At 75.3% G+C, this 113,712-nt stretch carries 106 protein-coding genes (2 of these 106 cut by a window edge); 49 read left to right on the forward strand and 57 right to left on the reverse strand.

Translation table 11 applies throughout. The features are described from left to right. Positions 1-328 carry the 5' portion of a thiamine pyrophosphate-binding protein gene (locus ACJTNH_RS07830; protein ID WP_458174303.1) on the reverse strand. 884 nt of this gene lie to the left of the window's left edge, so 328 of the gene's 1,212 nt are visible here — the first part of the coding sequence; it begins with the start codon at positions 326-328; its stop codon lies beyond the left edge, outside the window. 93 nt (positions 329-421) lie between these two features. Here ACJTNH_RS07830 and ACJTNH_RS07835 point away from each other — a divergent pair, with 93 nt between their 5' ends. Next, positions 422-913, forward strand: coding sequence for an Lrp/AsnC family transcriptional regulator (locus ACJTNH_RS07835; RefSeq protein WP_458174305.1), 492 nt, complete (start codon positions 422-424; stop codon positions 911-913). Positions 914-951: 38 nt separating this feature from the next. Further along, a complete protein-coding gene (locus tag ACJTNH_RS07840) occupies positions 952-2,283 on the forward strand; it encodes a M20 family metallopeptidase (protein ID WP_458174307.1) in 1,332 nt (443 codons plus the stop codon). Between the two features lie 8 nt (positions 2,284-2,291). Here the strand turns inward: ACJTNH_RS07840 and mug are convergent, their stop codons facing one another. After that, complete coding sequence (mug, locus tag ACJTNH_RS07845) at positions 2,292-2,822, reverse strand: G/U mismatch-specific DNA glycosylase (protein WP_458174309.1); 531 nt, start codon at positions 2,820-2,822, stop codon at positions 2,292-2,294. A gap of 92 nt (positions 2,823-2,914) precedes the next feature. Here mug and ACJTNH_RS07850 point away from each other — a divergent pair, with 92 nt between their 5' ends. The 3 genes from ACJTNH_RS07850 (at position 2,915) to ACJTNH_RS07860 (ending at position 6,733) form a co-directional block, all read left to right on the forward strand. After that, on the forward strand, positions 2,915-4,483 hold the full coding sequence (locus tag ACJTNH_RS07850; protein ID WP_458174311.1) for an AbgT family transporter: 1,569 nt from the start codon (positions 2,915-2,917) through the stop codon (positions 4,481-4,483). A gap of 79 nt (positions 4,484-4,562) precedes the next feature. Continuing rightward, complete coding sequence (locus ACJTNH_RS07855) at positions 4,563-5,423, forward strand: NAD-dependent epimerase/dehydratase family protein (RefSeq protein ID WP_458174313.1); 861 nt, start codon at positions 4,563-4,565, stop codon at positions 5,421-5,423. Further along, on the forward strand, positions 5,420-6,733 hold the full coding sequence (locus ACJTNH_RS07860) for a glucose-6-phosphate dehydrogenase (RefSeq protein ID WP_458174315.1): 1,314 nt from the start codon (positions 5,420-5,422) through the stop codon (positions 6,731-6,733). The genes ACJTNH_RS07855 and ACJTNH_RS07860 overlap by 4 nt, the downstream gene beginning before the upstream one ends. A gap of 68 nt (positions 6,734-6,801) precedes the next feature. Here ACJTNH_RS07860 and ACJTNH_RS07865 read toward each other — a convergent pair whose 3' ends face one another. The 3 genes from ACJTNH_RS07865 to ACJTNH_RS07875 all read right to left on the reverse strand — a co-directional run bounded on the left by ACJTNH_RS07865 (position 6,802) and on the right by ACJTNH_RS07875 (position 8,959). After that, positions 6,802-7,026, reverse strand: coding sequence for a hypothetical protein (locus ACJTNH_RS07865; protein WP_458174317.1), 225 nt, complete (start codon positions 7,024-7,026; stop codon positions 6,802-6,804). Between the two features lie 183 nt (positions 7,027-7,209). Then, positions 7,210-7,797 carry a hypothetical protein gene (locus ACJTNH_RS07870; RefSeq protein ID WP_458174319.1) on the reverse strand — a complete coding sequence of 196 codons (588 nt, stop codon included), beginning with the start codon at positions 7,795-7,797 and terminating at the stop codon, positions 7,210-7,212. Positions 7,798-7,810: 13 nt separating this feature from the next. Beyond that, positions 7,811-8,959 (reverse strand): zinc-dependent alcohol dehydrogenase, encoded by a 1,149-nt coding sequence (locus ACJTNH_RS07875; protein WP_458174321.1) that lies wholly within the window; start codon positions 8,957-8,959, stop codon positions 7,811-7,813. A 90-nt stretch (positions 8,960-9,049) separates the two neighbouring features. Here ACJTNH_RS07875 and ACJTNH_RS07880 point away from each other — a divergent pair, with 90 nt between their 5' ends. Beyond that, positions 9,050-9,334, forward strand: a complete 285-nt coding sequence (locus ACJTNH_RS07880; RefSeq protein ID WP_458174323.1) for a YciI-like protein — start codon at positions 9,050-9,052, stop codon at positions 9,332-9,334. Positions 9,335-9,421: 87 nt separating this feature from the next. Here the strand turns inward: ACJTNH_RS07880 and ACJTNH_RS07885 are convergent, their stop codons facing one another. Continuing rightward, on the reverse strand, positions 9,422-10,027 hold the full coding sequence (locus ACJTNH_RS07885) for a hypothetical protein (protein ID WP_458174325.1): 606 nt from the start codon (positions 10,025-10,027) through the stop codon (positions 9,422-9,424). Between the two features lie 146 nt (positions 10,028-10,173). Here ACJTNH_RS07885 and ACJTNH_RS07890 point away from each other — a divergent pair, with 146 nt between their 5' ends. Further along, positions 10,174-11,415, forward strand: coding sequence for an esterase-like activity of phytase family protein (locus tag ACJTNH_RS07890; RefSeq protein ID WP_458174327.1), 1,242 nt, complete (start codon positions 10,174-10,176; stop codon positions 11,413-11,415). Between the two features lie 46 nt (positions 11,416-11,461). Here the strand turns inward: ACJTNH_RS07890 and ACJTNH_RS07895 are convergent, their stop codons facing one another. The 9 genes from ACJTNH_RS07895 to ACJTNH_RS07935 form a co-directional block, all read right to left on the reverse strand. Then, positions 11,462-12,886, reverse strand: coding sequence for an FAD-binding oxidoreductase (locus ACJTNH_RS07895; protein WP_458174329.1), 1,425 nt, complete (start codon positions 12,884-12,886; stop codon positions 11,462-11,464). Continuing rightward, a complete protein-coding gene (gene mqo / locus ACJTNH_RS07900; RefSeq protein ID WP_458174331.1) occupies positions 12,883-14,388 on the reverse strand; it encodes a malate dehydrogenase (quinone) in 1,506 nt (501 codons plus the stop codon). Before mqo ends, ACJTNH_RS07895 begins: the two co-directional genes overlap by 4 nt. A gap of 49 nt (positions 14,389-14,437) precedes the next feature. Continuing rightward, positions 14,438-15,367 (reverse strand): AEC family transporter, encoded by a 930-nt coding sequence (locus ACJTNH_RS07905; protein WP_458174333.1) that lies wholly within the window; start codon positions 15,365-15,367, stop codon positions 14,438-14,440. Positions 15,368-15,380: 13 nt separating this feature from the next. Beyond that, entirely contained in the window at positions 15,381-16,244 is an 864-nt protein-coding gene (locus tag ACJTNH_RS07910) for an ATP-grasp domain-containing protein (RefSeq protein ID WP_458174334.1), read from the reverse strand. Continuing rightward, complete coding sequence (locus ACJTNH_RS07915) at positions 16,241-17,755, reverse strand: aldehyde dehydrogenase (NADP(+)) (protein ID WP_458174335.1); 1,515 nt, start codon at positions 17,753-17,755, stop codon at positions 16,241-16,243. The genes ACJTNH_RS07910 and ACJTNH_RS07915 overlap by 4 nt, the downstream gene beginning before the upstream one ends. A 49-nt stretch (positions 17,756-17,804) precedes the next feature. Then, complete coding sequence (locus tag ACJTNH_RS07920; RefSeq protein WP_458174337.1) at positions 17,805-18,974, reverse strand: L-talarate/galactarate dehydratase; 1,170 nt, start codon at positions 18,972-18,974, stop codon at positions 17,805-17,807. Between the two features lie 38 nt (positions 18,975-19,012). Next, on the reverse strand, positions 19,013-20,341 hold the full coding sequence (locus ACJTNH_RS07925; RefSeq protein WP_458174339.1) for an enolase C-terminal domain-like protein: 1,329 nt from the start codon (positions 20,339-20,341) through the stop codon (positions 19,013-19,015). Between the two features lie 33 nt (positions 20,342-20,374). Then, on the reverse strand, positions 20,375-21,289 hold the full coding sequence (kdgD, locus tag ACJTNH_RS07930; RefSeq protein ID WP_458174341.1) for a 5-dehydro-4-deoxyglucarate dehydratase: 915 nt from the start codon (positions 21,287-21,289) through the stop codon (positions 20,375-20,377). Positions 21,290-21,438: 149 nt separating this feature from the next. After that, positions 21,439-22,317, reverse strand: coding sequence for a LysR substrate-binding domain-containing protein (locus tag ACJTNH_RS07935; RefSeq protein ID WP_458174343.1), 879 nt, complete (start codon positions 22,315-22,317; stop codon positions 21,439-21,441). 162 nt (positions 22,318-22,479) lie between these two features. Between ACJTNH_RS07935 and ACJTNH_RS07940 the strand changes: the two genes are divergently transcribed. Genes ACJTNH_RS07940 through ACJTNH_RS07955 form a run of 4 tightly spaced genes read left to right on the forward strand, consistent with a single transcriptional unit; the run spans position 22,480 to position 26,028 of the window. Further along, a complete protein-coding gene (locus ACJTNH_RS07940; RefSeq protein ID WP_458174345.1) occupies positions 22,480-23,493 on the forward strand; it encodes a Bug family tripartite tricarboxylate transporter substrate binding protein in 1,014 nt (337 codons plus the stop codon). Further along, positions 23,490-24,089: a tripartite tricarboxylate transporter TctB family protein gene (locus ACJTNH_RS07945; protein ID WP_458174347.1), complete on the forward strand. Its 600-nt coding sequence runs from the start codon at positions 23,490-23,492 to the stop codon at positions 24,087-24,089. The genes ACJTNH_RS07940 and ACJTNH_RS07945 overlap by 4 nt, the downstream gene beginning before the upstream one ends. A gap of 8 nt (positions 24,090-24,097) precedes the next feature. Next, positions 24,098-25,627, forward strand: coding sequence for a tripartite tricarboxylate transporter permease (locus ACJTNH_RS07950; protein ID WP_458174349.1), 1,530 nt, complete (start codon positions 24,098-24,100; stop codon positions 25,625-25,627). After that, positions 25,624-26,028, forward strand: a complete 405-nt coding sequence (locus ACJTNH_RS07955; protein WP_458174351.1) for a universal stress protein — start codon at positions 25,624-25,626, stop codon at positions 26,026-26,028. The genes ACJTNH_RS07950 and ACJTNH_RS07955 overlap by 4 nt, the downstream gene beginning before the upstream one ends. A gap of 72 nt (positions 26,029-26,100) precedes the next feature. Here ACJTNH_RS07955 and ACJTNH_RS07960 read toward each other — a convergent pair whose 3' ends face one another. Together ACJTNH_RS07960 and ACJTNH_RS07965 are read right to left on the reverse strand one after the other, a co-directional pair. Continuing rightward, the gene (locus ACJTNH_RS07960; protein ID WP_458174360.1) at positions 26,101-27,291 is read right to left on the reverse strand and encodes a fatty acid desaturase family protein; all 1,191 of its coding nucleotides are present in this window, start codon (positions 27,289-27,291) and stop codon (positions 26,101-26,103) included. A gap of 28 nt (positions 27,292-27,319) precedes the next feature. Then, the gene (locus ACJTNH_RS07965) at positions 27,320-28,423 is read right to left on the reverse strand and encodes a ferredoxin reductase (RefSeq protein ID WP_458174362.1); all 1,104 of its coding nucleotides are present in this window, start codon (positions 28,421-28,423) and stop codon (positions 27,320-27,322) included. Positions 28,424-28,521: 98 nt separating this feature from the next. Here ACJTNH_RS07965 and ACJTNH_RS07970 point away from each other — a divergent pair, with 98 nt between their 5' ends. Beyond that, a complete protein-coding gene (locus ACJTNH_RS07970) occupies positions 28,522-29,706 on the forward strand; it encodes a PucR family transcriptional regulator (protein WP_458174364.1) in 1,185 nt (394 codons plus the stop codon). Between the two features lie 39 nt (positions 29,707-29,745). Here the strand turns inward: ACJTNH_RS07970 and ACJTNH_RS07975 are convergent, their stop codons facing one another. Next, positions 29,746-31,305 carry a Na+/H+ antiporter gene (locus tag ACJTNH_RS07975; RefSeq protein ID WP_458174366.1) on the reverse strand — a complete coding sequence of 520 codons (1,560 nt, stop codon included), beginning with the start codon at positions 31,303-31,305 and terminating at the stop codon, positions 29,746-29,748. Between the two features lie 329 nt (positions 31,306-31,634). Here ACJTNH_RS07975 and ACJTNH_RS07980 point away from each other — a divergent pair, with 329 nt between their 5' ends. Then, on the forward strand, positions 31,635-32,777 hold the full coding sequence (locus tag ACJTNH_RS07980) for a glutathione-independent formaldehyde dehydrogenase (protein WP_458174368.1): 1,143 nt from the start codon (positions 31,635-31,637) through the stop codon (positions 32,775-32,777). Between the two features lie 119 nt (positions 32,778-32,896). Further along, positions 32,897-34,105 carry a zinc-dependent alcohol dehydrogenase gene (locus ACJTNH_RS07985; RefSeq protein ID WP_458174370.1) on the forward strand — a complete coding sequence of 403 codons (1,209 nt, stop codon included), beginning with the start codon at positions 32,897-32,899 and terminating at the stop codon, positions 34,103-34,105. A gap of 48 nt (positions 34,106-34,153) precedes the next feature. On the opposite strand, the gene ACJTNH_RS07990 is transcribed toward ACJTNH_RS07985, so the two are convergent. Continuing rightward, the gene (locus ACJTNH_RS07990) at positions 34,154-34,525 is read right to left on the reverse strand and encodes an ArsR/SmtB family transcription factor (RefSeq protein WP_458174372.1); all 372 of its coding nucleotides are present in this window, start codon (positions 34,523-34,525) and stop codon (positions 34,154-34,156) included. 103 nt (positions 34,526-34,628) lie between these two features. Here ACJTNH_RS07990 and ACJTNH_RS07995 point away from each other — a divergent pair, with 103 nt between their 5' ends. From ACJTNH_RS07995 to ACJTNH_RS08030, 8 genes are all read left to right on the forward strand, one after another. Further along, the gene (locus tag ACJTNH_RS07995; protein WP_299951400.1) at positions 34,629-34,979 is read left to right on the forward strand and encodes an NADH-quinone oxidoreductase subunit A; all 351 of its coding nucleotides are present in this window, start codon (positions 34,629-34,631) and stop codon (positions 34,977-34,979) included. Continuing rightward, positions 34,970-36,178 carry a hypothetical protein gene (locus tag ACJTNH_RS08000; protein WP_458174374.1) on the forward strand — a complete coding sequence of 403 codons (1,209 nt, stop codon included), beginning with the start codon at positions 34,970-34,972 and terminating at the stop codon, positions 36,176-36,178. Before ACJTNH_RS07995 ends, ACJTNH_RS08000 begins: the two co-directional genes overlap by 10 nt. After that, entirely contained in the window at positions 36,175-37,107 is a 933-nt protein-coding gene (locus ACJTNH_RS08005) for an NADH-quinone oxidoreductase subunit H (RefSeq protein ID WP_458174376.1), read from the forward strand. Before ACJTNH_RS08000 ends, ACJTNH_RS08005 begins: the two co-directional genes overlap by 4 nt. 4 nt (positions 37,108-37,111) lie before the next feature. Then, complete coding sequence (locus ACJTNH_RS08010; protein ID WP_458174380.1) at positions 37,112-37,648, forward strand: NADH-quinone oxidoreductase subunit J; 537 nt, start codon at positions 37,112-37,114, stop codon at positions 37,646-37,648. Continuing rightward, a complete protein-coding gene (locus ACJTNH_RS08015; protein ID WP_458174383.1) occupies positions 37,645-37,947 on the forward strand; it encodes an NADH-quinone oxidoreductase subunit NuoK in 303 nt (100 codons plus the stop codon). The genes ACJTNH_RS08010 and ACJTNH_RS08015 overlap by 4 nt, the downstream gene beginning before the upstream one ends. Before the next feature lie 175 nt (positions 37,948-38,122). Then, on the forward strand, positions 38,123-40,054 hold the full coding sequence (locus ACJTNH_RS08020; protein WP_458174385.1) for a proton-conducting transporter transmembrane domain-containing protein: 1,932 nt from the start codon (positions 38,123-38,125) through the stop codon (positions 40,052-40,054). 4 nt (positions 40,055-40,058) lie between these two features. Next, a complete protein-coding gene (locus tag ACJTNH_RS08025; protein WP_458174387.1) occupies positions 40,059-41,546 on the forward strand; it encodes a complex I subunit 4 family protein in 1,488 nt (495 codons plus the stop codon). 16 nt (positions 41,547-41,562) lie between these two features. Then, positions 41,563-42,975, forward strand: a complete 1,413-nt coding sequence (locus ACJTNH_RS08030; RefSeq protein ID WP_458174389.1) for an NADH-quinone oxidoreductase subunit N — start codon at positions 41,563-41,565, stop codon at positions 42,973-42,975. Positions 42,976-43,115: 140 nt separating this feature from the next. Here the strand turns inward: ACJTNH_RS08030 and ACJTNH_RS08035 are convergent, their stop codons facing one another. The 3 genes from ACJTNH_RS08035 to ACJTNH_RS08045 all read right to left on the reverse strand — a co-directional run bounded on the left by ACJTNH_RS08035 (position 43,116) and on the right by ACJTNH_RS08045 (position 47,640). Next, positions 43,116-44,141: an aldo/keto reductase gene (locus tag ACJTNH_RS08035; RefSeq protein WP_458174391.1), complete on the reverse strand. Its 1,026-nt coding sequence runs from the start codon at positions 44,139-44,141 to the stop codon at positions 43,116-43,118. A gap of 170 nt (positions 44,142-44,311) precedes the next feature. After that, on the reverse strand, positions 44,312-45,784 hold the full coding sequence (locus tag ACJTNH_RS08040) for an MFS transporter (protein ID WP_458174393.1): 1,473 nt from the start codon (positions 45,782-45,784) through the stop codon (positions 44,312-44,314). Between the two features lie 290 nt (positions 45,785-46,074). After that, positions 46,075-47,640, reverse strand: a complete 1,566-nt coding sequence (locus ACJTNH_RS08045) for an alpha/beta hydrolase fold domain-containing protein (protein ID WP_458174396.1) — start codon at positions 47,638-47,640, stop codon at positions 46,075-46,077. Between the two features lie 295 nt (positions 47,641-47,935). Here ACJTNH_RS08045 and ACJTNH_RS08050 point away from each other — a divergent pair, with 295 nt between their 5' ends. After that, a complete protein-coding gene (locus tag ACJTNH_RS08050) occupies positions 47,936-49,207 on the forward strand; it encodes a cytochrome P450 (RefSeq protein WP_458174398.1) in 1,272 nt (423 codons plus the stop codon). A gap of 36 nt (positions 49,208-49,243) precedes the next feature. On the opposite strand, the gene ACJTNH_RS08055 is transcribed toward ACJTNH_RS08050, so the two are convergent. From ACJTNH_RS08055 to ACJTNH_RS08065, 3 genes are read right to left on the reverse strand one after another with little or no spacing between them, the layout of a single operon-like run. After that, positions 49,244-51,331, reverse strand: a complete 2,088-nt coding sequence (locus ACJTNH_RS08055; RefSeq protein ID WP_458174400.1) for a xanthine dehydrogenase family protein molybdopterin-binding subunit — start codon at positions 51,329-51,331, stop codon at positions 49,244-49,246. After that, positions 51,328-52,347, reverse strand: a complete 1,020-nt coding sequence (locus ACJTNH_RS08060; RefSeq protein ID WP_458174402.1) for an FAD binding domain-containing protein — start codon at positions 52,345-52,347, stop codon at positions 51,328-51,330. Before ACJTNH_RS08060 ends, ACJTNH_RS08055 begins: the two co-directional genes overlap by 4 nt. Beyond that, the gene (locus tag ACJTNH_RS08065) at positions 52,344-52,853 is read right to left on the reverse strand and encodes a 2Fe-2S iron-sulfur cluster-binding protein (protein ID WP_299951451.1); all 510 of its coding nucleotides are present in this window, start codon (positions 52,851-52,853) and stop codon (positions 52,344-52,346) included. The genes ACJTNH_RS08060 and ACJTNH_RS08065 overlap by 4 nt, the downstream gene beginning before the upstream one ends. A 186-nt stretch (positions 52,854-53,039) precedes the next feature. On the opposite strand from ACJTNH_RS08065, the gene ACJTNH_RS08070 reads away from it, so the two are divergent. From ACJTNH_RS08070 to ACJTNH_RS08085, 4 genes are all read left to right on the forward strand, one after another. Then, positions 53,040-54,065: a 3-oxoacyl-ACP synthase III gene (locus tag ACJTNH_RS08070; RefSeq protein WP_458174404.1), complete on the forward strand. Its 1,026-nt coding sequence runs from the start codon at positions 53,040-53,042 to the stop codon at positions 54,063-54,065. Positions 54,066-54,091: 26 nt separating this feature from the next. Beyond that, positions 54,092-56,638, forward strand: coding sequence for an alpha/beta fold hydrolase (locus ACJTNH_RS08075; RefSeq protein WP_458174406.1), 2,547 nt, complete (start codon positions 54,092-54,094; stop codon positions 56,636-56,638). Positions 56,639-56,666: 28 nt separating this feature from the next. Next, complete coding sequence (locus tag ACJTNH_RS08080) at positions 56,667-57,635, forward strand: NAD-dependent epimerase/dehydratase family protein (RefSeq protein WP_458174408.1); 969 nt, start codon at positions 56,667-56,669, stop codon at positions 57,633-57,635. A gap of 202 nt (positions 57,636-57,837) precedes the next feature. After that, positions 57,838-59,715, forward strand: a complete 1,878-nt coding sequence (locus ACJTNH_RS08085) for a hypothetical protein (RefSeq protein ID WP_458174410.1) — start codon at positions 57,838-57,840, stop codon at positions 59,713-59,715. Between the two features lie 10 nt (positions 59,716-59,725). Here ACJTNH_RS08085 and ACJTNH_RS08090 read toward each other — a convergent pair whose 3' ends face one another. From ACJTNH_RS08090 to ACJTNH_RS08120, 7 genes are all read right to left on the reverse strand, one after another. Further along, the gene (locus tag ACJTNH_RS08090) at positions 59,726-61,417 is read right to left on the reverse strand and encodes a long-chain-fatty-acid--CoA ligase (protein WP_458174412.1); all 1,692 of its coding nucleotides are present in this window, start codon (positions 61,415-61,417) and stop codon (positions 59,726-59,728) included. A 112-nt stretch (positions 61,418-61,529) separates the two neighbouring features. Beyond that, entirely contained in the window at positions 61,530-62,621 is a 1,092-nt protein-coding gene (locus tag ACJTNH_RS08095) for a cold-shock protein (RefSeq protein ID WP_458174414.1), read from the reverse strand. A gap of 98 nt (positions 62,622-62,719) precedes the next feature. Then, positions 62,720-63,493 (reverse strand): nitrilase-related carbon-nitrogen hydrolase, encoded by a 774-nt coding sequence (locus ACJTNH_RS08100; RefSeq protein ID WP_458174416.1) that lies wholly within the window; start codon positions 63,491-63,493, stop codon positions 62,720-62,722. Beyond that, positions 63,490-64,689: a pyridoxal phosphate-dependent aminotransferase gene (locus ACJTNH_RS08105; protein ID WP_458174418.1), complete on the reverse strand. Its 1,200-nt coding sequence runs from the start codon at positions 64,687-64,689 to the stop codon at positions 63,490-63,492. The genes ACJTNH_RS08100 and ACJTNH_RS08105 overlap by 4 nt, the downstream gene beginning before the upstream one ends. After that, positions 64,686-65,561, reverse strand: coding sequence for an NmrA family NAD(P)-binding protein (locus tag ACJTNH_RS08110; RefSeq protein WP_458174420.1), 876 nt, complete (start codon positions 65,559-65,561; stop codon positions 64,686-64,688). Before ACJTNH_RS08110 ends, ACJTNH_RS08105 begins: the two co-directional genes overlap by 4 nt. Positions 65,562-65,613: 52 nt before the next feature. Continuing rightward, on the reverse strand, positions 65,614-66,630 hold the full coding sequence (locus ACJTNH_RS08115; RefSeq protein ID WP_458174422.1) for a zinc-dependent alcohol dehydrogenase family protein: 1,017 nt from the start codon (positions 66,628-66,630) through the stop codon (positions 65,614-65,616). Between the two features lie 74 nt (positions 66,631-66,704). Continuing rightward, positions 66,705-67,286 carry a DUF1349 domain-containing protein gene (locus ACJTNH_RS08120; RefSeq protein ID WP_458174424.1) on the reverse strand — a complete coding sequence of 194 codons (582 nt, stop codon included), beginning with the start codon at positions 67,284-67,286 and terminating at the stop codon, positions 66,705-66,707. A gap of 128 nt (positions 67,287-67,414) precedes the next feature. Between ACJTNH_RS08120 and ACJTNH_RS08125 the strand changes: the two genes are divergently transcribed. Further along, complete coding sequence (locus ACJTNH_RS08125) at positions 67,415-68,482, forward strand: Gfo/Idh/MocA family protein (protein WP_458174426.1); 1,068 nt, start codon at positions 67,415-67,417, stop codon at positions 68,480-68,482. On the opposite strand, the gene ACJTNH_RS08130 is transcribed toward ACJTNH_RS08125, so the two are convergent. Next, positions 68,464-70,131, reverse strand: coding sequence for a putative bifunctional diguanylate cyclase/phosphodiesterase (locus tag ACJTNH_RS08130; RefSeq protein ID WP_458174428.1), 1,668 nt, complete (start codon positions 70,129-70,131; stop codon positions 68,464-68,466). The genes ACJTNH_RS08125 and ACJTNH_RS08130 overlap by 19 nt on opposite strands. Before the next feature lie 148 nt (positions 70,132-70,279). On the opposite strand from ACJTNH_RS08130, the gene ACJTNH_RS08135 reads away from it, so the two are divergent. Continuing rightward, positions 70,280-71,236 (forward strand): PfkB family carbohydrate kinase, encoded by a 957-nt coding sequence (locus ACJTNH_RS08135; RefSeq protein ID WP_458174430.1) that lies wholly within the window; start codon positions 70,280-70,282, stop codon positions 71,234-71,236. A 55-nt stretch (positions 71,237-71,291) separates the two neighbouring features. Here ACJTNH_RS08135 and ACJTNH_RS08140 read toward each other — a convergent pair whose 3' ends face one another. Further along, a complete protein-coding gene (locus ACJTNH_RS08140) occupies positions 71,292-74,003 on the reverse strand; it encodes an endo-1,4-beta-xylanase (protein WP_458174432.1) in 2,712 nt (903 codons plus the stop codon). Positions 74,004-74,226: 223 nt separating this feature from the next. Between ACJTNH_RS08140 and ACJTNH_RS08145 the strand changes: the two genes are divergently transcribed. The 3 genes from ACJTNH_RS08145 to ACJTNH_RS08155 are packed head-to-tail and all read left to right on the forward strand — an operon-like array spanning position 74,227 to position 75,922. After that, a complete protein-coding gene (locus ACJTNH_RS08145) occupies positions 74,227-74,556 on the forward strand; it encodes a putative quinol monooxygenase (protein WP_458174434.1) in 330 nt (109 codons plus the stop codon). A 35-nt stretch (positions 74,557-74,591) separates the two neighbouring features. Further along, positions 74,592-75,443 (forward strand): pyridoxal kinase PdxY, encoded by an 852-nt coding sequence (gene pdxY / locus ACJTNH_RS08150; RefSeq protein ID WP_458174436.1) that lies wholly within the window; start codon positions 74,592-74,594, stop codon positions 75,441-75,443. Between the two features lie 2 nt (positions 75,444-75,445). After that, a complete protein-coding gene (locus ACJTNH_RS08155; protein ID WP_458174438.1) occupies positions 75,446-75,922 on the forward strand; it encodes a heme-degrading domain-containing protein in 477 nt (158 codons plus the stop codon). 50 nt (positions 75,923-75,972) lie between these two features. Here the strand turns inward: ACJTNH_RS08155 and ACJTNH_RS08160 are convergent, their stop codons facing one another. Then, positions 75,973-77,103: a ScyD/ScyE family protein gene (locus ACJTNH_RS08160; RefSeq protein ID WP_458174440.1), complete on the reverse strand. Its 1,131-nt coding sequence runs from the start codon at positions 77,101-77,103 to the stop codon at positions 75,973-75,975. Between the two features lie 195 nt (positions 77,104-77,298). Here ACJTNH_RS08160 and ACJTNH_RS08165 point away from each other — a divergent pair, with 195 nt between their 5' ends. Continuing rightward, a complete protein-coding gene (locus ACJTNH_RS08165; protein ID WP_458174442.1) occupies positions 77,299-78,327 on the forward strand; it encodes a pentapeptide repeat-containing protein in 1,029 nt (342 codons plus the stop codon). 28 nt (positions 78,328-78,355) lie between these two features. Then, positions 78,356-79,393 (forward strand): L-glyceraldehyde 3-phosphate reductase, encoded by a 1,038-nt coding sequence (mgrA, locus tag ACJTNH_RS08170; protein ID WP_458174444.1) that lies wholly within the window; start codon positions 78,356-78,358, stop codon positions 79,391-79,393. A gap of 69 nt (positions 79,394-79,462) precedes the next feature. Here the strand turns inward: mgrA and aztD are convergent, their stop codons facing one another. From aztD to aztB, 4 genes are read right to left on the reverse strand one after another with little or no spacing between them, the layout of a single operon-like run. Then, positions 79,463-80,698: a zinc metallochaperone AztD gene (gene aztD / locus ACJTNH_RS08175; RefSeq protein WP_458174446.1), complete on the reverse strand. Its 1,236-nt coding sequence runs from the start codon at positions 80,696-80,698 to the stop codon at positions 79,463-79,465. Between the two features lie 43 nt (positions 80,699-80,741). Continuing rightward, positions 80,742-81,650, reverse strand: coding sequence for a zinc ABC transporter substrate-binding protein AztC (gene aztC, locus ACJTNH_RS08180; RefSeq protein WP_458174448.1), 909 nt, complete (start codon positions 81,648-81,650; stop codon positions 80,742-80,744). Further along, a complete protein-coding gene (locus ACJTNH_RS08185) occupies positions 81,647-82,876 on the reverse strand; it encodes a YncE family protein (protein WP_458174450.1) in 1,230 nt (409 codons plus the stop codon). The genes aztC and ACJTNH_RS08185 overlap by 4 nt, the downstream gene beginning before the upstream one ends. 35 nt (positions 82,877-82,911) lie before the next feature. Further along, entirely contained in the window at positions 82,912-83,727 is an 816-nt protein-coding gene (gene aztB / locus ACJTNH_RS08190; protein ID WP_458174452.1) for a zinc ABC transporter permease AztB, read from the reverse strand. 50 nt (positions 83,728-83,777) lie between these two features. Between aztB and aztA the strand changes: the two genes are divergently transcribed. Continuing rightward, positions 83,778-84,440 (forward strand): zinc ABC transporter ATP-binding protein AztA, encoded by a 663-nt coding sequence (aztA, locus tag ACJTNH_RS08195; protein ID WP_458174454.1) that lies wholly within the window; start codon positions 83,778-83,780, stop codon positions 84,438-84,440. 8 nt (positions 84,441-84,448) lie between these two features. Here aztA and ACJTNH_RS08200 read toward each other — a convergent pair whose 3' ends face one another. Genes ACJTNH_RS08200 through ACJTNH_RS08215 form a run of 4 tightly spaced genes read right to left on the reverse strand, consistent with a single transcriptional unit; the run spans position 84,449 to position 87,030 of the window. Then, positions 84,449-84,871 (reverse strand): Fur family transcriptional regulator, encoded by a 423-nt coding sequence (locus ACJTNH_RS08200; protein ID WP_458174456.1) that lies wholly within the window; start codon positions 84,869-84,871, stop codon positions 84,449-84,451. Beyond that, the gene (locus ACJTNH_RS08205; RefSeq protein WP_458174458.1) at positions 84,868-85,272 is read right to left on the reverse strand and encodes an ArsR/SmtB family transcription factor; all 405 of its coding nucleotides are present in this window, start codon (positions 85,270-85,272) and stop codon (positions 84,868-84,870) included. Before ACJTNH_RS08205 ends, ACJTNH_RS08200 begins: the two co-directional genes overlap by 4 nt. 55 nt (positions 85,273-85,327) lie before the next feature. Further along, positions 85,328-86,041 (reverse strand): TIGR03943 family putative permease subunit, encoded by a 714-nt coding sequence (locus tag ACJTNH_RS08210; RefSeq protein WP_458174460.1) that lies wholly within the window; start codon positions 86,039-86,041, stop codon positions 85,328-85,330. After that, on the reverse strand, positions 86,038-87,030 hold the full coding sequence (locus tag ACJTNH_RS08215) for a permease (protein WP_458174462.1): 993 nt from the start codon (positions 87,028-87,030) through the stop codon (positions 86,038-86,040). Before ACJTNH_RS08215 ends, ACJTNH_RS08210 begins: the two co-directional genes overlap by 4 nt. Positions 87,031-87,131: 101 nt before the next feature. On the opposite strand from ACJTNH_RS08215, the gene ACJTNH_RS08220 reads away from it, so the two are divergent. The 6 genes from ACJTNH_RS08220 to ACJTNH_RS08245 all read left to right on the forward strand — a co-directional run bounded on the left by ACJTNH_RS08220 (position 87,132) and on the right by ACJTNH_RS08245 (position 94,339). Further along, complete coding sequence (locus ACJTNH_RS08220) at positions 87,132-87,443, forward strand: DUF1490 family protein (RefSeq protein WP_458174464.1); 312 nt, start codon at positions 87,132-87,134, stop codon at positions 87,441-87,443. A gap of 5 nt (positions 87,444-87,448) precedes the next feature. After that, on the forward strand, positions 87,449-89,662 hold the full coding sequence (locus tag ACJTNH_RS08225; protein ID WP_458174466.1) for a heavy metal translocating P-type ATPase: 2,214 nt from the start codon (positions 87,449-87,451) through the stop codon (positions 89,660-89,662). A gap of 52 nt (positions 89,663-89,714) precedes the next feature. Further along, positions 89,715-91,694 carry a heavy metal translocating P-type ATPase gene (locus tag ACJTNH_RS08230; protein ID WP_458174468.1) on the forward strand — a complete coding sequence of 660 codons (1,980 nt, stop codon included), beginning with the start codon at positions 89,715-89,717 and terminating at the stop codon, positions 91,692-91,694. 76 nt (positions 91,695-91,770) lie between these two features. After that, positions 91,771-92,781 (forward strand): metal ABC transporter substrate-binding protein, encoded by a 1,011-nt coding sequence (locus ACJTNH_RS08235; RefSeq protein WP_458174470.1) that lies wholly within the window; start codon positions 91,771-91,773, stop codon positions 92,779-92,781. Beyond that, positions 92,772-93,482, forward strand: coding sequence for a metal ABC transporter ATP-binding protein (locus ACJTNH_RS08240; protein ID WP_458174472.1), 711 nt, complete (start codon positions 92,772-92,774; stop codon positions 93,480-93,482). Before ACJTNH_RS08235 ends, ACJTNH_RS08240 begins: the two co-directional genes overlap by 10 nt. Continuing rightward, the gene (locus ACJTNH_RS08245) at positions 93,476-94,339 is read left to right on the forward strand and encodes a metal ABC transporter permease (protein WP_458174474.1); all 864 of its coding nucleotides are present in this window, start codon (positions 93,476-93,478) and stop codon (positions 94,337-94,339) included. Before ACJTNH_RS08240 ends, ACJTNH_RS08245 begins: the two co-directional genes overlap by 7 nt. A 33-nt stretch (positions 94,340-94,372) precedes the next feature. Here ACJTNH_RS08245 and ACJTNH_RS08250 read toward each other — a convergent pair whose 3' ends face one another. The 9 genes from ACJTNH_RS08250 to rpmB form a co-directional block, all read right to left on the reverse strand. Then, the gene (locus ACJTNH_RS08250) at positions 94,373-95,176 is read right to left on the reverse strand and encodes a class I SAM-dependent methyltransferase (protein WP_458174476.1); all 804 of its coding nucleotides are present in this window, start codon (positions 95,174-95,176) and stop codon (positions 94,373-94,375) included. After that, positions 95,173-97,689 carry an ATP-binding cassette domain-containing protein gene (locus ACJTNH_RS08255; protein ID WP_458174478.1) on the reverse strand — a complete coding sequence of 839 codons (2,517 nt, stop codon included), beginning with the start codon at positions 97,687-97,689 and terminating at the stop codon, positions 95,173-95,175. Before ACJTNH_RS08255 ends, ACJTNH_RS08250 begins: the two co-directional genes overlap by 4 nt. Continuing rightward, complete coding sequence (locus ACJTNH_RS08260) at positions 97,686-98,642, reverse strand: ABC transporter permease (protein WP_458174480.1); 957 nt, start codon at positions 98,640-98,642, stop codon at positions 97,686-97,688. Before ACJTNH_RS08260 ends, ACJTNH_RS08255 begins: the two co-directional genes overlap by 4 nt. 3 nt (positions 98,643-98,645) lie before the next feature. Next, positions 98,646-100,211 (reverse strand): ABC transporter substrate-binding protein, encoded by a 1,566-nt coding sequence (locus ACJTNH_RS08265; protein ID WP_458174482.1) that lies wholly within the window; start codon positions 100,209-100,211, stop codon positions 98,646-98,648. Between the two features lie 59 nt (positions 100,212-100,270). Beyond that, positions 100,271-100,408: a hypothetical protein gene (locus ACJTNH_RS08270; RefSeq protein WP_458174484.1), complete on the reverse strand. Its 138-nt coding sequence runs from the start codon at positions 100,406-100,408 to the stop codon at positions 100,271-100,273. Positions 100,409-100,515: 107 nt separating this feature from the next. After that, positions 100,516-100,740 carry a 30S ribosomal protein S18 gene (rpsR, locus tag ACJTNH_RS08275; protein WP_458174486.1) on the reverse strand — a complete coding sequence of 75 codons (225 nt, stop codon included), beginning with the start codon at positions 100,738-100,740 and terminating at the stop codon, positions 100,516-100,518. Then, positions 100,737-101,039, reverse strand: a complete 303-nt coding sequence (gene rpsN, locus ACJTNH_RS08280; protein WP_458174488.1) for a 30S ribosomal protein S14 — start codon at positions 101,037-101,039, stop codon at positions 100,737-100,739. The genes rpsR and rpsN overlap by 4 nt, the downstream gene beginning before the upstream one ends. A gap of 1 nt (position 101,040) precedes the next feature. Then, a complete protein-coding gene (rpmG, locus tag ACJTNH_RS08285) occupies positions 101,041-101,208 on the reverse strand; it encodes a 50S ribosomal protein L33 (protein ID WP_458174490.1) in 168 nt (55 codons plus the stop codon). After that, a complete protein-coding gene (gene rpmB / locus ACJTNH_RS08290) occupies positions 101,208-101,522 on the reverse strand; it encodes a 50S ribosomal protein L28 (protein WP_458174492.1) in 315 nt (104 codons plus the stop codon). Before rpmB ends, rpmG begins: the two co-directional genes overlap by 1 nt. 39 nt (positions 101,523-101,561) lie before the next feature. Here rpmB and mrf point away from each other — a divergent pair, with 39 nt between their 5' ends. From mrf to ACJTNH_RS08310, 4 genes are read left to right on the forward strand one after another with little or no spacing between them, the layout of a single operon-like run. Further along, positions 101,562-102,851 (forward strand): ribosome hibernation factor-recruiting GTPase MRF, encoded by a 1,290-nt coding sequence (gene mrf / locus ACJTNH_RS08295; RefSeq protein WP_458174494.1) that lies wholly within the window; start codon positions 101,562-101,564, stop codon positions 102,849-102,851. Next, positions 102,848-103,099, forward strand: coding sequence for a type B 50S ribosomal protein L31 (locus tag ACJTNH_RS08300; protein WP_458174496.1), 252 nt, complete (start codon positions 102,848-102,850; stop codon positions 103,097-103,099). The genes mrf and ACJTNH_RS08300 overlap by 4 nt, the downstream gene beginning before the upstream one ends. A 3-nt stretch (positions 103,100-103,102) precedes the next feature. Continuing rightward, a complete protein-coding gene (gene rpmF / locus ACJTNH_RS08305) occupies positions 103,103-103,264 on the forward strand; it encodes a 50S ribosomal protein L32 (RefSeq protein ID WP_458174498.1) in 162 nt (53 codons plus the stop codon). Next, positions 103,261-103,662 (forward strand): hypothetical protein, encoded by a 402-nt coding sequence (locus ACJTNH_RS08310; protein ID WP_458174500.1) that lies wholly within the window; start codon positions 103,261-103,263, stop codon positions 103,660-103,662. Before rpmF ends, ACJTNH_RS08310 begins: the two co-directional genes overlap by 4 nt. A gap of 53 nt (positions 103,663-103,715) precedes the next feature. Here ACJTNH_RS08310 and ACJTNH_RS08315 read toward each other — a convergent pair whose 3' ends face one another. Continuing rightward, the gene (locus tag ACJTNH_RS08315) at positions 103,716-105,140 is read right to left on the reverse strand and encodes an NADP-dependent succinic semialdehyde dehydrogenase (protein ID WP_458174502.1); all 1,425 of its coding nucleotides are present in this window, start codon (positions 105,138-105,140) and stop codon (positions 103,716-103,718) included. 246 nt (positions 105,141-105,386) lie between these two features. Between ACJTNH_RS08315 and ACJTNH_RS08320 the strand changes: the two genes are divergently transcribed. After that, entirely contained in the window at positions 105,387-107,183 is a 1,797-nt protein-coding gene (locus tag ACJTNH_RS08320) for an alkaline phosphatase D family protein (protein WP_458174504.1), read from the forward strand. A gap of 120 nt (positions 107,184-107,303) precedes the next feature. After that, complete coding sequence (locus ACJTNH_RS08325) at positions 107,304-108,818, forward strand: acetyl-CoA hydrolase/transferase family protein (protein WP_458174506.1); 1,515 nt, start codon at positions 107,304-107,306, stop codon at positions 108,816-108,818. 2 nt (positions 108,819-108,820) lie between these two features. On the opposite strand, the gene ACJTNH_RS08330 is transcribed toward ACJTNH_RS08325, so the two are convergent. From ACJTNH_RS08330 to ACJTNH_RS08340, 3 genes are all read right to left on the reverse strand, one after another. Beyond that, positions 108,821-109,171, reverse strand: a complete 351-nt coding sequence (locus ACJTNH_RS08330; RefSeq protein ID WP_458174508.1) for a hypothetical protein — start codon at positions 109,169-109,171, stop codon at positions 108,821-108,823. A gap of 23 nt (positions 109,172-109,194) precedes the next feature. After that, on the reverse strand, positions 109,195-109,830 hold the full coding sequence (locus ACJTNH_RS08335) for a hypothetical protein (protein ID WP_458174510.1): 636 nt from the start codon (positions 109,828-109,830) through the stop codon (positions 109,195-109,197). A gap of 82 nt (positions 109,831-109,912) precedes the next feature. Then, positions 109,913-110,980, reverse strand: a complete 1,068-nt coding sequence (locus ACJTNH_RS08340; protein ID WP_458174512.1) for an SDR family oxidoreductase — start codon at positions 110,978-110,980, stop codon at positions 109,913-109,915. Between the two features lie 185 nt (positions 110,981-111,165). Between ACJTNH_RS08340 and ACJTNH_RS08345 the strand changes: the two genes are divergently transcribed. Then, positions 111,166-112,242 carry a DUF3616 domain-containing protein gene (locus ACJTNH_RS08345; RefSeq protein ID WP_458174514.1) on the forward strand — a complete coding sequence of 359 codons (1,077 nt, stop codon included), beginning with the start codon at positions 111,166-111,168 and terminating at the stop codon, positions 112,240-112,242. 1 nt (position 112,243) lies between these two features. Here ACJTNH_RS08345 and ACJTNH_RS08350 read toward each other — a convergent pair whose 3' ends face one another. Continuing rightward, entirely contained in the window at positions 112,244-113,089 is an 846-nt protein-coding gene (locus ACJTNH_RS08350; protein ID WP_458174516.1) for a hypothetical protein, read from the reverse strand. Between the two features lie 153 nt (positions 113,090-113,242). Between ACJTNH_RS08350 and ACJTNH_RS08355 the strand changes: the two genes are divergently transcribed. Continuing rightward, a protein-coding gene (locus ACJTNH_RS08355) for an amidase (protein WP_458174518.1) crosses the window boundary here: on the forward strand, positions 113,243-113,712 show its start. The gene runs 1,252 nt beyond the window's last position; 470 of the gene's 1,722 nt are visible here — the first part of the coding sequence; the start codon lies at positions 113,243-113,245; its stop codon lies off the right edge, out of view.

A 113,712-nucleotide genomic window follows, 5' to 3' on the forward strand; every position in this document is an offset into this window, starting at 1 on the left:
GCACCGGCACGTCCTCGGCGGCGCTGCCGGCCACGGCGTTGAGGGCGCTGAGCTCGCCGACCCCGTAGGTGGTCACCAGCACACCCAGGCCCCGGCGGCGGGCGTAGGCGTCGGCGGCGTAGCCGGCGCCCAGCTCGTTGGCCGAGCCGACCCAGCCGAGCCCCTCGACGGTGGCCAGCCCGTCGAGCAGGTCGAGGTTGAAGTCGCCGGGGACGCCGAACAGGTGCTCCACCCCGGCCTGGCGCAGCCGGCGGCCCAGGTACTCGGCGACGGAGACGGTGCTGGTCGACCGGTCGGTCACGGCGGGCAGAACGTCGACGACGGACATGGCCGTGAGCATGATCGGACTGCGAGGATGCGCAAGGAACGGGCGACACGTTGAGCGATCTGCCCAGCGAGCCGACGACCGGGAGGGCGACCAGTGAGCAGAGTGCCTGGCCTCGACGGCACCGACGCGCGGATCCTGCTGGCCCTGGACGACGACCCGCAGGCCTCGGTCATGGCCCTGGCCACCAGGCTCGGGCTCGCCCGCAACACCGTGCACGCCCGGCTGCGGCGGCTGGAGGACAGCGGCGCGCTCGGCGCGCACAGCCGGCGGGTCGACCCGGCCGCCCTGGGCCGGGGGCTGCTCGCCTTCATCACGCTGTCGATCAGCCAGAGCGAGGGCGACCGGGCCGGCGAGGAGCTGGCCCGGATCCCGGAGGTGGTCGAGATCCTGGCGGTCACCGGCGACGGCGACCTGCTGGCCCGGGTGGTCGCCCGCGACACCGCCGACCTCTACCGGGTCACCGAGCTGATCCTGCAGGCCCCCGGCGTGGTGCGGGCCAGCACCTCGATCGCGTTGCTCGAGGTGCAGCCGATGCGGATCGCCCCGCTGCTCGAGCAGCACGCCGCCGACCCCCGCCCGGCCTGAGAGCTGCGCGGCCGGCCGGGCAGCGGTAGACACGACCCGTGACCGAGGCCCCCCAGACACCCGTCCCCGCGGACACCGCCCACCTCGACCAGCTGCGCGCGGCCACCGAACGCGCGGCCGCAGCGGCCGAGCCGCTCCGCTCCGCGCACGCGGGCGCCCCGGCGGAGCTGCTGGACCGCACCGAGCAGGCGATCGAGGCGATCGGGCCGGAGCTGCTGGCGCTGAGCCACGACCTGCACGCCCACCCGGAGGAGGGCTACGCCGAGCACCGCTCGGCGCAGGCCGTCGCCGACCTGCTGGGCCGGCACGGTGTCCAGGCCGAGGTGGGGGTGCACGGGCTGCCGACGGCGCTGCGCGCGCGCACCGGCAGCGGCGGGCCCACCGTCGCCGTGCTCGCCGAGTACGACGCGTTGCCGGGCATCGGGCACGGCTGCGGGCACAACATCATCTGCTCCACCGCGGTCGGGGCGTTCCTCGGCCTGCACGCCACGCTCGCCGCCGGTGACCTGCCCGGCACCGTGCTGCTGCTGGGCACCCCGGCCGAGGAGGGCGGTGGCGGCAAGGAGGTGATGGCCCGCGACGGCGCCTTCGACGGCGTCGACGCGGTGGTGATGCTGCACCCGTTCTCCTACGACTCGGCCGTGCAGCCGTTCCTCGGCCGCCGGCAGCTGCGGGCGAGGTTCACCGGCATCGCCGCGCACGCCTCCGCCCAGCCGTTCATGGGCCGCAACGCCCTGGACGCGGTCGTCGCCGGGTACCAGGGCGTGGCCATGCTCCGCCAGCACGTCCCGGACACCGACCGCGTGCACGGGGTGATCACCGACGGCGGGCAGCGGCCCAACGTCGTCCCGGAGACCGCGGAGGCGCTGTACTACGTGCGCTCGGCGAGCCCGGAGACGCTGGCCGACCTGAGCCGCCGGATGGAGGCGGTGATGGCCGGCGCCGCGGCGATGACCGGCTGCGGGGTCGAGCTGTCCTGGGACGAGCTGCCGGCCTACCTGCCGATCCGGGCCAACCTGGAGCTGGCCGCCCGCTGGACGAAGGCCCAGGCCCGGCGCGGGCGCACCGCGCTGCCGCCCGGGGTCACCCCGGCGTCGCTGGCCGGTTCGACCGACCTGGGCAACGTCAGCGTCCGGGTGCCCTCGATCCACCCCATGATCGCCATCGCCGGGCCGGACACCTCGATGCACACCACCGAGTTCGCCGCCGCGGCGGCCTCCTCCGCCGGCGACGCCGCCGTGCTGGACGGCGCGGTGGGGCTGGCGCTGACCGCGCTGGACGTGCTCGCCGACCCGGCGGTGCTGGCTGCGGCACGGGAGGAGTTCGAGGCCGCCGGCGGCGTGCTGGACGTGGCGGCCACCCTGGGCTGACCGCCGCCTCAGCCCGGGCGCAGCTGGCGGTAGAGCCGGGCGAGGTCGGGCAGCTGGTGGTGGGCGTTCAGCCCGCTGGGGTTGGGCGCCACCCAGGTGGTCACCCCGCCGATCCGCTCCGGCTGTTCCCCCAGCGTGGCTCCCGGCCGGCCGAAGGCGGCACGCCAGGCGGTCACCCCGAGGACGGCGAGCCGCCGCGGCCGGTACCGGGCCACCAGCTCCGCCAGTGCCTGTGCGCCCTCGCGCAGCTCCGCCGGCGTCAGCTCGGCCGCCGTCCGGGTGGGCCGGTCGACCATGTTGGTCACGCCCAGGCCGGAGTCGAGCAGCTGCAGGTCCTCGTCGGGGGTCAGCAGCCGCGGCGTGAGCCCGGCCAGGTGGAGAGCCGGCCAGAACCGGTTGCCCGGGCGGGCGAAGTGGTGGCCGCGCTCGGCCGAGATCGGCGAGGGGTTGATCCCGCAGAACAGCACGTCCAGGCCGGGTGCGATGACGTCCCGCAGCGGCTTGCCCGCTCTGCCCGCCTGCTGGTCGTGCTCGCTCACGCCGTCCAGTCTGGGCCAGCCGGTGCGCCGGCGGCGTGGGGCCGGTAGACATCTCGCACTGACCGCGGTCCGACCCCTCAGGAGCTGCCCCGATGGCCACACCGGGCACCACCACCCGCACCGACCGGCTGCTCGGCGGCATCGAGCGGGTCGGCAACAAGATCCCCGAGCCGTTCGTGCTGTTCGTCGGCCTGTTCACCGTGCTCGCGGTGGTCTCCACCGGCATGGCGCTGGCCGGCGTGCAGGCGCAGATCGAGGGCACCGAGGAGCCCACCGTCGTCCGCGGGTTCTTCACCGTCGAGGGGCTGCGCTGGTTCGCGACCACCCTGGTCGACAACTTCGTCGGCTTCCCGCCGCTGGGCACCGTCGTGGTCATCCTGCTGGCCGTCGGGATCGCGCAGAGCAGCGGGCTGCTGTCCACGCTGATCAAGAAGTCCTTCGCCGGGGCGCCGTCCTGGGCGCTGCCCTACGCGGTCGCGCTGGTCGGCACCATCGGCAGCGTCATGGCCGACTCGGTGATGATCGTGCTGCCACCGCTGGCCGCGATGGTGTTCGCCGCGGCGGGCCGGCACCCGGTCGCCGGCCTGCTCGGCGCCTTCGCCGCCGCCGGGGCCGGTTACTCGACGTCCATGGTGGTGACCAGCCTGGACGCGCTGTTCGCCGGGATCACCTCCGCGGTCACCGGGTCGCTGCCCGACCCCGGCACCCCGGTCACCCCGGTGTCCAACTGGTACTTCAACATCGCCAGCTCGCTGGTGCTCACCGTGGTCTGCGGGCTGCTGATCACCAAGGTGCTCGAGCCCCGGCTGGCGCGGCTGGACGTGCCGCGGCACCAGACCGAGAGCGAGGACGGCGACACCCTCGGCGCCGTGGAGGACGTCGACGACCTGACCATCGACGCCACCGCCCGGCGCGGCCTGCGGCTGGCCGGGCTCGCCGCGCTGGTCACCGCGGTCGCCCTGGCGCTGCTGACCGTGCTCCCGGGCGCCCCGCTGCGCAACGAGACCGGCGGCTACCTGCCGGAGTCACCGTTGCTCGACTCGGTCGTGTTCATCGTGGTCGCGATGCTCGCCGTCCCCGGGCTGGTCTACGGCTTCACCACCGGCACCTTCAGCTCGGTCAAGGACGTGCCGCGGGCGATGGCCGACGCGGTCAAGGACATGAGCTCGTTCATCGTGCTGGCCTTCGTGCTGGGCCAGTTCATCGCGCTGTTCAACTGGTCCGGCGTGGGCACCTGGCTGGCCGTCACCGGGGCGAGCGCGCTGTCCTCGCTGGACTTCACCGGGTTCGGCGCGGTGCTGGCGTTCATCCTGCTCTGCTCGCTGCTGAACCTGTTCATCGTCTCCGGGTCGTCGATGTGGACGATCATGGGCGCGGTCTTCGTGCCGCTGTTCGCCCTGCTCGGCTACGAGCCCGGCTTCACCCAGGCCGCCTTCCGGATCGGTGACTCCGCCACGCAGATCCTCACCCCGCTCAACCCCTACCTGGTCATCGTGCTGGCGATGCTCCGGCGCTACGAGCCCCGCGCCGGCTTCGGCACGCTGATCTCCCGGTTCCTGCCGTTCACGATCTGCTTCTGGCTGGCCTGGGCCGTCGTGCTGACCGTCTGGTTCTACGCCGGCCTGCCCTTCGGCCCGGGGCAGTACGCCCGGCTGGAGTGATCCGCGTCCTCCGGGGTGCGGTCCGGCCGGGCGCGGGCAACGCTGTCCCGGGCACACCGGACGACGACCAGGAGGAACGATGGCGCGCGCAGCGGTCACCGGCACGAGCGGCAAGCTGGGCAGGGCGGTGGTCACCCACCTGGTGGAGCACGGCTGGGACGTGCTGGCGCTGGACCGGGTGCCCAGCCCCCGGTCCGACGTGGAGTCCGCGGTGGTCGACCTGACCGACGCCGGCCAGGCGATCGAGGCCCTCGGCGGCTTCGACGAGCACCGCGCGCCGATCGACGCGCTGGTGCACCTGGCCGCCGTCCCCGCGCCCGGGCTGATGCCGAACGCGGCCACCTTCGCCAACAACGTCACCGCCTCCTACAACGTCTGCTCGGCGGCGCTGCGGGCCGGCGTCCGCAAGATCGTCTGGGCCTCCAGCGAGACGGTGCTGGGCCTGCCCTTCGACGAGGACCCGCCCTACGTACCGGTCGACGAGGAGTACACCCCCCGGCCGACGACCACCTACTCGCTGGTCAAGACGCTGGAGGAGGAGATGGCCCGCCAGCTGTGCCGGTGGCACCCCGACCTGTCGATGACCGGCCTGCGGTTCAGCAACGTCATGTACCCCGAGGACTACGCCGCCTTCCCCGGCTACGACGCCGACCCGGCGCTGCGCCGGTGGAACCTGTGGGGCTACATCGACGCCCGGGACGGCGCCCAGGCGGTGCGCCGCGGTCTGGAGCACACCGAGCCCGGCGCCGACGTGTTCATCGTCGCCAACGCCGACACGGTGTCGGCCCGGCCCACGGCCGAGCTGCTGGCCGGCCAGTTCCCCGACGTCCCGGTGCGGCGCGAGCTCGGTGCGCACGAGACCCTGCTGTCGATCGACAAGGCCCGCCGGGTGCTGGGGTTCGAGCCCGCCCACTCGTGGCGGGACGAGCCGCGCGGGTGATCGACCGGCTGCTGCTGCTCGGCGCGACCGGCGACCTCGCCGGCCGCTTCCTGCTCCCGGCGCTGGCCGAGCTGACCGCCACCGGCCGGCTGCCCACGGGCCTGCAGCTGGTGGGCGCGGCCGAGCAGGAGTGGGACGACGCCCGGTTCGCCGACCACGTCGCCGCCCGGCTGGACGAGCACGCCGGCGACGTGCCGGACGCCGCCCGCCGGGCACTGGTCGCGGGGGTCCGCTACCGCCGGGTCGACCTGGACGACACGGCCTCCGTCGGCGCGGCGGTGGGGGCCTTCGCCGGCGCCGCGCCGGTCGCGGCGTACCTGGCGCTGCCGCCGGTGCTGTTCCCCGCCGCCGTGCGCGCCCTGGGGGCCGCAGGCCTCGCGCCGGGCAGCCGGATCGCGGTGGAGAAGCCGTTCGGCCGCGACCTGGCGAGCGCCCGGTCGCTCAACGCGCTGCTGGCCGAGGCGACCGGGGGCCGGGAGCAGGCGGCGTTCCGGGTCGACCACTTCCTCGGCATGCCGGCGGTGGCCGGCCTGCTGGGGCTGCGCGGGCCGGGCGGTGCGCTGGAGACGCTGTGGAACGGCAGGCACGTCGCGCAGGTCGACGTGGTCTGGGAGGAGACCCTGGACGCCGGCGGCCGGGCCGGGTTCTACGACCGGACCGGCGCGCTGCGCGACGTGCTGCAGAACCACCTGGTCCAGGTGCTCACCCTGCTGGCGATGGAGCTGCCCGCGACACCGGGCGAGGACGACCTGCACCGGGCGCGGCTGGCGCTGCTGCGGTCGGTGCGGGCACCGGCGCCGACGGCCACCCGCCGCGCCCGGTACACCGCCGGCCCGGGCGGGCCCGCCTACGCCGACGCCGACGGCGTCGACCCGGCCCGGGGCACCGAGACCCTGGCCGAGCTCGCGCTCACCGTCGACACGCCCCGCTGGGCCGGCACCCGGTTCGTGCTGCGCACCGGCAAGGCCCTGGCGGCCGACCGCAAGCGGGTGGCGCTGCACCTGCGCTCGGCCGCACCCGCGGAGTGCCCACCCGGTGTCGAGCGGGCCGGCGACACCTGGCTGGAGATCCGGCTGGACGGCGCGCAGCAGGCCGCCGAAGGGGTCGAGGTGCACGCCCCCGGCGAGCGGACGGCCTACGCCGCGGTGCTCGGCGACGTGCTGTCCGGCGGCAGCCGCACGGCGGTCAGCGCGGCCGAGGCCGAGGAGGCGTGGCGGTTCACCGACCCGGTCTCGCGGGCCTGGGCCGCCGGTGAGGTGCCCCTGCTGGAGTACCCCGCCGGCTCGGACGGCCCACCCGCGGGTCGCTGACCGAGGGCCCTCCGGGCGGCGCCGGGAAGCCGGTCGGCGGGACCTCACCCCACCGGCGGGGGCCGCGGTCAGCTCCAGGGCGACCGGCCCTGCCGTTCCCGTCGTCCGGCGTCCAGCCGGGAGAGGGTGCGGACCCCGCGGGCGACGTCCGTGGCCAGCTGGAGCAGGCCCTCGACCACGACGTCCACCCAGGTGTCGGTCCGTGGCCGGGCCGGTCGGGGCGCCCGCCGGTCGCCCCGCCCCAAGGCGCGGAAGACCAGCACCAGCAGGCACAGGAAGGCGAACAGCTCCACCGGGCTCTCCCGTCGGCAGGCCGGCGACCCCGGACGAGGCGCCGTCCCCAGCGTCTCCGGGCCGCCCGCCGCCGCCCAGTGGCAGGGACGACAGCGACCGCCGGGTCCCTGCCAACGAGCTGCCGGCCTGGGCCGGTCCCGCGTCGCCCGGACCGCGTGGTCGAGGCAGCGCGGGACCGGAGGTCAGCCGCGCAGCAGCCTGGCCAGCCGACGGACGGCGAGCACACCGGCTCCTGCGCCGGCCACCCAGGGGCCGGCCACCAGCAGCGGGTCGAGCACTTGGTGGCGCCGGTCGGAGCGGCCGGCGCGGGAGCGCAGGCCACCGCGCGTCAGCTCGGTGCGCACCCCGGTCTCGGTGAGCGGCTGGTCCGGGTGGCCGGTGGCGAACGACCGCAGGTGGCTCCCCCAGGCGTCGACCCGGTCACCGGCGATGAGCAGCAGCCAGTGCGCCAGCCGGCCCTCGCTGAACCGGTCGTAGGCCAGCCGCCGGATCGACCCGGACAGGCCGTGCAGCGGCTGGGCAGCGCCGAACACCGGGGTGACGAAGGCGTGCTCGATCGAGCGCTCCCGCCCCGCGGACCCCGGCTGCCGGTCCGGGAAGTCCCAGTGGGCGCCGGTGTCGGCGGGGTACTGCAGCTTCGGGTACGACGGCCGGTCGGCGGGATCGAGGTCGGCCCCCCACCCGGGGATGCGGGCCCGCAGCTCCTCCCGGCTGGGCGGTGCGGTGCGCTTGTCGCGGACGTAGGCGCTGGGGACGTCGGGCTCGGTCATGGTGGTCCCTCCCTCAGTTCGCGCCCGGCACGACGAGCGGCTTGATGCAGCCGTCGAGCTTGGCGGAGAAGACGTGGTAGGCCTCGGCGATGTCCTCCAGCGGGAACCGGTGGGTGACCATCTGCCGCGGGGTCAGGTGGCCGTTGCGCACGTGCTCGAACATCCGCGGCCACTGGCGCTTCACCGGGGTCTGGTTCATCCGCAGGGTGAGGCCCTTGTTCATCGCGTCGCCGAACTTCACCGCGTTGGGCACCGGGCCGTAGGCGCCCACCACCGAGACCGTGCCGCCCTTGCGCGCGGCGTCGATCGCCCAGTTGAGCGCGGTCGGCGACCCGCCCTGCAGCTTCAGCTTCGGGCCGGTGAGCTGCTGGGCGAGGTTGCCGTCTGCCTCCGCGCCGACCGCCTCGATGACGACGTCGGCGCCCAGGAAGTCGGTCTGCTCCTTCAGCTCCACCACGACGTCGTCGTGCTCGTCGTAGTCGAGGGTCTCGGCGTACGCCATCTCCCGGGCCTTGGCCAGCCGCTCGGCGAGGTGGTCGACGACGATCACCCGGCCGGCGCCCATCAGCCACGAGGACTGCGCGGCGATCAGGCCCACCGGCCCGGCACCCAGGACGACGACCGTGTCGCCCTCGGCGATCTCGCCCAGCTGCGCGCCGAAGTAGCCGGTCGCCGCGGCGTCGGTGAGCAGCACGGCGTCCTCGTCGTGCATCCAGTCGGGGATCCTGACCGGCCCGACGTCGGCGAAGGGCACCCGCACGTACTCGGCCTGCCCGCCGTCGTAGCCGCCGGTGGTGTGCGAGTAGCCGTAGATGCCGCCGACCGCGGTGGCGTTGGGGTTGACGTTGTGGCAGTTGGAGTACAGGCCCCGGGCGCAGAACCAGCAGGAGCCGCAGAAGACGTTGAACGGCACCATCACCCGGTCGCCGACCTGCAGGTGCTGCACCGAGGGGCCGACCTCGTCGACGACGCCGATGAACTCGTGGCCGAACGTGTGCCCGATCCGGGTGTCCGGCATCATCCCGTGGTAGAGGTGCAGGTCGGAGCCGCAGATCGCGGCCAGCGTCACCCGGACGATCGCGTCGTTGGGGTGCTCGATCCGGGGTCGGTCCTTCTCCTCGACCCGCAGCTTGTAGGGGCCTCGGTAGGTCATCGCTCGCATGCGTCCTCCTGGGAAGAGCTCGTCCGCCCGAGGTGCCCCGCCCGGTCGGGCGGCAACCGCGGCCCGACCGGGTGTGTGAGGGTGGCGGCCATGCACCTGCTGCTGGAGTACACGCTGGCCGAGGACTACCTGGAGCGCCGGAGCGCGCTGCGCGCGGACCACCTGGCGCTGGCCCGGGCCGCCCACGAGCGCGGCGAGCTGCTGCTGGCCGGTGCCCTGCCCGACCCCTTCGACCGCGCGCTACTGGTCTGGACCGCGCCCCGCGAGGTCGTCGAGCGCTTCGTCGAGGCCGACCCCTACGTCGTCCACGGGCTGGTCACCGGCTGGACGATCCGCCCCTGGAACGTCGTCGTCGGCGACACCCCCACCGACTGACCCCGCCGCCCGGGCGGCCATGGTGGCCGACATGGCCGCCCGGGGGCGGGCTGCCCGGCCATGGTGGCGAACGTGGCCGGGCGGGGGTCAGGGCACCTGGACGGTCGTGGTCACCCGGACCACCGACGGGTCCGGCGGCACCGAGCCGAAGCCGAAGGTGACCGGGGGGCGCACCGGGGCCAGCCCGCCCAGCGGCTCGCCGTCCCAGGTCGCCTCGACGGCGGCGAGCCGGTGCAGGTCCTGGACCCCGTACCACTCGCGGCGCCCGTTGCCGGCCGAGCCGGTGGTGTGCAGCCCGGTGAGCAGCTGCGCGGGGCGGTCCAGCAGCCCGACCCACGCCGGCGTCCGGGCCAGCGGCGGGGGCACCGCGCGCAGCAGCAGCCCGAGCGCAGGCCGGCGGCCGGCGCGGGCCCGCAGCGTGAGCGGTCCGGCCCGCAGCGACCAGGTCACCTCGTCCGGGCGGGAGACCTCGACGTCCACCAGCCGCACCTCGTCGAAGGTGTAGGTCGAGCCGACGAACCCGGCGACCTCCTCGCTCGGGGCCAGCAGCAACCGGTGCCCGTCCGGCTGCTGCACCATCACGTCGGAGAACGACCCCAGTGGAGTGCGCGGCCAGTGCCCGAGCACCACCCGGGTGCCGGAGGTGGTGCCGGTGCCCAGGATCCAGCCGTCGAAGCGCCGCCGCGTCGTCACCGGCCTGCACCAGCCAGGACGGCGTCCGGCCAACCCGGCCCGTTCACGGTGAGGTCGCAGACCGGTCACAGGAACGCCGGGCGGCGGCTGCCTCGCCGCGACACGGTCAGCGGGCCCGCACACCCGCCCGACCCAGGAGGACCCCCGTGCGCCGACCGTCCCGCCGCGCCGCCCTGACCCTCACCACCGCCGGTCTGCTGACCGCCGTCGCCGTCCCGGCGCTGGCCGGCCCCGCCCCCACCGTGCCCCAGGGCAACGGCACCCAGCAGGCCGAGCTGGTCGGCCGCTCCGTGTTGCCCTCGGCCACCTTCGGTGAGCAGGTGCCCTCCGGGGCGCTGGCCAACTCCGCCAACGGCGTCACCACCCCGTTCGCCGCCCAGCCGATCCAGGGCTTCTCCGGCCTGCTGCGCGACGGCGAGGACTGGTTGGTGCTGGAGGACAACGGCTACGGCACCAAGGCCAACAGCGGCGACTTCCTGCTGCGCGTGGTCAAGCTGCGGATCGACACGACCACGCAGCAGACGACGGTCCTCGAGGGTGGGTTCAGCCTCTCCGACCCCGACCGGAAGCTGCCGTTCGAGCTGACCCGCAGCGACCGCCGGCTCACCGGTGCCGACCTCGACCCCGAGTCGTTCCAGCGGATGCCCGACGGCACCTTCTGGATCGGCGAGGAGTTCGGGCCGAGCATGGTGCACGTCGACGCGCGGGGCCGGGTGCTGTCGGCCCCGGTGCAGCCCGAGGGCGTCCGCTCCCCCGACGCCTGGGACCTGAACGGTGCCGCCCCGACGATCGGGTCGAGCAAGGGCTTCGAGGGCATGGCGCTCGGCGTCGACGGCCACACCCTCTACCCGATGCTGGAGGGCGCGGTCGCCGGTGACGACCCGGCCACCCGCCGCATGTACAGCTTCAACACCAGGACCGGGCAGTACACCGGGCTCAAGGCCAAGGTGGAGTTCGAGGTCCCGAACAACGCCCTCGGCGACATGGTGGCGCTGGACCAGAACCGCTTCCTGATCCTGGAGCGCGACGGCGGCCAGGGCCCGACCGCGCAGCTCAAGGCCGTGTACCTGGTCGACACCCGCGACATCGACCGGGACGGCTACGCCGACAAGCGGCTGATCGCCAACCTGATGGCCATCCCCGACCCGCAGGGCGTCGGCGGCACCGCCGGCGGGTACGTCACCTTCCCGTTCGTGACCATCGAGCAGATCGCCGTGCTCGACGACCACCACATCATCGTCGGCAACGACAACAACTACCCCGGCTCGGCCGGGCGCACCGCCGGCGTGCCCGACGACAACGAGTACGTCGTCATCCAGCTCGACGAGGACCTGCAGGTCGACCCGGCCCTGGCCTCGATCACCGCGCGCGGCAGCCGCACCCGCTGACCCTCCGCCGTCCGGTCCCGGGCTCCCGGGACCGGACGGCTCGGGCTCACCCCGCCGGCAGCACCTTGCCGGGGTTCATCAGCCCGGCCGGGTCGAGCAGGGCCTTCACCCCGCGCATCAGCTCCAGCTCCAGCGGGTCCTCGTAGTCGGCCAGCAGGTCGCGCTTGGCCACCCCGATGCCGTGCTCGGCGCTGATGCTGCCGGCGAACGACGCCGTCGAGTCGTAGACGACCCGGGCCAGCTCGCCGGCCCGGGCGCGGAAGCCGTCGTCGTCGGAGCCCACCGGCTTGCTCAGGTTGTAGTGCAGGTTGCCGTCGCCGACGTGGCCGTAGGCGACCACCCGGATGCCGGGGACGGCGGCCGCCAGGGCCCGGTCGGTCCGCTCCACGAAGTCGGGGATGCAGCTGACCGGCACGGTGACGTCGTGCTTGAGGCTCGGCCCCTCGCAGTTCTGCGCCTCCGAGATCCCCTCCCGCAGCGCCCACAGCGCCGCGACCTGCGCCGAGCCGGAGGCGACGACGGCGTCCACGGCGAGGTCCCGGTCGAACGCCTCCCCCAACGCGGTCTCCACGACCTCGGCGAGCCCGGCGTCGGGCAGCGTGTCGCTGAGCTCGACGAGGGCGTACCAGGGGTGTGGCTGGGCGAACGGGTCGCGCACCCCGGCCGTGTGCGCCAGCACGAACTCCACGCTCTGCCGGCTCATCACCTCGAAGCCGGTGAGCCGGTCGCCGGCCAGGGTGCGCACCACCTCGATCAACTCGACCGCGGCGGCCGGCCCGGGCAGCGCCACCCACGCGGTGGCCCGGCTGCGGACGGCGGGGAAGAGCTTCAGCACCGCGGCGGTGATCACCCCGAGCGTGCCCTCCGCGCCGACGAACAGGTGCTTGAGGTCGTAGCCGGTGTTGTCCTTGCGCAGGCCGCGCAGCCCGTGCCACACCCGCCCGTCGGGCAGCACCACCTCCAGGCCCAGCACCAGGTCGCGCATGGTGCCGTAGCGGAGCACCGCGGTGCCGCCGGCGTTGGTGGCCAGGGTGCCGCCAATCGTGGCGCTGCCCTCCGACCCCAGCGACAGCGGGAACAGCCGGCCGGCGGCGGTCGCGGCCTCCTGCACCGACTGCAGCACCGCACCGGCCTCCACGGTGATCGTCTGGTTGGCCGGGTCGAGCTCGCGCACCCGCCGCATCCGGCCGAGCGAGAGCACCACCTGGTGGCCCGTGGCGTCGGGCACCGCCCCGCCGCACAGGCCGGTGTTGCCGCCCTGCGGGACGACGGCCACCCCGGCGTCCCGGCACAGCCGCAGCACCTCGGCCACCTCCTCAGTGCTGCCCGGTCGCACCACGGCGGCCGCCGCACCGCGGTACGCGCCCCGCCAGTCGGTGAGGTAGCTGCGCAGCTGGTCGGCGTCGGTGACCAGCCCGGCCGGTCCGAGGGCCGCGCGCAGCGCCGGGAGCAGGGTGTCAGTGGCGGTCATGCGGGGTCCTCTCCGGGGACGGCGGGGGTCAGCTGCAGCACCGTGCGGGCGTGGGCCACGGTGGCGGCGAGCCGCTCGGCGTCCCAGCCGCGGACGGTGCCGGCGGCGGGGGCGAGCGCCTCCAGCTGCGCGGCCCAGCCCGCCATCCGCCCCGGGAAGCTGGCCGCCAGCACGTCGACCATCGTCGCCGCGGCGGTCGAGGCACCCGGCGAGGCGCCGAGCAGCGCGGCCAGCGAGCCACCCGCCGAGGTCAGCAGCTCGGTGCCGAACCCGACCATGCTGCCGCGGCCGTCGGCGGTCTTCAGCACCTGCACCCGCTGGCCGGCGGTGATCAGCTCCCAGTCCTCGGCGCGCACCGAGGGCACGAACTCGGCGAGCGCGGCGATCTTGGCCGCACGGGTCTGCCGCAGCTGGCGCACCAGGTAGGCCATCAGGCTGCGGTTGTCCCGGGCCGCGGCCAGCAGGGTCGGCAGGTTGCCCCGCCGCACCGAGCGCACCAGGTCGGTGAGCCGGCCCTGGGTCAGGAAGCGCGGGGAGAAGGCGGCGAACGGGCCGAAGAGCAGGTGCTCGCGGCCGTCGACGACCCGGTGGTCCAGGTGCGGCACCGAGATCGGCGGCGCGCCCGGCGCCGCGTGGCCGTAGAGCTTGGCCGCGTGCGCGGCCACCAGCTCGGGACGGTCGGTGCGCAGGAACTGTCCGCTGATCGGGAAGACACCGTGGCTACGCACCTCCGGCACCCGCGCGGACTGCAGCAGCGGCAGCGTGCCGCCACCGGCGCCGACGAAGACGTAGGGGGTGCTCAGCCGGCGGCGCGCACCGGTGGACCGGTCGCGGACGTCGACGTGCCAGCGGTCGCCGTGCCGGCGCAGGGCCCGCACCTCCTGGCCGAACCGCACGTCGGCGCCGCGCCCGGCCAGCACGTCCAGCAGCCGGCGGGTGAGCACCCCGAAGTCGACGTCGGTGCCCTGCGCCGAGCGGGTGGCGGCCACCGGCTCCCCGGCCGGCCGCTGGTCGAACACCAGCGGCAGCCACCGGGCCAGCACCGCGGGGTCGTCGGAGAACTCCTGGCCGGCGAAGAGCGGGTGGTCCCGCAGGGCCTCCCAGCGGGCCCGCAGGTAGGCCACCCCGTCGGCGCCCCGGCCGAAGCCCATGTGCGGCACCGAGCGGATGAAGTCACCCGGCGCCCCGAGCAGCCCGCGCTCGACCAGCTGGGCCCACAGGTGCAGCGAGGTCAGCCACTGCTCGCCGATCTGGACGGCGCTGGTCGGGTCGACCGTGCCGTCGGGCCGGCGCGGGGTGTAGTTGAACTCGCAGAGCCCGGCGTGCCCGGTGCCGGCGTTGTTCCAGGCGCTGGAGCTCTCCAGCCCGGCGGCGTCCAGCCGCTCGACGACGCTGGTCGTCCAGCTCGGCTCCAGCTCGCTGAGCAGGACGCCCAGGGTCGCGCTCATCACCCCGCCGCCGATCAGGACGACGTCCCGCTCCTCCGTGCTCGTGCCGCTCACCGCTCCGCCTCTCGTCCCGCTGCCCGTCATCCGCGTCCCCGTCACCCCGTCACCCCAGGACCACCGCCACCCCGACCAGGACCGGGACCGACAGCACGGTGGTGAGCAGGACGGCGTCCCGGGCCAGCGCGGTGCCGCGGTCGTAGGCGGTGGCGTAGACGAAGACGTTCTGCGCGGTGGGCAGCGCGGAGGTGAGGGTGACCGCGAGCAGCGGCACCCCCGACAGGTCGGCCACCCACCGGCCGAGCAGGTAGGCCAGCGCGGGTTGCCCGAGGGTCTTCAGGGCGACCGCCAGCCACACCTGCCCGCGCCCGTCGCCGGTGGCCGGCCGCGGCGCGCCGTGCAGGCCGGAGCCGAAGGCGAGCAGCGCGGCCGGGACGGCGAGGGCGGCGAGCAGCTCGACCGGCCGGAGCACCAGCGCGGGCAGCCGCAGCCCGGTCTCGGCCAGCAGCAGACCCAGCACGCAGCCGAGCACCACCGGGGTGCGCACCGGCTGGGTCAGCACCCGCCACCGCGACGGCGCGTCCTCGGCCGGCCCGCGGGACCCGGCCAGGACCGACAACCCGACGGGGGCCAGCACCAGCACCTGGAACAGCAGCACCGGGGCGACGTAGGAGGCGTCGCCCAGCACGTACACCGCGATCGGCAGCCCGAGGTTGCCGGCGTTGACGTAGCCCGAGGCCAGCGCGCCGGTGGCCAGCTGCGCCGGGCGCAGCCGCCACCACCAGCGGGCGAGCCCGGCGAAGAGCAGCCCGGTGAGCAGCGCGCTGCCGCCGGTGGCCACCAGGGCCGAGGTGAGCAGGGTGGCCGGGTCGGCGTCGGCCAGGGTGAGCAGCAGCAGCGCCGGCGTGGCGACGTAGTAGGACAGCCGGGACAGCACCCCGGTGGCGCCCTCCCCCAGCACGCCGGTGCGGGCGGTGACCCAGCCGACGGCGATGACCGCGGCGAGGGCGGCGAACCCGCCCAGCACCGCGCTCACGCGGTCCCGACCGTCACCGGGTCGCGGCCGTCACCGCGGTCACCCACTGCGTCAGCGCACCGGCCGGGGCCTGCGGCAGGAAGAGGCTGGGCTCGGTGAGCTCCAGCTCGAGCAGCAACGGGCGGCCGGCGTCGTCGGCGACCAGGTCGATCCGGGCGTACAGCGGCGGCTCGGTGCCCGGCACCAGGTCGGGGACGGCGTCGAACACCGCCTGGGCGACCGCCCGCTGCGCCGGCGTCGGGTCGACCGCGCGCAGGTCGCCGCGGCTGTCCCGGTCCTGGCGCACGCCCTCGCCGCGGCGCAGCAGCGGGCCCTTGCGCACGGCGTGGGAGAACCGGCCGCCGAGGAACAGCATCGCCGTCTCCCCGGCGTCGTCCACGCTGGCCAGGTAGGGCTGCACCATCGCCGTCCGGCCGGCGGCGGTGAGCCCGGCGACGTGGTCGAGCACCGCCGCCGGTTCGGTCCACCGCGCGGTGTCCCGGGAGCCGGCCGAGACCGAGGGCTTCACCACCCACTCCCCCGCGTCCGGCAGCTCGGCGACGTCCGTGGGGTCCCAGACGGTGGGCACGACGGGCAGCCCGGCGGCGGCGACGTCGCGCAGGTGCGTCTTGTCGGTGTTCCAGGCCAGCACGGGTGCGGTGTTGCGCAGCCGGGGCACGGACGCAGCCCAGGTCAGGAACTCCGCGCGCCGCCAGGCGTAGTCCCAGCACGACCGGACGACGGCCAGGTCGAGGCCGGCCCAGTCGACGTCCGGGTCGTCCCACCGCACCAGGTCGACGGTCAGCCCGGCACCGCGCAGCGCCGACGCCGCGATCGGCAGGTCCGGGTCGACCCGCAGCCCCCGTTCGCTGCTGACCAGCGCGACCCGCGCGCTCACGCCGGGAGCTGCAGGACGCCGTCCACCCGGCGCGGGATGCCGGTGAAGTCGTCGGTGAGCTCGGCGGGCAGGACGTCGGCCGGCGCGCCCTGCCAGGTGACCGGGCGCAGGAACCGGCGGATCGCCGACGTGCCGACCGAGGTGTGCTGGGAGTTGGTCGACGGCCACGGGCCACCGTGGTGCTGGGCCCAGGAGACGGCGACGCCGGTCGGGTAGGCGTCGTAGACGATCCGGCCGGCCCGGGTGCGCAGCTCCTGGGAGACCGCCAGCGGCAGCTGGGTCTCCCCCGCGCCCCGCAGGACGGTGGCGGTGAGCGAGGAGGGCATCTTGCCCAGCGCGTCGAAGAGCTCGGGCTCGCCGTCGTAGCGGGCCACCACGGTGACCGGCCCGAAGACCTCCTCGGTGACCTGCTCGGGCAGCTGCGCGGCCGAGGTGGTGAGCAGCAGCGGCGTGGCGGTGAAGCCGGTGCCGTCGCCCTCGCTGCCGCGGGCGACGGGGCTGACTCCCGGCGCACCGGCGATGGTGGCGGAGAGCTTCCCGAAGGACGCCGCGATGCCCTCGTTGAGCAGCACCTGCGGGTTGCTGCCGCGCACCGCCTCGGCCATCGCGTCCACGACCTGGTCGCCCTCGGACCCGGCGGGCACGAGCACCAGGCCGGGCTTGGTGCAGAACTGCCCAGCACCCAGGGTGAAGGAGCCGACCAGCTCGGTGCCCAGCTGGGTGCCCCGCTCGGCGGCGGCCTGCGGGGTGACCACGACCGGGTTGAGGCTGCTCAGCTCACCGAAGAACGGGATGGGGTCGGGCCGCTGCTCGATGATCTGCAGCAGCGCGCGGCCGCCGTTGACCGACCCGGTGAAGCCGACGGCGCGGATCGCCGGGTGGGCGACGAGGTCGGCGCCGGCCTGCAGACCGTGCACCAGGCCGAGCGTCCCCTCCGGGGCACCGGCCGCGCGGGCCGCCTCGACCAGCACCTCGAGCACCAGCTGCGAGGTGGCCGGGTGCGAGCCGTGCGCCTTCACCACGACCGGGCAGCCGGCGGCCAGCGCGGAGGCGGTGTCGCCGCCGGGCACGGAGAACGCCAGCGGGAAGTTGCTCGCCCCGAACACCGCCACCGGGCCGATCGGCAGCAGCATCCGGCGCAGGTCCGGGCGCGGGCCCATCGGGGTGTCACCGGCGTGGTCGATCGTCGCCTCGAGGTAGCTGCCCTCGGTGAGCACCTCGGCGAACAGCCGCAGCTGGTAGGCGGTGCGGGTCAGCTCGCCGTTGAGCCGGGTGGTGCCCAGGGCGGTCTCCCGGTCGGCGACGGCGACGACGTCCTCCCGCCGGGCCTCCAGGGCGTCGGCCAGGCTGCGCAGCAGCGCCGCCCGGCCGTCCCGGCCGAGCTCCTCCAGCGCGGGTGCGGCGGCGAGCGCGGCCTCGCAGAGCCGGGCGACCTCCGCCGAGCTGGTCTCCTGGGCGACGACCTCGGCCGTCCGTCCGGTGCGCGGGTCGATGCTGACGACGTCGCTCATGGCATGGCTCCTTCTCGCGGGGCGGGTCGGGCAGGTCTGGTCGGGCAGGTCAGCGGGGCGCGTCGACGTGCACGCGGTCGACGGTCCAGGCGCGCGCCTGCTCGGTCAGCGTGACACCCAGGCCGGGGCGGTCGGACAGGTGCATCCGGCCGTCGCGGGTCTCCAGCCGCTCGTTGAACAGCGGGTACAGCCAGTCGAAGTGCTCCACCCACGGCTCGTGCGGGTAGGCCGCGGCCAGGTGCACGTGGATCTCCATGGCGAAGTGCGGGGCGATCTGCAGGTTCGCGTCGTCGGCGAGCGCGGCCAGCTTCAGGAACTGGGTGATGCCGCCGATCCGCGGGGCGTCGGGCTGCAGGACGTCGACCGAGCCGGCCCGGATGAGCTCGCGGTGCTCGGCGACGGAGGTGAGCATCTCGCCGGTGGCGATCGCGGTGTCCAGCGACCGGGCCAGCTGGGCGTGCCCCTCGGCGTCGTAGGCGTCCAGCGGCTCCTCGATCCAGACCAGGTCGAACTCCTCCAGCCGGCGGCTGACCCGCATGGCCGTGGGCCGGTCCCACTGCTGGTTGGCGTCGACCATGAACGGGACGCCGTCCCCGAGGTGCTCGCGCACGGCGCGCACCCGGCGCAGGTCCTCGGCCGAGTCGGGCAGCCCGACCTTGATCTTGATGCCGCCGACGCCGCTCTCCAGCGTGCGGGTGGCGTTGTCCTTGACCTGCTCGATCGTCTCGTGCAGGAAGCCGCCGGAGGTGTTGTAGCAGCGCACCGAGTCCCGGTGCGCGCCCAGCAGCTTGGCCAGCGGCAGCCCGGCGCGCTTGGCCTTGAGGTCCCACAGCGCCACGTCGAACGCGGCGATGGCCTGGGTGGAGGCACCGCTGCGCCCGACGGAGGCACCGGCCCAGACCAGCTTGGTCCACAGCCGGGCGATGTCGTTGGGGTCCTCACCGATCAGGTCGGGGGCGATCTCCCGGGCGTGGGCGAACTGCGCCGGGCCACCGGCCCGCTTGGAGTAGCTGAACCCGACGCCCTCGAGCCCGCCCTCGGTGCGGATCTCGGCGAACAGGAAGGCGACCTCGGTCATCGCCCGCTGGCGGCCGGTGAACACCTTGGCGTCGCTGATCGGGTTGGGCAGCGGCAGCGTCACCGAGGAGAGCGTGATCGCCGAGATCCGGTCGAGCACGGCCGGCGCGACGGAGGTGGGGGCAGGGGCGGTCGTCGTCATGGGGTGCTCCAGAGCAGAGGTGGTCAGCGGACCGGACATCAGCGGACCAGGCAGGGGCGCTTGGGGTCGAAGCGCCAGTCGGGCACCAGGTACTGCATGGCGACCGCGTCGTCCCGGGCGCCCAGGCCGTGCTCCCGGTAGAGCTCGTGGGCCGCGGCGAGCGCGTCCCGGTCCAGCTCGACGCCGAGCCCCGGCGCCGTGGGGACGGCGATCTGCCCGTCGCGGATCTGCAGCGGCGACCGGGTCAGCGCCTGGCCGTCCTGCCAGATCCAGTGGGTGTCCAGCGCGGTGATCTCCCCCGGCGCCGCGGCCCCGACGTGGGTGAACATCGCCAGCGAGACGTCGAAGTGGTTGTTGGAGTGCGAGCCCCACGTGAGGCCGAAGTCGGCGCACAGCTGGGCCACCCGCACCGAGCCGCGCATCGTCCAGAAGTGCGGGTCGGCCAGCGGGATGTCCACAGCGTTGGTGCGCACCGCGTGGGCCATCTGCCGCCAGTCGGTGGCGATCATGTTCGTCGCGGTCGGCAGCCCGGTCCGGCGGCGGAACTCGGTCATCACCTCGCGGCCGGAGAATCCGCCCTCCGCCCCGACCGGGTCCTCGGCGTAGGCGAGCACGCCGTGCAGGTCACCGAGCAGCGCGACGGCGTCGGCGAGCAGCCAGCCGCCGTTGGGGTCGAGGGTGACCCGGGCGTCGGGGAACCGCTGGGCCAGCGCCCGGACGGCGGCGACCTCCTGCTCACCGGGCAGCACGCCGCCCTTGAGCTTGAAGTCGGCGAACCCGTAGCGGGCCTGCGCGGCCTCGGCGAGGGCGACGACCGCCTCGGGGGTGAGCGCGGGCTCCCGGCGCAGCCGGTCCCAGTCGTCGGCCTTGGCGTCCTCGGCGACGTAGGGCAGGTCGGTCGCCGCCCGGTCGCCGACGTAGAACAGGTAGCCCAGCATCGGCACGGCGTCGCGCTGCTGCCCGTCGCCCAGCAGCTCGGCGACCGGCACCCCGAGGTGCTGCCCGAGCAGGTCCAGCAGGGCCGACTCCAGGCCGGTCACCGCGTGCACCGTCGTCCGGAGGTCGAAGGTCTGCAGGCCGCGGCCGCCGGCGTCCCGGTCGGCGAAGGTGTCGGCCACCGAGCGCAGCAGCCGGCCGAAGGCCGCCACCGGCTGCCCGACCAGCAGCGGTGCCGCGTCCTCGACCGTCCGGCGGATCTCCTCGCCGCCGGGCACCTCGCCGACGCCCTCACGACCCGCGCTGTCGGTGACGATGACGATGTTGCGGGTGAAGAAGGGCCCGTGCGCGCCGCTGAGGTTCAGCAGCATGCTGTCGTGCCCGGCGACCGGCACGACCTCGACGCGGGCGACGGTGGGCGCAGTGGTCATCGGGTTCCTCTCAGCAGACGGCGGGCAGCGGGTTCAGGAGACCTTCGAGACCAGCGCGGTGAGCTCGGCGAGCTCGGCCTCGGTCAGGTCGGTCAGCGGCGGGCGCACCCGGCCGCCGTCCCGGCCCACGGCGGTGAGCCCGGCCTTCACGATCGACACCGCGTAGCCACGGGCGCGGTCCCGGACGTCGAGGTAGGGGATGACGAAGTCGTTGAGCATCGCGTAGACCGCCTCGCGGTCCTGCGCGCGGACGGCGGCGTAGAACCGCAGCGCGAACTCGGGCAGGAAGTTGTACAGGGCCGAGGAGTAGGTGCTGACCCCCAGCTGCAGCAGCGGCAGGGCGAAGGTCTCCGCCGTCGGCAGGCCGCCGACGTAGATGAGCCGGTCGCCCACCCGGGCAAAGGTGCGGGTCATCTGCTCGATGTCCCCCACGCCGTCCTTGAGGCCGATCAGGTTGGGGTTGCGGTCGGCGACCTCGGCGACGGTGGCGTCGGTGAGCACCGCGTTGGCCCGGCTGTAGACGATCACGCCGAGGTCGGTGGCCCGGCAGACGGCGCTGACGTGCTCGACCAGACCGGCCTGGCTGGCCTCGGTGAGGTAGGGCGGGAAGAGCAGGAGCCCGGAGGCACCGGCGGCCTGGGCGGCCTGCGCCTGGGCGACCGAGACGGCCGTGCCACCGGTGGCGGGCGCGATCACCGGCACCGCCCCGGCCACCTCGTCGACGGCCACCCGGACGACGCGGTCGATCTCGGCGGGGGTGAGCGAGAACCCCTCCCCCGTGCCGCCGGCGGCGAACAGACCGGCCACGTCGAAGCTCGACTGCCAGGCCAGGTGCTCGCGGTAACGGGGCTCGTCGAACTGCAGGTCGGCGTCGAAGTGGGTGACCGGGAAGGAGAGCAGACCGGACTTCAGCCGGTCAGCGAGAGCGTCCGGGGGCAGCAACGTCACGGGTCGTGTCCTTGGGTCCGACGGGTCCGCGCACTGGTCGACCGGAGGTCGCGGGCGGTGGTCGGGGTCACCCTAGGAACGCGCATCGATGCCTGTCCAAGAGCAGTTCCGCATCGAGCGATGCGCTCTCAGCATCATGAAAGCGCTTGCTACGCGTCGAGCACCTCCAGCGCCCGCCACAACGCCGGGTTCTTCGACTCCCGGCCCCACAGCAGGTGCAGCTCCACCGGCTCGGGCACCGGCGTCTCCAGCCGCACCAGACCGACCCCCGCGATGGTCAGCCCGGTCGCCGACTCCGGGACGAACGCGATCCCGCGACCGGCGGCCACCAGCCACAGCATGGTGAGCACCTGGCTGACCGTGTGCACCGTGTTCTCCGAGGCGGCCGGTACGAACCCGACCACCAGGTCGTAGAAGTACCGCGCCTTGGTCGGCGAGTGCATCACCACCGGTTCACCGGCCAGGTCCTCCGCCGTGACCGCCCGGTCCAGGTCGAGCAGCCGGTGCCCCGCCGGTGCGGCGACGAACAGCGACTCCCGGTGCAGCAGTCGGGAGCCGAACCGTTCGGCGTCGAAGGGCGGACGGGCCAGCCCCAGGTCGACCTCCTCGGCCAGCAGACCGGCCACCTGCTCCCGGGTGACCATCTCGGCCAGGTCGACGTCGACGTCGGGCAGGTCGCGGGCCAGGTCGTCGAGCAGCCGGCCGAGCACGCCGTAGGTGGAGGCCGCGGTGAAGCCGATCCGCAGCACGCCACTGGACCCGGAGGACACCCGGCGGGCGAGCTCGGGCGCCCCGTCGGCCAGGGTGAGCAGCCGGCGGGCCTCCCCCAGGAACACCTCACCGGCGGCGGTGAGGGCGACCCGGCGGTTGTCCCGCTCGAGCAGCTGGGCACCGACGGCCCGCTCCAGCTTCTGGATCTGACGGCTCAGCGGCGGCTGCGTCATCGCCAGCCGGGCCGCCGCCCGGCCGAAGTGGAGCTCGTCGGCCACGGCGACGAAACCGCGGAGCTGCTCCAGCGTGAAGGCCATGCCGGCAGGCTACCAACCAGCATGCTGGCAAGGTATCAATCAATGCAGCATCGCTCTTGGACAGGCATCGCCGCGGATACCTACGCTCCTCACCGTCCCGGTGCGTGACCCCCCTCACAGCACCTGTTGCCGGAACGCCGGCTTCTCGAAGAGGAGAACCACATGACCAGGACCCTCGGCGCACGCCGGTGGACGGTGACCGGCCTCGGCCTGGCCCTGACCTTCTCCGTCGCGGCATGCGGCGGCAACGTCGGTGGCGGCTCCGACGCCGACGCGGCGGACTTCCCCGGCGGCGACCCGATCACGATCCTGGTCGGCCAGGACCCGGGCGGCAGCACCGACCTGATCGCCCGGGCGCTGGCCGACGGCGCCACCGACGAGCTCGGCGTCCCGGTCACGGTGGAGAACCGGCCCGGCGCCAACGGTGCGCTCGCCGCCCAGGAGCTGGCCGGCGAGGACCCCGACGGCCACACCCTGATGATCTACAACGGCAGCCTGGCCTACATCACCCCGCTGGCCGTGCCCGAGGACGAGGCCGTGTCGATCGACGACTACGAGATCGTCACCGGCATCAGCCAGGACGACTACGTGCTCGTCACCGCGCCGGACTCCGGGTTCGCCACCGTCGAGGACCTCGCCGCCGCCGGCCGGCCGATCACCTTCGGCACCACCGGCGTGGGCACCGGCAGCCAGCTCTCCCAGGAGCTGCTGTTCGCCCAGGCCGGCATCGACGCCACCGCGGTGCCCTTCGACGGCGGCTCGCCCACCCTCACCGCCGTCCTCGGTGGTCAGGTCGACGTCGGTTCCATCCAGCTGGGCGAGGCGATCGAGCAGATCGAGGCCGGGGAGCTGACCCCGATCGTCACCTTCGCCGAGGAGCGCCCCTCCTACCTCCCGGACACCCCCACCGCCGTGGAGGCCGGCTACGACGTGCCCGTCCAGCAGTCCCGCGCCGTCTTCGCGCCGCAGGGCACTCCCGACGAGGTGCTGGAGACCCTGCGCTCGGCGTTCCAGGCCGCGTTCGAGTCCGAGAGCTACCAGCAGTTCAACGAGGACAACCAGCTCACCCCGAACGAGATCGACGGTGAGGAGCTGCGCGAGCGCTGGAACACCAACCTGGAGGAGTACCAGGCGGTGGTCGACGAGTACGGCATCGACCTCGGCGGCGACGCGTGACCTCTCCGCACCACGGGGCGCACGCCCTGGGCAGCCCCGGCGGTCGCGAGACCGCCGGGGCCGGCCCGGCCGGGGGCCGGGCACCGCTCCCCTCCACCGACACCGAGCTGACCGACGCCGTCCACGAGGTGGAGGCCGAGGCCGAGGACCGCCCGCCGGCCGCCGGTACGACGACCAACCTGCTGGTCGCCGCCGTCGTCGTCGCCCTCGGCGTCGCCGCCTTCGCCGGCTCGCTGGCCCTCGGCGGCGGGACGGCGCAGCGCCCCGCCGCCGGCACCTTCCCGCTGCTGGTCAGCGGCGTGATCGTGCTGCTGGGCCTGGGGCTGTTCGCCACCGCCCGGCGGACCAGCGACGCCGAACGCTTCACCGTCGCCAGCTGGCAGGTGCTCGCGGGCCTGGTGACGATGGCCGTCTTCGTGGCGCTGATCAACGTCATCGGCTTCGAGATCCCCGCGGCACTGCTGGCCTTCGTCTGGCTGCGCGTGCTGGGACACGAGAGCTGGCGCCTGTCGATCATCACGAGCCTGGCCGTGGTGGTCGCCTTCTACCTCCTGTTCGTGGCGGCACTCTCCGTCCCGATCCCGCACCTCTTCTAGGAGCGTCCGTGGACCTCGCCCCGGTGATCGACGGCTTCGGCGTCGTCCTGGAACCGACCAACCTGCTGTACTGCCTCTTCGGCGTGGTCATCGGCATGCTGATCGGCGTGCTGCCCGGCCTGGGCCCGGCGGCGACGATCGCCATCCTGCTGCCGCTCACCATCGGCATCGAGCCGGTGACCGCGATCATCATGCTGGCCGGCATCTTCTACGGCGCCCAGTACGGCGGCACGATCACCTCGGTGCTGCTGCGGCTGCCCGGTGAGGCCTCCTCGGTGGTCACCGTCTTCGACGGCCACGCGCTCGCCCGCCAGGGCCGGGCCGGCACCGCGCTGGGCATCGCCGCGATCGGCTCGTTCGTCGGCGGCACCGTCTCGATCGTCGCGCTGTCCCTGGTCGCACCGCTGGTCGCCGGCTTCGCCCTCGACTTCGGCCCGCCGGAGTACACCGCGCTGGCCCTGCTGGGCATCCTGCTCGTCTCCACGGTCAGCAGCGGCGACCGGCTCAAGGCCGTGATCGCCGCCTGCATCGGCCTGCTGCTGGCCACGGTCGGCCGCGACGGCTTCACCAGCGCCGAGCGGTTCACCTTCGACAGCCTGCAGCTCGCCGACGGCCTGGACTTCGTGCCGATCGCCATGGGCCTGTTCGGCCTCGGCGAGATCCTCTACAACCTGGAGGAGCGGCACCGGAAGGTGCAGGCCCCGGCCGCGGTGGCCAACGTCTGGCCCTCGCGCACCGACCTCCGCCAGTCCTCCGGCGCGATCGGCCGCGGCTCGGTGATCGGCTTCGTGCTCGGCATCCTCCCCGGCGGTGGCGCCGTGCTGTCGTCGCTGGCCGCCTACGCGGTGGAGAAGCGCCGGGCCAAGGACCCGTCGCGGTTCGGTCAGGGCGCCGTGGAGGGCGTGGCGGCGCCGGAGACGGCGAACAACGCCGCCGCCACGTCGTCCTTCATCCCGCTGCTCACCCTGGGCATCCCGGCCAACGCGACGATGGCGGTCATCTTCGGCGCCCTGCTCATCCAGGGTGTGCGCCCCGGCCCGCAACTGGTCACCCAGGAGCCCGAGCTGTTCTGGGGCGTGATCAACTCGATGTACATCGGCAACATCCTGTTGCTGGTCATGAGCATCCCGCTGGTGGGCCTGTTCGTCCGGATCCTCCGGGTCCGGGCCACCGTGCTGGCCCCGATCACCGTGCTGATCACCCTGGTCGGCGCCTACACCGTCAGCAACAGCGTCTTCGACATCATGCTGGTGGTCGTCTTCGGCGTCCTGGGCTACCTGATGAAGAAGCTCGGCTTCGACCCCGGCCCGCTGGTGCTCGCCTTCGTCCTCGGCTCGCTGCTGGAGGACTCGCTGCGCCGCTCGCTGCTGATCTTCGAGGGCGATGCCACCGGTTTCTTCACCCGGCCGATCTCCGGCACACTCCTCGTGGTCTTCCTGGTCGTCGCCCTGCTGCCGCTGGCCCGCGGAGTCCTGGCCCGGCGCCGGAGCGGCTCCGACGACCGCACCGACACCACCACCCCCAAGGAGCTCGTGTGACCGTCCTCGTCGGTTTCCTGCCCACCCCCGAGGGTGAGGCGGCCTTCGCCGCCGGCCTCACCGAGGCCCGTCGCCGCGGCGAGGACCTGCTGGTGCTCAACAGCCCCCGCGGCGGCGCGCCGGTCAGCGCCGACGTCGCCCCGCCGGAGCTCGTGGACGCACTCACCGCCCGCGCCCAGGCCGACGGCGTCGCCCTGGAACTGCGGCAGACCCCGCACACCGGCGACCTCGCCGACGCCGTCCTCCGGGTGGCCGAGGAGGCCGACGCCTCGGTGATCGTCATCGGCCTGCGCCGCCGGTCACCGGTCGGCAAGCTGCTGATGGGCAGCAGCGCCCAGCGGATCCTGCTGGACGCCGACCGTCCGGTCCTGGCGGTGAAGCCGCACCCCTCCGCCGGCTGACCCACCGCCGGAGCGCACGAGGCCCGCCAGGAGATCTCCTGGCGGGCCTCGTGCGTGGTGCGGGGTGCTGGGTCAGGCGGCCTGCAGCTGACGGCGGACCTTCGGCCCACCGGTGGTCATCTTGTAGAGCTTGACGACCTGGGCCGGGGCGTTGGCCGGGGTGGTCTGGGCCAGCCAGCCGTTGGGCAGCGAGAGCCGGATGACCTTGTGCCAGGCCGACGCGACCTGACGCGGCAGCGACGCGGTGTGGTACCGCAGGCCGTAGCGGCGGAAGAGGTCCTCGATCTTCGGTGCGATCTCGGCGTACCGGTTGCTCGGCAGGTCCGGGAACAGGTGGTGCTCCACCTGGTGGGACAGGTTGCCGGTCATGACGTGCATGGCCTTGCTGCCGGAGATGTTGGCCGAGCCGAGCATCTGGCGCAGGTACCACTCACCGCGGGTCTCCCCGTCGATCGACTTCTTCTCGAAGGTCTCCACGCCCTCCGGGAAGTGCCCGCACATGATCACCGAGTGCGACCACAGGTTGCGCACCACGTTGGCGGTGAAGTTCGCCGCCAGGGTCGGCAGGAACGACGGGCCCGACAGCGCCGGGTGGACGACGTAGTCCTTGGTCATCTGCTTGCGGATCTTCTTCAGCACCTGCTTGCCGGCCGCGCGGAACGCCGGGTTCGACCGTCGCTCCTTGGTCGCCAGGTTCTTGCCCAGCTCCAGGTCGTAGGCGGCGATGCCGTACTCGAAGAAGCAGGCGTTGATGAAGTTCCAGACCGGCTGCAGCAGGTACAGCGGCACCCACTTCTGGTCCTCGTCGACGCGCATGATGCCGTAGCCGAGGTCGTTGTCCTTGCCGATCACGTTCGTGTACGTGTGGTGCAGCTCGTTGTGCGAGTGCTTCCACTGCTCGGCCGGGCTGGCCATGTCCCACTCCCAGGTCGTGGAGTGGATCTTCGGGTCGCGCATCCAGTCCCACTGGCCGTGCAGGATGTTGTGCCCGATCTCCATGTTCTCCAGGATCTTGGCGATCGAGAGCCCGGCGGTGCCCAGCACCCAGGCCGGCGGGAACTTCGAGAACAGCAGGACGGCGCGGCTGCCCAGCTCGAGCTTGCGCTGCACGTCGATGACCCGGCGGATGTAGGCGGCGTCGGCCTCCCCGCGGCTGTCCATCACGCTCTGCCGGATGGCGTCGAGCTCGAAGCCGATGGCCTCGATGTCGGCCTCGGACAGGTGGGCGATCGGGTTGTCGGGCTTCTTCTGCAGGACGGTCACGTGCGGCTCCTCAGCTCGGGTACGGGGGTCAGTGGTCGATGTCGCAGGCGCCGGCGGCGGCGCTGATGCAGGTCTGGATCAGGACGCCGTCGCCGGGGGCGGCGGTGGTCAGCTCCCCGTTGCGCAGGTCGCGGACGGCGCCCTCGCGCAGCGGCAGCACGCAGCCGTAGCAGATGCCCATCCGGCAGCCGCTGGGCATGAGCAGCCCGGCCTCCTCGGCGGCGTCCAGGATCGGGGTCGAGCCGTCGACCTCGATCTCCCGGCCGGACCTCCCGAAGCTGACGGTGCCGCCCTCGCCGGTGACCAGCACCCGGGGCCGGAAGCGCTCGGTGTAGAGCCGGTCGGCGATCCCGGCGTCGGCCCAGTACTGCTCGAGCGCCTCGAGCAGGCCGACCGGCCCGCACGCCCAGGTCGAGCGCTCGGCCAGGTCGGGGACCATGCCGGCGAGCACGGCGGTGTCGAGCAGCCCGTCGGTGGCGGTGTGCCGCTCGACCAGCCGGATCGCGCCAGTGCGGTGCAGCTCGCGCAGCTCGGCGCCGAAGATGACGTCCTCGGCCGTCGGCGCGGAGTGCACCACGACGACGTCCTCGTGCTCGTGCACGGAGTTGCGCAGGATCCCCATCACGGGCGTGATGCCGGAGCCGGCGGTGACGAACAGGGCCTTGGCCGGACGCTGCTCGGGGAGCACGAACTCCCCGGTCGCCTGGTCCAGCTGCACGATCGTGCCCGGCTGCACCCGGTGCACCAGGTGGTTGCTGACCTTGCCGTCGGGGATGGCCTTCACGGTGATGGTGAAGCAGCCGTCGGCGCGGCCGAGCACCGAGGTGATCGAGTAGGCGCGCCACTGGCGCACGCCCTCGACGTCGATGCCGATCCGGACGTACTGGCCCGGGGTGTGCGGCAGCCAGTCGCGGCCGGGGCGGATCACGATGGTGGCGGCGTCGCGGGTCTCGTGGTGCACGGCCTCGATCCGGCCGCGCAGCGCGGCACCGGAGCGGAGCGGGTCGATCAGGTCGAGGTAGTCCACCGGCAGCAGCGGGGTGGTGACCAGTTCGGCGGCCTTGAGCACCCGGTCGCGCAGCGCACGGAGGACCGGGCGGCCCGGGCCCGGGCGCGGGACGGTGGTGGTCATGATGTGAAGTCTTCCCCACCGTGGGGGTGAACACCTGTGCTCACGACGTGAATCGGCCGGTAGCTTCTGTTCCCTGCGAACAACCGGATGGAGGAGCCGTGGGCGCCGAGGTGATCTTCCCGCCGACCGTGGTCGCCGCGATGCGTGCCCAGCTGCCGGCGGTCGCCGAGCAGACGGTGGCCAGCATCGTCGTGGAGGTCACCGACTACGCCGACGCCTTCTCCGGCGAGATGGGCCGGGCGATCACCAACGCGGTGCAGCTGGCCCTCGGCGGCTTCCTGGAGCTGGCCACCACCGCAGACGGCGCCGACGCCAGCCGGCCGATCGGCCCGGCGCTGGAGGGTGCCTACGCCCTGGGCCGCGGCGAGGCCCGCAGTGGCAGGTCGATGGACGCGCTGCTGGCCGCCTACCGGGTCGGCGCCCGGGTGTCCTGGCGGCACATGAGCGACACCGCGGTGGCCGCCGGGTTGTCCGTGGCGTCGCTGGCCCGCTTCGCCGAGCTGGTGTTCGCCTACATCGACCAGCTGTCGGCCTCCAGCGTGGCCGGTCACACCGACGAGCTGGAGACCACCGGCCGGGTGCGCCGGCACCACCGCGAGCGGCTGGGCGCGCTGCTGCTGGCCGCCCGGCCGCTGCACGACCTGACCGCGGCCGCCGAGCGGGCCGGCTGGCCCCCGCCCCGCACGCTCACCGCCGTCCTGCTCCCCCAGGCCCGCGCCCGCGGCGCACTCGCCCTGCTCGACGCCCGCACCCTGCAGGTGGACGACGACCCGCCGGGCCTGGACCCGGCGAGCGGGCTCACCGTGCTGCTGGTGCCCGATGCCGGCGGCGGCGCGCGGCCCGGGCTGCTGCGCGCGCTCGACGGGCGGGCCGCCGTGGTCGGCCCACCCCGGCCGTGGTCGGCGGTCGCCGTCTCCTACGCCCGGGCGCTGCGGGTGCTCGAGCTCGGGTTCACCCCCGACGAGACGGCCCCGCTGGACACCGAGCAGCGGCTGCCCGACCTGGTGCTGCGCGCCGACGAGGAGGCGCTGGCCGACCTGCGGGCCGCCGTCCTGGCGCCGCTGGAGGCGGTGAGCCCGGCCGTGCGGGAGAAGCTCACCGCGACGCTGCGCTCCTGGGTGCTGCACCACGGCCGCCGCGAGCAGGTGGCCGCCGAGCTGTTCGTGCACCCGCAGACCGTGCGCTACCGGATGGGCCAGCTGCGCGACCTCTACGGCGACCGGCTGGACGACCCGCGGACGGTGCTGGCGCTCACCGTCGCGCTGGGCGCGCGAGAGGGCTGAGCGCTGGGCGCGCGGGAGGGCTGAGCCGCCCCGACCGGGTCAGGAGCCGTACCGCATGGCCCGTGCCTCGACGTCGAACAGCACGTCGTCGGCAGCGGCGGGGCTCGCCTGTCCGCGGCGGCGGGCCTCCAGCACCGCCTCCCGCTCGGCCTCGGTGGCCCGGGCGAGCAGGTCGCGCAGCGGGGCACCACGCCCCTGGCCGCGCTCGTCGACCAGCTCCTCGACGTCCTGCCGGTAGCCGAGCCGTGCCTCGTACTGCCGCAGCACCGCGGCCCGCACGTCGTCGGGGACGTCCTGGGCGCCGCGGATCGCGTCCAGTGCCGCCTCGGTGACCACCCGGTGCAGCCGCCGCACGTCGGCCGGGACGTCGGAGTCGGTGGCCACGCCCAGCCGGCGGATCAGCGGTGCGAGGGTGAGGCCCTGCAGCACCAGGGTCACCACGACGACCAGCAGCGAGACGAGCACGACCTCCTCCCGCGCCGGGAAGGAGCCACCGGTGTCGATGGTGGCCGGCAGCGCCAGCGCGGTCGCGACGGTGACCACCCCGCGCATGCCCGCCCAGGAGGCGACGGTCGACTCCCGCCAGCCGTAGGGCGTGGCCGAGCCGGCCCGGCGGGCGCGGCGCCCGGCCAGTCCGGAGGCCAGGAACATCGCCGCCGCCCGCACCCCCACCAGTGCCGCGGTCACCGCGGCCGCGACGAGCAGCGTCTGCCCGTCGTCGAACAGCTCGGTGGTGCCCAGCACGCTGATCAGCTCCACGCCGAGGAAGCCGAAGAGCAGCCCGCTGACCGCGAACTCCACGTACTGCCAGACCTGCCGGCCCAGCACCCAGCCCGCCGAGGTGATCTCGCTCGTCGCCGCCGTCCGCAGGTAGAGCCCGGCGGCGAGCACCGCCAGCACGCCGGAGGCACCGACGTGCTCGGCGAGCAGGTACATCCCGAACGGGACGGCGAGGGTCACGGTGGTCTCGGTCGCCGCGTCGTCCAGCCAGCCGAGGGCCCGGCGCGCCAGCCACCCACCGGCCAGCCCGATCGCGGTGCCACCGACGACGGCGGTCGCCAGCCCCCAGCCGACCTCCGCCACCGAGACACCGCCGGCCACCACGGCCATCACCGAGAGCTGGTAGACCACCAGCGCCGTGGCGTCGTTGAACAGCCCCTCGCCCTCGAGCACGGTGACCAGCCGGGGCGGCAGGTTGAGCCGCTTGGCGACGGCCGTGGCCGCCACCGGGTCGGGCGGGGCGACGATCCCGCCCAGCACGATCGCCACCGCCCACGGCAGCCCGAGGGCGTGCCCGACGACGGCGACCACGGCCGCCGTCACCAGGGTCAGCGCCACGGCCAGGCCGAGGATGGGGCGGGCCGCCTCACGCAGCTCGCGGAGCGACGTCGACTGCGTGGTGGCGAACAGCAACGGCGGCAGCACCAGCGGCAGGATCAGCTCCGGCGGCAGGTCGGGGGCCGGCACCACCGGGAGGGCACCCAGGGCCAGTCCGTAGACGGTGAGCAGCACCGGCTGGGGCACCCCGATCCGGTCGGCGACCGGGGTGAGCACCACGACCCCCAGCAGCAGGAGCCCGAAGAGCGCGAGGGCGTCCACCGCGCTCAGCCCCGCGACCGGCGCGCGTCGACGGTCCGTGCCGGTGGCACACGCGGGAGCCGGTCGGGGGCTGCGGGCATGGGGGCGACTCCGGGGGCTGGGTCGGGCGGTGACCGCGCACCCCTACCCGGACGTCGGCGGAGATCACCTCCGCCCCGACCGGGATGCGCCGGGCTGCATACCGGCCGGGTGCCCGGGTAGGTGGTCGGTGTCGCGCCACCGATCCCGGGCTGCTCAGCAGCGGCCGCCCCGCACCGGCGCCGACTCCCACCGCCGCACCCCGACGCCTCGCGTCCCGGTGCCGGCCGTCCCCCAGCGAGAGGAACCCGATGAAGGCCGTCATCTACCGCGGACCGAAGAACGTCGCCGTCGAGGAGCGCCCCGACCCGACCATCCAGGCGCCGACCGACGCTGTCATCCGGCTCACCACCACCAACATCTGCGGCTCGGACCTGCACATGTACGAGGGCCGCACCTCCGTCGAGGAGGGCAAGGTCCTCGGCCACGAGAACATGGGCATCGTCGAGGCGGTCGGCGACGGCGTCGACCGGATCAAGGTCGGCGACCGGGTCTCCGTGCCGTTCAACATCGCCTGCGGCTCCTGCCGCAACTGCACCGACGGCTGGACGTCGTTCTGCCTGCGCGCCAACCCCACCGAGGGCATGGACGGCGCGGCCTACGGCTACGCCAACATGGGCCCCTACGACGGCGGCCAGGCCGATTTCCTGCGGGTGCCGTGGGCCGACTTCAACCTGCTCGAGCTGCCCGAGGGCACCGAGCACGAGAACGACTTCACGATGCTCTCGGACATCTTCCCGACCGGCTGGCACGGCGTGGAGCTCTCCGGCTTCCAGGTCGGCGACCGGGTGGCGGTGTTCGGCGCCGGCCCGGTCGGCCTGATGGCCGCGCACAGCGCGATGATCCGCGGCGCCTCGCAGGTGTTCGTGGTCGACAAGGAGACCGACCGGCTCGCGCTGGCCGAGAAGTACGGCGCCACGCCGGTCGACTTCAGCGCCGGCGACCCGGTGCAGCAGATCCTCGACGCCACCGGCGGGCGTGGTGTCGACCGCGGCGTCGAGGCCGTGGGCTACCAGGCGCACGACCACTCCGGCGAGGAGCACCCCGAGCTGGTGCTGGACAACCTGGCCCAGGTGGTGCGCTCCACCGGCGGGCTCGGTGTCGTCGGCGTCTACATGCCCTCGGACCCCGGCGCGTCGTCCGACCTGGCCAAGGAGGGGCGCATCCCCTGGCAGTTCGGCACCTTCTTCACCAAGGGCCAGTCGATGGGCACCGGCCAGGCGCCGGTCAAGCGCTACAACCGGCAGCTGCGCGACCTGATCATCGAGGGCAAGGCGAACCCGGGCTGGATCACCAGCCACGAGCTCAGCCTGGACCAGGCGGTCGAGGGCTACCGCAACTTCGACAACCGGGACGACGGCTGGACCAAGGTGCTGCTCAAGCCCGGCGCCTGACGCACGACCCGCCGTCGCGCCCCGCCGACCCCGGGACGGCGACGGCGGGCCCGAGGCACACCCGTCCGGCCCACGGCCCGCAGGCCGGCCGGACGGCTCATCGACCCAGGAGGAGAGACATGAAGGCAGTGGTGTGGCACGGCGTCGGGGACATCCGGCTCGACGACGTCCCCGACCCCCAGATCCAGGACCCGACGGACGCCGTCATCGAGGTGACCGCCAGCGGCATCTGCGGCACCGACCTGCACTTCGTCCGCGGCACGATGCCCGGCATGGTCGAGGGCACGATCCTCGGCCACGAGGCCGTCGGCGTGGTGCGCGAGACCGGCCCCGGGGTGCGCAACCTGCGCCCCGGTGACCGGGTGGTCATCCCCTCGACCATCGGCTGCGGGTACTGCTCCTACTGCCGCGCCGGGTACTACGCCCAGTGCGACAACGCCAACCCCAACGGCGGCGCGGCCGGCACCTGCTTCTTCGGCGGCCCGCAGACCACCGGCCCGGTGAACGGCCTGCAGGCGCAGTACGCCCGCATCCCGTACGCCAACGTCGGCCCGGTGTGGCTGCCCGACGAGGTCAGCGACGACGCGGCGATCCTGCTGTCGGACATCTACCCGACCGCCTGGTTCGGCGCGCGACTGGCCGACGTCTCCGACGGCGACACCGTCCTGGTGCTCGGCGCCGGGCCGGTGGGCCTGTTCGCGGTGACCAGCGCCTTCCAGCAGGGCGCCGGCCGGGTGCTGGTCGTCGACGGCATCGCCAGCCGGCTGGACCAGGCCCGCGCCCGCGGTGCGGAGGCGATCGACTTCAACGCCGAGGACCCGGTCGAGGTCGTCAAGGAGCTCACCGGCGGGATCGGCGTGGACCGGGTGATCGACGCCGTCGGTGTGGACGCCCAGCGCCCGAAGTCCGGCCCGGCGGCGGAGCAGGCCGCGCAGCAGGCGGAGCAGTTCGACGCCGAGCGCTCGCAGGTGGCCCCGGAGCAGAACCCGCACGGGCAGACCTACGTCGCGGGGGACGCACCCAGCCAGTCGCTGGAGTGGGCGGTGCAGGCGGTGGCCAAGGCCGGCAGCATCGGCGTGATCGGCGTCTACCCGCCGCAGATGACCGCGTTCCCGACCGGCGCGGCGATGAACAAGAACCTGAGCATCAAGATGGGCAACTGCAACCACCGGCGGTACATCCCGCACCTGCTCGACCTGGTGCGCACCGGTGCGATCGACCCCTCGACGGTGCTCACCCAGGTCGAGGACATGCCGACGGTGCTGGCGGCCTACGAGACCTTCGACCAGCGGCAGAGCGGCTGGACCAAGGCCGTCATCGCGCCTTGACCCGCGTGGACGAGGGCCCGCCGCTCGCCCGGCGGGCCCTCGTCGCGGTCAGCCGTCGGCGGCCGGACGCCGGGTGAGCGCGACCAGGCTGCGCAGGCAGTGCTCGCGCAGCGGCTCGGGGAAGCCGTCGGCCAGCCGGTAGTAGACGACCCGGCCCTCCTTGCGGCTGACCACGAAGCCCGCGGTGCGCAGCAGCCGCAGCGCGTAACCGACGGCGTCCTCCGTGGCGTCCAGGGCCAGGGCCAGGTCGCCGACGCAGAGCTCCTCCACCAGGTCGAGGGCGTACAGCACCCGGGCCCGCGTGGGGTCGGCGAGCAGGCTGAGCGCGGCGGTGAGCTGGCCGGCGTCGTCCCGGCTGGGCACCCGGGCGCGGGCAGCGGCGACCCGGGCCGGGTCCACGGGGTGGGTGTGATCGGACACCGCCGCGGGATGCCCACCGATGGCTACGGTTACCCGCACGATCGCACGGGTATGCGGCTGCCCGGCCCAGCCACCGGCCGCACCGCCACGAGGGGAGGTCCACGTGACGGCCCACCTGAGCCTCGCGCTCATGCTCGCCGTGGCGGTGGGTGGGGTGCTCGCCGCGTACCTGGTGCACCGCCGGACTTCGGTGGCCGTGCGACCGCTCCCCACGCTGCCGTTCCTGTCCGGCTGGCGGCCCGCCGAGCACGCGCTCTCCCGGTTCGAGGCCCGGTGGTACCCGCTGACCCTGCTGTTCCTCGCCTTCGACGTGGAGATGCTCTACATGTACCCGTGGGCGACGGTGGTCGCCCAGATCGGCGTCTCCGCGGTGGTCGAGATGTTCGTCTTCCTCGGCGTCCTGATGGCCGGGGTGCTGTGGGCCTGGCGCGAGGGGGCCCTGGAATGGGTCTGATCGCACGGTTGGCCGCCCGCCGCACCGCCCTGCTGGTCGCCGAGGTGCCGGGCTGGGCGCGTGCCCGGTGCGCCGTGGAGCAGGAGGTGCGGTCGCGCGGCTGGCGCCTGGCCGACTCGCCCGCCGACGCCGACCTGCTCGTCGTCTGCGGCACCCCCGGCCCCCGGTTCGCCGTCGCCCTCGACCTCGTCTGGGCCCAGCTGCCCGGCCCGCGCGCCCGCGCGCAGGTGCTCGACCCGGCCGACGCGGCAGCGGCACTGGACGACGCCGCCACCCAGCTCGCCGACGAGGGAGCCCAGCGCCACGACGCCGGTGCCCGCCCGGACGAGCCCCCGCAAGGCGTGCCGGCCACCGACACGACGGTCGGTGCGGACGACGCAGACGCACCTGACGCCGACGCAGCCGAGGCGGCTCCTCCTGCCTGGGACGACCCGCACCCCGGCTCGGTCGACCACGACGAGACCGACCAGGACGACGGGGCGGGCCCCGGGCCTGACGAGGCCACCGGCGCCAGCGACGACGGCGACATGGGCGACGGCGACATGGACGGCATGGACATGGGCGACATGGACATGGGCGACATGGACATGCCGATGCCCGGTGGCATCCCGCTGGCGGGCAGCGCCGGGAACGAGGAGCTCCCCGACCCCGACGGCCTCGACCTGGACGTGCTGCACCTGCCGCTCGGCCCGGTGCTCCCCCACTGGCCGGCCGGCCTGCTGCTGCACACCACCGTGCAGGGTGAGCTCATCGTCGCTGCCCACGCCGAGGTGCTCGAGCCCGCCGCTGACCCGCCGGCCGGCGGGTCGCTGCACGGCAGCCCGGCCGGCCGCTGGGACGCCGTGGCCACCCTGCTCGCGCTCGCCGGCTGGGCGGACGCCGCCGCCGCGGCTGCCCGGCTCCGGGACGCCGCCCTCACCGGCGCGGTCGGAGAACGGGAGGCCGAGCGGCTGGCCCGCCGCATCCGCCGTTCGCGGCTGCTGCGCTGGTCGCTGCGAGGGGTCGGTGTGCTGCCCGAGGGCGACGCCGCCGACCGGCTGGCGCACTGGCTGTCCGGCACCGCACACGGGCAGCCGATCACCCTGCGGCAGGTCGCCGACCTGGTGACCGGCCTGGACCTGGCCACCGCCCGGCTGGTCGTGGCCAGCCTCGACCTGGACACCACCGCCCGCGAGCCGGTCCCGGCGAGTGCCTCATGACCGTCACCCAGGTGTCGGCCGGCTGGGTGCCGCTGGCCGCCGCCCTCCTGCTCACCGTCGCCACCGCCGCCGCGGCGCTGGACGGCGGGCTGGCCGCCCGGGCGGGTGGCCGCCCGCTGGCTGACGGCCTGCTCACCCCGGCCGCGGAGACCGCCCGGCTGTTCCGGCAGCGCCGGCGGACCACGGTCGCCGCCGACCTGCCGCTGCAGCGGATCGGCGGCGCCGGGCTGCTGACCGCCGCGCTGCTGATGGTCACCGTCGTCCCGTTCGGCCGGTGGACCGTCGCGGACCTGGCCGTCGGCGTCGTCTGGTTCAACGCCATGGACGTGCTGCTCTGGGCGGCGCTGTGGCTGGCCGGGTGGGGGCCGAACAGCGTACACCCGCTGGTGGGCGGGCACCGGTTCCTGGCCCAGGCGCTCTCCTACGAGCTGCCGTTGATGTTCGCCCTCACCACCCCGGCGGTGGCGGCCGGCAGCCTGCGGCTGGGCGACCTGGTGGCCGCCCAGTCCGGCCTGTGGTTCGCGGTCTGGATGCCGGTGGCCTTCGCCGTCTTCTGCGCCGGGGTGCTCGCCTTCTCCGCGTGGGGCCCGTTCGGTGCCGCGCTCGGCGGCGGGGCGGCCGGCGGGGTGCTGGCCGAGTCCGCCGGGGTCGACCGGTGGCTGGTCGCCGCCGGCCGGTACGCGCTGCTCACCGCCGGCGCCGCCTTCGGCGTGACCGCCTTCCTGGGTGGCGGGCACGGCCCGCTGCTGCCCGCCTGGCTGTGGGTGCTGGTCAAGACCGGGCTGCTGCTGGCCGTGCTGGTCGCGCTGCGCCGCCGGCTGCCGGTCGTGCGGCCCGAGCGGCTGGCGGTGCCGGCCTGGCTGGTCGTGCTGCCGCTGGTGCTGCTGCAGCTGCTGGTCGTGTCCGTCGTCGTCGTGGTGCGGGGGTGAGGCAGTGCTGAGCGGGATCGTCTTCTGGGTGCTGGCGGTGATCGCGGTCGCCGCCGGGGTCGCCGTCTTCCGGGTCGACTCGATGGCCCGGGCCACCTACGCGCTGGCCGCCTCGTTCGTCGCCGTCGGGCTGTCGCTGCTGCTGCTGGACCTGCAGTTCCTCGGCGTCATGACCGTGCTGATGATGGTGATGGAGATGGCGATCATGGCCATCTACATGATCATGTTCATGGGGATGAACCCGGCGCTCATGCCGATGAGCATGGTGCACGGCAAGCGCCCGGCACTGCTGGTCTCGATCGGCACCTTCGTCGTGCTGGCCGCCGGCGCGCTGCTGGTGCCCTGGCCCACCCGCCGCGGCGCACCGGCGGCCGACCTGGTGACGTCACTGGGCGAGGCCGTCATGGAGTCGAAGATGCTGGTGATGCTGACCGTCTCCCCGGTCCTCTTCGCCACGATCGTGGCCGCCCTGGTGCTCGCGCTGCCGCGCAGCCGCTACGACCGGCTGGGCGCCGACCTCCGCGGGCGGGCCGACCGGTGACGCTGCAGACCGTGCTGCTCGTGGCCGCCGCGCTGTTCAGCATCGGCCTCTACGGCGCCATCTCCCAGCAGGTCGTGGTGATGGTGATGATGGGCCTGGAGCTGATGCTCAACGGCGTCATCCTGGCCGCCGCCGGCTTCTGGTGGTTCCTCTCCCCCGCCCCCGACGGGCAGGTGCTGCTGCTGGTCGTCATCACCGCGATGACCGTGGAGATGGCGATGGGCTTCGCCGTCGCCACGCTGCTGCACCGGTCCAAGCAGTCCGACATGACCGACATGGCCACGGACCTGTCCCGATGACCGCTGCCACCCGCGCCCCCGCACCCCCACGCGCACTCCCGCGCCAGAGAGCACGCCAGCTCCCACGCAAGAAAGCACGCACGCTTTCGCGCGATGAAGCACGCGTGCTTTCGCGCGATGAAGCACGCGGGCTTTCGCGCGATGAAGCGCGCGGGGGCGTGCGGGGAGGGCGCGCGTGAGCGGCCTGCTCTGGACGACGGCCGGGCTGCCTGCCGTCGTCGGCGCGCTGCTGTGCGTCCTCGGCCGGCGGGCCGACCGGGTTGCGCCCGGCGTCGGCGTCGGGACGGCGGCGGTGGTGCTCGCGCTGTCGGTTGTCACGGCGCTGGACCGGCCGGCCACCACCGCACCCTTCTTGCCCGGCGCCGCGTTCGGGCTGGCCGTCGACCCGCTGGCCGCGGTGGTGCTGCCGGCGGTGGCCGCGGTGACCCTGCTGGTGCTGGTCTTCGCCGCCGGCGACGTCTCCGGCGCCCGCGCCCGGTTCACCGGGTTGATGCTGCTGTTCGCCGCGGCGGTCGTCGTGACCGTCACCGCGACCACGGTGCCTGCGCTGCTGTTCGCCTGGGAGGTGATGGGCGCGACCTCCTACGCGCTGATCGGGTTCCGGTGGCAGGAGGAGCACCGGGTCGGTGCTGGGCTGAACGCGTTCCTGACCACCCGCACCGCCGACCTCGGCCTGTACCTGGCCGCCGGCGCCGCGCTGGCCGGCGGCGCGGGGTTGGCCCTGGACGAGCTGGCGGCCGCCGAGGGTCCGTGGCTGCACGTGGCCGCCGCCGGGGTGCTCGTCGCCGCGCTCGGCAAGGCCGCGCAGCTGCCGTTCACCGCGTGGCTGTCCGCGGCGATGCAGGGTCCGAGCCCGGTCAGTGCGCTGCTGCACTCGGCGGCGATGGTGGCGATGGGCGGCTACCTGCTGCTGCGGATGGCACCGCTGCTGGCGGCCACCGGCTGGGGCGCGACGACGGCGGCCTGGGTCGGCGCGCTGACCGCGCTGCTGCTGGGTGGGGTCGCCGTCGCTCAGCGCGACCTCAAGCAGCTGCTCGCCGCCTCCACCGCCGCCCAGCTCGGCTTCGTGGTGCTCGGCGCCGGGGTCGGCTCGGTCGCCGGCGGCACCGCCCACCTCGTCGCGCACGCCGCGACCAAGGCGCTGCTGTTCCTGGTGGCCGGAGCCTGGCTGAGCGCGCTGGGCACCAAGCAGCTCGCTGCCCTGCGCGGCGCGGCCCGGCGGTGGCCCCTGGTCGGGGTCTGCGCCGCGGTCGGTGCGCTGGCGCTGGCCGGCGTCGTCCCGCTGTCGCTGTGGGCGACGAAGGACGCGGTGCTCGCCGGTGCCCGGCACGAGTCCCTGGCGCTGTACCTCGTCGGGCTGGCGGGCGCCGCGCTGTCGGCGGCCTACGCCGGGAAGGTGCTCTGGCTGGTCTGGCAGCAGCTGCCCACTGACCCCGGCTACGACACCGAGGAGCAGGGCACCCGCCGGGTCGGCGTCCTGGAGCAGGCGCCGCTGGTGGTGCTCGCCGCCGGCGCCGCGCTCCTCGGCCTGCTCGCCCTCCCCCCGGTGGGCGACGCGCTGCGCCGCTTCCTCGGCGCGGACGACGCCCCCATCCCCTCCTGGGCAGAAATGGCCATCTCTTCCCTGGTGGCGGTGGTGGGGGTGGCGGTGGCCGGGTCGGGGCGGGTGCGCGGCCTGTCCTGGGGGCCGCTGGGCGGCTGGCTGTCCGGCTGGCTCGGGCTCCCCCGGCTCACCACCGTGCTCGTCGTCCGGCCGGTGCTCGGGCTCGCCGAGGGGCTGGCCCGGTTCGACGACGCGGTGCTGGCCCGGGTCGTGCGCGGCGCCGGGCGCGGCGCACTGCGCACGGCCGGGACCGCCGCCCGGTTCGACGACTCCGTGCTCGACCGCGGGGTGCGCGGCTCGGTCGCGGCCGGGGTGCGGCTGGCCGGCGCGACCGCCCGGGCGGACGACGCCGGGCCGGACGCCGCCGTCCGGTCGCTGGCCGCGGGCACCCGCCGGCTCGGCGCGCTCGCCCGCCGCACCCAGACCGGCTGGGTGCACCAGTACTACGTCCAGGCCGCCGTGGTGCTCGCCGCCGCGCTGGCCCTCCTGCTGGCCGTGAGGTGAGCCCGTGCTCAGTCTGATCGTCTTCCTGCCGCTGGCCGCCGCGGCCGTGCTCGCCGTCGTGCCGGTGCCCGACCGGGTGGCCCGCTGGGCCTGGATCGCGGCGACCCTCGCCGACCTGGCGCTGGTCGTCTGGCTCTGCGCGGCCTACGAGTCCCCGGCCGGGAGCGGGCTGGCGTTCGAGCAGCAGGTGCGCTGGATCCCGACGGTCGACAGCAGCTACCACGTCGGCGTCGACGGGCTGTCGCTGCCGCTGCTGGCGCTGACCGCCGTCGTCTTCGCCGCCTGCGCGGTCTACGGGCTGCGCGAGCAGCACCGGCCGCGGGCGCTGGCCGCGCTGTTCCTGGCGCTGCAGACCACCTGCCTCGGGCTGTTCGCCGCGCAGGACCTCATCCTGTTCTTCGTCTTCTTCGACCTGTCGATCGTCGGGATGTACGCCGCGATCGCCGGCTGGGGCACCGGTCGCAACGCCGGCCGGTCGGCGCTGCAGTTCTTCCTGTACACGTTCCTGGGCAGCCTGGCGCTGCTGCTGGGGTTCATCGGGCTGTTCCTGGCCGCCGACCCGCACACCTTCGACATCCCCACGCTGGTCGCCGCGGCCCCGCTGGCCGACGCGCCGGTGGCCGGCGGGTTCGTGCTGGCCGCGCTGCTGGTGGGGCTGGCGATCAAGACGCCGACCGTCCCGTTCCACACCTGGTTGCCCCCGGCGCACACCGACGCCTCGGCGATCGGGTCGGCGGTGCTGGCCGCGGTGCTGCTGAAGATGGGCACCTACGGCTTCGTCCGGATCGCCATGCCGGTGCTGCCCGACGCCTGGCAGGCCGCGGCCTGGGTGGTGATCGCGGTCGGCGTGGTCTCGGCGCTCTACGGCGCGCTGGTCGCGCTGGCACAGACCGACGTCAAGCGGATGATCGCCTACACCTCGATCAACCACATGGGCTACGTCGTGCTCGCGGTGGGCGCGGCCGGGCTGGCCGGCTCCGGGACGGCGGCCCGCGAGCTGGCGGTGACCGGGGCGGTGACCCAGATGGTCAGCCACGGCCTCACCACCGGCGCGCTGTTCCTGCTGGCCGGGGTGCTGCACGACCGCACCGGCAGCTACGCGATGCGCGAGTTCGGCGGCCTGGCCCGCACCGGGCCGGTGTTCACCGGGCTGTTCGGGGTGGCCGCCTTCGCCTCGCTGGGCATCCCGGCGTTCAGCGGCTTCGTCGCCGAGTTCCAGGTGTTCGCCGGCAGCGTCGGGGCGACGGCCTGGGCGGCGGTCGCGCTGCCCGGCATCCTGATCACCGCCGCGCTGTTCCTGCGGGCGGTGCAGCTGATGCTGGCCGGTGCTCCCGGCGGGCGGTCGATCGGCTTCACCGACGTCCGGGCCGTCGAGGTGGTGCCGGTGGTGACGCTGCTGGCGCTGTCGCTGGCGATCGGCGTCGCGCCATGGCCGCTGCTGGACCTGATCGCGCCGGCCGCCGAGGCCGTCGTGGGCCTGGTGAGCCGATGAGCGGGGCGCGCCGGTGATGCGCCAGGACCCCCTGGCCCTGCTCCCCGAGCTGTTCCTGCTCGGCGGTGCGGTGGCGACCCTGCTGACCGGGTCGTTCCTCCCCCGGCACCGCCAGTGGGCAGCCCGCCTGGTCGCGGTGGCCGCACTGCTCGGTGCCGGCGTGGCCACCGCCCTGACCTTCCCGGGGGGCCGAGGTCGCGACTTCGGCCCCCCGGCGGAGACGGTGTTCGGGGCGTTCGTGCTGGACACCCCGACCTCGGCCACCCGGCTGGTGGTCGTCGCCTCGCTGCTGCTCGTGATCGGGCTGGGCGTCGAGGAGCTCGCCGGGCAGGTGCGGGAGAGCGAGACATACGCGCTGCTGCTGCTCGGCGGCCTGGGCGCGGTGGTGCTGGCGGCCACCGACGACCTGCTGGTGCTCGCCGTCGGCTTCCTGCTCTCCAGCGTCCCGCTGTACGCGCTGGTCGGGATGTCCCGGACGGCGGGGGCCGCCGAGGCCGCGCTGAAGACCTACCTGCTCGGCGCGCTGTCCGGGATCCTCCTGCTGCTGGGCGTCACCGTGCTCTACGGCATCGCCGGCAGCACCGCCCACCCCGAGCTGGGCGCCGGGCTCTCGGGTGCGCCGGTGGCGGCGGTCGCCGTCGGGGCGGTCGGGGTGCTCGCCGGGCTGCTGTTCAAGGCCGGCGGGGTGCCGCTGCACTTCTGGGTGCCCGACGCCACCCAGGGGGCGGGCACCGCGGCCGCGGCGTTCCTGACCACCGTGCCCAAGGTCGGGGCACTCGTCGCCGCCGCCCGGCTGGTCCACGTGCTGCCGGACTCCCTGCCGTGGCCGCTGCTGATGGGCGTGCTCGCCGCCGCGACGATGACGCTGGGCAACCTGGCCGCGCTGACCCAGACCGACGCCCGCCGGCTGCTGGGCTGGTCGACGGTCAGCCAGGTCGGCTACCTGCTGATGCCGGTCGCGGTGGTCGGCGCCGGGGCCGGTGCGGTGCCGGCGCTGCTGACCTACCTGGCCGGCTACGCGGTCACCAACCTGACCGCCTTCGCCGTGCTGGCCGCCCGCCCCGACGCCCGCAGCCTCGCCGACTTCCGCGGGCTCGGCCGCCGGCACCCAGCGCTGGCGACCGCGCTGGTGGTCGGCCTGCTCAGCCTGGTCGGCACCCCGCCGACGGCGGTGTTCATCGGCAAGCTGACGGTGTTCACCGCGGCCTGGGACGGCGGCCTGGCCTGGCTGGTGGTGGTCGCCGCGGTCAACACCGTGGTCAGCCTCTTCTACTACCTGCGCTGGCTGATCGAGGCCTTCCGGCCCGCGGACGGCGAGGACGGCGACCCGCCGGCGCCGTGGGCCACTGGTGCGGCCGTCGCCGGGGCGGTCGGCGTCCTGGCTGTCGGGCTGGGTGCCGGCGCGGTCACCGCCTGGGCCGGCGGCTGACCGCCTCGAGCGCGCGCACGGCCACCGGTTCCCGGACGCACCGACAGGAGCCCCGCCGGCCCCGACACCTCGTGCCGGGCTCGCCGGGGCCCCCGTCCGGTGCCGCCGCCAGGTCGACCTGCGGGCAGACCGGTGGCGGGTCAGCGGCGGCGGAGCGCCGGGTCGGTGAGCGAGGGCGGCTGGTAGCCGGCGTCGTCGGCCCGGACGTCGGTACCCGGCGGCACGATCGCGTCGATCGCGTCGAGCACCTCGTCGGACAGGACGACGTCGGCGGCGGGCAGCTGGCTGGTCAGCTGGTCCATCGTCCGCGGGCCGATGATCGCCGAGGTGACCCCGGGGTGCCGGATGGTGAAGGCGATCGCCAGCTCCACCAGGCTCAGCCCGTTGTCCTCGGCCAGCTGGGCCAGGGCGTCGGCGGCGTCCAGCTTGCGCTGGTTCACCGGGTCGGACAGGTCGTAGCGCGACCCCATCCGCCCGGCTCGGCTGCTCTCCGGCGCGTCCTGCCCCTTGCGCCACTTGCCCGACAGCCAGCCCCCGGCCAGCGGGCTCCACACCAGCGTGCCCATGCCGTACTGCTGGCAGACCGGCAGCACCTCGCGCTCGATGCCGCGCACCAGCAGCGAGTACGGCGGCTGCTCGGTGACGAACCGGCCGCTGTGCCGCTCCTTGGCGGCCCACTGCGCCTGCACGATCTCCGAGGCCGGGAACGTCGAGGAGCCGAAGTAGCGGATCTTCCCGGCCCGCTGCAGGTCGGTGAGCGCGTCGAGGGTCTCCTCGACGTCGGTGTCCGGGCTGGGCCGGTGGATCTGGTAGAGGTCGATCCAGTCGGTCTGCAGCCGCCGCAGGCTGCTCTCCACCTCCTGCACCAGCCAGCGGCGGCTGTTGCCCTGCTGGTTGGGGTCATCGCCCATGGCGCCGTGCGCCTTCGTGGCGAGGACGACGTGCTCGCGACGTCCGCCCGCGAGCGCCTTGCCGACGATCTCCTCGGACTCGCCGGCCGAGTAGACGTCCGCGGTGTCGACGAAGTTGATCCCCGCGTCCAGCGCGGCGTGCACGATCCGGACCGACTCCTCGTGGTCGGTGTTGCCCCAGGCGCCGAACATCATCGCCCCGAGGCAGAGCGGGCTGACCTGGACGCCGGTACGGCCGAGTGTGCGCATCTCCATGCGGAGGGTCTGTCCAGGGCACGCCCGGCCCAACCCTCCGCTGCGGCCCGTTCCGCGGTCGCCGTCCCGATGGCCAGCCCACCATGACGGCGACCGGTCACCCGGGCCAGGGTGATCCGGCTGGTCGCCCGCGCGCCACCCACCGGTCGCCGCCGGGGTCAGCAGCCGGGTCAGCCCGGGCGGGCCGCGTGCCCGTGGCTGTGCCGGTGGACCTCGTGGTCGGCCTCGTCCTGCTCCCGGCCCGCGCCCCGGCCGCCCTCCCGGTCCGTCGCTCTCGCCTCCCGGCGGTCGTGCCGCCAGTCGAACGCCCCGATCACCAGGGCGGCGAGCGAGGCGAGCACCGCGACGGACAGCGCTGCCGCAGCGGCCAGCGGGTACCGCTGGTCGGTGGCGCCGAGCACCAGGTAGAACAGCGCCGGCAGGGCCGCCGTCCCGATGGCGCCGCCGAAGCGCTGGAAGGTCTGCAGCGCCCCACCGGCCGAGCCGGCCATCGCCACCGGCACGTCGCGCAACGCGAGGGTGATGTTGGGCGAGATGACGAAGCCACCACCGATCCCGCCCAGCAGCAGGGTGGGTGCGATCGCCCAGCCGGTGACCTCCGGCGGCACGGTGGCGATCACGATCGCCGTCCCGGACAGCCCGAGCACCACGCCGCTCAACCCGGCGACGGTCAGCGCCCTGCCGAACCGCTCGACCAGCCGGCCGGCCACCACCGCCGCGCTCGCCGAGCCCACCGCGAACGGCGTCACGGCCAGACCGGACTGCAACGGCGACCAGCCCAGCCCGGTCTGGAAGAACAGCGCGAAGGTCAGCCAGATGCCGCTGAAGCCGAGGAAGTAGACCGTGCCCAGCGCGACGCCGGGCGCGTAGCCGCGGGTGCGGGTGACCAGCCGCGGGTCGAACACCGGCTCCCCGCCGCGCCGGACGACCCGCTGCTGCCAGCGGACGAACGCCACGAGCAGCACGATCCCGATCGGGAAGCACCACCACAGCCGCGCCAGGCCACCGGACTCCGCCTGCACCAGCGGCAGCAGCACGGCGAACGCCCCCGCAGCGAGCAGCAGCACCCCGGGGACGTCGATCCGGCCGTGCGCCTCCCCCGGGGGACGGCGCGGGATGAGCCGGACGGCGAGGACGAAGGCCAGCACCCCGATCGGCACGTTGACGTAGAAGATCCACCGCCAGCCACCCGGGCCGGAGGCGAGCGCCAGGATCAGACCGCCCAGCACCGGCCCGATCGCGGTGGAGATGCCGACGGTGGCGCCGAAGAACCCGAAGGCCCGGCCGCGTTCGGCGCCGCGGAACAGCTGCTGGATCAGCGCGGAGTTCTGCGGGGCCAGGCAGCCGGCCGCCAGGCCCTGGGCCAGCCGGGCCGCGACGAGCAGCTCCGCCGAGGGCGCGGCACCGGCAGCGGCGCTGCACAGCACGAACGCGACCAGCCCGATCAGGAACATCCGGCGGCGGCCGTAGGCGTCACCGAGCCGGCCGGCCGGCACCAGCGCCAGACCGAACGTCAGCGCGTACCCCGAGACCACCCACTGCACCGTGGCGGGCGAGGCGCCCAGGTCCGACTGCAGGGAGGGCAGCGCGACCGACACGATGCTGACGTCCAGCAGGGTCATGAACCCGACGACCAGCGTCACCCACAGCGCGTGCCAGCGCCGCGGGTCCTGCCCCTCGGGCGCCGGCGCGCTCTCGGCCTCGGGGTGCTGGGGGGGGGCTCTCGGCGGCCAGGACGTCCTCCTCGGAGGGCTCGGGGGTGCTGGGTCTGCGCGGGCACTGCCCAGACCACCCGTCGACCAACCACGGGGACGGCAGCACCGGCCGGCCCCCGACGGTGGGCCCGGGACCGGCGGCCGTGTCCGCCGACATGGCCGCCGACCGGCGGACACGGCTGCGATCGCGGCCGTGTCCGCCGGTGTGGTGCGGTGGGTCAGGCGGCTTCGCCGGCGGTGCCGAAGGCCCGCCGGAAGTGCCGTGCCGCCTCCTGCTGGGCCTGCTCCGCCTCGTCCAGCACCGCGGCGGCACCGAAGAACTCGTGCATCACGCCCGGGTAGTGGCGGTGCGTGGTGCGCACCCCGGCCGCCTCGAGCTTGCGGGCCCACTCCTCGCCCTGGCTGCGCAGCACGTCGCGCTCGTCGGTGATGACCAGCGTCGGCGGCAGCTGCGCCAGCTGCTGGTCCGACCAGCCCAGCAGGTCGATCCGCGGGTCCTGCGCCGCCTCGGGCTTGCCCTGGAAGGCGTGCATCGCCATCCAGGACAGCAGCGGCCGGTTGAGCGGGCGGGCGTCGGCGGCGTCGGTCATCGACTCACCGAACTGCTCGGCGGTGGTGAGCGGGTAGACGCTGACCACGGCATCGGGCAGCTGCTCACCGGCCTCGGCCAGCTGCCGGACGGTGGCCGGGGCCATGTTCCCGCCGACGGACTCACCGCCGATGCCGATCCGGGTGGGGTCGCCACCCAGCTGCGCGGCGTTCGCCACCACCCAGCGCCAGGCGGCCAGGACGTCGTCGTGCGCCGCCGGGAAGACCGCCTCGGGAGCCCGCCGGTAGTCGGGGCTCACCACGATGGCCTGGGTCTTGTTGCACAGCCCGCGGCAGGACGCGTCGTAGGTGTCGATGTCGAAGAGCACCCAGCCACCGCCGTGCACCCACATCACGATCGGCAGCGGGCCCACGCCCGGGTCGGCCGGGGTGTAGACGCGCAGGGTCTGCTCGCCACCGGCGCCGTCGGGCACCCTCAGGTCCTGCACCGACCCGACCGGCTCGGGCCCCTCCAGACCGCGGTCGGCCATGACCTTCTGCACCGCGGCGTCCGGGCCGGGCTGCTTGCGCGCCACGTCGGGGGTGAGGATCTCGAAGGGCAGCGGACCCAGCGAGGCGTGCGCGTCGACGATCGCCTGCGCCTGCGGGTTGAGCAGCCCGGAGGGGTCGGTGCCCATCTCCTTCTGCTTGCCCGACAGCACGTCCCGCACGTGGTCCAGCGGCTTGGCGAGCATGCCGGCGATCCGCTCGGCGACCCCTTCGTCGGGGGCGTGCGGGTGCGGCCGGGTGGGGGCCTGGCGCTTGGCGGCGAGGAACTCCCCGCCGAGCTCGGCCATCCGCTGGGCCCCGGCCTTCTGCCGGAACTCGGGCAGCTCCTCGTTCTCCTCGTCGTCCACGTGGTGCCGGGTGACGCCGATGAGCGTGCTCAGCGCCTCCTCGAACTCCGGCTGGCCGGGCTCGGTGCGGCCGAGGACGACGAGCAGCTCCTTGATCTGCTGGTGCTCCTGCTCGGCGTCGTCGTGCTCGTCGTCCATGCCGATGTCGGTCCAGATCGGGTACAGCACCGTCTCCTCGGCGAAGGCGTGCAGCGCCAGCTGGAAGGAGATCTGGTCGACCAGCACCCGCCGGTTGCCGCGGCCGGCCTCCAGGTGCTGGAACTGGCGGTCGACGGCAGCGTGGTCGTCGGCGATCAGGTGGTCGATGTCGCCGGGCTGGGTCGGGTAGCTCAGAGCCACAGGGCCTCCTCGGTCTCGGGGCGGAGCGCCGGGTCTGGGCGCCCGCTCGTCCGGTTGTGCCCTACCCGTCGACCGGGGAGGCACACCCGCCCGGCTGCCGTCCAGGCGCGGGTGCAACGGCTGCGGCGCCGGGCGCGTGGCGGTCTTGATCACGGCGACCGACCTGGAGTACGAAGACGCCATCGACCACGACACACCGGGAGGGGTCACGGACTCCGCACCCCGCGCCCGCGCCCTGCCCAGGTACCCCGTCCCCACCCCTCGCCCACCCGTCGGCGGCCGGTCCGGTGCCGGGGTGCGCGCGCGTGCCCGGGCCTGGACCGGGCGGCTGATGGCCCGGCGGATCCAGAAGAAGGGCATCGACCTGTCGAGGCTCACCTTCATCCCGGAGCCGACCAAGGTGCCGCTGCAGCGGGTCGGCGCCGACCCGGTGCCCCGGCTGGCCGAGCTGCGCGCCACCGACCCGGTGCACCGGCTCGAGCTGCCCTTCGACTTCTCGGTGTACCTGCTCACCGGCGCCGAGCACGTGCGCGCGGTGCTCGCCGACCGGGACAGCTGGAGCAACGACATCCGGCACCTGCTGCCCGGCACCGGCGGGGCCAGCGCCGACGACATCGGCGGCCTCGGCTTCACCGACCCGCCGCTGCACACGAGGCTGCGCAAGATCATCACGCCGGAGTTCACGATGCGCCGGCTGGCCCGCCTCGAGCCGCTGATCGAGGCGCGGGTGCAGCGGCAGCTCGACGTGCTGGCCGCCGCCGGGCCGACGGCCGACCTGGCCAAGCTGGTCTCCTTCCCGGTGCCCTTCCAGACCATCTGCGACCTGCTGGGCCTGGAGCTCGACGACCGCGACGCGTTCGCCCGGCTCGGGGTGCAGCGCTTCGACATCACCACGGGCGCCGCGGCCGCGTTCGGCGCGGTCTCCGAGCAGCGCGAGTTCCTCTTCGAGGCGGTGGCCCGCCAGCGTCGCGAACCCGGTCCGGGGCTGATCGGCCAGATCATCCGGGAGCAGGGCGCGGCGATCTCCGACGTCGACCTGGCCGGGCTCGCGGACGGCGTCTTCACCGGCGGCTACGAGACGACCGCCGGGATGATCTCGCTGAGCACGATCGTGCTGCTCGGTGACCCGGTCAACGCCGCGCTGGTGCGCGAGGGCACCCGCAAGGACGTCGACCGGGTGGTCGAGGAGCTGCTGCGCCACCTGTCGGTGGTGCAGATGGCCTTCCCCCGCTTCGCCCGCCGGGACATGGACCTCTTCGGCACCCCGCTGAAGGCCGGGGACGTCGTCCTCGCCTCGCTCAGCGGCGCCAACCGCGACCCGCGGACGGCGGGCAGCTCCCCCGACGTCTTCGACCCGGCCCGGGTCCCGAGCAGCGGCCACCTGGCGTTCGGGCACGGCATCCACCGGTGCATCGGCGCGGAGCTGGCCCGGATGGAGCTGCGCATCGTGCTGCCCGCGCTGCTGCGCCGCTTCCCCGACCTGGCGCTGGCGGTGCCGCCGCAGGAGCGGGCCTTCCGCGAGCTGTCGTTCGTCTACGGCATCGACGAGCTGCCGGTCACCCTCTGAGTCGGTGCGGCCCCGGGTCGGGGCCGCACCGACACCTCAGTCCAGCGCCGGCAGCAGCTTGTCCAGCGTCACCGGCAGGTGGTGCACCCGCACCCCGGTCGCGGCGTGCACGGCGTTGACCACCGCGGCCGCCGTGCCGACGATGCCGATCTCGCCGATCCCCTTGCTGCCCATCGCGTTGACCCAGGGGTCGTGCTCGTCGATCCAGTGGGCCTCGATCTCGCCGACGTCGGCGTTGACCGTGATGTGGTACTCGGCCAGGTCGTGGTTGGCGACCTGCCCCACCCGTGGGTCCCAGGCGCTGGTCTCGTGCAGCGCCATGGACAGCCCCATGGTCATCCCACCGATCAGCTGCGACCGCGCCGTCCGGGGGTTGATCACCCGCCCGACCCCGAAGACGCCGAGCAGCCGCGGCACGCGGATCTCCCCGGTGTCGGCGTTCACCCGGGCCTCGACGAACTGGGCGCCGAACGCGTACGGGGAGTGGGCGTCGTCCTGGCCGGCCTGGTCGACGTCCCCGCTGGCCTCGTCGCCGTCGCGGGGGTCGGCGCCGAACTTGGTGCGGAACTCCCGGGCCGCGACGACCAGCGCCGAGCCCCAGGTGTTGGTGCCCGAGGAGCCGCCGGCCACCGAGGCGGTCGGGTAGCGGGTGTCGCCGATCCGGACGTCGACGTCGGCGACGTCGACCCCGAGGGCGTCGGCGGTGATCTGCGGCAGGATCGTCCAGGCGCCGGTGCCCAGGTCCGCGGCGCCGATCTCGGCGACGTACCGGCCGCCCTCGAACCGCACGTTCGCCGTCGAGGTGGCCTGCCGCATCGTCGGGTACACCGAGGACGCGACGCCGGTGCCGACCAGCCAGTCGCCGTCCCGGTGCGCCCGCCGCCCGGACCAGCCGAAGCGCTCGGCGCCCTCGCGCAGGCACCGCACCAGGTTGCGGCTGGACCACGGCTTCCCGGTCTCCGGGTCGACCTCCGGCTCGTTGCGCACCCTCAGCTCGACCGGGTCGATGCCGAGCTCCTCGGCCAGCTCGTCCATCGCCACCTCGGGGCCGAACATGCCCGGGCACTCCCCCGGCGCCCGCATCCACGACGGGATCGGCACGTCGAGGGCGGCCAGCCGGTGCGTGGTCCGCCGGTTGGGCGAGGCGTACATCATCCGGGTGGGCACCCCGGTCTGCTCGGCGAACTCCTTGACCCTGGACGTCTGCTCGACCACGTCGATGGCGATCGCGGACAACTGCCCGCGGCGGTCGGCGGCCAGCTGCATCCGCTGGATGGTCGGGGTGCGGTAGCCGGCGAGGAAGAACATCTGCTGGCGGGTGAGCGCGAGCTTCACCGGCCGGCCGGGCACCGCGCGGGCGGCCAGCGCGGTGAGCATCACGTTGGCGTGCGGCAGCCCCTTCGAGCCGAACCCACCGCCGACGTAGGGGCAGACGACCCGCACCTGCTCCTGGTCCAGGCCGAAGACCTCGCTGACCGCGGCCCGGTCGGGGTGCACGCCCTGGGTGGAGTCCCACAGGGTCAGGAACCCGTCGCCGGCCGGCTCCCACAGCGCGGTCGTGGCGTGCGGCTCGAGCGGGTTGTTGTGGTACATCGCGGTGGAGTAGGTGCGCTCCAGGGTGACCTCGGCGGAGGCCATCGCGGCGGCGACGTCGCCCTCGGCGGTGTCGGTCTCGTGGCCGGCGTTGACCTGCGCCGGGGCGTAGAGGTCCGGCCGGTCGGCGGACAGCTCCGCGTCGTGCGGCTGCTCGTCGTAGCTGACGGTGATGCCGTCGGCCACCTCCCGGGCCAGCTCGGAGGTCTCGGCGACCACCACCCCGATCAGCTGCCCTCGGAAGGCGACGTCCTGCCCCTGCAGCACGGCGTACTCCGCGTCCTCGGTGCTGGCCAGCCGCTCGGCGTTGAACGGGGTGAGCACCGCCAGGACGCCGTCGAGCGCCTCGGCGGCGGCGGTGTCCATGGCGGTCACCCGGCCACGGGCGATCGTGGCCTGCACCGGGTGGGCGAAGGCGGGGTGCTCGACCGGCGTCTCGTAGGCGTAGGTCGCGGTGCCGCGGACCTTGGCCTCGCCGTCCCGGCGCACCAGGCCCTGGCCGATGGCGCGCGGCTCCAGCAGGTCGGTCATGACTGCTCCTCCGGGAGGAGGCCGCGCACGGTGGCGAGCACCGTGCGGGCCACGAGCGGGATCTTGAAGCCGTTGCCGCTGTCGATGCCCGGCTGCGGCTGGGCGGTGGCCAGTTCAGCGGCGATCGCGGCCCGGACGGCGTCCTCGGTCAGCTGCTGGCCGCGGAGCACCTCCTCGGCCCGGGTGGCCCGCCACGGCTTGTGGGCGACACCACCGAGGGCGAGCCGCAGCTCGCCGTCCGGGGTCACGACCGCGGCCACCGACACCAGGGCGAAGGCGTAGGAGGCCCGGTCACGCACCTTGCGGTAGGCCGACCGGGTGCCGGCCGGCAGCGCGGGCAGGTCGACGGCGGTGATCAGCTCGCCGTGCTCGAGCACCGTGTCCCGGGACGGGTCGTCGCCGGGCAGCCGGTGCAGCTCGGTGAACGGGACCGTGCGCTCCCCCGCCGGGCCGAGCACCTGCACCTGCGCGTCGAGCGCGGCCAGCGCGACGGCCATGTCGGAGGGGTGCGTGGCGATGCAGGTCTCCGGGGCGTTCGGGTCCGGCAGGGCGGCCGGCGTCCCGAGCACGGCGTGGTAGCGGGTGTAGCCCCCGACCGCGCTGCAGCCGCTGCCCGGCTCGCGCTTGTTGCACGGGGTGGTCACGTCCTGGAAGTAGACGCAGCGGGTGCGCTGGAGCGGGTTCCCTGCCGTGGTGGCCATGTTGCGCAGCTGACCGGTCGCCCCGGCGAGCAGCGCCTGGGCCAGCACCGGGTACCGCTCCCGCACCCGCGGGTCGGCGGCGACCTGGCTGTTGGTCGAGGCAGCCCCCAGCCGCAGCCCGCCATCGGGGAGGTCGGTCACCTCGCGGGAGGTGAGCGTGCGGACGTCGACGACCAGGTCGGGCCGGGCGACGCCGAGGCGGAGGTGGTCGACCAGGTTCGTGCCCCCGCCCAGGAACACGGCGTTCGGCTCGGCGGCGACGTCCCGCACGGCCTCGGCGACGTCGCCGGGCCGGGCGTAGGCGAACGGCTTCACCGGGCGCCGCCGGCCTGCTGCACGGCGGGGGTGATGTTGACGTAGGCGGCGCAGCGGCAGAGGTTGCCGCTCATCCGCTCGGCGACCTCGTCATGGGTCATCTCCGGCCGGCCGGTGAGGTCCTCGGTGACGTGGCTGGGCCAGCCGCGCTCGAACTCGTCGATCACCCCGACCGCCGAGCAGACCTGCCCGGGCGTGCAGTAGCCGCACTGGAAGGCGTCCTGCTCGAGGAAGGCCTGCTGCACCGGGTGCAGCTCCCCGGCCGGGGCCAGCCCGTCGGCGGTGGTGACCTCCGCCCCGTCGTGCGCCACGGCCAGCGCCAGGCAGCTCAGTGCCCGCTCGCCGTCGAGCAGGATCGTGCAGGCGCCGCACTGACCGTGGTCGCAGCCCTTCTTCGGGCTGGTGTTGCCCAGCCGTTCACGCAGTGCGTCCAGCAGTGAGGTGCGGGTGTCGACCGTGAGCCGGCGCGCCTCGCCGTCGACCTGGAGGGTGATCTCGGCGTCCATGGCGCCCGCTTGCCCAGCTGCCGGGACCGGTGAAACCCGACCCGGCGCGGCGCCCCGTCGCAACGTGACCGATGCCGCACCCCGGTGAACGGCTGGCGGCATGAGGATGTCGGGGTCGGGTACTCCCCGGCCGAACAGGGCGGCGCGCATGGAAGAGTCGGCCCTCCTCGAGGACTTGGACTGCCCATGCTTGGAAACGCCACGCACCGCTTCGCCAACACCAGCGTGCTGACCGTGCAGACGGCCGACGCATCACAGGTGATCACCTCCGACGCGCTCGACGAGCGTCTGGCCGACACCTACAAGCGGGTCGGTCTGCGCCCCGGGCTGCTGGAACGCCTCGCCGGCATCCAGGAGCGCCGCTGGTGGGCCGACGGGGTGACCTTCGTCGACGGTGCGGCGATGGCCGGCGCGAAGGCGATCAGCGAGAGCGGCGTCGACCCCGCCGACATCGGCCTTATGGTCAACACCTCGGTCAGCCGCAAGCACCTGGAGCCCTCCACCGCGGTGGCGGTGCACTCCGCGCTCGGCCTGCCGCGCTCGGCGCAGAACTTCGACGTCACCAACGCCTGCCTCGGTTTCGTCAACGGCATGGAGCTGGCCGCCGCGATGATCGACTCGGGCATGGTCGACCACGCCCTGGTGGTCAACGGCGAGGACGCCCGCACGGTGCAGGAGCGCACCATCGAGCGGCTCAACCAGCCCGACACCACCGCCCGCGACGTCATCGCCCAGTTCGCCACCCTGACCCTCGGGTCGGGTGCGGTGGCGATGGTGCTCGGCCGCTCCGACCAGCACCCCGAGGGGCACCGCCTGGTCGGCTCGGTCAGCCGCGCCGGCACCGAGCACCACGAGCTGTGCATCGGCGACAACGACATGATGCGCACCGACCTCAAGGGCCTCCTGGACGCCGGCCTCGAGCTGTCGATGGACATGTGGCAGGAGGCCGCCGGGGAGTTCGACTGGCAGCGCGGCATGGACCGCTACGTCATCCACCAGGTCTCCAAGGTGCACACCGCGGCCATGTGCGAGCGCTTCGGCATCGACGAGGCGCGGGTGCCCAAGACCTTCCCGACCCGGGGCAACCTGGGCCCGGCGTCGGTGCCCTTCACCCTGGCCGGCATCCAGGACGAGCTCGTGGACGGCGACCGGGTGCTGCTGATGGGCATCGGCTCGGGCCTGAACGCCTCCTGCCTCGAGATCGCCTGGTGACGCGACGACCTGTGACCGGTCACCCCGTGACCGCCCCCGACCTGCCGGCGGGCCTGCCCGGGCTCGACCCGGCGTGGTCCCGGCGGGTGACCGTCGCCGACGCCACCGGCACCAAGCACGAGTGGCACGTGCTCGACAACGGCGTCCGCGAGCCGGTGGGCACGCTGCTGTGCGTCCACGGCAACCCGACCTGGTCCTACCTCTGGCGCCGGCTGCTGGCCGCCGCACCCCCCGGCTGGCGGGTCATCGCCCCCGACCAGCTGGGCATGGGCTTCTCCGAACGGCTCCCCGAGCTGCGACCGCTGGCCCAGCGGGTGGCCGACCTCGGTGACCTGACCGCGGCCCTCGGCGTCACCGGCCCGGTCGTCACCGTCGGCCACGACTGGGGCGGGGTCATCTCGCTGGGCTGGGCGCTGGCCCACCGCGACCAGCTGCGCGGGGTGGTGCTCGGCAACACGGCGGTGGCCATGCCGCCCGGTGACCTGGGCCCGGCGCTGATCCGGCTGGCGCACGCGCCCGGCGTCCGGCCGGCGGTCACCGTCGGCACGCCGCTGTTCGTCCGGACCACGACCGCGCTGTCCTGGCCGCCGCTGCCGGCCGAGGTGCGGGACGCCTTCGCCGCGCCGTACCGCACGGCGGACCGCCGGCGGTCGGTCGGCGACTTCGTCGCCGACATCCCCTTCGCTGCCGGTCACCCCTCCCGCACCGCCCAGGAGGCGATCGCCGAGGGCATCCGTGATCTCGACGTCCCCGCCCTGCTGCTGTGGGGGCCGCGCGACCCGGTGTTCGGCGAGCGGTACCTGGCCGACCTGCGGGAGCGGCTGCCGCAGGCGCAGCTGCACCGCTACGAGGGCGCCTCGCACCTGCTGCCCGAGGACGCGCCGCAGTACGCGCGGGCGGTCGCCCAGTGGGTCACCGACCTCGACGGCGACCGCACGGCGTCCCGGCCGGCCGGGGACGTCATCGGCCGGCACCCGTGGTCGGCGCTGGCCGACCGGGCAGCCGACGACTCCCCCGCGGTCGTCGAGGTCGGCGGCGGCACGGTCAGCTGGGCCCAGCTGCACCGCCGGGTGGAGCGGCTCGCGGCCGGCCTCACCGCCGCCGGCGTGCGCCCCGGTGACCGGGTCGGGCTGCTGGTCGAGCCCTCGGCCGACCTGACCGCGAGCGTCTACGCCGTGTGGCGGGCCGGCGGCGTGATCGTCGTGGCCGACAAGGGCCTGGGCCTGGCCGGCATGCGCCGGGCGCTGCGCAGCGCCGGCGTGCGCCACGTCATCGGCGGCGCCCCGGGGCTGGCCGCCGCCCGGCTGATGGGCCTGCCCGGCTCGCGCATCGCCGCCGGGCTCGACCGGCGGGCCGCCCGCGCGCTCGGCGCCCGGCACACCCTGGCCGGGCTCGAGCAGCTCGGCGCCACCGCCGCCCCGCCGCCGGAGACCGGCGTGGACGCCGACTGCGCCGTCCTCTTCACCTCGGGGGCGACCGGGCCGGCCAAGGGCGTGGTCTACACCCAGCGCCAGGCCCTGGCCCAGCTCGACCTGGTGCGCACCGCCTACGCACTGACCCCGGACGACCGGCTCGTCGCGGCCTTCGCGCCGTTCGCCATCCTCGGCCCGGCGCTGGGCATCGGCTCGGTCGTGCCCGACGTCGACGTGACCGCGCCGGGCACGCTCACCGCCGCGAAGCTGGCCGACGCGGTCGCCGCCGCCGGCGGCACCGTGGTGTTCGCCTCCCCGGCGGCGTTGCGCCGGGTGGTGGCCACCGCCGGGGCGGTCACCGCAGCCCAGCGGACGGCGCTGGGCGGGGTGCGGCTGCTGATGTCGGCCGGTGCCCCCGTGCCGCTCCGGCTGCTGCAGCAGCTGCGGGAGGTGCTGCCCGCGGCGCAGGCGCACACCCCGTACGGGATGACGGAGGCGCTGCCGGTCACCGACGTGTCCGCCGCCGAGATCGAGGCCGCGGGCCCGGGCGACGGGGTCTGCGTCGGCCGGCCGCTGCCCGGCGTCGAGGTGCGGGTCAGCCCGCTCTCCGACACCGGCGCGGCCGACGGGCCGCTCACCGACGCCCCCGGCACCACCGGCGAGGTCGCGGTGCGGGCAGCGCACGTCAAGGACCGGTACGACGCGCTGTGGGCCACCGAGCGGGCGGCGTCCCGGGAGCCGGGCTGGCACCGCACGGGCGACGTCGGCCACCTGGACGACGCCGGCCGGCTGTGGATCGAGGGCCGGCTGCCGCACGTGGTCAGCACCGCCGCCGGGGTGGTGACGCCGGTGGGCGTCGAGCAGCGGGTGGAGCAGCTGGCCGGTGTCTCCGCCGCCGCGGTCGTCGGTGTCGGGCCGGCCGGCACCCAGGCGGTCGTCGTGGTCGTGGTCCCGGCGACCGGGGCCCCGCGGCGCGGCAGCGCCGTCGCCGGTCCGCAGCTCGCCGACGCGGTGCGCGCCGCCGCCGGGGTCGAGGTCGCGGCGGTGCTGGTCACCGGTGCGCTGCCGGTCGACATCCGGCACCAGTCGAAGGTCGACCGGCGCGCGGTGGCCCGGCAGGCCGCCCGCACGCTGGCCGGCTCGGGGTCGCGACGCCGGTGACCAGCGGGCGAGCGAGGGCACTGGTCCGATGAGGGTGCTGGTCACCGGGGCCAGCGGCATGCTCGGCCGGGCCACCGCCACCGCGCTGCAGGCGCGCGGCGACGAGGTCACCGTGCTGCAGCGCCGTCCGGCCGGGCTGCCCTGCCGCGAGGTGCTGGGCGACGTCGCCGACCCGGCCGCCGTCGCCCAGGCCACCGCCGGGCAGGACGCCGTCGTGCACCTGGCCGCCAAGGTCGACGTCACCGGCCCGTGGGCGGAGTACCTGCGCGCCAACGTCGAGGGCACCCGCACGCTGGTCGCCGCCTGCCGGGAGGCCGGTGTCGGCCGGCTGGTGCACGTCTCCTCCCCCTCGGTCGCGCACGGCGGGTCGGCGCTGGTCGGGGTGGGCGCCGGCGCCGCCGACCCGGCGCACGCCCGCGGGCACTACGCGCGGTCCAAGGCGATGGCCGAGCGGGAGGCGCTGGCCGCCGACTCCGCCGACCTCGCCGTCCTGGCCGTCCGGCCGCACCTGGTGTGGGGGCCGGGTGACACCCAGCTGGTGGCCCGCATCGTCGAGCGGGCGCGGGCCGGCCGGCTGCCGGTGATCGGCTCGGGGGCGGCGCTGATCGACACCACCTACGTGGACAACGCCGCCGCGGCGCTGGTCGCCGCCGTCGACGCCTGCGGGCCGGTGCACGGCGAGGCCCTGGTGGTCAGCAACGGTGAGCCCCGGCCGGTGGCGGAGGTCCTGGCCCGGCTCTGCGCGGCGGCCGGCGTGCCCGCGCCGAGGCGCCGGGTGCCGTTCCCGGTCGCCTGGGCCGCCGGCGCGGTGGTCGACGGTGTCTGGGCGGCCACCGGACGGCGGGACACCCCACCGCTCACCCGCTTCCTGGCCGAGCAGCTGGCCACCGCGCACTGGTTCGACCAGCGCCGCACCCGCGAGGCGCTGCGCTGGACGCCGCAGGTGCCGCTGGCGGACGGCTTCGCCCGGCTGGCGGAGGCGTACCGGGCCGGCTGACGGAGCCGGTCCCGGGCTGCGGGTCCGCGCTCCGTCGGCGACCGTGGAGCGGCGGGCAGCTGAACCCGTCGGCCCTCACCCTGCGAACACGCTGCAGGTGACCGGGAGGAGCAGGGTGCAGGAGGACGGACCACACGGCCACGGGCCCGACGGTCGGGGACCCCTCGGGCTGGGCCCCCGCGACGAGGGGCCCCGGGGTGGCGTGCCGCACGACGAGGCGGGCTTCGCGCGGTTCGTCGCCGACCACCGGCCCGGGCTGCTGCGGACCGCGGTGCTGCTCACCGGGGACCGGGCGGACGCCGAGGAGCTGGTGCAGCGGGCGCTGACCCGGGCCCGCCGGTCCTGGGGCCGGGACGCCGACCCGCTGACCACCGCGCGGCGGGCCCTGGTCCGCGGCGCCACCGGCCGGCTGCGGCGCGCCGCCGCCCCGCAGGTGATCGAGTCGCTGCCCGAGCCGGGCACGCCCGCCGCGCCGGCCGGCGACCCGGAGCTCGAGCGGGCGCTGCGCGAGCTGCCGGCACGGGCCCGGGCCGCGGCCGTGCTGGCCGAGCTGGACGGGCTGGACGACGGCGCCCTGGCCGAGGTGCTCGGCGGCCCCGCCGAACCGGACCGGACGACGGGCGTCGCCGGTCTCCGGTCAGCGCTGCGCGCCGACCCGTACCGCCGCGAGCAGCCCACGGCCGCAGAGCAGCTGCGCGAGGAGCTGCACCGGCTCGCCGCCGCCACCGGCCGCTGGCGGCTGGACGCCGGGCAGGCCACCGCCGACGTCGGCCACCGCCGGTCACGCACCCGCCGGCGGGTGCTGGCCGCAGCCGCGGTGGCGGCGCTCGGCCTCGCCGGCACGGTCGCCACCGGTGTCCGGGACGCCCCGGACACCCCGGCCGCCGCCCCGTCCGCGGGGGCCACCGCCTCCCCCGACGTGCCGCCGGCCCCGGCCGGTGCCCGCACCGTGCCGGTGCTCGACGGGCCGACCCGCGGCTCGCTGGCCGGGGACGCCGCCTTCGTCGACGCCGTCCGGCAGGTGGGCTGGGGCGCGCTGGAGGCCCCGGCACCGGACGACCGGACGGTGGTGCTGGCCACCGACACCCCCGACGGCCGGGTGGCGCTCGTCGTGGGCACGGTCGAGGAGGACTTCCGCGGGGTGTGGCTGACCGGTGCCCCCGGTGCGGCCGCCGACCAGCTGACCCCGCGGCTGCCCCGTCAGCTGGGCCGCACCCGGCCGGTCACGCTGCTGCTGGGCGGTCCGGGGCCGGCCAGCCTGGTCGTCGTGGCCGCGCCGGGTGACCGGATCGAGGTCTCCGACCGGCTGCTGACCGGCCCGCGCGGCACGGTCGGCCGCGAGTGGGCGGAGGTGCCCAGCGCGGACGGGGTGGCCGTGCTGCCGGCCCGGACCATCGAGGACGGGCCGGCGCTGAGCGTGCGGGTGGGCCGGGACGGCCGGCTGGTGCACCGGAGCGGGGTCGACTGGGCCGGTGACCGGCCCGGCCGCACCGTGCCGCTGCCGGTGCTCACCCCCCTGCGGCCGGGCAGCACGCCGGCCGACCCGCGGGTGGTGGACGCCGCGCTGGTCTCCCTCGCCGTGCCGCTGGGCACCGAGCCGGCGGCGCTGCGGCCGCAGCTGCTGTGGTCCGGCGAGCTGCCGCTGAGCCGCGGGCCCGGGACGGTCGCGGTCGTGGCCGTGCAGAGCCCCGGCGGCGCCCGGGTGGTGACCACCTGGGCCGGCGGCGGTGGCGGCGCGCTGGCCTGCGGCACCGCGACCCCACCGGGCAGCACGCCGCTGGAGACGGTCACCGTGGCGCGGGTGTGCGAGGTCGACCTGCCCGGGCTCGGCCCGCCCAGCGACTCGGCGTGGCTGGTGGTCAGCGCGCCGCCGACCGTGGCCACCGCCGAGCTGCTGGACGCCGACGGCCGGGTGATCGGCCCGCTGTCCCTGCAGGCCGGCAGCGCGGTGACCCAGCTGCCGGCCGACGCCCGCACGGTGCGCACCCTCTTCCCGACCGGGGCGGTGGCCGCCGAGACGCCGATCGCGCCGCCGGCCCCGGAGACCTTCGGCGACTTCGGCCCCGGACCGGTGTCCTGACCCGCCGGGCTCAGCCGGCCAGCAGCTGGTCGCGGACCTCGCGGCGCAGCACCTTGCCGATCTGCGAGCGAGGGAGGTCCTCGACGGCCACGATCCGCCGCGGCACCTTGTAGGCGGCCAGCGACGCGCGGAGCTGCTCCCGGACGGCGTCCAGGTCGAGCTCGCGCTCCAGCACCACCGCGGCGACGACCTCCTCGCCGCCCCCGCCGCCGGGCAGGCCGACGACGGCGGCGTCGGTCACCCCGTCGACGGCCTTCAGTGCGTCCTCCACCTCGGAGGGGTGGACGTTGAACCCGCCGGTGATGACCAGCTCCTTGATCCGGTCGACGATCCGGACGAACCCGTCGTCGTCGACCTCGGCCACGTCGCCGGTGCGCAGCCACCCACCGGGCAGCAGCACCTCGGCGGTCTCGTCCGGCCGGCGCCAGTAGCCGGAGAACACCTGGGGGCCGCGGACCAGCAGCTCGCCGCGCTCTCCCGGGGCCCGCTCGACCGTCGGGTCCTCCGGGTCGACCAGCTTCACCTCCGTGGAGGGGAACGGCAGCCCGACCGTGCCCGGCCGGCGGGTCGGGCCCACCGGGTTGCCGATCACGATCGGCGAGGCCTCGGTCATCCCGTAGCCCTCCACCACCAGCCCGCCGGTCACCCGTTCCCACAGCTGCGCGGTCTCCAGCGGCAGCGGCATCGCCCCCGAGATCGCCACCCGGGTGCCGGACAGGTCGACACCGCGCTCCTGCGCCGCGGTCGCCAGCCGCTGGTACATGGGCGGCACGCCGGGGAAGAACGTCGGCGGCCGGCGCTTCGCCGCGGCCAGCACCTGGTCGACGTCGAAGCGCGGGAACAGCACCAGGACCGCCCCCAGCCGCACGGCGGCGGCCAGGCACAGCAGCACCCCGTAGGCGTGGAAGAGCGGCAGCACCCCGTAGAAGACCTCCTCGCCCGGGCGCAGCCCCGGCACCCAGGCGACCGACTGCGTGACGTTGGCGATCAGGTTCCGGTGGGTGAGCACGGCGGCCTTGGGGCTGCCGGTGGTGCCGCCGGTGTACTGCAGCAGCGCGACGTCCTCGTGCGCCGGGCCGGGCCGGGCGTCGTCCAGCGGGCTCGCGGTGGTCACGGCGGCGTCCCAGGACGTCGTCCCGGAGGCCGGCCGGGTCATCGCCGCCCGCGTGGCGCGCGCCTTCGGCACCGGCAGCCGCAGGGCCAGCCGCTTGGTCAGCGGCAGCGCCCGGCTGAGGTCGACGGCGAGCACGGTGCGCAGCCCGGGGGCGTCCAGCCCCTGGACGACGGGTGCCACCACGTCCCAGACGACCGCGACGGTGGCGCCGTGGTCGCGGAACTGCTGGCCGAGCTCCTCGGCGGTGTACAGCGGGTTGTGCTCGACCACCACCGCGCCCAGCCGCAGGACGGCGTGGAACGCGACCACGTGCTGCGGGCAGTTGGGCAGCACCAGGGCCACCCGGTCACCGGCGCGCACCCCCAGGTCGTGCAGCACCGTGGCCGCCCGGGCGACCGCGTCCCGCAGCTGCGCGTAGCTGGTCGTGGCCCCGAAGAACTCCAGCGCCGGCCGGTCGGGGAACCGGCGGGCCGCCGCGGCCAGCAGGTCCGGGACGGTCTCCCGCGGGACCTCGACCTCGGCCGGCACCCCGTCGGCGTAGTGCCGCGTCCAGGCCGGTGCTCCCCGCTCCGGCTCGCTGACCACCATCTGCTCCTCGCTCCACGACGCACCCGGGTCGGCGGCGGAGCCGTGGCGTCCCGCTGACCGCCGGGTGCTCAGCGGTCAGCGGGAAGGTGCCACAGTCGTCAGCGGCAGGACGTCAGAGCGGCTGGACGGAGTCGGCCTGCATGCCGCGCTGGCCCGGGCTGGCCGAGTACTCGACCCGCTGGCCCTCGTCGAGGCTGCGGTAGCCGCCGTCGTCGGCGATGGCGGAGAAGTGCACGAAGACGTCGTCGCCGCCCTCGTCGGGCTCGATGAACCCGAACCCCTTCTCCGCGTTGAACCAGCGCACCGTGCCCTGCGCACCGCCGCCGCCGGCGCGGGGCGCGCGGGGTGCCCGCTCCTCACGACGCGGGCGGTCGTCACGACGGGGCCGGTCGTCGTACCGGGCCGGCGCGCGGCCGCCGCCCAGGGGGCGCACCGAGTCGGCCTGCATGCCGCGCTGACCGGGGCTGGCGGTGTACTCCACCCGCTGGCCCTCGTCGAGGCTGCGGTAACCGCCGTCGTCCTCGATGGCGGAGAAGTGCACGAAGACGTCGTCGCCGCCCTCGTCGGGCTCGATGAACCCGAAGCCCTTGTCGGCGTTGAAGAAGCGCACGGTGCCCTCGGACCCGCGACCGCCGCTGCGGCCGCGCGGTGCCCGGTCGTCCCGGCGGCCGCGCTCCTCGCGCTGGGGCGCCCGGCCGCCGCCCAGCGGCTGCACCGAGTCGGCCTGCATGCCGCGCTGACCGGGGCTGGCGGTGTACTCCACCCGCTGGCCCTCGTCGAGGCTGCGGTAACCGCCGTCGTCGGCGATCGCCGAGAAGTGCACGAACACGTCCTCGCCGCCGTCGTCGGGCTCGATGAACCCGAAGCCCTTCTCCGCGTTGAACCAGCGCACCGTGCCCTCGGACCCGCCGACCCCGCGGGAGGCGCGCGGCGCCCGGACCTGGCGCGGGTCGTCGCGGTGGCCGCGCGCCTCGCGGACCGGCCGGCCACCGCCGCGGCCCAGCGGCTGGATCGAGTCGGCCTGCATGCCGCGGTCGCCGGGGCTGGCGGTGTACTCGACCCGCTGGCCCTCGTCGAGGCTGCGGAAGCCCCCGTCGTCGGCGATCGCCGAGAAGTGCGCGAACACGTCCTGCCCGCCGTCGTCGGGCTCGATGAACCCGAACCCCTTCTCGGCGTTGAACCACTTGACCGTGCCCTGCGGCATCCTTCAGCTCCTGCACATCTCGACGTCCCAGCTGGTACCTACCTGTACCAGGGTCCTCCAGCCTGCCCGCCGGGACGAGTCGGCCTCCCCACCGGGGGTCAGCCGCGCCGACCGCTCAGGTCCTGCCGATCCCCCAGGAACGGGAAGCGGTCGCGGGTCGCCGCGACCCGGGCGGGGTCGACGTCGGCCAGCACGATCGTCTCCACCCCGGACGCGGTGGCCAGCAGCTCGCCCATCGGGTCCACGACCCGGCTGTCGCCGGCGTGCTCGGTGCCGTCGCCGGCGGTGCCGACCCGGTTGCAGCCGACCACGTAGGCCTGGTTCTCGATCGCCCGGGCCCGCAGCAGCGTCGTCCAGTGGTGCCGCCGCGCGCTGGGCCAGTTCGCCGGCACCAGGTAGACGTCGGTGTGCGGCGCCTGCGCCCAGAACACGTCCGCGAAGCGGAGGTCGTAGCAGATGAACGGGGTGATCCTCAGGGCCCCGACCTCGACGGTGACCGGGCCGGTGCCGGAGCGGAAGCGGGTGCGCTCGTCGGCGAACGGGTGGATCTTCCGGTAGCGGTGCGCCGTGCCGTCGGGCCCGGCGAGCACGAACGTGTTGTGCGGCAGCTCGCCGGCCACGTCGACCTCCGGGCAGGTGCCGGCCACCCACACGCCGTGCTCGGCGGCCTGGGCGGTGAGGAACTGCGCCGACGGCCCGTCCTCGGGCTCACCGATCCCCGGGGTCATCGAGAAGCCGGTGGAGAAGGTCTCGGTGAGCAGCACCAGCTCCGCCCCGGCGCCCACCGCCCGGGCCACCTGCGGGGCGAGCCGGGCGAAGTTCGCGTCCCGGTCCTCCCAGACGATGTCGTGCTGCACCGCGGCGATCCTCACTGCATCTCCTCCAGCCGCCGGGCGGCGTCCTCGAGCACGGAGTCGGTCTTGCAGAAGGCGAACCGCACCAGGTGCCGGCCCAGGTGCGCGTCCGCCGGGTCGTAGAAGACCACGGCCGGGACGGCGACCACGCCGGCGCGCGCGGGCAGCGACCGGCAGAACGCCCACCCGTCGCCGTCGGGCTGCACCGGCCGGACGTCGACGGTGGCGAAGTAGCCGGCCTGCGGGCTGACCACCGGCAGCCCCGCCCCGGCCAGCCCGGCCACCAGCAGGTCGCGACGCCGCTCCAGGTCGGCGGCGATCCCGGTGAAGAAGGCGCCGGGCAGCCGCAGCCCGGCGGCGATCGCCGGCTGGAACGGCCCGCCGTTCACGAACGTCAGGTACTGCTTCGCGGTGCGCACGGCGGCGACCAGCGGCGCCGGTCCGCAGACCCAACCGATCTTCCAGCCGGTGGTGGAGAACGTCTTGCCGCCGCTGCTGACCACCAGGGTGCGCTCGGCCATGCCGGGCAGGGCAGCCAGCGACCGGTGCTCGGCGCCGGTGAAGACCAGGTGCTCGTACACCTCGTCGGTGAGCACGAGCAGGTCGGCGGCGATGGCCACCTCGGCCAGCAGGGCCAGCTCGTCGGGGGCGAACACCTTGCCGGTCGGGTTGTGCGGGGTGTTGAGCAGCAGCAGCCGGGTGCGCGGGGTGACCGCGGCCCGCAGCTCGGCCTCGTCGAAGGTCCACTCGCCGGTGGTGACCGCACCGGTGGCCGCCGGCGGCCGGAGCGGCACCGGGCGCACCACCCCGCCGGCCATCGCCACGGCGGCCGCGTAGCTGTCGTACATCGGCTGGAAGAGCACGACCTCGTCGCCGGGCTCCAGCAGCGCGATCAGCGCGGCGGTGAGCGCCTCGGTGGCCCCGGCGGTCACCAGCACCTGGTCGGCCGGGTCGTACGCCAGTCCCCGGAAGCGCTGCTGGTGCTCGGCGATCGCGGTGCGCAGCTCGGGGTGGCCGGGGCCGGGCGGGTACTGGTCGTAGGGCGTGCCGATCGCCGCGCGGGCGACGTCGAGCACCTCGGCCGGGCCCGGGGTGTCCGGGAAGCCCTGCCCCAGGTTGATCGCACCCGTGGCCACGGCCAGTGCGCTCATCTCGGCGAAGACGGTCGTCCCGAAGCCCTGCAGCCGGGAGGAGAGGTACGGCGCGCGCGTCACGCCGAGGGGCCGATCGAGGCGAGCACCTCGGCCAGCGGGGTGGCCGGCCGGCCCAGCAGGTCGGGGACGGCGCTGCTGACCGGGGCCATCTCCCCCGCCGCGATCGCCGTGTAGGTCGACACCCAGGCGTCGACCAGCCAGCGGGGCACCCCGTACCCGGCCCGGCTGGCGTACGCCTCCGCCACGGTCTCCCGGTGGTAGCGCACGGTCCGCCCGGTGACGGCGGTGATCGTCCCGGCGACCTCGTCGAGGGTGAGCGCCGCCGGGCCGGTCAGGTCGTGGACCGCCCCGGCGTGTGCCGCCGGGTCCTGCAGCACCGCGGCGGCGACGGCCGCGATGTCGGCCAGGGCCACGACCGACGCCCGGCCGTCGCCCGCCGGGCCGCGGAGCACGCCGTCGTCCCCGACCATCGCCGGCAGGTCGTCGGCGTAGAGCCCGTCGCGGAGGAACGTCGTGGTCAGGCCCAGCGAGCGCGCGTACTGCTCGGTGGCCCAGTGGTCGCGCGCCAGGGTGAACGTGGCGTCCGGCGCGGCGCCGAGGAACGAGACGTAGACCAGGTGCCCGACCCCGGCGTCGGCCGCCGCGTCGAGGAAGCTGCGGTGCACCGCCACCCGGTCGGCGGACTCGCTCGCCGAGACCATCAGCACGGCGCCGGCGCCGGCCAGGGCCTCGCGCACCACCGGCCGGTCGGCGTAGGGCGCGACCACCACCGTGGCATCCGGCAGCTGCGGCGCGCGGGCCGGGTCGCGGACCAGCAGCCGCTGGTGCACCCCGGCACCGGCGAGCAGCCGGGCCACCCGGCCACCGAGCCGGCCCGTCGCGCCGGTCACCGCCACGGTCGGAGTCGAGCTGGGCTGCGGTGTGCTGCTCATCGCTGGGCTCCTCGGGACGGCGGCGGTGCGCCCACTCTGCCCGCCGTGGACCTCACGGTGTCAGCAGGGCCTTGACCGCCCGGCGCTCGTCCATCGCCCGGTAGCCCTCGGCGGCCTGGTCGAGGGGCAGCTGCAGGTCGAACACCCGGCCCGGGTCGATGTCGCCCCGCCACACCCGGTCGATCAGGTCGGGCAGGAACCTGCGTACGGGAGCGGGCCCGCCGTGCAGCCGCACCATGGTGGAGAACAGCTGGCGACCGGTGATCTCCACGCCGTGCGGGACGCCGACGAAGCCCACCCCACCGCCGGCGCGGGTCGACCGGATCGCCTGGTCCATCGACTCGCCGGTGCCCACGCACTCCAGCACCGCGTCCGCGCCCACCCCGTCGGTGAGGTCGCGGATCCGGGCGACGCCCTCGTCGCCGCGCTCGGTCACCACGTCGGTGGCGCCGAACTCGGTCGCCAGCCGCTGGCGGGGCGCGTGCCGGCTCATCGCGATGACCCGCTCGGCGCCCAGCTGGCGGGCCGACAGCACACCGAGCAGGCCGACCGCGCCGTCGCCCACGACGGCGACGGTCATGCCCGGCTGCACGCCGGCGGCGACGGCGGCGAACCAGCCGGTGGCCATGACGTCGGAGAGGGTGAGCAGGCTGGGCAGCAGCTCGGGCGCGGGCACCTCGGGCGTGGCCACGAGGGTGCCGTCGGCGTGCGGCACCCGCAGCAGCTCGGCCTGCGCGCCGGTGATGCCGACCCGGTCGGCGCAGGCGCTCTGGTAACCGACCCGGCAGGCCCGGCAGGTGCCGTCGGAGGCGATGAACGGCACGATCACGAACTGCCCGGGCCGCACGGTGGTGACGTCGGCACCGACGGCCTCGACGATCCCGCAGTACTCGTGGCCGATCGGCCTGGGCTCGGTCACCTCGTTGATGCCCCGGTAGGACCACAGGTCCGAGCCGCAGACGCAGGTGGCCGAGGCCCGGACGACGGCGTCGGTCGGCTCGAGCACCCGGGGGTCGTCGAGCTCCTCGACGCGCACGTCGCCGGGGGCGTGCAGGACTGCTCCGCGCATGGGTGGGGTCTTCCTCTCAGCTGGTGTCGCCGTCCTCTTCCCGGAGCCGGGGGCGCGGGAAACGGCGGGCGGTGTCAGTGCAGGTCGGCGTCTGCCGGCCCGGTCGTCCAGCCGCGGAAGCGGACGACGAGGCCGGCCCGGGTCGGGGCGCAGCAGTACGGGCCCGCCGCGACCGGGACGTCCGGCGGGAAGGCCGCGACCCGCACCAGCCGGAACGGCTCGTCGTCCACCCGGGCCCGCACGGTGACCGCGTCGCCGGAGCGGCTGGCCCGCACGGTGACCCGCCGGCCGGTCCAGTCCGGGACCGGTGCGACCGACCAGTCGGAGCGGCCGAGGGTGACCACGGCGCCCAGCTGCGCGGCGCCGTCGGAGAACTCGACGCCGGCCTTGAGCCAGGTCTCCGCGTCGGCCCGCAGCATCAGCCCGGCCTGGTCGAACTGCTGGTCGAGGTCGGCGTCGAAGGTCACCTCGACCGCGCCGTCCAGCGGGGCGAGCAGCGCGTGGGCGTCGTCGTGCACGAACCCGTAGGAGGTGTGCCGCCAGGCGTCGCTGCCCTTCGCGGCGGTCACCAGCAGGTCGGGCCCGTCCTCGCTGGCGGCGACCGGCGGCGTCGTCCACGCGCCGGCACTCCACGGCTGCACCACGACGTCGGTCATGCCCGGCACGGTAGCCAGGCGGCGAGGTGCGTCCCGCTGCGGCATCCCGGCCGGCGGACGCCGAAGCCGGCCGCAGCTCGGTGGAGGGCCCAGCGGGGAGACCGGCCCGCTCCCCTAGCGTGAGCGGCATGACCTCGCCGTTCATCGCCCGACCGGAGCTCCTCGACGCCGACCCGCTGCAGGCCACCGGCCGCCCGGTCCGCTGGGGCGTGGTGGCCACCGGCGCGATCGCCGCCACGGTCACCGCCGACCTGCTGCGGCTGCCCGACGCGGAGCTGCAGGCGGTCAGCTCCCGGCGGGCCGACCGGGCGCAGGCCTTCGCCGAGCGGTTCGGCGCCACCGCCTGGTACGCCGACGACGCGCAGGGCTCCGGGGTCGACGCGCTGCTGGCCGACCCGGCCGTGGAGGCGGTGTACGTCGCCACCCCGCACGCCCAGCACGCCGCCGTCGTCCGGGCGGCGCTGACCGCCGGCAAGTCGGTGCTGTGCGAGAAGCCGCTGACCATCAACGCCCGGGAGGCGACCGAGCTGGTCGAGCTGGCCCGCGAGCGGGGGCTGTTCCTGATGGAGGCGGTCTGGACCCGCTTCCTGCCCGCGTACCAGCGGGCGCTGGAGATCGCCGCCTCCGGCGAGGTCGGCACGGTGCAGTGGGTGTCCGCCGAGGTCGGCTTCCCCGCCCCCCAGGACCCGACCGCCCGCATCTGGGCACCGGCCGACGGTGGCGGCGCCCTGCTGGACCTGGCCGTCTACCCGCTGCTGTGGGCCTGGGGCACCCTCGGCCTGCCCGACGAGGTGCGCGCGGTCGGCACGCTGAACGCCGAGGGCGTCGACGCGCAGAACGCGCTCACCCTGACCTGGGCCTCGGGTGCGCAGGCTCAGCTGACCACCTCGCTGCTGGCCCGCTCACCGCACACCGCGATGGTCTGCGGCACCGACGGCTGGGTGCGCACCGACGGCGCCGACTCGGTGTACCGGCCCACCCGGCTGGACGTGCAGGCCGGCGAGGGGCCGGTGCGCACCGAGGAGTTCGGCCTGATCGGCTCCGGCTACGTGCACGAGCTGCGCGAGGTCACCCGCTGCCTGCAGCAGGGCCTCACCGAGAGCCCGGTGCTGCCGCTGGAGCACTCGCTGGCCACGATGCGGCTGCTGGACGGCGTCCGCGAGCAGCTGGGCGTGGTCTACCCCAACGACCGCTGAGCCCCCGGCGCCCGCGGCGCCGGCACGACCGCGGCGACGGCCGGCCGCGTGAGCCCGGCGACCCGGCGCTCGACCTCGTCGGCCACCGCCGGGACGACGGCCGCCGGCACCGCCCGCGCCAGCCACCAGCCCTGCGCCAGGTCGCAGCCCCAGACGGCGAGCTGGTGCCACTGCTCGGCGGTCTCCACGCCCTCGGCGACCACGGTCAGACCGAGGGCGTGGCCGAGGTCGACGGTGCTGCGGACGATCGCCCGGGAGGCCGGCTCGGTGCCCAGCCCGGCCACGAAGCTGCGGTCGACCTTGAGCGTGTCCACCGGCAGCCGGGACAGGTGGGCCAGCGAGGCGTGGCCGGTGCCGAAGTCGTCGACCGACAACCGGACGCCGAGCTGCCGCAGCTGGCCGAGCACGGTCATCGCCCGCTCCGGGTCGTCCATCGCGGCGGTCTCGGTGACCTCCAGCTCCAGGTCCTCCGGCGCCACCCGCTCCTCGCGCAGCGCGGCGGCCACCCGGTCGGGCAGGTCCAGGTCGTGCAGCAGCCGGGCGGAGAGGTTGACCGCCACGGTGAGCCGCCGGCCCTGCTCCCGCCACCCGCGGGCGTCGGCCAGCGCCCGACGCAGCACCAGGTCGGTGAGCGGGGCGATCAGCCCCGTCTGCTCGGCGAGCACGATGAACCGGTCGGGCGGCAGCAGGCCCAGCTGCGGGTGCGGCCAGCGGACCAGCGCCTCGACCCCGGCCACCCGGCCGTCGGCCAGCCGCACCTTCGGCTGGTGGTGCACCTCCAGCTCGCCCTCGCGCACGGCGCGGCGCAGGTCGCCGTGCAGGGCCAGCAGCCCGGGGTCGAAGGCGTCCAGGTCCGGTGCGTAGACCGCGATGCCGGTCGCCTGCCGCTTCGCCGTGCTGCGCGCCACGTCGGCCCGCCGGAGCAGCTCGGCGCCCCCGGACCCCAGCCCGCGGGCCAGGCCGGCGCTCAGGTCCACCTCGAGCTGCAGGTCCCGGACGGTGAACGGCCGCCGGAGCGCCGCCACCACGGCGGTGCCGACCGCGGCCGGCGCGTCGGGCACCAGCAGGGCGAAGACGTCCCCTCCGGTGCGTGCCGCGACGGCCCCGGGGGGCAGCACCTCGCGCACCCGGTCGGCGACCGCGACGAGCAGCTCACTGCCCACGTCGTGGCCGAGGGTGTCGTTGACCGCGGTGAAGCGGTCGATGTCCAGCAGCAGCACGGCGACGTCGTCCCGGTCGCCGCCCGACCGCTCCAGCCGCTGCAGGGCGGCGAGGAAGGCGGCGAAGGTGGCCAGCCCGGTCAACGGGTCGCGGTCGGCCTGGTCGCGGAGCTGCTCCTCCAGCCGGCGGTGCGCGGCGGCCTCGGCCTTGAGCTGACGACCCCGGCGGGCGCCGAACACCATCATCAGCAGGTGCGATGCGGCGAGCAGGAGGACCAGGTGGTCCAGCGGCAGACCGGTGGCTGCCGACCACGCGAGGATGCGCCCCGGCAGCTCCCAGGCGACCCCCGCGGCGGTGGCGAGCGCGGTCAGCCCGACGACCACGGCGGCGTCCCGGAGCACCTCGCGTCGCAGCTCGCCGGGGACGCCGTCCCCGGTCGGGGGCAGCAGGCCGTCGTCCGGGGCGCCGGTCAGCCAGCTGGTCGCCATCGTCCCTCCCCCACCACACGCCGGTGCTGCTCGATCCGGGCTCATCGGCAGTCGCCGCGTGGTCGCTGAGCCGCCGGCGGGCAGACCACCCGATCAGGGGAGACGACGCCGTCCCGGCCGGGGAGACCGCCCCGGTTACCGTGTGGCGGTGATCACCGTCTGCGGCGAGCTCGTGATCGACCTGATCCCCAGCGGGGACCGGGCGCCCGGGGCGGCCCCTCAGTACACCGCCTTCCCCGGCGGCAACGCGCTCAACGTCGCGGTCGCCGCGGCGCGGCTGCAGGCCCCCACCGCGCTGATGGCGCGGGTCGGCCCGGGGCCGTTCGGGGCGGTGCTGCGCGAGCACGCCGCCCGCAACGGCGTGGCCACCGACGCGATGCTGCCCGCGGCGGAGCCGGTCAGCCTGGCGGTGGTCGAGCTGGCCGCGGACGGGTCGGCCGGCTACTCCTTCCACACCGTCGGCGCCGCCGACTGGCAGTGGACGGCCGAGGAGCTGCAGCGCGCCTGGCCGCCCGGCACCCGGATCGTGCACATCGGGTCGATCTCCAGCTGGACCCCGCCGGGATCGGCCGCGCTCGCCGACCTGGTCGGCCGGGTGCGGGCCGAGGGGTCGGCGCTGGTCAGCTTCGACCCCAACGTCCGGCCCACGCTGATCACCGACGCCGACGCCGTCCGCGAGCAGGTGACCCGGCTGCGGCGCACCGCCGACGTGGTGAAGGTCAGCGCCGAGGACCTCGACTGGCTCGAGCCCGGCGCCGACCTGGACTCCGCCGCCGTCCGGTGGGCCGCCGAGGGGCCGGCGCTGGTGGTGGTCACCGACGGCGGGAGCGCCCTGCGGGCCGCCCGGCCCGACGGCACGCTGCTGCACCGGAGCCCGCCGGCGGTGACCGTGGTCGACACCGTGGGCGCCGGGGACAGCCTGGCGGCCGGGCTGTTCGCCGGCCTGGTGCGCACCGACGTGCTCACCCGCGACCGGCTCCTCGGGCTGCCCGGCCCCGACCTGGCCGCCCTGCTGGACGACGCCGCCCTGGTCGCCGCGCTCGCCTGCACCCGGCCCGGCGCCGACCCGCCGACGCTGGCCGAGCTCGAGGCCGCCCGCGGCTGAACGCACCGCGCCCCCGCTCACCGGTCGGTGAGCGGGGGCGCGGCGTGCCGGGAGGTCAGCGCCGGACGTCGATCGTGACCGACGTCGTGGCGCTCACCGCCGCGCCGCGGCTGTCGGTCATCGACAGCGTGCAGTCGAACGAGGCGGCGCCGGTCTCCGTGGGCCGGGCCCGCAGGGTGACGTTGCCGTTCTGCCCGGCCGGGTAGTCGCGGTTGGCGACCTGGCGGGCCGACCCGGGTGCCAGCTCCAGCGTCATCGCCGGACCCGACGTCTGGGTGCAGTCGTACCGGAACGACTCGCCCAGCAGGACGCCCCTGCCCCGGTTGCCGAACTGCACCACCAGCTGCACCGTCTGCTCCACGTTGGCCCGCACGACCGGCCCGTTGTTGATCTGCTGGTACAGCCGGGTCTCGGTCGGCGGTGCGGTGACGACCACGTCGAAGGTGACCGGGTTCGACCGGTTGCCGGCCGAGTCGGTGGCCGTGCAGCTGACCTGGGTGGTGCCGATCGGGAAGACCGTCCAGGGGCGCGGGCTGCAGGTCGGGGTGACCCGCCCGTCCCGGGTGTCCCCGGCCTCCGGCAGCGGGTACCGCACCAGCGCACCGGCGGTGCTGGTGGCGGTGGCGCGCACCGGGTCCTGCGCGGCGATCCGCGGCGACAGCACGTCGGCCGGCCGCGGGGCGAGCTGCGTCGGGTCGACGATGCCCCAGTAGGCGGGCATGACCTGCAGGTCGTCGTCGAAGGGCAGTGGCGACTCCCAGGGCCGGGCCGCCGGCCAGGTGCGCAGCCAGCTGCGGCCGTTGCTGATCCCCCAGAACGTCACCGACTCGATCGAGTCCGCGTGGCCCCGCAGCATGTCGAACAGGTCGCGGTAGTAGTACCCGAGCTCGGTCTCCGCGGCGTCCTGGTCGGCCATCGCCGGGGAGTGCTGGGGCACGGTGCCGTTGCTGACGTCGGCGCCGTTGTTCTCCTTGGAGTCGCTGACGTCCAGCTCGGTGATCGCCTGCAGCAGCGGCGTGCCGGTGCGGGCGCTGAGCTGCTCGACCGCGGTCAGCGAGTCGTCCAGCCACTCCACCGGGCGGGCGAAGTCGACGTGCGCCTGGTGGCCGACGCCGTCGATCGGCACGCCGCGCTGGACCAGGCTGTCGACCAGGCTCAGGTAGTCGGCCCGCTTGGCCGGCATCTCGGTGTTGTAGTCGTTGATGAACAGCGCGGTGTCCGGGAAGTACCGGTCGGCCAGCCGGAACGCCTCGTCGACGAAGCCCTCGCCGAGCACCTGGAACCAGCGGCTGTCCCGCATGTCGTGCGGGTTGGCGTTGTCACCGTCGGCGATGACCTCGTTGACGACGTCCATCGCCCAGATCGGGGAGTCCCCGTCGGGGTACCGGGCGGCCAGGTGGTCGGCGATGCCCTTGATGTGCGCCTCCATGCGGGCGCGCAGCAGGGCCTGGTCGGCGGGGGCGTTCGTCAGCGGCCGGTCGCCGTCGAGGAAGAACCAGTCCGGGGTCTGCGAGTGCCAGACCAGGACGTGCCCGTAGACGTCGGTGCCGGTGGCGTCGGCGAAGTCCAGCAGCGCGTCCAGGTCGCCGAAGGTGAAGGTGCCCTCGGTCGGCTGCACCTCGGCCGGCTTGCCGTCGTTCTCCGGGGTGAGGGCGTTGTAGTGGCGCTGCACCAGCTGCGCGGGCCGGCCCACGGTCTCCCGCTGGTCGATCGCCACGCCGACGTGCTCGAACCCGTCCGCGCCGAGGACGTCGGCGAGCCCGGGCACGTCCTGGACGGGGGTCTCGGCGAACCCGGCCAGCGTGAAGTCGTCGATCAGGAAGCTGACGCCGGCGTCGCCCTCCACGTACAGCTGGGCCCGGTCGATGGCCGCGCCCAGGGTGTAGGTGCCGCGCAGCTCGGTCCAGCCGTCGGCGGTGACGACCGCGCTGGCGCCGGCCACGTTGTCGTAGTTGGTCGCCGTCCCGCGGTCCCGCTGGACCGAGACCTTGAGCGAGGCCGGCGCCTGCCCGGGGGCGAGCTTCGCCCAGACCGACACCTGCACGGTCTCCCCCACCGCCAGCCCGGCGGTGACGTCGACGGCCGGGCCGTGCCAGCCCTGCGTGCGGCCGGTGGTCAGCAGGCTGGCGGTGCCGCCGTGGGCGTCGGTGGTGGTGGCGGCGACCTGCGCCTCGCCGCGGCCGGTCCAGCCGCCGAGGCCGGACTCGAAGTCGGTGGCCAGGTCGGCGCGGGTGCCCGGCTCGGCCGGGCCGGCCGCCTCGCCGGTGATCGTGACGTCGTCGACGAAGAAGGCCTGCGTCGCGTCGGGGCTCTCCAGGTAGAGCTCGAGGCCGCTGTTCCGGGTGCCGAACTCGTAGGTGCCGGCGACCCGCGTCCAGGCGCTGTCGGAGACGGCGACCTGCCAGGCCACCGTGTCGTAGGCCGTCGTGCCCCCGGCCGGGGTGCGGGCCGCGCTCAGCGTGACCACGTCGGTCTCCGGTTCCGGGGTGGTGTCGGCCAGCCGCACCCAGGCCTCGACCTGGTAGTTGCCGGCGGGCAGCAGCGCGGCGGCGTCCAGCGCCGGGCCGTGCCAGGTGTCGGTGCGCCCGGTGACCGCCAGGCTCTGCGCACCGCTGCGCGCCTGGGCGCTGCTGGGTGCGACCTGCGCCGTGCCGCGGCCGGTCCAGCCGTTCGTGCCCGCCTCGAAGTCGGCGGTGTGGAGGGTGGCCGGTGCGGCCGTGGCCGCGGGTGCCGCGACCACCCCCGCGGTGGCGACCATGCCGAGCATCGCTGCTCCGGCTCCCAGACGTCGTCGTCCCATGTGTCCCGTGTCCCCTCGGGTCGGCTCGCGTAGCGGCTCTGCTGCGTGACCAGTGACTTCCGAGAACTATCGGAAGTCACCCGGAAGAGTGAACCGCACCACAGCGGCCCCGGTCAACGCCGTCTCGGAACCCGGCCGTGCCGGTTCCCGGCGGGCTGCCGTCGCCGCCCGGGCGACCTACGCTGCGCGGGTGATCCTCATCGTGGTCAAGTGGCCGGTCCGCCCCGAGTTCGACGAGCAGTGGCCCGAGCTCGTCCGCGAGTTCACCGACGCGGTCCGCGCCGAGCCGGGCAACGTCTTCTTCGAGTGGTCGCGCAGCGTCGAGCAGCCGCACACCTGGGTGCTGGTGGAGGGCTTCGCCGACGCCGAGGCCGGCGCCGTGCACACCGCCTCCGACCACTTCCGGAAGGCGGTCTCGGAGATGCCCGACTGGGTCTCCGACACCCCGTCGATCATGTACGTCGACTCCCCCGACCTGGCCGGCTGGGGCCCGATGGGCGAGGTGCAGCCCCGCGGCTGACCGGCCCGGGCGGGCGGTGTGCGATCTTCTGCCGCATGGTGAACGTCCTGTCGATCCAGTCCCACGTCGCCTACGGGCACGCCGGCAACGCCTCGGCGGTGTTCCCGCTGCAGCGGCTGGGCGTCGAGGTCTGGCCGGTGCACACCGTCCAGTTCTCCAACCACACCGGCTACGGCGCCTGGACCGGCCGGGTGTTCGACGGGCAGGCCGTCGAGGAGGTCGTGCAGGGCATCGAGGACCGCGGCGTGCTCGGCAGCTGCGACGCGGTGCTCTCGGGGTACCTGGGGTCGGCCGACATCGGTCACGCGGTGCTCGGCTCGGTGGCCAAGGTGCGCAACGCCAACCCGGCGGCGGTCTGGGCCTGCGACCCGGTGATCGGCGACGTCGGCCGCGGGGTGTTCGTGCGGCCCGGCATCCCGGAGTTCATGCGCGAGGTCGCCGTCCCGGCCGCCGACATCGTCACCCCCAACCACTACGAGCTGGACCTGCTCTCCGAGACCGAGACCCGCTCGCTCGGGTCGGTCAAGGACGCCGTCGCCGCCGTCCAGGCGCTCGGCCCACGGGTGGTGCTGACCACCTCGCTGGTCGCCGAGGACACCCCGGACGACGCCGTCGACCTGCTCGCCTCGGAGGGCGGCCGGCACTTCCGGGTGCGCACCCCCCGGCTGGACCTGTCGGTCAACGGCGCCGGTGACGCGATCGCGGCGCTGTTCCTGGCGCACTGGCTGGACACCCGCTCGGCCGCCGACGCCCTCGGCCGCGCTGCCGCCTCGGTGTTCGGGCTGCTGCGGATGACCGCGGAGGCAGGGTCCCGGGAGATCCTGCTGGTCGCCGCGCAGGACGAGTACGTCTCCCCCACGACCACCTTCGACGTCACCGAGGTCTGACCATGAGCGACTTCCCCACGCTGGCCGAGCTCGCCGCCCAGGAGGAGGAGCTGCAGCTGCGCAGCTTCACCAACGACGACGCCTGGACCCTCGGCTCCGCGCTGGTCGCCCGCGCCCGGGCGGCGCGGCTGCCGGTGGCGATCGAGGTCTCCCGCCACTCCCACCAGCTCTTCCACGCCGCGCTGACCGGGGCGACCCCGGACAACGACACCTGGATCGCGCGCAAGGCCGCCACCGTGCACCGGTTCGGGCACAGCTCGCTCTACGTCGGCCAGCGCTCCCGCGAGGCCGGCACGACCTTCGAGGAGCAGTTCGGCCTCGACCCGGAGGGGTACGTCGCGCACGGCGGCGGCTTCCCGGTGCTGGTCCGGGACGTCGGCCCGGTGGGGGTCGTGGTCGTCTCCGGCCTCCCCCAGGTCGAGGACCACGCGATGGTCGTCACCGCGCTGCGCGAGCTGCTGGTGCAGCAGCTCCGCTGAGCCGGTGGCGTCCCGGCGACCCGCAGGCCACCGGGACGCCACCGGCCGGGTCAGCCGCCGGACGGGGTGAAGGCGCCCTCGCCGACCCGGACCAGCTCACCGGAGCCGGCCGGCAGGCCCAGGAACGAGGCGACGCTCCACGCCGAGGCGTACAGCTCGCCGCCGTCCACCAGCAGCCCGGTCGGCATGGTCACCTGGGCGGTGCTCCGCTCGCCGTGCCAGGCGATCCGGGTGACCTCGCCGATCGTCGACGGGTCGAGGTCCGGCCCCGGCCCCTCCTCCGGGAAGCCCTCGGCCACGTTGGACACGTAGACGGTGCCGCGGCGGTCGACGGCCAGGCCGGTGGGCGCGGTCAGGTCGTCGATCACGTGCACCACGGAGCCGTGCGCTGTGAGCACGTAGACCCGGCCGGCCCCGGGCACCTCGGCGCCCAGGGTGCTCACGTAGACCAGCCCCCACGGCCCCTCGGTGATCCCGGTGGGCACCGGGTCGCAGCCGACGGTGCCCGGGTTGTTCGGCGCCTCCGCGCAGCCGGGCACGTCGGTGACGACCGGTGGGACGAAGAACGTCGACACCTCACCGGTGCGCCGGTCCACCGACAGCACGGCGTTGGCACCCGCGTCGGCCACCAGCACCCGCTTGGACTGGGCGAGCACCGCGTAGGGGTTGGACAGCGTCTCGATCGGCAGCCCGCCGTCGTCGAACTGCTGCTGCCCGTCGGGGTTGGCAGCCAGCTCGTAGGCCAGCAGGTCGATCGTCTGCAGCACCTCCCCGCCCGGCTCGGCGACGACCAGGGACGTCGCGCCCTCCGGTGCGGGGGGCGCCTCGGCGCCCGGGCCGCCGTCCTCCGGCGGCGGGCCGGGTTCGCCGGTGGCCACGAACAGCCGGTTCCGGTCGAAGTCGACGCCCTGCGGGCTGACCAGCCCGCTGAGCAGCGTCTCCACCTCCCCGGTGCGCCGCGAGACGGCGGAGACCTCCCCGCTGTCGGCCTCGGCGACCACCACCCGGTGGCCGCGGTACCCGTTGAGCTGACGCGGGCCGTCGAGCCCGGTCGCGACGGTGGTGACGGCGGCGTCCCCGCCGTGGCCGTGCCCCCGGTCGCCGGCCTGCGCCGCCGTGGCCGGCGCCACCACCAACGCGGCGCCGGTGACGGCGACCGCGGTCCTCCTGAAGCGCTTCATCGAGCTCCTCCTGGACGTCCCCCGTGGCTGTGAACGTGCTGCGGACGCCGGGGACCTTCCTCGCCTGCACGGCCCCGGTTCAACGGGCTCCGGCACGGCGAGGGCGTGCCATTGCAGCCGGTAGCCGGACGGACGCCGCTGCTCCGCGTGTCACCTACCGTGGGGGCGCCCGCCCCGACCTCCGGAGGACCCCTCGTGCCAGCCCGCCCCGGCGACCCGGTGGACCTCGTGCTCGCCGCGCGCGACGACCTCGCCCCGCGCGACGACCTCGCCCCGCGCGACGACCTGGCCCCGCGCGACGACCTCGCCCCGCGCGACGACCTCGCCCCGCGGGACGCGCTGGCGATGGCCCGCCGCGAGCTGACCGCCGACTGCAGCCGCTGCGTGGGGCTGTGCTGCGTGCTGCCGGCCTTCGCCGCCTCGGCCGACTTCGCCTTCGACAAGCCGGCCGGCACACCCTGCCGCCACCTGCAGGACGACGCCCGCTGCGGGGTGCACGACCAGCTGCGCGAGCGGGGCATGCCCGGCTGCGTCGTCTTCGACTGCTTCGGCGCCGGCCAGCGGGTCACCCAGCAGACCTTCGGTGGCGCGGCCCGGCCCACCGATCCGGCCGGCCTGGCGGCGGTGTCGGCCGTCTTCGCCGTCATGCGGCAGCTCACCGAGCTGCTGTGGCACCTCACCGAGGCCGAGACGCTGGTGCCCGCCGGTGACCTGCGCGAGGAGGCCGCCGCAGCCCGGGCCCGCACCGAGCAGCTCACCCACGGCACGGCCGACGAGCTGACGGCCCTGGACGCCGCGGCCCTCCGCCTGGAGGTGAACGACCTGCTCGGTCGGGTCAGCGACGCGGTGCGCGCCGGTGTCCCCGGCCGGTCCCGCGACCGGCGCGGAGCGGACCTGGTCGGCAGGCAGCTGCGCGGCGCCGACCTGCACGGGGTGAGCCTGCGCGGGGCCCTGCTGATCGGGGCCGACCTGCGGGGCGCGGACCTGCGCCGGGCCGACCTGCTCGGCGCCGACCTGCGCGCGACGGACCTGCGGGGCGCCGACCTGACCGGCGCCCTGTTCCTCACCGGCCCGCAGCTGGCCGCGGCCACCGGTGACGCCGGGACCCGGCTGCCCGCGGCCCTGACCCGGCCCGCGCACTGGCCGGCCACCGCCTCGGCGCCGGCCGGCGGTGCCCGTTCGCCGACCGGCGGGGCCCGAGGGCGCCGCCCCCGCCGTCGCTGACCCGGGTGCGCCCCGGCACGATCTGCCCATGGGCTACCGCGCGGAGAGCACCCGCTACGACTCGATGACCTACCGGCGCACCGGCGCCAGCGGCCTGGACCTGCCGGCCGTCAGCCTCGGCCTGTGGCACAACTTCGGCGACGACGTCCCCTTCGACCGGCAGCGCGACATCCTGCGCCGGGCCTTCGACCTGGGGGTCACCCACTTCGACCTGGCCAACAACTACGGACCGCCCTACGGCTCGGCGGAGACCAACTTCGGCCGGCACCTGCGCGACGACTTCCGCCCCTACCGGGACGAGCTGGTCATCTCGACCAAGGCCGGTTACGACATGTGGCCGGGGCCCTACGGGCAGGGCGGAGGTTCCCGCAAGTACGTGCTGTCCAGCCTGGACCAGTCCCTGCAGCGGATGGGCCTCGACCACGTCGACGTCTTCTACAGCCACCGGCCCGACCCGACCACGCCGCTGGCCGAGACGATGGGCGCGCTGCACACCGCCGTCCAGTCGGGCAAGGCGCTCTACGCCGGCATCTCCTCCTACTCCCCGGCGATGACCGCCGAGGCCGCGGCGATCCTGGCCGACCTGGGCACGCCGCTGCTGATCCACCAGCCCTCGTACTCGATGCTCAACCGCTGGATCGAGACCGAGGGCCTGCTGGACACCCTCGCCGACGTCGGCGCCGGCTGCATCGCCTTCTCCCCGCTGGCCCAGGGCATGCTCACCGACAAGTACCTGGGCGGGGTGCCGGAGGGCTCGCGCGCGGCGCAGGACAAGTCCCTGGACGCCGGCATGATCACCGACCAGTACCTGACCCACGCGCGGGCGCTGAACGACATGGCCGCCGCACGCGGGCAGAGCCTGGCGCAGCTGGCGCTGTCCTGGGCGCTGCGGGACAGCCGGGTGACCTCGGTGCTGGTCGGGGCCAGCAGCGTGCGGCAGCTGGAGCAGAACGTCGCCGCGCTCGAGAACCTGGAGTTCTCCGCCGACGAGCTGGCCGCGATCGACCAGCACGCCGTCGACGGCGGCATCGACATCTGGCGGGCGGCCCGCGAGGGCGCCCTCTGAGACGCGGGCGAGCCCGGTCCGCTGCCCCCGGGGAGGCGCGGACCGGGCTCGCCGGTCGTTCGTCCGAGGTCAGCCGGTGACGACGGCGATCTCGTTCGGGGTGGCGTCCAGCTCGCCGGTGGCCAGCACCTCGCCGGTGGCCAGGTCGATGGCGTGGACGGCGTTGGCCGCGGGCTCGGTCACGTAGGCGATCCCGTCGAGCACCTTGAGCGCGGGGTGCGGGTCCTGCCACTCGGCCGGGCCCTCCCAGGCGTCGATGACCGGGTGGCTGGCGAGCAGCTCACCGGACTCCTCGTCGATGAGGTGCACGGCGCCGTCGCTGCCGAGCAGCACCGCCTCGCCCTCCGGGCCGCGGGCCAGGTCGCGGAAGGTGTACCGGACGCCCTCGGGCAGCGGCACGACCTGCAGCCGGTCGGCCGCGGTGTCGACCAGCACGACGTCGGAGAGCAGGTAGCCCTCGAGGTCCGGGTCGCTCTTGTAGTCACCGACCGCGACCGGCGAGGACTCGGTGGTGAAGACGTTGCCGGTGCGGCCGAACTCGTCGGGGGCGTCGAGCTTGGTGAACGCGCCGTCGTAGACCAGCACGCCGTCCTCGCAGCCGAACACCGCGACCTCGCCGGCGACGGTGCCCTCACCGTGCACGCCGGGGCACTCCTCGTTGCGGGCGACCTCCTCACCCGACGGGTCGAGCACCCGCACACCGGTGCGGCCGTCCTCGGTGCCCAGGGTCGACAGCAGCGAGCCGTCCTCCAGCTCGATGGCCACGCCGTGGTGGGCGGCCTCCGACGTCCACTCCTCGGTCTCCGGCAGGCCCTCGGAGCTGCGCAGCGCGGCGGTCTCGAAGGAGGCGATGTCACCGGTGCCGTCGGCGAAGAGCACCGTGCGATCGCCGTGGACTACGACGTGGCCGGCGGTGTCGGCCTCGAAGACGTCGTCGGTGAGCTCCGGGTCGCCGGCCCAGGAGGTGCCGCCGTCGGTCCAGACCCCGGTGTCGAGCACCTGGAAGCCCTCGTCGGTGGTCACGAGCACGTGCCGGCCGTCACCGGCGGCGTTGACCCGGGTGAAGCCGTCGATCGGGAGGTCGCCGACGACCTCGAGGGTGTCGGCGTCCAGCACCAGCAGGCCACCGTCGTAGGTGAGCGCCAGCCGGGGCTGGGCCGCGGAGACCTCCTCGGCGGAGGAGGCGCCGGCGGTGTCCTCGGCCGCGTCGGCGGTGGAGTCGTCGGAGGAGCAGCCGGTCAGCAGGAGGGCGGTGACTCCCAGACCGGCGACCCCGATCGGGAAGGGAGAGCGAGAGCTGTTCATGGCCGACACCTTATCGGGAACGATTCCTGTTCTCTCCAGTGGGTCAGCGGAGCCCGGCGACGATGTCCTCGGTGTTCGAGCGCATCATCGCCAGGTACGTCTCGGCACCCTCCCCCGGACCGCTCAGCGACTCGGTGAACAGCGGCGTCACGGCCACCTCCACCGCCGCCTGCTCGGCCAGCACCTGGGCGAGCCGGTCGGGCTGGGAGGAGTCGACGAAGATCGTGCGCACGCCCGCCTCGCGGATGCTGGTGGCCAGCTCGTCCAGGTCGCTGGCGCTGGGCGCGGCCAGCGTCGTCCCGCTGGGGATGACCGCGCCGACCACGGTGAAGCCGAACCGGTCGGCCAGGTAGCCGAAGACGTGGTGGTTGGTCAGCAGGGCCCGCCGCTCCGCCGGCAGCCGGTCGAACTGCTCGGCCATCCAGGAGTCCAGCTCGGTGAGCTCCTGCTGGTAGGCCGCGACCTGCGCGTCCAGCGCGTCGCGGTCCACGCCCTCGACATGCTCGGCCAGCGCACCGGCCAGCGCGTCGGTGACGGTGAGCATCCGGGCGGGGTCGGTCCAGAAGTGCGGGTCGACGCCGGAGGCGTCCTCGGTCACCCACTCCAGCGGCGGCACCGCCTCCCCGGCCTCCAGCACCGGGACGCCGTCGCCGCGGGCGGCCTCGACCTGGGCGGCCAGCCCCTCCTCCAGCCCGAGCCCGTTGGCGACCAGCAGGTCCGCCGCGCGCATCCGCGCCGCCTCCTGGGCCGAGATCTCGAACGAGTGCGGGTCCGCGCCGCGCGGCATCAGCGTCACCACCTCCGCCTGGTCGCCCACCAGCTCGCCGACCACGTCGCCCAGGACGTCGGTGGTCACCACCACCAGCGGCCGGTCCGTGGACTCCGTGCCGCAGCCGGCCAGCACCCCGGAGGCGACGAGCAGCGCGGCGGCGGAGCCCAGCAGCCGCCTCATCGCCCGGTCTCCGCGAAGAACAGCGGCGTGACCTCGGTCGGCAGCGACCGGGCCAGCCGGGCACCGTCGGCGTAGTCGACCTCGTGCACCACACCGGCCGAGGGCACGTTGACGTAGGCGCGGGAAGCGTCGACCTCCAGGGTCATCGCCGCCAGGTCCTCCGGCGCCCCGGCCAGCGGCTCGGTGGTCGCGACGACACCGGCCTCCGGCTCGATGACCAGCAGCCGCCCGGCGTCGTCCAGCGCGACGACCCGGTCCCGGTCGTCGTCCACCGCGACCGCCCGGGCCAGCGGCGCGGGCGTCTCGATCAGCTGCCAGCTGCGGGCCCGGGTGTCCAGCACCCACACACCCCGGTCCCCGGCCACGGCCGCCACGGACGGCCGGCCCGGCCGCTGGGCGAACGCCGTCGCCCGCTGCTCCTCCGCGACCGGCTCCGGGTACGGGACGGCCTCGAACTCGACCCCCCCGTCGGCCTCGGTGGCCAGCACGGCCCCGTCGGCGCAGGAGACGACGACACCCACCCGGGTGCTCGCCCCGCCCCGCGCGTCCGGGCACGGCGCGCTCGCGCCGTCGACCGGCTCGCCGTCGGCGTCCAGCGCGCGCACCTGGTCGGCGTCGGTGGCGACCAGGTGCTGCCCGAGCGGCAGCAGGGCCCCGTCGTGCGGCGCCGCCTCGGTGCTGGCGGTCTGCTCGATCTCCCCCTGCCCCAGCGCCGCCCGGTCGAGCACCAGCCCCTCGCCGGTGGCCGGGCTGAACAGCGTGGTGGTCTGTTCGGAGGAGCCCACCCGCACCTCGCCCGACCAGTCCAGGGTGCCCACCACCCGGGGCTGCGCCCGGTAGTAGTGGGCGTGGTCGCCGTGGTCGACCGTCCAGGTGCCGGAGTCGACGACGGTCAGCTCGCCGGCCTCGGACACCGCGAACAGGAACCGCCCGTCGCTGACCACCGAGGTGGTGGCGCCGATGGGGTCGAGGGCGATCGACTCGCCGGTCAGCAGGTCCAGGCTGTGGGTGGCGCCGGCGCCGTCCAGGTAGCTGAGCCGCAGCTGCGGCTCGGTGAGCTCCTCGGCCCCGGCCACGTAGCCGTGGCCGCCGCTGGGCTCGGCGGTCGCGCCGGCCGAGCCGGCGTCGGTGCCGGCCTGCCCGCAGGCGGTGGTGAGCAGCGCGAGGCCGGCCGTCGCGGCGAGCGCACCCCGGCGGGTCGGCCGGGTGCGGGTGGTGCGGGACACGGGGTCCTCCAGACGAGCGGTGGGTGGGACGGGGTTCAGCGGGGGACGGCGGCGCGCACGCCGACCGAGACGGCGACCAGGGCCACGGCGGCGCCGGCGACGGAGGCGCCGCCGGCCGTGCTGGCGTGCCAGGACAGCAGCAGGCCGAGGAGCACCGCGGTCACCCCGAAGGCCGCCGCCAGCGCCATCGTCGTGGGCACCCGGTGGGTCCACTGCCGGGCCGCGGCGGCCGGCGCGAGCAGCAGCGCGAGCACCAGCAGCGACCCGAGCGCCTGGAAGGAGGCGACGACCGCGACGGTGACCAGCAGCCCGAGGACGACGTTGGCCCGGGCCGGGCGCAGGCCCAGCGTGGTCGCCGTCCGCCGGTCGAAGGCCAGCGCGACGAAGGCGCGGTGGAAGACCAGGCACGTCAGCAGCACCAGGCCGAGAGCCACGGCGAGCACGGTCAGCTCGGCGGTCTGGATGGCCAGCACGTCACCGAAGAGGATGGCGGTGAGGTCGGTGGCGAAGGACCGCGAGCGGGAGACGATCACCACGCCCAGGGACAGCATGCCGACGAACAGCAGCCCGGTCGCGGTGTCGTGCGACAGCCGGGTGCGCCGGGCGACCACCCCGACGCCCACGCTCATCAGGCCGGCGCTCGCGGCGGCACCGATCAGCAGCGGCCAGCCCGCGAGCGCCGCGACCGCGACGCCGGGCAGCATGCCGTGCGCCACCGCCTCGCCGAGGAAGGCCAACCCGCGCACGACCACCCAGGTGCCCACCACGGCGCACAGGACGGCGGCGAGACTGCCGCCGACGAGCGCACGCTGCAGGAAGGAGATCCCGAGCGGATCGGTCAGCCAGGCCACGTCGACCGACCCTACATGGGACTGGTTATCGCTATCGCTAGGCTCTGGGGGTGGACGACCCGACCGTGCGACTGGCCCAGCTCAGCGTCCGACGCGGCCCGACCCTCGCCCTCGACGGCGTCGACGCCACCTTCCCCGCCGCATCGACCACCGCACTGGTGGGCCCCAACGGGTCGGGCAAGTCGACGCTGCTGGACGTGCTGGCCGGCGCCCTGCCGGCCACCAGCGGCCGGGTCACCGGGCTCGCCGGGGTCGCCGTGGCCTACGTACCGCAGCACAGCGCGGTCACCCCCGACCTGCCGATCACGGTGGGCGAGACGATCGCGATGGGCCGCTGGCGGGAGCGCGGGCTGCTGGGCCGGCTGCGCCCCGGCGACCGGGCCGTGGTGGCCGAGTGCGCCACCCTGCTGGGCCTGACCGACCTGCTCGCCGCCCCGCTGAGCCAGCTGTCGGGCGGTCAGCGGCAGCGGGCCCTCGTCGCCCAGGGGCTGGCCACCCGCGCCGCGGTGCTGCTCGTCGACGAGCCCACCGCCGGCGTCGACGAGACGACCCGCCGCGCCCTGCTCGGCGCCCTCGAGACGGAGGCCGCGCGCGGCGCGGTCGTCGTGCACGCCACCCACGACGAGGACGCGATCGCCCGCGCCGACCACGTGCTGGCCCTGCGCGACGGCCGGGTGGACGACCGCGACCACCTGCCGCTGCGCCGGGGCTGACCGGGCGGTCAGCCCTGCCGGGCGGGCCCGTCGACCGGGGCCGGCTCCGCGGCGGCGTGGCAGGCCGCGCAGGTGCCGAAGATCTCCAGCGTGTGCTTGACGTCGACGAAGCCGTGCTCGCCGGCCACCCGGTCGGCCCAGCGCTCGACGGTCGGCCCCTCGACCTCCTCGGTGCGGCCGCAGGCGCGGCACACCAGGTGGTGGTGGTGCCGGGTGCTGCACCGGCGGTAGATCGCCTCGCCGGCGTCGGTGCGGATCGAGTCGAGCTCGCCGTCGTCGACCAGCGCCTGGACGGCGCGGTACACCGTCGACAACCCGATGGTGTCGCCGGCGGCGCGCATCCGGGCGTGCACCTCCTGGGCGCTGTGGAAGCCCTCGAGCTCGTCGAAGACGGCGTTGACGGCGGTGCGCTGGCGGGTGTTGCGGATCATCTCGGGCTCATCCCATCGTCTACCGGGCACCCCGCGCCGTCCTCGACGACGGGCACGGGTCCAGCTCCCACGGCCGGGTGCGACACGTGGTCGAGCGCATCGCGCACGATGTGCCCGACGTGCGGGTCGACCAGTGCGTAGTGCACCTCACGGTGCCGCCGCTCGCCCACCACCAGGCCCGCCCCCCGCAGCACCCGCAGGTGCTGGGAGACCAGCGGCTGCGGCGCGCCGAGGTCGTCGACCAGCTGGTGCACGCAGCGACTGCCGTGCTCCAGCAGCAGGGCGACGATCGACAGCCGCATCGGTGCCGCGAGCGCGGCCAGCAGGGAACTGGCCGCCTGCACCGTCTCCGAGGAGGCCGGCGGTGCCGCGGCCTCCTCGTGCTCCGGCGCGGCGGTCATCACATGAGGGTAAGGGCATGTGAGAACTGTTGTCGACTGCCGCCCGGGCCCGGCCTCACTCGTAGGGTTCCGCCGGCGCCGCCACCGCCCGCACCGACAGCGCCTCGACGGCCGGCTCCGGGTACCCGACCGCCGGGTCCGTCCGGGGCGGGGTGAACGTGCCGATCACCTCGACCCACTCGTCGCTGGCGAACTCCGCCGCACCGCCGGGCACCGCGACCCGGATGGCGGTGGCGTCGGCGGCGCAGCAGTTGATGTCGAAGCGGGTGACGTACCAGCCGCCGGCCGCCCGCGGCGAGACGAAGCCGACCAGCCGGACCCGCCGCCCCTCCAGCGCGCTGGTGTCGGGGGCCTGCGACCAGACGTGGTACGCGAACAGCGTCATCGTGCGGTGGTCGGCCCCCTCGTCGTCCGGGCCGATGCCCACCGACGACGGCGCCGCGGGCACCGCGACGGGTGCCACGGCCTGCCGGCCGGCCGACCAGGCACCCAGCGCCGGCGGCGCGACGACCAGCACCACCGCGACCGGGGCGGCCAGCAGCCAGCCCACCACCGGGCCGGGGTGCGCGTGCTCCCCGGCGTGGTCGGCGCGCCGCCCGAGCAGGCCGGTCAGCCCCAGCCCGGTCACCACGACACCCGCCCCGAGCAGCAGCGGGCGGAACCCGGGCTGCACGTAGTCCAGGTACCGGTCGGTGCCGGCGACCAGCAGCACCGCGACGCCCAGGAGCAGCAGCAGCGCGTGCTGGGTGGTCCGGTCCGGCCGGGTCACAGCAGCACCTCCCCCACCAGCAGGGCGATGCCCACCGCGACCACCAGGGTGGCCGGGGCGAACCGGAGGGCGAAGCCCCGGCCGAAGGTGCCGGCCTGCAGCGCGATCAGCTTGACGTCCACCGCCGGCCCGACGACGAGGAAGACCAGCCGCGCGGTGAGCGAGAAGGAGGTGAGGCTGGCCGCGACGAAGGCGTCGGCCTCCGAGCAGATCGCCAGCACCACGGCCAGGGCGGCCAGCACGAGGACGGCGAGCACCGGTGAGGCGGCGACCTGCTCCAGCCAGCTGCGGGGCACGAGCACGCCCAGCGTCGCCGCGGCGGCGCCGCCGACCACCAGGAACCCCCCGGCGTGCACCAGGTCGTGCTGCATGGTGTCGCGGAAGACCGCCCCGCGGCCGGCTCCCGGCGCGCTCGTCGCCGCTCGCGCCGGCCGGAACCAGTCGGCGCGGCCGACCAGCGTCCACAGCCAGCCCATCACCAGGGCCACCGCCAGCGAGGCGGCGAAGCGGGCCGCGACCATCTCCGGCTGCCCGGGGAAGGCGACCGCGGTCGCCACCAGCACCACGGGGTTGATCGCCGGGGCGGCCAGCAGGAAGGCCAGTGCGGCAGCCGGGGTGACCCCGCGGCGCACCAGGCTGCCGGCCACCGGCACCGACGCGCACTCGCAGCCGGGCAGCACCACTCCGGCCACGCCGGCCACCGGAACGGCCAGTGCCGGACGGCGGGGCAGCGCCCGGGTGAAGAACGACGCCGGCACCAGCGTGCTGATCGCCGCCGACAGCGCCACGCCGAGCACCAGGAACGGCAGCGCCTGCAGACAGACGGCCACGAACACGGTGCTCCAGGCCAGCACGACCGGGGCGTCGAAGAGCCCCGGCGCCGCGAAGTGCAGCACCACCAGCAGCGCCACCAGGGCGGCCAGCAGGTCGGTGCTGCGCAGCCCGCTCCGGCCGGCCGGCTCGTCGACGGGCAACCGCAGCTGGGTCACCTGACCTCCCGGAGGGTGGACGAACACGGTTCCCGTTACCGTGGCTCGGGTCCACGTTCTCACGGACCCCCCATCCCCCTGCACGACCGAGGAGCCCGTCCATGGCCGAGTCGAAGAAGAACCGCACCGCGAGCGCCGGGCGGGTGCTGCGCAAGGCGGTGGGCACCGTGGCCACCGGCGTCGTCGGTGTCGTCGTCGTGCGCGCCGCCGAGCGCGGCGAGGCCGGCAGCCTGCCCCGCCGGCTGGCGGTCGGGGCGACGAAGCTGGGCATCCGCGGCGCCCGCCGCGCCGAGGTGGGCGTGGAGAAGGCGCGGCTCGCCGCCGGCGACGTGCGGGCCCAGGCCTACGCCGACCTCGGTGAGCAGGTGCCCCCGCCGGCCGACCGCTCCGGCGGTCACGACCACCAGCACTGATCGCGGTGGAGACGGCGACCGGCACCGCCCGGCTGGTCAGCGACGCCGGCGGCCGGCTGCGGATCGCCGTCCCGGCGCTGACCGGCACACCCGCCCGCGCGGTGGCCCTGGAGGACCTGCTGGACGCCGTCCCCGGCGTCCGCACCGCGCACGCCTACCCGGTCACCGGCTCGGTGCTCGTCTGGCTGGACGCCGACGCCGGCGCCGAGGCCCGGTCGGTGGTGCTGCGGGTCGCCGCCTCGGCGGCCGCCCTGCCGGCAGCGGCCGAGGTCGCCCGGGCGCCACGGTCGGCCGACGTCGCCAACGGCGAGCTGGTGCGGATCGCCGTCGGCGGCGCCGCGCTGGCCCTGCTGGGGGTGCGCCGGTACGGGTTCGGCCGCCCGCCGGTGCTCACCGGCCGCAGCCGGCTGGTCGCCACCGCGCTGACGATCTTCACCGGGTACCCGTTCGTGAAGGGCGCCGCCGGGGCGCTGGCCGGCAGGCGGAGCGCCGGCACCGATGCGCTGGTCACCGCGGCCACCGTCGCCAGCCTGCTGCTGCGCGAGAACGTGGTCGCCCTGACCGTGCTGTGGCTGCTCAACATCGGCGAGTGGCTGCAGTCGGTCACCCTGCGCCGCACCCGCCGCGCGATCTCGGCGCTGCTGGCCGGCACCGAGACCACCGCCTGGGTGGTCGTGCCCGGGGAGGGCGGCGAGCCCGACGTCGAGCGCCAGGTCGACCTGGCCCGGCTGCGGGTCGGCGACCTGGTCGTCGTGCACGACCAGACGACGCTGCCGGTGGACGGCGTCGTCGTCGAGGGCACCGGCGTGGTCGACCAGGCCGCGATCACCGGCGAGCCGCTGCCGGTGCAGGTCACCCCGGGGGCGACGGTGCACGCCGGCTCGGTGAACGTGCGCGGCCGGCTGGTGGTGCGCGCCTCGGCGACCGGCTCGGACACCGCGATCGGCCGGATCATCGCCCGGGTCGAGCAGGCCACCGACGACCGGGCGCCGATCCAGACCGTCGGGGAGACGTTCTCCCGCCGCTTCGTGCCCGCCTCCTTCGCCCTGGCCGGGCTGACCTGGCTGGTCACCCGGGACGTGCGCCGGGCGATGACGATGCTGCTCATCGCCTGCCCGTGCGCGGTCGGGCTGGCCACCCCGACCGCGGTCAGCGCGGCGATCGGCAACGGCGCCTCCCGCGGGCTGCTGATCAAGGGCGGCGCGCACCTGGAGGCCGCCGGCCGGGTGGACGCCGTCGTGTTCGACAAGACCGGCACCCTGACGATCGGCCGCCCGGTGGTCACCAACGTCGTCTCCTTCTCCGACGACTGGACGCCGGAGACGGTGCTCGGCTACGCCGCGAGCTCGGAGGTGCACTCCCGGCACCCGCTGGCCCAGGCGGTGATCCGTTCCACCGAGGAGCGGCACGTGTTCATCCCGCCGCACGAGGAGTGCGAGGTGCTGCTGGGCCTGGGCATGCGCACCCAGGCCGACGGCCGGGTGCTGCTGCTGGGCAGTGAGCCGCTGATGGCGAGCGAGGGCGTGGCCGTCGGCGACGCCGCCCAGGGCTGGCTCGACCGGCTGCGCGCCGCGGCCGAGACCCCGCTGCTGCTGGCCGTCGACGGCGAGCTGGTCGGGCTGGTCAGCCTGCGCGACGAGGTGCGCCCGGAGTCGCGGGAGGTGCTGGAGACGCTGCGGGCCACCGGGGTGCGCCGGATCGTGATGCTGACCGGTGACCACGAGAGCACCGCCGCCGCCGTCGCCGCCGAGCTCGGGGTCACCGAGTGGCGGGCCGAGGTGCTGCCCGAGCACAAGCAGGACGTCGTGGCGGCGCTCCAGGCCGAGGGGCACACCGTGGCGATGGTCGGCGACGGCACCAACGACGCCCCGGCGCTCGCCGCGGCCGACATCGGGATCGCGATGGGGGTCTCCGGCACCGACGTCGCGGTGGAGACCGCCGACGTCGCGCTGGTCGGTGACGACCTGCGGCACCTGCTGGACCTGCGGGAGCTGGGCGGGCAGACGCTGGGCGTGGTGCGGCAGAACTACGGCATGTCGATCGCGGTCAACGGCATCGGCCTGGCCGTCGCCGGTGGGGGCGCCCTCTCCCCCGTGCTGGCCGCCGTGCTGCACAACGCGTCCTCGGTCGCGGTGGCGGTCAACTCCGCGCGACTGGTGCGGCACCGCCCGGCGCGAGCGGTGGGCAGCGCGGCGCCGGCCCCGGCACCGGCGGACTGAGGGGTCACCTCCAGTTTGCCTGTCTGCGCATCTGCGCAGATAGGCTCGGTCGGTGACCTCACTGGCGGCGCCGCCGCGGACAGCTCCCCCGGCGCGGTCGCGTCGTCGACTCCCCGGCTGGACGGCGGTCCCGGAGGTGCGATGGGCGGCCGCCGCGCTGGCGCTGTTCCTCTCCGGCGGCCTGGTCCAGCTGCTCGACGGGCCGCAGCCGCTGGCCTGGGCCCTGTACCTGGGCTGCTACGTCACCGGCGGGTGGGAGCCGGCCTGGGCCGGGCTCACCGCGCTGCGCGAGCGCACCCTGGACGTCGACCTGCTGATGGTGCTGGCCGCGATCGGGGCGCTGGCGCTGGGCCAGGTGTTCGATGGGGCGCTGCTGATCGTCATCTTCGCCACCTCCGGCGCCCTGGAGACCGTCGCCACCCGGCGCACCGCCGACGCCGTCCGCGGGCTCACCGACCTCACCCCCGAGCGGGCCACCGTGCTGGCCGGCGGGCAGGAGCGGCAGGTGCCGGTCGCCGACCTCGCGGTCGGCGACGTCGTCCTGGTCCGCCCCGGCGAGCGGGTGCCGGCCGACGGCACGGTGGTCGACGGCGGGTCCGACGTCGACCAGGCGTCGATCACCGGCGAGCCACTGCCGGTGGACAAGGTGGCCGGCGACGAGGTCTGGGCAGGAACGGCCAACGGCACCGGAGCGCTCACCGTGCGGGTCGACCGGCCGGCGGCCGACGCGGTCGTCGCCCGGATCGCCGCCCTGGTCGAGGAGGCCAGCGCCACCAAGGCGCGCACCCAGCTGTTCATCGAGAAGGTCGAGCAGCGGTACTCGATGGGCGTCGTGCTCAGCACGCTGGCCGTCTTCGGCGCCCCCCAGCTGTTCGGGGAGCCGCTGCAGGAGTCGCTGCTGCGGGCGATGACCTTCATGATCGTCGCCTCGCCGTGCGCGGTCGTGCTGTCGACGATGCCGCCACTGCTGTCGGCGATCGCCAACGCCAGTCGGCACGGGGTGCTGGTGCGCTCGGCCGTGGTGCTCGAGCAGCTGGGCGCCACCACCGTGGTGGCGCTGGACAAGACCGGGACGCTCACCGACGGCATGCCCGCGGTGGTCGCCGTCCGCCCGCTGCCGGGCACGACCGGCGAGGAGCTGCTCGCCTTGGCCGCGGCCGCCGAGGCGCCCAGCGAGCACCCGATCGGCCGCGCGGTGGTCGCCGCCGCCGGGTCGCCCCTCGCCCCCGCCACGGACTTCCGGGCCGCGGTGGGCTCCGGCGTGAGCGCGACGGTGGGCGGTCGCCGGGTCGCCGTGGCCGCACCGGGCCCGGACGATGCCGCGGTGGCCGGGCTGGTCGCCCAGGAGCAGGCCGACGGCCGCACCGCCGTCGTGGTCACCGTGGACGGCCGGCCCGCCGGGGTGCTGGCGCTGGCCGACCGGGTGCGCCCCGAGGCCGCCGCCGCGGCGGCCGCGCTGCGCCGGCAGACCGGCGCGGAACCGGTGCTGCTCACCGGCGACAACGCCGGCGCCGCCCGCACGCTGGCCGCCCAGGTCGGGCTGCGGGACGTGCGGGCCGAGCTGCTGCCGCAGGACAAGGCCGCCGTGGTCGGCGACCTGCAGCGCGCCGGGCACCGGGTCGCCCTGGTCGGCGACGGGGTGAACGACGCCCCGGCGCTGGCCACCGCCGACGTGGGCGTGGCGATGGGCGGCATCGGCTCGGACCTGGCGCTGCAGAGCGCGGACGCGATCGTCGTCCGCGACGACCTGGCCGCGCTGCCCACGGTGATCGCGCTGGCCCGCCGGGCCCGCCGGCTGGTGGTGCAGAACATGGTCATCGCCGGCACGGTCATCGTGATGCTGGTGGCGTGGGACCTGATCGGCACGCTGCCGCTGGCGCTCGGCGTCGCCGGGCACGAGGGGTCGACGGTGCTGGTCGCGCTCAACGGGCTGCGGCTGCTGCGCTCGGCGGCCTGGCAGGCCGCGGCCCGCGACGCCGGCGGGGACGGGGTGGCCGGACACGGCGCACCGGCCGCCAGCCCTCCCGGCTGAGCACCGCGGCTGCGGCGAGCCGTGCCGCGTCGGTCGCTGGTTTGACAACGATTCTCATTACCCGGACCGTCGGGCCATGCCGCCACCGTTCCGCCGACGACCCGCCCGCTCGCTGTCCACGCTCTCCCTGGCCTGCGCCGCGGCGGTGGCGCTGGCCGGCTGTTCCGGCACGGCCGATGCGGACGCCGCCGGTGCCGACGACGACCGGCTGACCGTCGTCGCGGCGTTCTACCCGCTGGCCTGGCTGAGCGAGCAGGTGGCCGGCGACCTGGCCGACGTCACCTCGCTCACCCCCGACGGGGCCGAGCCGCACGAGTACGAGCTCACCCCCCGCGACGTCGCCGCCACCGCTGAGGCCGACCTGGTCGTGTTCCTGCCGACGCTGCAGCCCGCCGTGGACGCCGCGGTCGAGCAGCAGGCCGCCGACCGCGCCTTCGACGCCGGCGGGCCGGCCGACCTGTCGCTCACCTACGAGGCCCACGACCACGAGCACGCCGAGGGCGAGCACTCCGACGGGGAGGAGCACGCGGACGAGGGGCACGAGGAGGAGCACACCGACGAGCCGGTGACCGACCCGCACTTCTGGCACGACCCGATGCGGATGGCCGCCGTCGGCGACGCGCTGGCCGAACGCCTGGCCACCGCGGACGAGGCCAACGCCGAGCAGTACACCGCCAACGCCGCGGACCTGCGGGCGCAGCTGGCGGAGCTGGACGGGGAGTTCCGCACCGGCCTGGCCGACTGCGCCAGCCGGGAGCTGGTCACCAGCCACACCGCCTTCGGCTACCTGGCCGACGCCTTCGACCTGGCGCAGTTCGGCATCAGCGGGCTGGCGCCGGACGCCGAGCCCGCTCCCGACGCGCTGACCGAGGCCACCGAGTTCGTCCGGGAGCACGGCGTGCGCACCATCTACTTCGAGACCCTGGTCAGCCCCGCCGTCGCCGAGACCGTGGCCCGGGAGACCGGCGCGCAGACCCGGCAGCTGGACCCGATCGAGGGGCTGACCGACGAGTCGGCGGGTGGGGACTACCTGGCGCTGATGCGGGCCAACCTCGCCAGCCTGCAGGAGGGGCAGCAGTGCTCCTGAGCGCCCGCCCCCGCTCCGCGCCTGCCGCCGTCGCGGCCGGCTGCGACAGCGCCCTGACGGTGACCGACGGCGCGTTCGGTCACGGCCGGGACGTCGTCCTCACCGGCGTCGACCTGGCCGTGCGCCCCGGGGAGGTGGTCGCGGTGCGCGGGCCCAACGGGGCCGGCAAGTCGACGCTGGTCCGCGGCGTGCTGGGGCTGAACGACGTGCCGGCCGGTGAGGTGCGGCTGTTCGGCGTGCCGCGGGCGCGGTTCCGCGACTGGCACCGGGTCGGCTACGTGCCCCAGCGGCACACGGTGACCGGTGGCGTCCCGGTGACGGTGCGCGAGCTGGTCTCCTCCGGCCGGCTGAGCCGGCTGCGGGCCTGGCAGCGGTTCGGCGAGGCCGACCGGTGCGCCGTCGACTGCGCGCTGGAGGGCGCGGGGCTGGCCGGCTTCGACCGCCGGCTGCTCGCGGAGCTGTCCGGTGGTCAGCAGCGCCGGGCGCTGCTGGCCCGCGCGCTGGCCGGCGACCCGGAGCTTCTGCTGCTCGACGAGCCCACCGCAGGCGTGGACGCGGCCAGCCAGCGGGTGGTGGCCAGCACGCTGGCCGGCCTCGCCACCACCGGCGCCGCGGTCGTCGTCGTGCTGCACGAGCTGGGCCCGCTGGCCGAGGTGGTGACCAGGACGGTGACGCTGCCGGGCGCGGGCGACCCGTGCTGAGCTACGAGTTCATGCGGCTGGCCCTCGCGGCCGCCGTGCTGGTCGGCCTCACCGCTCCCACCGTGGGCGTCTACCTGGTGCAGCGCCGGCTGTCGCTGATCGGCGACGGGCTGGGCCACGTGGCGCTGCTCGGGGTGGCCGTGGGGCTGGCCACCCGGTCGGCGCCGGTGCTCACCGCACTGCTGGCCACGGTCGCCGGGGCGGTCGTCGTCGAGGTGCTGCGGGCCCGCCGGTCGACCGGCACCGACGTCGCGCTGGCGATCATGTTCTACGGCGGCCTGGCCGGTGGGGTCGTGGTCGTCACCCGGGCGCCGGCCGGCACCCCGATCACGCTGGACGGCTACCTGTTCGGCGCGCTGACCACCACGACCCGCGCCGACCTGGTCGTCTTCGCCGTGATGGCCGCCGTCGTCCTCGGGGTCACCATCGGGCTGGGCCGGTCGCTGTTCACCGTGGCGCTGGACGAGGAGCACGCCCGGGCCAGCGGCCTGCCGGTGCTGCGGCTCAACCTGCTGCTGGCGGTGGTCACCGCGGTCACCGTCACGCTGTCGATGCGGGTGCTCGGCCTGCTGCTGATCAGCGGCCTGATGGTGCTGCCCGCCGGCTGCGCGCAGCTGGTGGCCCGCAGCTTCCGCGGCAGCCTGGTGGTCGCGGCGCTGATCGGGGTGACCGTGGCGGTCGGCGGCACCGCGGTCTCCTTCTACGCCGACACCCCCTCCGGCGGCACGATCGTGCTCATGGCGGTCGCCGCCTACGCCGTCCTGAGCATCGCCCGCCTGCTGCGCCGGGGACAGCGCCCGGAGCCGGCCGCCGTCCCCGACCCGGTCCGGCCGAGCGAGGTCCCCCTCCCCCGCTGACCGGCGGCGCCCGGCCCGGGCGCCGCCGACAGCTCAGCGGACGGCGAGCAGCACCCGGTCGTCGTGGTCCTGCCAGATGGTGCCGACCTCGGTGAAGCCGGCCTCGGCCAGCGCGGCCTCGTGCATCCGCAGCCCGGTCAGCCGGGTGCCGGGCGCGTGGTCGTCGGGGCCGCGCTCGGCGGCGTTGCGCCGCTCCCGCTCGGCGACGGCCCCGGTCAGCTCGGGTGCGGCCAGTGCGGCGGCCCACCAGGCGTCCCAGTCCGGGACGCCGTCGGCGCCGAACGCCTGCTCGGCCCGGCGCCGCTCGGCCGCCTCGGACAGCCGGGTCAGCAGCACCTGGCCCGGGTCGTGGGCCATGTTGTCCGCGTTGGCCAGCACGCCCCCGGCCGGCAGCAGTGCGGCGACCCGCCGGTAGGTCGCCGCCAGCTGGGCGGCCGAGAGCCAGTGCAGCGCGGTGGAGCTGACCACCGCGTCAACCTGGGTCACCGGCAGCCGCTGCGGCCAGGCCGGGTCGCGCAGGTCGGCGTCGACCCACTGCAGCCGCCCGTCGGCGTCGCCCAGCGCGGCCGCTCCCACGGCGACCAGCACGGGGTCCATGTCGACGGCGACCACGTGCGCGGCCGGGAAGCGCTCCAGCACCCGGGCGCCGAACGAGCCCGGGCCGCAGGCCAGGTCGAGCACCGTGCCGCCGGCGGCGAGCCGGTCGCCGACGAGTTCCTCGAGCGCGTCGAGGGCGGCGGTGAACCGCTCCTCGCGGTGCCGCAGGTAGCCGCTCTGCTGGCGGTCCCAGTCGTGCAGCAGCCGGCGCCAGTCGGTGGTGGTGAGCTGATCGGTCACGGGTGGATCTCCTCCAGGGGTGGGGGTGCTGCGGATGGGGTTGCTGCGCGGTCCCGGTCGGGGCGCGCAGGGTCGGGGGTGGTGGGCCGGCGCAGCCGGGCGAGGACGGCGGGCGTGCCGCCGGAGTCGACGACCACGCCGCGGTGCAGCACCAGCAGCTCGTCGGTCAGCACGGCCACCGCGGCCAGGTCGTGGGAGACGACGACGAGGGCGACGCCCTCGGACCGCACGGAGCGGAGCAGCTCGAGCACCCCGGCACGGACGACGGCGTCCAGCGAGCTGACCGGCTCGTCCAGCACCACCAGGTCGGGTGCGGCGGCCAGCGCGCGGGCGATGACCACCCGCTGCTGCTGGCCACCGGAGAGCTGCCAGGGTCGGCGACCGGCGAGCTCCGGGTCGAGCCCGACCCGGGACAGCAGGGCCGGTGCCCCACCGGGGGGCGCCGGGCGGCCGCGCCGTCGGGCCAGCAGGAGCGCCTCGTGCAGCGCCGACCCGACGGACTGCCGAGGGTCGAGTGCGGTGGCCGGGTCCTGGAAGACGAGCTGGGCGTGCCCGGAGCCGGCGACGGGGGCGGCCCCGGCGAGCTCGACGGTGCCCGTGGTCGGCTGCTGCAGCCCGGTGAGCACCCGGGCGAGGGTGGTCTTGCCGCTGCCGGACTCCCCCACCACGCCGAGCCCGCCACCGCGCGGCAGGGTGAACGACACCCCAGCCAGCGCAGGCGGGCCCACCGACCGGCCCCACCGCCCGGCCGGGTAGCGCACGCCGACGTCCCGGGCGCGGAGCAACGGGGCACCCACGGCAGCAGGGGCAGCGGCAGCCGCCGGGGCGGCGGCGTCGCGCAACGCCCGGGTGACCGGGTGCGCGGGGGTGTCGAGCACCCGGGCCACCGGCCCGGCCTCCACCACCTGCCCGGCGTCCAGCACGGTGACCGTGTCGGCGTGCGCGGCGACCAGGCCGAGGTCGTGGCTGATCAGCAGCACGGCGGTGCCGCGCTCGTCCCGGGCCCGGGCCAGCAGCGCCAGCACCTGACCGGCGGTGGTGGCGTCCAGCGCGCTGGTCGGTTCGTCGGCGACGAGCAGCTCCGGCCCGCCGGCGAGCGCGGCGGCGACCAGCACCCGCTGGCGCATCCCGCCGGACAGCTCGGCCGGCCGGGCCCGCAGCACCCGATCGACGTCGGGCAGGCCGGCCCAGACGAGCAGCTCCCGGGCCACCGCGGGGGCCGCCCGACGGTCGAGCCCGCGGTGCAGCCGGGCGGCCTCGGCCACCTGTGGCCCGATCCGGCGCAGCGGGTCCAGCGCGGTGCCGACGTCCTGGGGCACCAGCGCCACCCGCGCGCCGCGCACCCGGCGCAGGTCGCGCTCACCGGCCCCGACCAGCTCCTGCCCGGCCAGCCGCACCGAGCCACCGGCGACCGCGCCCGCCGCCTCCGGCAGCAGGCCGAGCAGCGCCGCCGCGGTCAGCGACTTGCCCGACCCGCTGGCGCCGACCAGCGCCGCCACCTCACCCTGGCCGACGTCGAGGTGCACGCCGTCGACCACCCGGCGCCGACCGTCCGGCCCGGCCAGCTCCACGGTCAGCCCGCGCACCGACAGCAGCGTGTCGGAGGCACGCCCGGCGGGGCCGGGGCGGGCACGGTGCCCGGGTGCGCGCGCGGCCGGCCGGCCGTGGGTGGTCCAGGCCTGCGCGTGCCGGGCCAGCACGAGCACGAGCAGCACCAGCGCGGCGAGCACCAGCATCGGCAGCAGGAACAGCCGCGGGTCGGTGGCCAGGTACGGCCGGGCCTCGACGATCATCGACCCCCACTCCGGGGTCGGCGGGCGCACGCCCAGCCCGAGGAAGCTCAGCGTGGAGACCGCCAGCACCAGGCCCGCGACGTCCGTGCCGGCCAGCACCAGCACCGGCCCGGCGACCGCCGGCAGCAGGTGCCGGCCCAGCACCCGGCCGGGCCGGGCACCGAGCAGGGTCAGCGCCTGGACGACGGGGCCGCGACGGCGCAGCAGCACCTCCATCCGCACCAGCCGGGCGTAGGAGGCCCAGCCGCCGGCGGCCAGCGCGAGCACCAGCCCCGCGGCCCCGCCGCCGAGCACGCCGGCGAGCACCACCCCGACCAGCAGCGCCGGCACGGCGACGACGACGTCGGTGGCCCGCAGCACCACCGAGTCCACCCAGCCGCCCCGCCACCCCGCGAGCAGCCCCAGCCCCAGGCCGAGCGGCAGAGCGATCGCCACCGACAGAGCCACGATGCCCAGCGAGGTGCGGCCGGCGACGAGCAGCCGGGTCAGCTCGTCACGGCCCAGGTGGTCGGTGCCCAGCCAGTGCGCGGCCGACGGGCCGGCCCGGACGGCGGTGAGGTCGGTGGCGGTCGGCGACCACGGACTCAGCAGCGGCCCGACTAGCACGGCGAGCACCAGCAACCCGAGCAGGCCGAGGGCGACGCGGGCCGCTGTGCTCAGGTGCGCTGCGCTCAGCTGCCCCGTGCCCACATCCACCGTGCCCCGGTGCGCACCGCTCACGTGCGCACCCCGGCCCGGGCGTCGACCAGCGCGGCAAGCGACCCGGCCAGGCCGCGGGCGGAGACCGCACCGACCGCGATCACCAGCACCGCCGCCTGGATCGGGTACCAGTCGCGGAACTGCAGCGCCCGCACCAGGTAGTCACCCAGCCCCGGCCAGCCGAACGCGGTCTCGGCGACCAGGGTGGCGGCCAGCGCGGTGCCCACCACGTCGCCGATCACGACCAGCAGCGGCGCGGCCGCGTTCGGCAGCGCGGTGGCCAGCAGCACCCGGGCCGGGGACAGCCCGCGCGCCCGGGCGGTGGTGGCGAAGGGCTCGCGCAGCGTGCTGCGCAACCGCGCCTCGGTCACCTGGGCGAGCACCGCGGCCAGCGGCAGGCCGATCACCGCGGCCGGCAGCACGAGCGAGGGCCAGCCGGCGATGCCCTGGGTGGGCAGCAGGCGCCACTGCAGGGCGAACAGCAGCACGCCGAGCTGGGCGAGGGCGAAGGCCGGCACCGACAGCAGGGCGAGCGAGCCGAGCCGGATCGGCAGCCGGACCACCCGGCGCCGGGTCAGCGCGGCCGCGGCGCCGGCGCCGAGCCCGAGCACCACGGCCACGACCGCGCCCGCCGTGGCGAGGGTGACCGTCGGGCCGAGCCGGGCGCCCACCTCGCCGGCGACGTCCTGGCCGGTGCGCGCCGAGGCACCGAGCTCACCGGAGAAGAGCCCGCCGAGCCCGTGCAGGTACCGCAGCGGCGCCGGCTGGTCCAGGCCGAGCTCGGCCCGCACCCGGGCGACCGCCTCGGCGGTGACCACGCCGTCGCGGGCGAAGACGATGGCGGTGGCGGCGTCCCCGGCGGCCACCGACAGCAGCCCGAAGGTCAGCAGGGACACCGCCAGGAGCACCGCGGCGCCCTCCCCGGCGCGGCGGCCGGCCAGCCGGCCGGCCGCCGCGACCCAGGAGCTGCCCACCGGTCAGCCGGTGACGGTGACGTTGCTCAGCGGCAGGTCGTACTCGGTCGCGCCGAGCTCGAACCCCTCGACGGTGTCGCGGACCGCCCACTGGCGGGGCAGCTGCACCAGCGGCACCGCCGCGGTCTGCTCCTCCAGCGTCGCCCAGATCGCCTCGAAGCCCGCCTGGCGGCTCTCCTCGTCCGGCGCGGCCAGCGCCACCGGGATCTGCTCGTCCAGCTCGGGCGAGGCGAACAGGTGCCCCTCCTGCACGCTCCGGAAGTTGGCCGTCAGCGTGCTGTAGGGGTCGTAGGGCGCGCCGTAGGTGGAGTAGAAGCGCAGGTCGAAGTCCCGCGCGGAGACGGTGGTGCCGTAGGCGGTGCTGTCCAGCGGGGTGATGGTCACCCCGATGCCCACCTCGCCCAGCTGGTCGGCGACGGCCTGGCTCAGCGAGGTGGCCTGCGGCAGCAGCCCGGGGTCGAGCACCAGGTCCAGCTGCAGGGGGACGCCGTCCTTGCTGCGCACCCCGGCCCCGGTCCAGCCGGCCTGCTCCAGCAGCTCCTCGGCGGCGGCCGGGTCGGCGGCGGTGGCCGGCTCCGGGTCCGGGCCGTAGGGCACGTTGGCCGGGAAGACCGTGGTCGCGGCGGTGGCGCGGCCCTCGAACAGGCCCTCGGCGATGCCCGGGCGGTCCACCGCCAGGTCCATCGCCCGCCGCACCGCCGGGTCGGCGAGTGCCGGGTTGCCGGTGTCGGCGTTGACGGTGAGCAGCAGGTTGGTGGTGGACTCGGTGGTGAGCACCTCCACCCCGTCGGCCGACTCCAGCGCCGCGGCCTCCTCCAGCGCGAGCGGGGCGGTGTACTCCCCGCCGATCACGTCGACCTCGCCGGCCTGCAGCGCGGCCACCCGGGCTGCGGCGTCCGGGATGACGGCGAACTCGACCCGGTCCAGCGTGGGGGTGCCGCCCCACCAGTCGTCGTTGCGCACGAGCACGACCTGCTGCTCGTCCAGCGACTCGACCCGGTACGGGCCGGTGCCCACCGGCTCGCCCGCGGCCGCCGGGCTGGTGAACCGCACCGGGCGGGTGAGCGCCAGCTCGTTGAGCGCGGAGTAGTAGGGCTGGCTGAGCCGCCAGGTGATCGTCGCCTCGTCGGTCGCCTCGATCGACTCGGTCACCCCGGTCAGGCCCAGGAAGCTGTTGTCCGGGTCCTCGACCCAGCGCAGCAGGTCGGTGCGGGCGGTCTCGGCGTCGAACGGCGTCCCGTCGGTGAAGGTGACGCCCGGTCGCAGCCGGAAGGTCATGGTCAGGCCGTCGTCGCTGATCTCGTAGGACTCGGCCAGCGCCGGGGCGAACGTCCCGTCGGCGGAGTACCGGACCAGCGGCTCGAAGACCTGGTCGAGCACGGTGAAGGACGAGGTCGTGTAGTCCTGCACCGACAGCGACGCCTCCGGGTCGGCCAGCGCGACCCGGAGCACCTGCTCCCCCGCCGACGCGGCGTCGTCGCTGCCGTCGGAGAGCCCGCAGGCGGGCAGCGTGAGCGCCAGCGCACCGGCGGCGAGCGCGGCCAGTGGGCGGGACCGGGACGAGGACATGGTGGTGCCTTCTCTCAGGGGTCGGTGCGGTGGAGGTGGGTCGGTGGCGCGGGCGGCGGTCAGCGCTTGGACTGCCGGGCGTCCCGGCGACGCTCCGCGCGGTTGCGCCGGTCGGGCACGCCGACGGGCAGCACGACGGGCTGGCCGGTGGCGGTGGCCGGGGCGTTGCAGCCACGCGGCGAGCAGCAGTCGGACATGGGGTCTCCTCGATCAGGGGTCGGGATGAGCAGCGGGCGCAGGTCCGTGCCCGGCGGGAGCTCGCGCCGGGGACGGGCTCGGGGCGGCAGCGCGGTGCGCGGGGTGCTCAGCGGCCCTTCGACGGGTACGGGAGCAGGGCCATCTCGCGGGCGTTCTTGATCGCCCGGGCCACCTGCCGGTGCTGCTTGGGGGTCAGCCCGGTGACCCGGCGGGCGCGGATCTTGCCCCGGTCGGAGATGAAGGTGCGCAGCTGCTGCACGTCCTTCCAGTCGACCGGGCCGTCCAGCCGGCGCTTCTTCCGGGGGCGCGGCGGGCGCGGCGCCGGGCTCACCAGGAGCTCTTCGTGATGCCGGGCAGCTCGCCGTTGTGCGCCATCTGCCGGAACCGGACGCGGGAGATGCCGAACTTGCGCAGGTGCCCGCGCGGCCGGCCGTCCTCGACGTCCCGGTTGCGCAGCCGGGTGGGGCTGGAGTCGCGCGGCAGGCGCTGCAGCGCGCTCTGCGCGGCGGCGCGGTCCTCCGGCGTGGCGGCGGTGCGCGCCTGCTCCTTGAGCGCCGCGCGGCGCTCGGCGTACCGGGCGACGACCTCGCGCCGCTGCCGGTCCTTCATGATCTTGGAGGTCTTGGCCATGTCAGCGCTCCTCGCGGAAGTCGACGTGCTTGCGCACCTTCGGGTCGTACTTCCTCAGCACGAGCCGGTCGGGGTCGTTGCGGCGGTTCTTGCGGGTGACGTACGTGTAGCCCGTCCCGGCGGTCGACTTGAGCTTGATGATCGGCCGGACGTCGTTGCCCTTGGCCATCAGCCGTTGCCCCGCCCGGCACCCAGCCGTCGGCGCGCGTCGGGGTCGGTGGCCCGGATGCGCGCGACGACGGCCTCGATGCCCTGGACGTCGATGGTCTTGATCCCCTTGGTCGAGACGGTCAGCCGGACGTACCGGTTCTCGCTGGGCAGGAAGTAGCGCTTGGACTGCAGGTTCGGGTCGAAGCGGCGGTTGGTGCGGCGGTGCGAGTGGCTGACGGACTTGCCGAAGGTCGGCTTGCGTCCGGTCACCTCGCAGTAGGTGGCCATCGTGGTGCGCCTCCAGGAGTCGGTGGGCGGGAGCAGCACAGACACTAGATGAACATGATTCTCGTGTGCAGCTAGGGTGGGGTCATGAACTCCCGCCGCACCCCCCTGGTGCTCGTCAGCGGCCTGGACCGGGGCCTGACCGCGCAGGCCGCCACCCCCCTGCTCGACCGGGCCGGCACCGTCGTGGTGCACCACGACGTCCGTGGCCTCGGTCAGGGCGTCGTCGTCCGCACCGCCCGGGAGCGGCGCGGCGACGGGGTCGTCGAGTCGACCGCCGCGATCGAGCTGGCCCACGGCTGCCTGTCCTGCACGCTCCGGCTCGACCTGCTGCCGCTGCTGCGCACCCTGGCCCGCCGGGACGACGTGGCCCGGATCGTGCTGCAGCTGGACCCCGCGCTGGAGCCCGAGCACCTGTGCTGGGCGTTCGAGGAGGTCGTCCTGGACGAGGACGCCGACGAGGACGACCAGGAGACCGCCGGCGACTGGGTGGAGGTGACCGGGGTGCTGGTCGCCGTCGACGCCGGCCGCTGGTTCGACGCCGCCACCGGTGACGAGACCATGGCCGACCACGGGCTCGCGGCGACGGTGGACGACGACCGGACGCTGGCCCAGGTCGCCGTCGGTCAGCTGACCGCCGCCGACGCGGTGCTGCTCGCCGGCGAACCCGACGACGGCTGGACCGCGGTCCGGCTCACCGCGGTGCTCGACCGGCTGGTGCCCGGCGCGCCGCGGGCCCAGCTGGGCCGCACCCACCCCGATCAGCTGCTGGCCGCGCTCCCGTCGACCGCCAAGCGGGGTCGGATGCCCACCCCGCACGACGCCCTGCTCGCCGGCCAGCCGCCGCTGGACGCGGTCGCCGACGTGCAGCTGGTGCACTTCTCCGCCACCCGCCCCTTCTCCCCCGAGCGGCTGCACGACGCGATCGACGTGCTGATGAGCGGCGTGGTCTGCAGCCGCGGCCGCCTCTGGCTGGCCAGCCAGCCCGACCGGGCCATCTGGCTGGAGTCGGCCGGCGGTGGTCTGCGGATCGGCGACGCCGGCCCGTGGCTGGCCACGCTGGGCGACGACGCGGAGCTGTGGAGCCAGGTCGACCCGGAACGGTCGGCCGCGGCCGCGCTGCGCTGGGACCCGGTGTACGGCGACGGGGACGTCGAACTGGTCGTGCTCACCCACCGGCAGTCGGCCGAGCTGATCACCGGCGCGCTGACCGCCGCACTGCTCACCGACGCCGAGCTGGCCGCCGGCGAGGACGTCTGGCGCACGCTGCCCGACCCGTTCGGCCAGTGGCACGAGGACCCCTGCGAGGCCGCCGGCCCCGCGGACGAGGCAGACCTGCACACCAGCACCACCGACCGAGAGGACCGTTCCCGATGAGAGCCGGCATCCACCCCGAGTACCGCACCGTGGTGTTCCGCGACACCGCCAGCGGCGCGACCTACCGCACCCGCTCCACCGTGCGCACCGACCAGACCATCGAGCTGGACGGCGAGACGCTGCCGGTGGTCAACGTGGAGATCAGCGCCGCCTCGCACCCGTTCTGGACCGGCAACCAGCGGGTGCTGGACACCGCCGGCCGGGTCGAGCGGTTCAACCAGCGTTACGGCGCCCGGAAGCGGGGCTGACCGATGGCCGTCCCGAAGCGCAAGACGTCCCGGTCCAACACCCGCTCCCGCCGGTCGCAGTGGAAGGCGACCCCGGTGCCGCTGGTGCCGGTGACGGTGGACGGCGTCGTCCGGCTGGTGCCGCAGCGGCTGCGCAAGGCCGCCGAGCGGGGCCTGCTGCCGTGAGCCGGCGGCCGGTGCCGGGCGGGGACGCCGGCGGGCCGCTGGCCGTGCTGTGCGTGGGGCACCGCTGCGCGGCGCTGCGCCGGCTGGCCGGCACCGTCGACGGCGTCGACCGGGTCGCCGAGGCCGTGCGGCACACCACCGGCGCGGTGCTGGTGACCGCGGACTGCCTGGGGCGCTGCGACCGGGCGGCCCTGGCCGGGCTGTCCCACCGCTCCCCCGGCACCGGACGGCCGGGCCCCGCGGTGTGGGTGTCGGAGGTGCAGACCCCCGAGCGCACCGCCGGCCTGGTCACCTGGGTCAGCGCGGGCGGGCCCGGGGTGGCGGGCACGGCCGCCGACCTGCCCGAGTGCCTCCGGACCGCGGTCGCCGGCGTCGGCCCGGCCCCGCGGCACGGCTGACCGGCAGGGGCCGACCGGAGGGGCCGAAGTCGCGACTTTGGCCCCTCCGGTGGTCACTCGTTGGCCGAGCCCGCCGAGTCCCCGGCGCGCTGCTCGCTGCTGGGCGCGCCGACCCAGACGGTCTTGGCGTTCATGAACTCACGCATGCCCAGCTCGGTGAGCTCCCGGCCGTAGCCGCTCTGCTTCACCCCGCCGAAGGGCAGTTGCGGGTAGCTGGTGGTCATGCCGTTGACGAAGGCCATCCCCGACTCGATGTCCCGGACGAACTGCGCCCGCTCCCCCTCGTCCTCGCTCCACAGGTTGGAGCCCAGGCCGTAGGGGTGGCTGTTGGCGATCTCGATCGCCTCGTCCAGGGAGTCGACGGTCCACAGCGCCGCGACCGGCCCGAAGACCTCCTCGGCGTAGAGCTTCATCTCCGGGGTGATCCCGGTGAGCAGGGTCGGCTCGTAGAACCAGCCCGGCCGGTCGACCCGCTGCCCGCCGACCACGACGGTGGCGCCCTTGGCGCGGGCGTCCTCGACGTAGTCGTGCACGTCCTGCAGGCCCGACTCCATCGCCAGCGGACCGACCTCGGTGTCGGGGTCCATCGGGTCGCCGACGGTGAGCGCGGCGATCTTCTCGGCGAAGACCCGGGTGAACTCCTCGGCGACGTCCCGGTGCACGAAGAACCGCTTGGCCGAGATGCAGCTCTGCCCGTTGTTCTGGTTGCGGGAGGTGACCGCGACCCCGGCCGCGGCCTCCAGGTCGGCCGAGGGCATCACGATGAAGGGGTCCGAGCCACCGAGCTCGAGCACGGTGGGCTTCAGCGCGTCCCCGGCGATCGAGGCGACCGACTGGCCGGCCGGGGCACTGCCGGTGAGCGTGGCGGCGACCACCCGGTCGTCGCGGATGACCCGCTCGATCGTCCCGGACCCGATCAGCAGGGTCTGGAAGACGTCGTCGGGGAAGCCGGCCTTGCGGAAGAGCTCCTCCATGTACAGCGCGGTCTGCGGGACGTTGCTGGCGTGCTTGAGCAGGCCGACGTTGCCGGCCATCAGCGCGGGGGCGGCGAAGCGCATCGCCTGCCAGAGCGGGAAGTTCCACGGCATGACCGCCAGCACCACGCCGAGGGGCTGGTACGTCACGTACGCCTGCCGGGCACCGACGGCGTCCGAGTCGAGCTGCTGCGGCTCGAGCATCGCCGGCCCGTGCTCGGCGTAGTACCGCAGCGCCTTCGCGCACTTGCCCACCTCGGCCTTCGCCGAGGACAGCGTCTTGCCCATCTCGGTGGTCATCAGCTCGGCGACGCCGTCGGTGTCGGCGTCCAGCACGTCGGCCGCCGCGCGCAGCCAGCGCACCCGGTCCTCGACCGAGGTGAGCCGGTAGCTGCGGTAGGCGGTGGCCGCCCGGCTGATCTTCTCCTCCAGCGCCTCGTCGGAGAGCGGGTCGTAGGTCTTCAGCGTCTCCCCGGTGGTGGGGTTGATGGTGGCGATGGCCATGGGGTCTCCCGTCGTCGTCCGTGTCGCGGGTCGGTGCCGGACGGCGGCGCTCGACGGTCGTGGTCGACAGTGGGCGCTCGGGCGGTCCGGCACGGCTCGCCTGCCCCCTGCACCTGCCCGCCACCGGGAGGGCGGAAACGACATCGGTGCCGCGAGGGAGCCGGCGAGGCAAACGGCCGAGCGTGGGACGCCGGCCGTTCACGTGCGCACCGTCCACTCGTCGCTCAGCGCAACCACAGTGCCCCCATGCCGCTTGATGCACCCCTGTCCCGCCGCACCGTGCTGAAGGGCGGGGCCGTCACGGCCGCCGCCCTGACCTTCGGCGGGCTCACCGCCGAGGCCGCCCGCGCCACCGTCGCCGAGACCGCCCGCTCCGGCGTCTTCGGCTTCGGCGTCGCCAGCGGCGACCCCACGGCCACCGAGCTGCTGCTCTGGACGCGGGTGACGCCCACCCCGGAGTCCCTGCCCGGCAGCCGCCGCGGGCCGGCCGTGCCGGTGCGCTGGGAGGTCGCCGCCGACGAGGCGTTCACCCGCATCGTGCGCAGCGGCACCGTCGTCGCCGACGTCAGCCGCGACCACACCGTCAAGGTCGTGGTGAACCGGCTGACCCCCTACACGCGCTACTTCTACCGCTTCACGTGCGCCGGGCAGACCTCGCCGGTCGGCCGCACCCAGACCGCGCCGGACGAGCCCGGGCAGACCCACGCGCTGCGGATGGCGTTCGTGTCCTGCAGCAACTGGACCGGCGGGTACTTCACCGCCTACCGCGGCATCGCCGCCCGCGACGACCTGGACTTCGTGCTGCACCTGGGCGACTACCTCTACGAGTACGGCAACTCCCCGCGGGTGGCCGCCGTCGCCGGCTCCGGCGACCGGTACGGGCCGAACGCGCTGATCGGCATCCGCGACCACGAGCCGGCCGTCGAGATGGTGTCGCTGGAGGACTACCGGATCCGGCACGCGCTCTACAAGACCGACCCGGACCTGCAGCGGGCGCACCAGCAGCACCCGTGGATCGTCATCTTCGACGACCACGAGATCACCAACGACGCCTACGACACCGGCGCGGAGAACCACGAGCGGGACGACGACCCGGACACCCCCTACACCGAGCCGGGCAAGCCGGACGGCGTGCGGCCCGAGGGGGACTTCCTGTTCCGCCGGGCCAAGGCGTTCCAGGCCTACCTGGAGTGGATGCCGATCCGCGAGCCCGCGATGTGGCAGCCGCACCCGAGCAAGGGCCGGCAGTTCTTCCGCCGGTTCGGCTTCGGCGACCTGGCCGAGCTGTCGGTGATCGACACCCGGCAGAACCGCAGCCAGCAGGTGCCCGGCACCGTGGGCGGCCAGGTCAACCCGGCGCTGGCCGACCCGCGGCGGCACCTGCCCGAGCCGCCGCAGCTGGACTGGCTGACGAAGGGCATCAGCTCCGGCGTGACCGACTGGCACCTGGTCGGCAACCAGACGGTGTTCGCCCGGGTCTTCTCCGTCCCGCGGCCGGGCACCGTGCCCGGCTCGGTGTTCAACACCGACCAGTGGGACGGCTACCAGGCCGACCAGCGCACCGTGCTGCAGGCGATGGCCGCCTCGCGGCGCACCGACCCGGTGGTGCTCACCGGCGACATCCACTCCTCGTGGGCCAACGACCTGCCCACCGACTTCGCCACCTACCCCGCCGACGGCAACTCGGTCGGCGTGGAGTTCGTCTGCCCGTCGGTGACCAGCAACGGGTTCAAGGAGGCCGTCGGCTCGGCCGCCGCGGCCACCGCGACCACCGCCGCCTTCCAGGCCGCCAACCCCTGGGTGCGCTACCTGGAGGGCATCGGCCACGGCTTCGTCGTCCTGGACGTGACGCCGGAGCGGGTGCAGGCGGACTTCTGGTTCATCCGCAGCAACGGCGACAAGGGGCTGGCCGTCGACCCCCGGCTGGACCCGCAGGCGACGGTCGGCTACGAGACGTCGTTCGCCACGGTCAAGGGCTCGCGCAAGGTCAGCGGGCCGGTCGGCGAGCTGGGCGCCCGCAGCGACCAGCCCCGCACCGTCTGATGCCCGCCCCTGCCGGGCCGGCCCACCCGGGCCGGTCCGGCAGGGGCCCACAGGTCGCCGTAGCGTGACCGGCGGGCAGGCGCGGGGCAGCAGGCCGGTGCGCCACGGAGGAGGTCACCGGTGACGGGTCGGATCCGCAACGCGAGCCTGGCCGCCAAGGTCGTGCCGGCCGAGGCGGCCGCCGCTGTCATCCGGCCCGGCGACACGGTCGGGATGAGCGGGTTCACCGGCGCGGGGCACCCCAAGGCCGTGCCGCAGCTGCTCGCCGAGCGGATCACCGCCGCGCACGCGGACGGGCACCCGTTCCGGATCGACCTGTGGACCGGGGCCTCCACCGCCCCGGAACTGGACGGCGCGCTCGCCGCCGCCGACGGCATCGGGCTGCGGCTGCCCTACCAGTCCGACCCGGTCGCCCGGCAGGCGATCAACGCCGGGCAGATCGACTACGTCGACGTCCACCTGTCCCACGTCGCCCAGCTGGCGTGGGAGGGGTTCCTCGGCCCGCTGGACGTCGCCGTGGTCGAGGTCAGCGGGATCACCGAGGACGGGCAGCTGATCCCGTCGTCCTCGATCGGGAACAACAAGACCTGGCTGGACCTCGCCGACCGGGTGGTGCTCGAGGTCAACAGCTGGCAGCCGGCCGGGCTGGACGGCATGCACGACGTCTACTACGGGACGGCGCTGCCGCCGAACCGCCGGCCGGTGCAGCTCACCCGCCCGCACGACCGGATCGGGGTACCGCACCTGCGGGTCGACCCGGAGAAGGTCGTCGCCGTCGTCGAGACCCACGCCCCGGACCGGAACACCCCGTTCAGCGAGCCCGACGAGGTCGCCCGGTCCATCGCCGGGCACCTGATCGAGTACCTGGAGCACCAGGTCGCCTGCGGCCGGCTGCCGGCCGAGCTGCTGCCGCTGCAGTCCGGCGTCGGCAACGTGGCCAACGCGGTGCTCTCCGGGCTGCAGGACTCACGGTTCGAGCAGCTGACCGCCTACACCGAGGTGGTGCAGGACGGCATGCTCGACCTGCTGCGCTCGGGCACGCTGGTCTCCGCCTCGGCCACCGCCTTCTCGCTGAGCCCCGGGGCGATCGCCGAGTTCGAGTCGCAGATCGAGGAGTTCCGCGACCGGATCCTGCTGCGGCCCCAGGAGATCAGCAACCACCCCGAGATCGTGCGGCGGCTGGGCGTGCTGGCGATGAACGGGATGATCGAGGCCGACCTGTACGGCAACGTCAACTCCACCCACCTGATGGGCAGCCGCATCCAGAACGGGATCGGCGGCTCGGGCGACTTCGCCCGCAACGCCTACGTCTCCTTCTTCCTCACCCCGTCGACGGCCAAGGGCGGGGCGATCTCGGCGATCGTGCCGATGGTGTCCCACGTCGACCACACCGAGCACGACGTGTCGGTCATCGTGACCGAGCACGGGCTGGCCGACCTGCGCGGCCTGCCGCCCCGCAAGCGCGCCCGGCTGGTGATCGAGGAGTGCGCCGACCCGGCCTACCGGCCGCTGCTGACCGACTACTACGAGCGGGCCGAGCGCGACGGCCACGGCCGGCACACCCCGCACCTGCTCACCGAGGCGCTCAGCTGGCACACCCGCTACCTGGAGACCGGGAGCATGCTGCCCAGCTGACCTCAGCTCCGCTTGGCGTCCAGCCGCTGCAGCAGCTCGTCGGCAGCCTGCTCGATCTCCGGGTGGTCGTTCTGGGCGGCCCGCTGCTTGGCGTGGATCAGCGCCGCCCGGTTGACCTTCGAGAAGTCGCCGTAGGGGAACCGGTAGCGGCCCTTGGTGCCCTCGCCCTTGTCCGGGTCGACGGCCAGGTGCCACTCGCCGTAGCCCTCCTGGCCCTCGTCGTCCCGCTCCTCGTTCTCTTCGTCGGTGGACGGCGCGGCGTCGGACCACTCGGTCCGGTCGTCGTACTCCCCGGCGTCGATCAGCCGCCGGGCGTGGGCGACCCCGGCCTCGTTCACGTCGTAGTCAGGCATGCCGCGCCCCTACCCCGCGCAGGTCAGCCGGGGAACACGTCCTGCTGGGAGTACAGCAGCTCGCCCTGGTCCGCGGTGTCGTCGTCAGGATCGGCGCCGGGGGCGAGCTCCCGACCGATGACCAGCACCGAACGGCCCGTCGATCGCAGCCCGGGGGCCTCGCCCACGGCGTCCCAGCCGTCGGCGTGGGCCAGCTGGTAGAGCGCCCGGCCCAGGTGCGTCACGTCCGCTGCCGCGGCGTCCGCGTCGTCGTCCGGCCACGAGCGCAGGTAGGCGCGCCGCCCGGCGGCGAGCACCGCGGCCTCGTCGGTGACCCGCAGGTCGTGCCGCTGCAGCACCGAGACGTCGGTCGTCCCGGACACCGGCGCCCCGTCGTCCTCGGTCTGCGGCTCGTCGTCGGTCTCGTCGTCCTCGGCGTAGCTGTGCAGCACGCCGAAGGGGAAGTCGTTGCCGGTGAGGTCGAACTGCGCGTCGGCGTAGGCGAGCACCGCCGGCAGCAACCGGTCGCTGGCGGCGAACACCTCGGGCATCCCGGCCTCGCCGGTCACCGACGCGACCGCCTCGGCGTGCGCGGTCACCGCCGCGGCGAGCTCGGCAGCGGCGGCCCGCAGCCGCTCGGCGCCGGCGGGGGTGAACTGGGTGAGGTCGTCGTCAGCCACGCCGCGACGGTACGGCTCGTTCGCTCGCCGAGGTCGGGCTGGTGGCTGCCTCCCGCCTGCGGAGACCGCCACCAGCCCGATCTCAGCGCAGCGGCGGGATGACCTTGCGGGCGGCCAGCTGGTCGAACAGCTCGCCGAAGCGCTGCTCGGTGTCCAGGCAGTCGGCGAAGCCGGCCTGGCGCAGCTTGATCGTCGAGCTCACGTTGTCGAAGCCGGAGGTGAAGATGAACTCGCCGAACTCCCAGCCGACCAGGTCCTCGTACGGCGTGCGCACCAGGTCGTGCCGGGCGGCCAGCCGCTCCCAGACGTCGCGCCGACCGGCCATCGCCTCGGCCAGCGGCACCGGCTGCGGCTCGGCGGGCTCCATCCCGAAGGCCCGCGCGAACGCCGGGAACAGGTGCCGCCAGCGCAGCTGGTCGCCGTTGGTCACGTTGTAGACCTCGCCGTCGGCCCCCGGCTCACCGCCGGCCCACACCGTCGCGCGGGCCAGCAGCTCGGCGTCGGTGACCTGGTAGAGCGCGTCGTAGGCGGCCAGGCTGCCCGGGAAGCGCAGCGGCTGGCCCAGCTCACGGCTGATCGCGGCGTAGACGGCGATGACCATCAGCAGGTTCATCGGGTTGCCGACGGCGTAGCCGATCACCCCCTCCGGCCGCAGCACGGTCAGCCGGAAGCCGCGCTGCGCCGCGAGCTCACGCAGCAGGTCCTCCTGGTCGTAGTAGAAGTTCGGCTGGACGATCCGCGGGTCGCTCTCCTTGGCCGGGGTGTTGAAGAAGCCCATGTGCGCGCCGTAGGCCTTGCCGCCCTGGTACAGGGTCACGTGCTCCAGCGGCGCCCCGGCGGCGGCCAGGCCGTCGAGGGTGTGCCGCAGCATGCCGACGTTGACCTCCGACAGCTCGGCCGCGGTCGGCCGCTCGGCGTAGGCACCGAACACCAGGTGCGTCGTGTCCGCGGCGACCCCCAGCCCGTCGCGGGCGGCGTCGGCGTCGCGCAGGTCGACCGCCAGGTGCTCACCGGCGAGGTCCGCCGGACGCCGGCGGCTGACCCCCCGCACCCGCCAGCCGGGACGGCGCCCGTACTCGGCCGCCGCGCTCGAGCCGATCACCCCGCCGGCCCCGGTCACCAGCACGCTGCCCGCTGCCTGCTCCGTCATCCCGCTGCTCTCCCTCGTCCGCTCCGGTGTCCGGGAGCTCCATGCCCGGCGGCGGGACGGCGAACCGGTCTGCGGCTGTGGCGCTCGACCAGGTCCGTGCGCGACCGACGGTGCCCGCACCGCCGGGATCCCGGCCCAGCCCGGCGGTGCGACTGGCGACCCGCGGGGCGTGCCAGGGTGACGGCGTGACCATCGAGCGCACCGTGCGGCTGTCCTTCGGCTCGGCCTCCCGCGAGGCGGAGACGCACACCAACCTCTCCGCCGTCCGCAGTGACGGCCCGGTGCTGTGGGTGGCCGGCGACGAGACGGCGACGATCGAGCGGCTGGTCGCCGACGACCCGCGGCACCCCACCCGGTACGGCGAGGAGACGACGTTCCGGCTGGCCGAGCTGGTCGACCTCCCCGGCGACGCGGCGGAGGAGGCCGACATCGAGGGCCTGGCGCGGACCGGGCACTTCCTGTGGGCGGTCGGGTCGCACAGCCTGCGGCGCCGACGGATCAAGGACAAGCACGAGGGCGAGAAGGCGCTGCGCCGGCTGGCCCGGGTCACCGGCCAGGTGAACCGGCAGGTGCTGGTGCGCCTGCCGGTCACCGAGGTCGACGGTCTGCCCACCCTGGTCCGGGAGGTGGTCGTCGCCGGCGTGCCGCAGCGCGCTGCGGTGTTCGGCACGCACGGCGCGGACCTGCGCGACCTGCTGGCCGACGACGAGCACCTGGCGCCGTTCCTGCCGATCCCCGGCAAGGACAACGGCCTGGACGTCGAGGGCATCGCGGTGGCCGGCGAGCGGGTGTACCTCGGTCTGCGCGGACCGGTGCTGCGCGGCTGGGCGGTCGTGCTGGAGCTGCGGCCCGCCGTCGACCCCGGCGACCCGGGCCGGCTGGTGCTCGGCACGTTCGACGACGGCCGGCCGTACCGCAAGCACGTGCTCGACCTGGCCGGGCTCGGCGTCCGCGACCTGTGCCCGCACGGCTCCGACCTGCTGGTGCTGGCCGGCCCCACGATGGACCTCGACGGCCCGGTGCACGTGTTCCGCTGGCACGGCGCGCTGACCGCGGACACCCCGCAGGTGGTGCGCGGTGAGCAGCTGACCCGCGAGGTCGACCTGCCGTTCGGTCCGGGCACCGACCACGCGGAGGGCATCGGCCTGCTGGACGACGACCCGGACGGCCCGCGGCTGCTGGTGGTCTACGACAGCCCGGCGCCGGAGCGGCTGCACGAGCACGGGGTGGACGCCGACGTCGTCCGGCTGCCCGGCCGCTGAGTCACAGGCCCAGGGCGGCGATCGTGGCCCGCACCTCGGCGGCGGTGCCCGGCTCGACGGGCAGGTGCGGCAGCAGTGCGGGCACCTCCTCGGGCAGCAGCCCCTCGGCCAGCAGCACGTCCAGCAGCCGGTCGGCCGCGGCCACCGGCACCGGGCGTGGCAGGCCGGCGGCCCCGATCGCGGCCTCGGCGAGGAACAGCGCCCCGGCCAGCTCGTCGACGCCCGGCCCGGCCTCCGGGACGGCGGGCGGCGCGGCCGCCCGGGTCACCGCCTCGGCGGCCCGGACCAGCGACAGCGGCAGCCCCTCGGCCTCCACCTCGACCAGCGGGGCGCTGCCCAGCGCGGCCAGGACCAGGTGCTCGGCGTCGATCCGGAGCGGTGCCTCCCACTCCCCCACGCGCACCACCTCGACCAGGTCGGCGCCGTCCTCCCCCAGCTCGTCGAGCAGCTCGGCCCACTCGCGTGGCCGGGTGTCCCGGGTGCGTTCGGCGGCGCGCACGCAGGTGTCCCGGACGAAGGGGTCGATCACCTCCCGGTCGAACCGCTCGGCGTAGAGGGTGCCCTCGGCGGTCACCGCGTTGAGCGCGTCCTGGAAGCTGCCCGGGCGGGCGTCCCCGAGCTCGAGCCGGCCGTCCTCCTCGCCGCTGAGCGGCTGCCCGGTCGCCGCCCGGGCGCCGATGGTCAGCCCGGTGGCCACCACCCGGCCGCGGAGGCGGGTGTGGTGCGGGTGGTCGGAGAGCCCCACCGCCCAGGCACACGCCTCGGCGATGAGGGCGGCGGCCCGCTCGCGCAGCACCTCCCGGCTGAGCAGGGCCATGGGGTCGGGGCCGAAGTCGCTGTCGAGCACGCCTCCACCATGCCCCTCGGTGACGGTGCGCGGCGCGTCGGGCGCCGACGCGCGCGACGCTGTGCGCTCACCCAGCGGCAGCTGAGCGCCGGCCCTAGCGTGCTCTGCACCCAGCCGCTCAGGACGCAGCCCCACCAGTGCTCGGAGGAGCCCATGCGCGTCGCCGTCCATCCCCTGCGCCGGAAGGCCGCGGTGACCGCCGCGCTCGCCGCCGCCCTGCTCGTCCCGGCCAGCACCGTCGCCGCCGCACCGGCCGACCAGTCCGGCACCGAACGAGGCCGCCCGGACGCCGCCGGCTCCGGCACGCTGCCGCTGCGCGGGCTCGACCTCGACGCGCTCACCATCCCCGAGCTCCAGGAGCGGATGGACCAGCGCAGCCTGACCTCGGTCCAGCTGACCCAGGCCTACCTGGACCGGATCGACGACCTGAACGACGACCTCGGCGCGGTGCTCAGCGTCAACCCCGAGGCGCTGGCCGACGCCGCCGCCAGTGACCAGGCGCGCAAGCGGCAGAAGGCGCGGGGGCCGCTGGAGGGCATCCCCGTGCTGCTCAAGGACAACGTGGACACCGAGCAGCTGCCGACCACCGCCGGCTCCCGGGCGCTGCTGGACAGCGAGCCGGA

The sequence above is a fragment of the Modestobacter lacusdianchii genome, from assembly GCF_054177765.1.

Coding starts and splice junctions, on each gene's coding strand:
- ACJTNH_RS07850 (WP_458174311.1), top strand. CDS start 2,915: ATGGCCACACCGGGCACCACCACCCGCACCGACCGGCTGCTCGGCGGC.
- ACJTNH_RS07855 (WP_458174313.1), top strand. CDS start 4,563: ATGGCGCGCGCAGCGGTCACCGGCACGAGCGGCAAGCTGGGCAGGGCG.
- ACJTNH_RS07870 (WP_458174319.1), bottom strand. CDS start 7,797: ATGACCGAGCCCGACGTCCCCAGCGCCTACGTCCGCGACAAGCGCACC.
- ACJTNH_RS07875 (WP_458174321.1), bottom strand. CDS start 8,959: ATGCGAGCGATGACCTACCGAGGCCCCTACAAGCTGCGGGTCGAGGAG.
- ACJTNH_RS07880 (WP_458174323.1), top strand. CDS start 9,050: ATGCACCTGCTGCTGGAGTACACGCTGGCCGAGGACTACCTGGAGCGC.
- ACJTNH_RS07895 (WP_458174329.1), bottom strand. CDS start 12,886: ATGACCGCCACTGACACCCTGCTCCCGGCGCTGCGCGCGGCCCTCGGA.
- ACJTNH_RS07915 (WP_458174335.1), bottom strand. CDS start 17,755: ATGAGCGACGTCGTCAGCATCGACCCGCGCACCGGACGGACGGCCGAG.
- ACJTNH_RS07920 (WP_458174337.1), bottom strand. CDS start 18,974: ATGACGACGACCGCCCCTGCCCCCACCTCCGTCGCGCCGGCCGTGCTC.
- ACJTNH_RS07925 (WP_458174339.1), bottom strand. CDS start 20,341: ATGACCACTGCGCCCACCGTCGCCCGCGTCGAGGTCGTGCCGGTCGCC.
- ACJTNH_RS07935 (WP_458174343.1), bottom strand. CDS start 22,317: ATGGCCTTCACGCTGGAGCAGCTCCGCGGTTTCGTCGCCGTGGCCGAC.
- ACJTNH_RS07940 (WP_458174345.1), top strand. CDS start 22,480: ATGACCAGGACCCTCGGCGCACGCCGGTGGACGGTGACCGGCCTCGGC.
- ACJTNH_RS07965 (WP_458174362.1), bottom strand. CDS start 28,423: ATGACCACCACCGTCCCGCGCCCGGGCCCGGGCCGCCCGGTCCTCCGT.
- ACJTNH_RS07980 (WP_458174368.1), top strand. CDS start 31,635: ATGAAGGCCGTCATCTACCGCGGACCGAAGAACGTCGCCGTCGAGGAG.
- ACJTNH_RS07985 (WP_458174370.1), top strand. CDS start 32,897: ATGAAGGCAGTGGTGTGGCACGGCGTCGGGGACATCCGGCTCGACGAC.
- ACJTNH_RS08000 (WP_458174374.1), top strand. CDS start 34,970: ATGGGTCTGATCGCACGGTTGGCCGCCCGCCGCACCGCCCTGCTGGTC.
- ACJTNH_RS08005 (WP_458174376.1), top strand. CDS start 36,175: ATGACCGTCACCCAGGTGTCGGCCGGCTGGGTGCCGCTGGCCGCCGCC.
- ACJTNH_RS08030 (WP_458174389.1), top strand. CDS start 41,563: ATGCGCCAGGACCCCCTGGCCCTGCTCCCCGAGCTGTTCCTGCTCGGC.
- ACJTNH_RS08035 (WP_458174391.1), bottom strand. CDS start 44,141: ATGGAGATGCGCACACTCGGCCGTACCGGCGTCCAGGTCAGCCCGCTC.
- ACJTNH_RS08055 (WP_458174400.1), bottom strand. CDS start 51,331: ATGACCGACCTGCTGGAGCCGCGCGCCATCGGCCAGGGCCTGGTGCGC.
- ACJTNH_RS08065 (WP_299951451.1), bottom strand. CDS start 52,853: ATGGACGCCGAGATCACCCTCCAGGTCGACGGCGAGGCGCGCCGGCTC.
- ACJTNH_RS08070 (WP_458174404.1), top strand. CDS start 53,040: ATGCTTGGAAACGCCACGCACCGCTTCGCCAACACCAGCGTGCTGACC.
- ACJTNH_RS08080 (WP_458174408.1), top strand. CDS start 56,667: ATGAGGGTGCTGGTCACCGGGGCCAGCGGCATGCTCGGCCGGGCCACC.
- ACJTNH_RS08090 (WP_458174412.1), bottom strand. CDS start 61,417: ATGGTGGTCAGCGAGCCGGAGCGGGGAGCACCGGCCTGGACGCGGCAC.
- ACJTNH_RS08095 (WP_458174414.1), bottom strand. CDS start 62,621: ATGCCGCAGGGCACGGTCAAGTGGTTCAACGCCGAGAAGGGGTTCGGG.
- ACJTNH_RS08110 (WP_458174420.1), bottom strand. CDS start 65,561: ATGAGCAGCACACCGCAGCCCAGCTCGACTCCGACCGTGGCGGTGACC.
- ACJTNH_RS08115 (WP_458174422.1), bottom strand. CDS start 66,630: ATGCGCGGAGCAGTCCTGCACGCCCCCGGCGACGTGCGCGTCGAGGAG.
- ACJTNH_RS08120 (WP_458174424.1), bottom strand. CDS start 67,286: ATGACCGACGTCGTGGTGCAGCCGTGGAGTGCCGGCGCGTGGACGACG.
- ACJTNH_RS08125 (WP_458174426.1), top strand. CDS start 67,415: ATGACCTCGCCGTTCATCGCCCGACCGGAGCTCCTCGACGCCGACCCG.
- ACJTNH_RS08130 (WP_458174428.1), bottom strand. CDS start 70,131: ATGGCGACCAGCTGGCTGACCGGCGCCCCGGACGACGGCCTGCTGCCC.
- ACJTNH_RS08140 (WP_458174432.1), bottom strand. CDS start 74,003: ATGCTCGGCATGGTCGCCACCGCGGGGGTGGTCGCGGCACCCGCGGCC.
- pdxY (WP_458174436.1), top strand. CDS start 74,592: ATGGTGAACGTCCTGTCGATCCAGTCCCACGTCGCCTACGGGCACGCC.
- ACJTNH_RS08155 (WP_458174438.1), top strand. CDS start 75,446: ATGAGCGACTTCCCCACGCTGGCCGAGCTCGCCGCCCAGGAGGAGGAG.
- ACJTNH_RS08160 (WP_458174440.1), bottom strand. CDS start 77,103: ATGAAGCGCTTCAGGAGGACCGCGGTCGCCGTCACCGGCGCCGCGTTG.
- mgrA (WP_458174444.1), top strand. CDS start 78,356: ATGGGCTACCGCGCGGAGAGCACCCGCTACGACTCGATGACCTACCGG.
- aztD (WP_458174446.1), bottom strand. CDS start 80,698: ATGAACAGCTCTCGCTCTCCCTTCCCGATCGGGGTCGCCGGTCTGGGA.
- aztC (WP_458174448.1), bottom strand. CDS start 81,650: ATGAGGCGGCTGCTGGGCTCCGCCGCCGCGCTGCTCGTCGCCTCCGGG.
- ACJTNH_RS08200 (WP_458174456.1), bottom strand. CDS start 84,871: ATGATCCGCAACACCCGCCAGCGCACCGCCGTCAACGCCGTCTTCGAC.
- ACJTNH_RS08205 (WP_458174458.1), bottom strand. CDS start 85,272: ATGACCGCCGCGCCGGAGCACGAGGAGGCCGCGGCACCGCCGGCCTCC.
- ACJTNH_RS08220 (WP_458174464.1), top strand. CDS start 87,132: ATGGCCGAGTCGAAGAAGAACCGCACCGCGAGCGCCGGGCGGGTGCTG.
- ACJTNH_RS08235 (WP_458174470.1), top strand. CDS start 91,771: ATGCCGCCACCGTTCCGCCGACGACCCGCCCGCTCGCTGTCCACGCTC.
- ACJTNH_RS08265 (WP_458174482.1), bottom strand. CDS start 100,211: ATGTCCTCGTCCCGGTCCCGCCCACTGGCCGCGCTCGCCGCCGGTGCG.
- ACJTNH_RS08270 (WP_458174484.1), bottom strand. CDS start 100,408: ATGTCCGACTGCTGCTCGCCGCGTGGCTGCAACGCCCCGGCCACCGCC.
- rpsN (WP_458174488.1), bottom strand. CDS start 101,039: ATGGCCAAGACCTCCAAGATCATGAAGGACCGGCAGCGGCGCGAGGTC.
- rpmG (WP_458174490.1), bottom strand. CDS start 101,208: ATGGCCAAGGGCAACGACGTCCGGCCGATCATCAAGCTCAAGTCGACC.
- mrf (WP_458174494.1), top strand. CDS start 101,562: ATGAACTCCCGCCGCACCCCCCTGGTGCTCGTCAGCGGCCTGGACCGG.
- ACJTNH_RS08300 (WP_458174496.1), top strand. CDS start 102,848: ATGAGAGCCGGCATCCACCCCGAGTACCGCACCGTGGTGTTCCGCGAC.
- rpmF (WP_458174498.1), top strand. CDS start 103,103: ATGGCCGTCCCGAAGCGCAAGACGTCCCGGTCCAACACCCGCTCCCGC.
- ACJTNH_RS08315 (WP_458174502.1), bottom strand. CDS start 105,140: ATGGCCATCGCCACCATCAACCCCACCACCGGGGAGACGCTGAAGACC.
- ACJTNH_RS08320 (WP_458174504.1), top strand. CDS start 105,387: ATGCCGCTTGATGCACCCCTGTCCCGCCGCACCGTGCTGAAGGGCGGG.
- ACJTNH_RS08330 (WP_458174508.1), bottom strand. CDS start 109,171: ATGCCTGACTACGACGTGAACGAGGCCGGGGTCGCCCACGCCCGGCGG.
- ACJTNH_RS08340 (WP_458174512.1), bottom strand. CDS start 110,980: ATGACGGAGCAGGCAGCGGGCAGCGTGCTGGTGACCGGGGCCGGCGGG.